Source organism: Mycobacterium sp. D16R24, assembly GCF_002013385.1.
In the GTDB taxonomy this organism is placed as follows: domain Bacteria; phylum Actinomycetota; class Actinomycetes; order Mycobacteriales; family Mycobacteriaceae; genus Mycobacterium.
In genome coordinates, this window is record NZ_MAEV01000019.1 from 1 (window position 1) to 115,343 (window position 115,343).

A 115,343-nucleotide genomic window follows, 5' to 3' on the forward strand; every position below is an offset into this window, starting at 1 on the left:
TGTTCCAGAACATCTATGTGCCCGTCGCACCCGATGCAGGACGGCTCCTCTACAGCCTGGTCCGTGCCACCAAGCCCAAGACCATCGTCGAGTACGGCCTGTCGTACGGGATCTCGACCCTGCATTCGGCCGCCGCCGTTCGCGACAACGGCTTTGGCCGGATCATCACCACGGAAATGAACACCGCGAAGATCGCCGCCTCACGCGCGACCTTCACCGAGGCCGGGGTGTCCGACCTCATCACCATCCTGGAGGGTGATGCCCGCGAGACGCTGAAGACAATCCACGGACCGATCGAGTTTCTGCTGCTCGACGGCTGGCCCGACCTCGACTTGCCCATTCTCAAGATCCTCGAGGACAAGCTGGCGCCGGGCGCGCTCGTCATCGCCGACAACGTCGGATTCGAAAGCAGCAAGCCATATCTGGAGTACATCCGTACCCCAGAGAACGGCTACGTAAGCGTGGCGTCACCCATCGGGGAATGCATGGAGCTCAGCTGCCGTTGTGCGTAACGGTGCAATCTCACAGAAACGTTGGCGGCGGTCGTCTCGCCAAATTCTCCCGCCGCCAACGCCTTCAGAACCACTCCAGGAAGGTGTGGCATGTCCAAATCTACCCTCGGCCTGACGGCCGCGGCGTGCACTTCGCTCGCATTGCTGTACGCGCCGCCCGCATCTGCGGGACCCAAATCCCCTCAGACACCCAGCGAACTCGGCGCACAACTCCAATCACAGGGCTATAAAGTTCAGTACGAGCGAATCGGCAACTGCCCCTTGGACGCCGGATCGGTTGTCGGCACGCGGATCGGCCCGGCAGTGTGGGCGGATACCACCACGCAGTCCAAGGCAGGTGGCGGCGTCGGCGACGGCGCCGGTACCCGCGGAGGGGTTACGTGGAGCCATGACGTGGACCACCAGATCGCCTACATCACGGTGGCATGCAAACGCGCGGCAAAGTAGAGCGACCGCCGCGTCGCCAGTGCTGCTAACGGAGGAAGACTGTGTCAGTCAATACGTAGGCCGCTACGGCAAACACGAAGTATGCGAACCAGCGCTGAAGTCGACCGGTATCCAGCTTGGTGCCGACGTGGCCCGCGATAAGCGAGCCAAGGATCGCGGTGCCGACGAATGCCGTGGTGATCGACCAATCGATGCTGGCACCGCCCAGATGGACGACGACACCGGCGGCAGAGTTGGCGACGATGATCAGCAGCGAAGTACCGACGGCGATCGGCATCTCGACTCCGAGTAACAGCACCAACGCCGGGATGATTAGAAAGCCGCCGCCGACACCAAACAGCCCTGTCAACAGACCTACAAGTAACCCTGCCGAGATAGATCGCGGTGCACAGCGGCGCCAGTTGATGCCGGAGTCACCGACCGTGCAGGCGGTGCCGGTACTCCCATTGTCCTGGAGCATCCGAATTCCGGCCACGACCATCACCAATGCGAAGCCGATGAGGAGGATCGGTTGCGGCAGGTGCTTGCCGATGGCCGCGCCGAGGAAGGTGGCGGGTATACCAGCCGCGGCGAAGATCCCGGCCAGTGGCCACTGCACCTGGTTTGTGCGTACCTTCGGAAGCGCACCGACCGCCGAGCCGATACCGACTACGATTAGGGATATCGGAATCGCCTGTTCGATACCGAGCCCCAACACGTAGACCAACGCTGGCACTGCCAGAATTGACCCGCCGCCGCCGAGCAAGCCCAGCAGCACGCCGATGACGGCACCGAGTGCGAGGGCAATTCCGATGCTCACTTTGGTTCGATTCTCGCCCGCAAATCGCGGGACTTCGATTAGTTCGCCAGTGGGGTGTGAGATAACGCGGCGATTGCCGCCCTGAGCTTGATGGCGGCTGCGTCGGCGACCTCGCGCAAGCCTGGCCGATCAGCCACCTGAACCATGATCTGAGGGTCCATCGCCTCCACGATCACGACCCCGTCGTCGCTGGGGTCTGATCGCACTACCACGTTGCATGGCAACAACAACCCGATCTGTCGGTCCACGTTGATCGCGCGGTGCGCCAGTACCGGGTTGCACGCCCCGAGGATTAGATAGTTCTCCATGTCTTCGCCCAACTTCGCCTTCAGCGTAGCCTTAACGTCAGTCTCGGTAAGGACTCCGAAACCCTCCCCAGACAGCGCCTTTCGGGTCATTTCCACAGCCTCCTCAAAAGAGGCGCTTAGCGTGGCCGACAAAGCCAGTGCCATGTCCAACTCCCTTCACAGTCCCGCGGGTCGATCCTCCTCACGATGGAGTTCCTATGTCCTAGTTGGCCCCACGTATAGCGGACTCGACCTCTTGCGCCGAGATAGTTTTTGTGCAGAAGAACCAGTCCTCACACTCGATACCGTCGACGTGGCCGTCCATCCGCTCATTGGCGATGCCGCACGAGCCCGCAGGCGGGACGATGACAGGATCGCCCGGGCGCCAGTCCGCTGGCGTCGCTACTGAGAAGTGGTCGGCTGTCTGCAGGGCTTGGATGACGCGCAGCAGCTCGTCGAAGTTGCGGCCGAGACTAAGGGGGTAGTAGATGATCGCGCGAATCGTGCCTTCGGGATCTACGACGAACACCGCCCGGACAGCCTTTGTCGAATCCTCGCCCGGCATGATCATCCCGTACTTGCGGGCGATCTCCATCGAGACGTCTTCGATCAGCGGGAACGAAACCTCGACGTCCTTCATGCCGCGGTAGGTGATCTTCTCCTTGATGGTTCGTAGCCATGCGATGTGGCTGTAGAGCCCATCGACCGATAGCCCGACCAGCTCCGTGTGGTAGGCAGCGAACTGATCCCGCATACTCGCGAACGTGATGAACTCACTGGTACACACTGGGGTGAAGTCGGCGGGGTGGGAGAAGAAGATGACCCATTTTCCCGCATAGTCGGCTGGGAAGTTGATCCGGCCCTGGGTCGTTTGTGCAGTGAATTTCGGTGCCGGGTCACCGATTCGCGGCATGTTGGTCGCGGCGGCGGCGATTTCGGTAGTAGTCATGCGGGTTCCTCTTGTTGATGTTTGTTCATCTCGACCAGACTTCATCTCGCCGCCTCAGGAGTCAGGGGCAGCGCAAAGGCTTGCTGCTATGCGGAATCCCTTCCGCAGGTACGTCTTTGCGGCGGGGTATCGAGCGCATCACGTCATCGACGTGATGGCCGCACCCAACCCCAACCGACTTCGCCAAACGGCGACATTCCTCGGGATAGCACATTGTTGCGTCCTCAACGGATCGGGGCGAGCTGATTTATCTAGATGGAGCATCTTTGGCGACGACCTTGTCGCGGACCTCTGCCATATCGAGGGCCTTGATCCTGGCGATGAGGTCTTCCAGGGCAGCCGCCGGCATAGCACCGGGCCGACGGTAGACAAGGACGCCGTCTCGAAACGCCATGATCGTCGGGATCGCCTGGATTTCCACAGCAGCCGCTATATCGGGCTGGGCTTCGGTGTCCACTTTGGCGTGCACGACGTCGGGGTGTCGCTGCGACGAGCGATCGAAGACCGGAGCGAACGCGCGGCACGGCCCGCACCACGAGGCCCAGAAATCGATGATCACGATGGGGCTGGCGATAACTGTCGCCTCGAAATCGGCGGCGGTCAGATTTTTAATTGCCATTGAGAGTCCTTTCTTATGTAGCAATCGAACTACTAGACCAATCCCTTGAACATCACGTTCGGTCAGGCGTTCTGCGCGGCTTCCTCCCAGGCGCCGAAACCGCCCAGGATGTCGCTCACATCGACGAAACCGTTCTGCCGCAACAGGCTTGCCGCAACCGACGACCGATAACCACCTGCGCAATAGACGACCGTCGGCTTGGTAGCGTCAAGCTCCACTAGCCGAGTCGGCAGTTGGCCTACGGGGATCGAAATCGCATTCGGGATGGATCCGGCCTCCACCTCCCCCTGGTTACGAACGTCGATAATCTGCAGGTCTGCGATTCGCGAGGCGCGCTCGTCAAATGACTTGGCCGTCAACCTCGATGCCATCTGGACGTCGCCGCGGTGAGCGAACATCACCTGGTAGGGCTCTGCCACGTAGCCGATCACCCGGTCAAACCCAATGCGGGCCAAACGATTCTTCCCTTCGAGCTCCTGACCGGGCTCGGTGAACAGAACAATATCCACATCAGATGGCACCACGGAGCCCGCGAACTCGGCGTAGCGCCCTTCCAGTCCGATGTTGATCGCGTGGCGCAAATGACCCTGAGCGAACTCCTCGGGGGTGCGGCCGTCCACCAGGACAGCACCGCCCTCGATCGCCGCACGGACCTGGTCATAGGACATCGCCGTGGGCATCTTGCCCTCGTCTAACAGCCCGCGGTTCTTACGGTTGAGGATCGCGTCGTAGACGAAGTAGCCTGGCGCGGGAGGTTGCCCCTCGGTGACAAGGTTCATAAAGGTCGCTTTGTCAGGTGCCCGCAGCGCGTAGTTCGTCGCCTTCTGGTCCCCCATCGTCGACCACAGGTCCGTGGAAAGGTTCTTGCCGCACGCCGAGCCCGCGCCATGGGCGGGGTACACCCGGGTCTCATCAGGCAACGTCATCAGCTTGTCATGCAGCGAGTCGTAGAGCTTGTCGGCGAGCTCGTCGCGGGTGAAGCCAATAGACGCCAGCAGGTCGGGTCGACCCACGTCTCCTATGAATAGGGTGTCCCCAGTCATCACCCCGCAAGGCACGGTGTCGCCTGCGTGCTCGTAGAGGACCACGCTCATCGACTCCGGGGTATGCCCGGGTGTGTGGCGGAACTCCAGCGTAACGTCGCCGAGCGAATACTGTTCGCCATCGGCGACACCCATCGACTCAAACTCGGTCTCGGCGACCGAGGAATAGACGATCTTGGCACCGGCCGCCTTCGCAAGCTCGAGGTGGCCGGACAAGAAGTCCGCGTGAAAGTGAGTCTCGATGACTAGTTCAATGGTCAAACCGTGCTTTTTTGCGTCTGCGACATACTCGGCCACGTCACGCTGCGGGTCGATAACGACTGCGCGGCCGGTGGTTTCGTCACCAACCAGGTACGAAGCGTGGGAGAGGCAGGCTAGATAGTACTGCTTCAGGATCATCGCGGCCTTCTTTCTCTCGATACCGGAGCGCGCACCCTTACCTATACCCGTATGGGTATATGAACCGCCGCGGGGGCATTCTTATTTCCTCCTCGGCAATACCGGTGGTACTCCCGTTCTTTCAACCGAAACATACCCCCGCCGGTATTCTCGATCTCAGAGGCTTTCGTCACCGCCAGCCCCTGCCGAAAGGAACCTAAGCACCAGGCAGCGTCTCACCGGCTCTAGGCCGTTCTCGTAACGACGGCCATTCCCAAACACGAAGACCCCCCGAAATTCGGGGGGTCTTCACTTGTGGAGCTGCCGGGAATTGAACCCGGGTCCAACGGCCGTTCATTAAGGCTTCTCCGTGCGCAGTTCGCTATGCCTCTACTTGGATCTCTCGGTCCCGCGAACAAGCCGAGATGACGATCCCAGCCGCTGTTTGATGTCCCGGTGGCTTCCGCGGCCGAAACCACCGGTTGATCCCGCTAGCTGATGCCAGGGTCCGGGCCGCGGGAGGTCCCGGTCTGACAGACACGCAGTCGCTTAGGCAGCGAGTGCGTAGTCGCGCTGATGAGAATCGGCGCTTAATTGGTTGCAATGACGCTTACGGTGGTCTCTTGCCTGCACCGGCACGCTTCCCTTAAGTCGAGACTCGCTGTCGAAACCTTTCAGCCCCGTCATCCCGCCGACCCTCGGTGGGACACTCCATCCTACCGCCGCAGATCTACGAAGCCACCGAATTACCCGGCCATGCCACGGTAACGTGCGGGAAATCGCCGAATCTTGGGGAGTTACCACCATGCGCATGCTGCTGAGTACCTACGCCGCCGCTATGGCCAGCGCGACCGTATTCGCTGCTCAGGCGTCTGCGGATCCGTCGGTACCCAACCTTGACGGCTACGCACCGGTCGAGCCCACCGCCTATGAGACGTACTCCGCATACGCCACGACGGGTGTGCAGTTCCTCACCCCGGACGGCCTGCGCTGCCGCATCACCTCGAACTCCCGGGCCACCGGTCTCGAGGGCACGTGCTGGGGCAAGCTCCCCGGCGTCCCGGGCGACGAGAACATCGCCGCGGTGTCGCTCAATACCCCGGCCGGCAGCCTGACCCACATGCCCGACCTAGGCCAGCAGGAGATTGTCGCGCGGCCCGACGCCTCACCGGCAGGCCCGGCGCCCATCGACCCCAGCGCCTATCGCCCGCTGACCGCCGGCCAGAAGATCACCTACAGCCTCAAGTCCACCAACAAGATGATCACGTGCGGCGTGAGCGATCAGCGCGAGACGATCTGCATACTGCCCACCAACTTCACCGGCGACAGTCCGCACGGATTCGTGCTATCCCCAATCGGCAGCCGCGCCTTCTAGCGATCGCCGAGACCGAGGTTGTGGCGAAAAGATGCGAGACGAATCCGCCACAACCTCGGTCTCGGCGCGAAGGGCTCGGCGCCCATGGCTCTACTTCGTCTCGAGCCTCTTCACGAGTTTCGCGTGGGTCTTCTACCTGATCACCGTCGAACGCCAGCGCAGGCACCAACCGGCCACCGTCCTCGAATCCGTGTGAGCTACATGCCTTTTGCGCGACGCCCCAGTTCACGGGTGATCTCGCGGGTGGCGTCCCGCTTGGCCAGGTCCTGACGCTTGTCGTGCGACTGTTTACCGCGCGCCAAGGCCAATTCCACCTTGACCTTGCCGTCCAGGAAGTACAGCGACAACGGCACCAGCGTGAGGTTGCCATCGCGAATCTTGCCGACCAGCTGATCAATCTGCGCTCTGTGCAGCAACAGCTTCCGGTTCCGCAGCGGCGCATGGTTGGTCCAGGTGCCGTGGTCGTACTGCGGGATATGTAACGCGCGCAACCAGACCTCGCCGTCGTCGACGGTGGCGAACGCATCCACCAGGGAGGCCTTGCCCTCACGCAGGCTCTTGACCTCGGTGCCCACCAGCTGCACCCCGGCCTCGTACACATCGAGAATCGAATAGTTGTGCCGCGCCTTGCGATTGGACGCGATGATCTGGCGCCCGTCGGTTGGTTTTTTACTCATCGCCAGGACCTATCTACGCACATACAGACGCAAAGTCACATATGCGGTCACCCCGGCCAGCAGAATGCCTAGCGCGGCCATCTGAATCGACGCGAGGAACACATCCCCGTAGGTGATCGGGGCAATCAGGTTGGCCTGAATGAACTGTTCCAGCGCCCCGTTGAGGATGGTCACCCGCGCCACGATCAGACCGATCACCGCCAGCAATACACCGGCAAGGGCAGCGATCACCGCCTCCAACAGGAACGGCAATTGTGTGTACCAACGAGTGGCCCCCACCAACCGCATGATGCCCACTTCGGTGCGCCGCGTATATGCGGCGACCTGAACCATGTTGGCGATCAACAGAACCGCACCGACGGCCTGCACCAGCGCGATCATGAACGCCGCATCACGCAGGCTGTTCAGGACCGCGAACAAGCGATCGATCAGATCCTTCTGATTGAGCACGCCCTTCACACCGGGCTTGCCGACGAAAGACTCATCGAAATCCGCGTGCGTCTCCGGGTTCTTGAGCTTGACAATGAAGGAGGCGGGGAACGCGTCCTTACTCACGTCCTTCATCAAGTCCCGGAATTGTGGCAGCCGCTTCTCGGCGTCCGCGTACGCGTCCTCACGGTTCACGAAACGCACCGACTTGATGTCGGAACGCTTCTCGATCTCGTCGCGCAGGCTTTTGCAGATATCGCTACTGCAGTTGGTGTCGCTGGCCGACAGGTCCTCGGTGAGAAAGATCTGCGTCTCCACACGGTCCAAGTAGATGGCCTTCGAGTTCTTGGCAAGCGATATCACCAGCAGACCACCACCGAACAACCCGATCGCGATGGCGGTCGTGATGATCATCGCCACCGTCATCGTCACGTTGCGGCGCAGGCCGGTGAGGACCTCGTTGAACAGGAATCCAAAACGCATGTTCTATTCCACTTACCTATCTACCCCGTAGACACCGCGCTGCTCGTCGCGGATCAGCTTGCCCAGTTCCAACTCGATCACGCGCTGGCGCATCGAGTCGACGATGTGATGGTCGTGGGTCGCCATCAGCACGGTAGTACCGGTGCGGTTGATCCGCTCCAGCAGCGCCATGATGTCCTCGCTGGTCTCCGGGTCCAGGTTCCCGGTCGGCTCGTCGGCCAGCAGCACCAGCGGACGGTTGACGAACGCGCGCGCGATGCCGACGCGCTGCTGCTCGCCACCGGACAGCTCCGAGGGCAACCGGCTGGCCTTGCCGGTCAGGTTCACCATCTCCAGCACCTCGGGAACGATGCGGTTGATGATGTCCGTCTGCTTGCCAATCACCTCTAACGCGAAGGCCACGTTCTCGTACACCGTCTTCTGCTGGAGTAGCCGGAAGTCCTGGAACACACAGCCAATCGTCTGCCGAAGGTGCGGGATCTCGCGGCCGCGCAGCTTGTTCACATGGAACTTGGAAACCTGGATTTCGCCCTTGGTGGGCAGCTCCTCGCCCAGCAGCAGCCGCATGAATGTCGACTTACCCGAACCCGAAGGACCGATGAGGAACACAAACTCACCCTTGTCGATCTCGAGGCTCACGTTGTCCAACGCGGGCCGAGCCGACGATTTGTAGAGCTTGGTTACCTTGTCGAGGCTGATCACGGCACGCCAGTCTAGTCGGGAAACCCGTGACGACCGTGAGGGCGCACTACGGCGCGGGGGTCGCGGGCGCCGGAGGAGGCGCACCCGGCAGTGGCGGAAGCTGCGGCGGGACCACCCAGGGAGGCAACCATCCGGGCGGCTGAGGCGGGGTCGTCGTCGGGGGTGTCGGCGGTGTTCCGCTGGGCGTCAACGTCGGGAATGTCGTGACGATGGTGTTCGTCGGCTCCGTCGTCGTGGTCGTGGTGGGCGGCGTCGTGGTGACCGGACGCCTGGTGGTGCTCGGCACGGGCCGCGGCGCGGTCGTGGTGACGCTGGGCGCGGGCACCCAGGTGTATCCGGGAGGCGGCTGTGGCGGCGCGGGCTCCGGCTTGTTGATTTCGTAGAGCCAGCTTGCCGCGACGAACGCGAGAATCAGCACAGCCGTCGAGGTTCGGAACCTAGCCTTTGCTCTGATCTTGGTTCCCCAGGACAGGAGCTTCTCCCACAACGGTTCCTGGCGGGGTTCGCTCATGTGAGATCCTCGTCCTTCACGATCGGTTGCGGCTTGGTGTCAACACCCTCGCCGCGAGCCTCCTCGCGTCTGACGTCCCGTTTGAGCTCTCCGGAGCTCGACGACGACATGGTGCGCACCACCGGGCGACTGTCCCCCACCAGCGCCACGCCCGCCTTGGCCAGCGCCGCGATCACCTTGGCGCGTAGCCGCCGACCCACCTCGAACTGCTTACCGGGCAGCGACCGCGCCACCATGCGCACGTTGACCCGGTCCACCTCGATGCTCTCCACACCCATCAGCGACGGGGCATCGAGCAGCAGCTGAGACAGATCGCGATCCACCAGAGCCTGCTGGCAGACGTCGTACAACACATCATTGACCCGGGCCAGGTCCACGCTCGTCGGCACGGGGATATCGACGACCGCGCGCGCCCAATCCTTGGAAAGGTTGACCGCCTTGACGATCAACCCGTTCGGAATGGTGATGACCTCGCCCTCACTCGAACGCAACTTGGTAACCCGCAGGGTGACCTCCTCGACAGTCCCCCGGGACTCGGTGGTCTGCCCCTGCACGTACAGCTCCACCAGATCGCCGAAGCCGTACTGCTTTTCGGTGATGAGAAAGAATCCGCTCAGCAGGTCCTGGACGACGCGCTGGGCGCCGAAACCGAGCGCACCACCCAGCACGGCGGCCGGACCCGCGAGCCCGCCTATCGAAATGCCCAGTACCCCAACGACGTGCACGGTGGTGACGACAACGACCAGCACCACGACGATCCAGGAGACGACGGAGGCGAGCGCCTGCCGGTGCTTACTGGCTTCGGAGCGCACCAATGCGTCGCTCTGCGTGAACGAGCGGTCCAGCCGGCGGGTGATCTTGTGCGCGCCCCAGTTGATGAAGCGGACAAGGATCATCGCGCCCAAGACGGCGATGACGATCTGCAGGCCACTGTCGAGTAACCAGCGACCAACCTCGCTGGACCACAGGGTGTTCCAGCGCTCTTCGAGACGAAGCCCCGCCGCGTTGAACTCGGCGGCGCTAGTCATCTCGCCTATTGCGCCACCGAATGCCCGCCTCGAGGAATCCGTCGATGTCGCCGTCGAGCACCGCCGCTGGGTTGCCTACCTCGTACTCGGTACGCAGGTCTTTCACCATCTGGTAGGGCTGCAGGACATAGGAGCGCATCTGAGTGCCCCATGAGCTGCCGCCATCGCCCTTGAGCGCATCCATCTCGGCGCGCTCCTCGAGCCGCTTACGCTCCAGCAGCCTGGCCTGGAGCACGCGCATCGCCGCGACCTTGTTCTGCAGCTGCGACTTCTCGTTCTGGCAGGTGACGACGATCCCCGTCGGAATGTGCGTGAGCCGCACCGCCGAGTCGGTGGTGTTCACCGACTGGCCACCCGGTCCGCTCGATCGGTAAACGTCAACGCGCAGATCGCCTTCGGGGATGTCGATGTGATCAGTCGTCTCCACCACCGGGAGCACCTCGACATCGGCGAACGAGGTCTGGCGCCGACTCTGGTTGTCGAACGGGCTGATGCGCACCAGCCGGTGTGTGCCCTGCTCCACCGACAGCGTGCCGTAGGCGAAGGGAGCGTGCACGGCGAACGTCGCGCTCTTGATACCCGCCTCCTCCGCATAGGAGGTGTCGAACACCTCGACCGGATACTTGTGCGCCTCGGCCCAGCGGATGTACATGCGCATGAGCATCTCGGCCCAGTCCGCGGCGTCCACACCGCCGGCGCCGGATCGAATGGTGACCACGGCCTCGCGCTCGTCGTATTCACCCGACAGCAGCGTCCGGACCTCCATGGCTTCGATGTCCTCGCGCAGCTTGGCGCGGTCGGCATCGGCCTCCGCCACCACCGAGGCGTCTTCACCTTCCTCAGCGAGCTCGTAAAGCACCGGCAGATCATCGAGCCGCTGCCGGAGTGCTTCGACGCGCCGCAGCTCACCCTGCGCGTGCGAGAGCTGGCTCGTCACCTGCTGGGCACGCGCCTGGTCATCCCACAGGTTCGGGTCGGCGGCGGCTTCTTCGAGCGTCTTGATCCGGGCGCGCAGGCCGTCGACGTCGAGCACCCGCTCCACCGTGGTGAGAGTCGTGTCGAGGTCAGCGATGTCGGCTTGGCAGTCCAGATCCACAACAGTTCAGGCTACCGGGCTGCCGGAGCACAACATTCCGACCCGATAGATCACCCCTACCCGCGCGTCGCCGCGCGGATGTGATCGGCGGAATGACCCAGACGAATCGCGGCCTCCAATACCGCCGCGCGGTCCATCAATTCCGGTGGCCCCAGCGCGCCGAGAACCGCTACCACCTCGCCGTCATCGCCGAAGACGGGAACACCCAAGAACCCGATCCGGCACGGCTCGGCCAAGTCGGCTGGTTCGCTCATCATGTCCACCATGAGATCAAGAGTTCGCTGGTCAGCTTGGCGGCGCCCTCCCGCCAGCGCACTGGCGAGTGAGTAGTACTGATCCACATACATGCTCTGGCGCGCGACATAGAACCCGTCTGCACGCACCCGCGCCAACATGGCCGAGACGCGCACCCATCGCGAATCAGACACCCTCGCTCCGGCGTTTTCCAGCCATCGCCGAACCAGGGAATCCTCAGCCCATGCCATGAAGATGATCCCCGCCGGGGCCGCCAAACGGACACGGCTACCGACGGGATAGCCGACCCCCGTCGAGGAACGTCCCGACGACGAGATGACCGCCACATCGTCGCCGATGACCATCGCCATCGTGGCCAGCGCGGCAAAGTGGTCTGCAAGCTCTGCGACCTCGCGGTCCGCCGCCGCGGCGATGGCGAAGCGCGCACGCGCCGCATGACCGCCGATAAGTAGCGCCGGACCTATCGAGTACGTCTTATGCCGGGGATGGCGCTCCAGAAAGCCCGCGTCCGTCAGCGCCTGAAGTATCGCGAGAGTGGATGCCGCATTGACACCCACCGCTTCGGCGATCTCGGTCATCGATCTGGGTTGGGTGGGTCGTGCCGCCAAGTGATCCAAGATCTGCGTGGCCCGCACAACAGCGGGTGCGGGCTTCGTCATTCGCGTCCCAATCTGGTAGCAGAGTGCTACGATTTGCTATCGGATTTGATATATCAAATCCGATAAAGACATACAATAATCAACTACTAGCTACCCGGTGGATTGATCCATGCATTCCTTTGGAAAACAGCTAGCCGCACTACCAAGATCACGGTACGGCCCGTGGGCCGTTATTGCGGCCGGAGAGACAGAAACAGCGACCGCATTCGCGCGCCATATCGCGGCGAACGGCATCAACATCGTCCTGGCAGCGCATGGCGGCAGGGCCGACGCGTACACGCTGGCAGTGACCGCCGGGGTCAGCGTGCGCACCACTTCGCCCGACGTCTTCACCGGGGAGCTCGCCGGTGCCACCGACGACATCGACGTGGGCCTGTTGGTGTGCGTCACCGACGAGGACACCGGCAGCAGCCGTTTCGGCGAATCCGACCTGAATCGAATGCGGACGCTCTACCTGTGCCATCGATTCGGACACAGAATCGCCGACCGCGGTCAAGGCGGCGTCATCATGGTGAGATCGTTGGCAACGCGAGGGATGGCGCACCACACTCAGCCTCGCGGAGCCGATTCAACGTTCACGACGGGCATCCGCGACGACCTGCACAGGCAAGGCGTCGAGGTGGCCCTGTTCGACGATTACGTGCCGCACCGGCCCGCGATGGACGCCGACGACCTCGCACTGATGGCCCTGGCCCGGCTCGGACGGCGACGGCACCGTCAGTGTCTTCACGAACTTGATCAGCCGGATTGCCGCAGCGTCCGCGGCGTCAACTGACGATCCGACAGTTGTGCACCGAGCGTTCAGTTTCCCGTCCCTCCCTATCCAAACTGACGCACTGGTAAGTTCCTGACCGTGAGTCAGGAACTTAGAACTGCGCCCAAGACCGAACTGCTTCACCCCACCCAGGACGACTTCGCCGAATTCGACGGCGAGACACGTCGGCTCCTGAAGGCAACCGTCGATTGGTTCGAAGAACGCGGGAAAACCCGCCTACTCAAGGACTATGTCGACAAGGTCTTCTACCAGGACTTCCTGGACTTCGCGGCGCGCGAGAAACTGTTCGCCACCTTCCTCACCCCGGCCGCCGACGGCGCCGGGAACGCCGACAAGCGCTGGGACACCGCCCGCGTGGCCAAGCTCTCCGAGATCCTCGGCTTCTACGGCCTCAACTACTGGTACCCGTGGCAGGTGACAGTGCTCGGGCTCGGACCGGTGTGGCAGAGCACCAACACCGACCCCCGCAAGCGTGCCGCCGACCTGCTTGACGGCGGTGCCGTGGCGGCCTTCGGCCTGTCCGAGCAGGCCCACGGCGCCGACATCTACTCCACCGACCTAGTACTCACCCCCGTCGAAGGCGGGGGATACAAGGCCTCCGGTCGCAAGTACTACATCGGCAACGGCAACTGCGCCCGCATCGTCTCGGTGTTCGGCCGCGTTCAGGGCCGCGACGGCCTGGACCAATACGTCTTCTTCCTCGCCGACAGCGAGCACCCCAACTACACGGTGATCAAGAATGTCGTGCCGTCCCAGATGTATGTCGCCGAGTTCGAGCTCAACGACTACCCGGTGAGCGAAGACGACATCCTGCATGTCGGCGCGGACGCCTTCAGCGCGGCACTCAACACCGTCAACATCGGCAAGTTCAACCTATGCTTCGGCGGCATCGGCCTCTCGACACACGCTCTGTACGAGTCCGTCACCCACGCGCACAACCGCATTCTGTACGGCAACCCGGTCACCAAGTTCGACCATGTGCGCCGCGAGTTCGTGGATGCCTATGCCCGGTTGATGGGCATGAAGCTGTTCAGCGAGCGTGCCGTGGACTACTTCCGTACCGCCAGCCCCGAGGACCGGCGCTACCTGCTGTTCAACCCGGTCACCAAGATGAAGGCCACCACCGAGGCCGAGAAGGTACTGGCGTTACTGGGGGATGTCATGTCGGCCAAGGCATTCGAGGCCGAGACCTACACCACCGCGGCACGTATCGACGTGGCGGGGCTGCCCAAGCTTGAGGGCACGGTGGCCGTCAACCTGGCACTGATCCTCAAGTTCATGCCCGCCTACCTGCACCATTCGCAGGACCTCCCGGTCCCCGGAGTGCAGCTGGAAGCGCGCGACGACGAGTTCCTCTTCAACCAGGGTCCAGCCAGCGGTCTGGGCAAGGTCCAGTTCCACGATTGGCGCAAGCCGTTCGCGGAGAACGCAGGCATTCCCAATGTCGCGGCCTTCACCGAGCGCGCCGAGGCACTGGCCACCCTGGTGGCCGCGGAGAAGGACGCCATCAAGACCGCCGGACTGGATCTGCAGTTGAGCATCGGCGAGCTGTTCACCCTCGTGGTCTACGGCGGTCTGATCCTCGAGCAGGCCAAGCTGCGGGGTGCCGACGAGCAGCTCATCGACCAGATCTTCGAGATCCTCAACCGGGACTTCTCGCAGTACGCGGTCGATCTGATCGGCAAGCGCGAGGCCACCGCGACGCAACGGCAGTGGGCCAAGGACGTTATTTCAGAACCGGTATTCAATTCCGAACGCTTCGATGCGATTTGGAATCGAGTCGAGGCGCTGTCCGGCGTGTACGAAATGCGGGCCTAGTCCGCAGGTCTACCCGCGCACCCTCGGAACCGTCGCTAGCATCGGTGGGGTAACCCGTCCGCACAGGACCGCGGCCAGCCCCCTGTCGGCCAGCCCATAGCCGACGACAGCCGCTGCCCCCTGTCGGGCAGATAAGGACGTACGAGGGTGCGCGCCGTTCATGTCGCCATCGTCGGTGCGGGGCCCTCGGGCTTCTTTGCCGCCGGATCGCTGCTCAAACACTCTGATTTCGACGTGCATGTCGACATGCTCGAAATGCTCCCGACCCCTTGGGGTTTGGTTCGGTCCGGGGTGGCTCCGGACCACCCCAAGATCAAGTCGGTCAGTGCGGTGTTCGAGAAGACGGCGACGCATCCGCGTTTCCGATTCTTCGGCAACATCGAAGTGGGAGTGCAGATCACCGCCGAGGAGTTGGCGTCGCGCTACGACGCGGTGATCTACGCGGTCGGAGCCCAGTCCGACAAGCCCCTGGGCATCCCGGGCGACCAACTGCCGGGCTGCATCGCCGCCGTCGACGTGGTGGGTTGGTACAACGCCAATCCCACGCATCAGAAGGTGTCGGTTGACCTCTCGGGCAAGCGCGCCGTGGTCGTCGGGAACGGCAACGTGGCACTGGACGTCGCACGCATCCTGGGCATGGATCCGGAGTCGCTGCACACCACCGACATCGCCGACCGCGCGCTGGACTCCTTGGACCACAACGCGATCCGTGAGGTTGTGATCATCGGACGACGCGGACCACTGCAGGCCACCTTCACCCCGCTGGAGCTGCGCGAGATGGGTGAACTGCCGGGCGTCGACGTCGTGGTGGATCCCGAAGACCTGGCTGGCATCACCGATGAACAATTGGCGGCCGCACCCAAGCCCACCCGCACCAACATCGGCACCCTGCGCAAGTTCTCGGAGCGACCGCACACCGAGGGCCATCGCCGGGTGGTGTTCCGGTTCCGCACCTCCCCCATCGAGCTACATGGCGACGGCGAGGTGGAATCAATCACGCTGGGCCGCAACGAACTCGTTGACGAAGACGGATACATCGTCGCCCGTGACACAGGTGAACGCGAGACGCTGCCCACCCACCTGGTGGTACGCGCCATTGGTTATCGCGGAGTTCAGGTGCCCGGGCTGCCCTTCGATTCCCGGCGCGGTGTCATCCTCAACAACGCAGGACGCATCGAGGGCCGCGACAACGAGTACGTGGTCGGCTGGATCAAACGCGGTCCGGTCGGCGTCATCGGAACCAACAAGAGCGACTCACAGGAGACGGTAGACACCTTGCTCGCCGACGTGGCCACCGCCGACTTGGGAGCCGCGCCCGATACCGCCGCCCTGGAAGAATGGCTGTTGGGCCACGAACCGCACATCGTGTCTCAGTCCGATTGGCTGACCATTGATTCGCAGGAGCGTGCCACCGGTGAACCGCAGGGCCGCCCCCGCGTGAAACTGGAGACGGTGCCCGATCTGCTGGCCGCAACCGGACGACACGGCGAACCGTGACAGTCCACATCGTGGTGTCGCAGGTAATACCCGCCAGCTGCGAGCGCACATTCGACCTGATCCACGATTACGGCCGACGGCTGGAATGGGACACCCTGCTACGCCGCGCTTCCGTGGAGGGCGGCAAGGCTGACGTCGGCAAGGTCGCTGTCTGCACCGCACGCTGGATCCTGGGCGGATACTCGTTTCGCACCCGATACGTCACGTTCAAACCTCCGCATCTGGCCGCGATCAAGCTCGAATCCAGACCGCCCTTCTTCACGAAGTGGGCGGCGTCGCTGCGCCATGAATCCATCGACAGCGACGACACCGACCTCGCGGCCGATCACCGCGAGGAGATGTCTCTGGCGACCTACACCATGACCTTCGCCTGCCGGCCGGCGTTCATCGAGCCCATCGCGGAGCGCATGTTCAAGCGCGAGACCGAGAATCGCCTCGTCGCATTGGCGAACTTTCTGCAGGCGACGTAGCTACAGCGGCGGGGGCTCATAGTACCGCGGCGGCGGCTCGTGTTTTTTGGCCGGATCCTCGGTTGATGACGGCCCCCCAATAGGTCCGGGAGGTGGCGGCGGCGTTGATGGCGGGGGCGGTGGCGGCACCGGATCGATGTTTTCGATCGATGGTGGCCCACTCGGATACTGCTGCGGCGTTGGCCCAACCGACGGAGCCAGCAGCACATCCCAACGTTCGGGATTCTTCGGCGAATACAACACCGGAATCAGATCGCCAATGCGCGGCCAGTTGTTGACGTCACGGACAATCTGCCGGTAGGTGATGTATTCGGCGACCGTCGGACCATTGATGGCACCGGTGATGGTGACCAGCTGCCCGCCCGTCACCCCCTCAGGACGGGGGCTGACCCCGGTCACCAACAGGGTTCCTTCCGCCGCGTTCATACCGGGTTGAGCCTGCCGACCGCGTCGCATCTGCATGATGACGAAAACGAGCGATCCGCCGATCAGCAGTAGCACCAGGAATTCCCACACACGTCCATGGTAGGACTGCAGGCATGACGCCCACCGTGTCCTTGCGCGAAGACCGTCGGCTGGCACTCGAATTGGCCGACGCCGCCGATGAAATCACCACGTCGCGGTTCGGCGCGCTCGATCTTCGGGTGGACACCAAACCCGACCTGACCCCGGTGACCGACGCGGACACCGGGGTGGAATCCGTCCTGCGCTCGCTGCTGCATCGATCGCGCCCGGCGGATTCGGTACTCGGCGAGGAGTACGGCGGCGAGGCCGTATTCACGGGTAGGCAATGGGTGGTCGATCCCATCGACGGCACCAAGAACTTTGCGCGCGGGGTCCCCATCTGGGCCACGCTCATCGCGTTACTTGAGGACGGCGTACCCGTCGTCGGTGTGATCAGCGCTCCGGCACTGTCCCGCCGGTGGTGGGCGGCCGCCGGGCTCGGCGCCCACAGCCGTGTCGGGTCGGGTGACGATCGACCGATCCACGTCTCCGGAGTCGACCAACTGGCGTCGGCAAGCCTGTCGTTCTCCAGCCTGTCGGGGTGGGCGGATCGCGGGAAACGCGATCGATTCCTCGACCTGACCGACGAGGTGTGGCGGGTCCGGGGATACGGCGACTTCTTCTCATATTGCCTGGTGGCCGAGGGAGCGGTCGATATCGCTGCCGAGCCCGAGGTCTCGTTGTGGGACCTGGCCCCGCTGGATATCTTGGTCCGCGAGGCTGGCGGCCGGTTCACGAGCCTGGCCGGCGAGCCCGGTCCGCATGGCGGCAGTGCGGTAGCGACCAACGGGTTGCTGCATGACGAGGTGCTGCGCGCCCTCGCCTAAGACCCCTGCTCGTGCACCGAAACACGATGCGATCTGGGCCTCGTTTTGTGCGGATCTTACCGCTAAGTAAGATACGGTTCTTACTTCGGAGTAAGGTACCGATCAGATACTCCGGCAGAACCCCACTTTGACCCCAGAAACGGCTGGTGACATGACCAACACGTTGACCCCGCGCGACGAGAAAAAGGCCGCCAAGAGCAAGAGCCTGGCGAAGCACGAGACAGGCGTAGGCCTCCAGAAGCACAAGCGCGGCGCGATCGACATCCTGATCGCGGTGCTGACCCCGATCGCGGGTTCGGAACTGCTGGACAAGTACAACCTGCGCGGAGCCTTCAACAAGGGCATCTTCGAGACCACGAAGGGCTTGTTCACCACCCTTGGCGTTGCCAACCGCACCTTCAAGAAGGTGACCGGCAGCAAGGGCGCGCCCAAGCGCCTCGACAAGGCGAACGCCGACTTCTTCGACCTCAACCCCGAGGACGAGCAGAAGATGATCGCCGACACGGTGAAGGAATTCGCCGTCGAGGTCATCCGCCCCGCCGCCTACGAATCGGACAAGAACAAGGCGTACCCCGCCGACCTGCTGAGCAAGGTCGCCGAGCTGGGTGTCACCGCCATCAACATCCCCGAGGACTTCGACGGCATCGCCTCGCAGCGCTCGACAGTCACCAACTCCCTTGTCGCCGAGGCCCTTTCGTACGGTGACCTTGGTTTGGCGCTGCCGATTCTGGCACCCTCGGGTGTCGCTTCCGCACTGACCAACTGGGGTAGCGCCGATCAGCAGGCCACCTACCTCAAGGAGTTCGCGGGCGAGAGCGTGCCGCAGGCCTCGGTTGTCATCGCCGAGCCGCACGCGCTGTTCGATCCCTTCAGCCTCAAGACCACGGCCACCCGCACCCCTAGCGGTTTCCGGCTCAACGGCGTCAAGTCGCTGGTGCCCGCCGCCGCCCAGGCCGAGCTGTTCATCGTGGCCGCCAACTACAACGGCCGCCCGTCACTGTTCATCGTCGAGTCCGGCACCGAGGGCATCACCGTCGAGGAAGACCCGAGCATGGGTATCCGCGGCGCGGCACTGGGTCGGCTGAACCTGAACAACGTCGCGGTTCCCGCCTCCGGGTTGCTCGGTGAGGACGGAGCCGGCGAGTCCGATTACTCCGAGGCCGTCGCACTGGCTCGCCTTGGTTGGGCATCGCTCGCGGTCGGCACCGGCCAGGCCGTACTCGACTACGTGATCCCCTACGTCAAGCAGCGCGAGGCATTCGGCGAGCCCATCGCCCGCCGCCAGGCCGTTGCCTTCATGTGCGCCAACATCGCCATCGAGCTCGACGGCCTGCGGCTGGTCACGCTGCGTGGCGCCTCCCGCGCCGAGCAGGGCCTGCCGTTCATCCGCGAGGCCGCTCTGGCCCGCAAGCTGGCCACCGACAAGGGCATGCAAATCGGCCTCGACGGCGTGCAGCTGCTCGGCGGCCACGGCTTCACCAAGGAGCACCCGGTGGAGCGCTGGTACCGCAACCTGCGAGCCATCGGTGTCGCCGAAGGCGTCGTAGTCCTCTAAGCCCAGAACCTCTACTAAACGAAAGTCTTTCCATGGCAATCAATTTGGAACTCCCCAAGAAGTTGCAGGCGGTTCAGGAGAAGGGGCACCAGGGCGCTGCCGAGCTGGTACGGCCGATCTCCCGCAAGTACGACCTGGCCGAGCACACCTACCCCGTCGAGCTGGACACCCTGGAGACGCTGTTCGCCGGCGTCACCGCTGCGGGCACGTTCGCCTTCGCCGGGGCCGAGGCCTTCCGCGCCGAGGAGAACACCGAGAAGCAGAACGTCAACGGCGCCAACATGTCCGCGCTGCTGAACGCCCTCGAAATGAGCTGGGGCGACTGCGGTCTGCTGCTGACCATCCCCTTCCAGGGGCTGGGCAACGCCGCGGTGTCGAGCGTGACGACCAAGGAAGACGCCGACAAGTTCGGCAAGGTGTGGGCCGCCATGGCCATCACCGAACCGGGCTTCGGGTCGGACTCGGCGGCGGTCACCACCACCGCCAAGCTCGACGGTGACGAGTACGTCATCAACGGCGAGAAGATCTTCGTCACCGCCGGTTCGCGCGCCACCCACATCGTGGTGTGGGCGACCCTGGACAAGACCAAGGGCCGCCCCGCCATCAAGTCCTTCCTGGTGCCACGTGAGCACCCCGGCGTCACCATCGAGCGTCTCGAAGAGAAGCTCGGCATCAAGGCCTCCGACACCGCGGTCATCCGCTTCGACAACGCGCGGATCCCGAAGGACTACATCCTGTCCGACCCGGAGATCAACACCGAAAAGGGTTTCGGCGGTGTGATGAGCACCTTCGACAACACCCGCCCGATCGTGGCGGCGATGGCCGTGGGTGTCTCGCGGGCCTCACTCGAGGAACTGCGCAAGATCCTCGAGGACGCCGGTATCGACATCTCCTACGACAAGCCGGCACACGCTCAGCACGCGGCCGCCGCCGAGTTCATCCGGATGGAGGCCGACTGGGAGGCGTCGTACCTGCTGACGCTGCGCAGCGCCTGGCAGGCTGACAACAACATCCCCAACTCGATGGAAGCCTCCATGGCCAAGGCCAAGGCCGGCCGCGTCGGCAGCGACATCACCCTCAAGGCCGTCGAAATGGCCGGCACCACCGGCTATTCCGAGCGCACCCTGTTGGAGAAGTGGGGCCGCGACTCGAAGATCCTGGACATCTTCGAGGGCACTCAGCAGATCCAGCAACTGGTGGTCGCCCGCCGTCTGCTGGGGCTGAGCTCCGCAGAGCTCAAGTGACGCACTGATCAAGATCAATTGCGGCCCTTCCGGGACTTATCCCGGAGGGGCCGCACCATTTCGACGAGGCCGCTGAGCGAAGACTGGCAAAGACAGCTAAGCTCCCGTTTCTATCGACGCGACACATCATCTTGTGGAGGACATATGTGGGTTCGGTCAGGTCTGCTCGCCGCGGTGAGCTGCGCACTCATTCCGTTCGGCGCCGGTGTTCCGGTTGCTAGCGCGGAGGAGTCGACCTGCGCTGCAATCGACCAGATGTCGAAGGCAGTCGACGACCCGGCCAACAACGGTCCGATCGTCACCGAAGCCCTGATGTACATCCGCGGCGACAATCCCGCCTACTCCGGACTGGACCGTCAGGTCGAGGCCATCGGGCAGGCCCGCGACATGTGGGGGCGGGCCAACGATGGCGTGCGGGCCAATCTGGACGGTGTCACCGAGCCCGGCGCACGCCAGCAGCTGACGGCCTACGCCGACGGCCTGAGCGGTGCCTACGACCTCGCGGGGGCCTGGCTGGCCGCCACCCCGGAGGTGCGCTCCTCCCCCGAGATCATCGATCGCGGGGCCGCGGTCGGCGGCCTACTGTTCGACGGCGTCAACAACTTCCACGTGCTGGCCAACATCTGCAACGGTGGCCGTCACTAGGCGTGCGACTCAACCTGGCCGACGCACGCCACCGCTTCCAGACGGCGGCGGTGGCAAGGCTGGCAACGGTCAACAAATCCGGTGTGCCGCATGTGGTTCCGGTGACCTTCGCCATGGCTGACGACACCATCTGCTGGGCGATTGATCACAAGCCGAAGTCACGCAACGATTTACAGCGATTGCGCAACATCGCAACGAACCCTGCGGTCAGCTTCCTGGCAGATCACTATGACGAGGATTGGTCGGCGCTGTGGTGGGCACGCGCCGATGGCATCGCGCGGACGCTCGATACGCCCGATTCCTCCTGGATCGACTTGCTGGCCAACAAATATCGGCAGTACCGAGAGACGCCCCCGACCGGCCCCATGGTGCTGACCGATGTATCCCGGTGGAGCGGATGGGCCGCCTCCCCCGTTTCGGTCTGATTACTCCGGCCTGATCCCGTCACGTTCGCAGTCCGCGAGCAGTAGTCGCTTGATGACCTTGCCGGTCGAGGTACGCGGCAGTGCCGTGACGAAGTACACGTCACGGGGGACATGGAACTTGCTGAGCCGGTTCTTGATGAAGGCGCGCACCATGTCGCCGTCAAGGCCGGCGTCCTTGTGCAGCACGACGAATGCCGACAGCCGCTGGCCGAAGCTGTCATCGGACGTCCCGACGACGGCCACATCGGCAACCTGTGGCAGGAAGGCCAACGCGTCCTCCACCGGCCTGGGGAACACGTTTTCACCGCCGGAGATGATCATCTCGTCATCGCGACCGTCAATGTACAGACGGCCATCGGCGTCCAGGTGGCCCAGATCGCCGGTGTCCAGCAGACCGTTGACCGACGCCGGTGACGGGTCGGCCACGTACCCGTCGAACAACATCTCATTGCCGACGAAGATCCGGCCCGTCACACCGCGCGGCACCGGACGCCGGTCGGCGTCGAGAATCGCGACGGTGGTGCCCAGCGGCGGCCGGCCTACCGTGGTGGGGGCGATCGCAAGATCCTCGGGGTCGGCGATGGTGGCCCAGGACACCTCTGTGGATCCGTAAAAGTTGTAGAGCACTTCACCGAATGCCTCGGTAAATCGTTGTACCAGTGAGGCATTCAGCGGTGACCCGCTGCAGGCGACCAGCCGCAGGCTCGATGTGTCGTACTTCTGGCGCACCTTGGCGGGCAGATCGACAATGCGCTGCAGCATGATCGGGACGGCGATCAGCGTGGTCACCTTGCGGGTCGCGATGGCGCGCAGGCACTCCTCCGGATCAAACTTCTCCTGCAGGATCACCGACGCCCTCAATGGTGTGCTGATCTGCAGACAACCCAGCCCCCAGGCATGGAAGACGGGGGCCGAGATGAGCATGGTCTCGTTCATCTTCATCGGCATCCGCGACAGCATCGCGGCGATGACGGCGAACCCGCGCGGGGTGGGCCGCAACGCTCCCTTGGGCGTTCCCGAGGTTCCGGAGGTTTGCACCACCTGGTGGCCAGGCCGGGTAGGGGGCAACACCCCCGGCTTGTCGGCTACCACGAAATCATCCAGCCCGCGGCGCCCGTTGATGGCGCTGCGGCGGCCGGTGCTAATGATCTCGACCTCCCAGGGCACATACCTGACGAGTTCGTCCAGATCATCGTCGACGAACACCTTGGTCAGATTGTTACGTGCCACAGCAATCTGGATCTGAGTTGCTGCCAACGCGTTGTTGAGCAACATGACATCCACCCCGAGCATGCCGAAGGCAATGAGGCACTCCACCATGGCAATGTTGTTGCGGGCCAGCAGGCCAATCTTGGAGGTTTCGTTGATGCCATCGCGCATCAGACCGGTGGCCATTGCCTCGGCGCGCCAATCAAGTTGCTCAAAGGTCAGCTGCCCGGCGTCGTCGGCAATTGCGAGCTGCTTGGGGGCGCGCGCCGCGGCGGCCGCGTATCCGCCCTGGAGGGTGAATCCCCACCGCGCCAGTGAACCCAATTGACGAAGGCCGCGATCGGGGCGCGGGATACGCACCACACCCACCCCGATCATCAGCCGGGCGATGCTAACTTGAATATTTCCGTTTTCACCCATGTTGGACACGTTGGAAGTTGACGCGCCGGACAAATAGTCATCAATTCTGTCCAGCCCGGCCATCAACCATTGGTTGACGGCCACGCTTGGCTTCTTGATACCGGCGGGCAGGACCGAAGCCGCCCGCAACACCGTGATGCGAACCCGGGTCTGCGCGGACCGCTCCTCGAACAACCGCACGGAGATCAGCCCGTCGTTGTCGACCCCCTCGATCGCGAGGCTCTCCTTGGTGTTGCTGAGAATCAGGCGCACACGAGCCTTGGTCTTGGCGGACAGCACCAGGTATTCGGGGTCAGGTCCCGTCTCGGTGCTCTCGATCAAGGTCTCGCAGGAACCGACCCCGGTAAAGAACATGGGGTACATGTCGGGTGAGCTGATCAGCTCCCACACCAGCCCACGTGGGTGCTTGAGCAACTTGTCGCAACTAATTACATCAGCGACCATAATGGTGGCCCTACCTGGGGTTTTCGGTCATGCACCGCGCGAGCGTACCCGATGACGCGCATCACTGCCCAGGAACTGTTGTGGTTCATATCACTGATGTGACCAGATTGCCGAGCACCGGCCCGGGCGAACCACGGGCAACCTCGACGGGACATGCCTGACCGGCAAATCCACCGCCGCCTGACGGTGGGACAACACCGTGGGGTTCACTCCCCGATCGGGCGCCGAGCCACTGGCTACCGCGAGAGGGGGCCGCGCCTAGATGTGCGGGGCCTCGCGGATCTTGCTGCCGTCGTTCCCGAGCGTCTTGCAGTACATCGTGACCGAGGTACGGGTCGCGGAGATTTCCAGGTTCGACGCGTCACGCCCACGTTGGTCCTTGAGCATCTTGCTCACCGCATCGTTCTGCTTCTGTTCCTCGGCGGCGATGAAGTTCTTGCACGTTGTGTCGCCACCCTGATTGATGACACCCGAGCACCCCGTCATGAGGGCGACTGCCACGAAACCGGTTCCAGCCAACACCTTCACAGCGGTCATCCGGTGACAGTAACTCATCACCGACCCAGCTCGGGCAGGATGTACGTTGAGCCGGAGATAGGGAGGGTCATGTTCCATCTGTTCACCGAGCGCTCACGGCAGGTCATCGTGATCGCACAAGAGGAAGCACGCGAACGGCAGCACAACTACCTCGGAGCAGAACACCTCCTGCTGGGTCTGGTCGGTGAAGGAACCGGGCTGGGGGCTCGGCTACTCGCGACGGCCGGAGTTCGCTTTGAGAACGCGACTCGGGTGATTCAGCTGATCGTCCCATTGGGCCAGGAGCCACCCACGGAGAAGATGCCGTTCACCCCGGGAGCCCAGCGGACCCTCGAGCTGGCAATGACCGCGTCGACAAGCAGGCGGCAGACGGAGATCTGCACCGGACACCTGCTGTTGGGCCTCGTCGACGCCGCAGATCCCATCATCATCCAGATATGGGAGAAACTCAGCGTGGATGTTCTCGACCTCTGGGATAACGTCCGGGCGCACCTGGACGAGAACCTCGGCGATTAGGCGTGCACGGGCTGTGACTGCGCGGCGATGCCCTGCTCACCCGCGCGCGCGGTCCGCCGCAGAGCCCCGTACTCGCCGATGTATCCGGCCACACCGCCTATCGCGGGCAGCATTCCGAGATAACGGAAGATCGGTTTGGGTTGCGGCCGCTTCTCCAGCTCGCCGGCAATGGCGCGCAGGATGCCCGCAAGGTGCCACAGGGTGCGGGCCAGGGCAAACGGCGACCAGCTTCGGGGCGTCTCCGGTTCCTGATCATCAGCGCCGACCAGCGCCTCGTCGCCGAGGGTGCGATCGCACAGCACCTTCGCAAGCAGCCGGACCTGCTCCTGGTGATCATCGATCCCGAACTCACGGGCAATGGCGACCAGCACGATGGCCTGGTTGGAGAATCCGAGGAGGTCCTGCACGGGTAGCCGAGCCGCGAGTGCGCCGAAAATCCCTGGGAAGGCAACGAATACAGTGTTGACGGCGCCGACGCGCTGCACCCACCAGTGCGCCTTCCCGCGGGTGTCTAGCTGCTCCCATGCCTTCGTGCCGGGGGTGGTCGCAGTGTTCAAAGCACAGGCCAGCGCATCCAGCGCCTTGTCGACGACTCCCTCGCCGTCGCCCAGCTCATAGGTGCGCTCCTTGAGACCGAACGGATCGGACTGCGCCAGGACGGTGAGCACGGGGTTGATCACCCGGACCGCGCGGCTCAATGCGTCGGCGATATCGGCATCGGTGAGCACGGCATTAGGTAGCGCAATGAGACCCATACACCCATCATCTCGCGCCAGACACCGACGCGCGCGGCCGGGACCAACTCCCCCGAATTCAGATCGTCAATTCGCCACGGCGTAAACATGTTCGGGCGTAATGTGCCCTCAGCACGACAAGATCACAACAAGATAAGGATGGGCAATGAAGCTCATGGCCCCGATCCCTCAGAATCGCGAGGGATGACTCGTGGCACTCGCAGCAACTCTGATCACTGCCTGCACCACCGCGGTCGGCGCGACAGCATTCGGCGCCTCGCTCGCCATCACCCCGCAGCCGCCGGACACCATCCTCTACGTCATCAGTTCAGATCGCCCGATATCGGCGATCACGTGGAGAGACAGCCTTGGGCATATGCGCGAACAGCCCGTCGATGGCACTCAGCACACCTGGTCCTGGACCTTCACCAGCGATATCAGCGATCCGCCGTACTTCGTCAGCGCCCAATCCGCCGGCGCGCCCGTCACCTGCCGTTTGATCGTCAACGGCAAGGTCAAGGTCGAGGACACTGCCGCGGGACAGGATTCAACCGCTATCTGCCACGGATAACCCAGGCGCGGTAGTGGCGTGGCTCAGCGGTGCTTCGCGGCGGTGAGCCAGATCCGGTTGCGTTGACCCGCCGCCCATGGCTACTTGGTCATGGTGGCGAGGTTATGCCACAAGTGACGCAGGCTGTCGGTGCCGCCAAACAGGGTGGTGAAGTGCGTCGAGTCGATGAGCACGATGTCGCCGGAGCGCTTACCGGCTGGAGGCATCCAGATGACCGCATTGAACTCGGTGTTCCCTGCCGCGGTGAAGGGATGCGGACGGTTCGGGTCGACCTGCTGGCGCCCGAGCACACGCACGTCGTTGCCCTCCTGTGCGGTGAGTTGGTAGTGCGGCAGGTGCGGGTGAAAGTTGAGCGTGGTGACGTTGTCCAACAGTCCGGCGCCGTCGAGGTCACGAAAACCGTTGAGCGGTGCGATCTGCGTGGTGCCCTCGACGACCGCAGGTCGAAGGCCCCAGGTGTTGTGTACCGGCACGTTGAGCGCCCTCATCAGCGACCGGGTGTATTGGCTGAAGCGCTGTTGACGGGGAACCAAACGGTCACCGTGGTGCTCGTACTCGACCTGACGTTGCGCGTAGTCCTCAGTGAATCCGACATCGTGATGCGGAGCGAGCAGCAGACAGGTTCCTTCGCGCTGGAGCCACTCGATGATGGCGGCGATCTCTTCGGGTGCCGCTTCCTGCTGAGACAGCAGATGGTCGAGGCCGAACACCATGAGCGTGTCGGTGTCGTCGAGTATCCGCTCGTCGATGGGGAGCCTGTAGCCCGCTTGGTCGATACGTTGGAACACCGCCACCGGGTGCCCGGTGGCGGCTTCGGCCACTGACTGGAAATCCAGTGTGGAGCGGTGGAAGAGCTCCAGGGTTCCCGCGATTCCCTGGAGGAAGTTCGCCTCGGCGTACTCTGGAGTCTCGTAGGCCGGCCAGGCGACATTGCGCACTTCGGTGATCGTGGAGAACCGGTTCTCCATCGATGCTGGATCACGTTGCGATTCCCAGGGATAACTCCACGTCCAGTAGATGCTGACGCGCCGCCCGCCGGTGTGCGCGCGGGCAACGTGGCTCTGGTTGTAGGTCCGCGCCTTCGGCAGTGCGTTCATGACGGGTCCTTCATTCGCCGAGCATGCAGAGGTAGCGGATCGCCCGTAGTCCGGGCAAAAAGAAGTACGCACCACCGGTGACGGTTGTGAAGGCCGGAAGTCCTTTGTGTACCTTGCGGATCGGACGCCTGGGTACCGTGAAGTCCATCGTTCCGTCCTGGGTACCGCAAATCGGGTCGTGCTCGTTGCCGAGTTCGTGGAACGTCTCGTCGTTAATCCACACGTTCTGGGCAAACTCGAACTGGCGGACTAGGTCTGCACAGATGATGAACGCGGCAATCCCGCGGTCGGCGCCGTCATCGGGGGCGTCGACGGGCAGGGCGGCACCATAGGTCGCCCCTCGCCGAATCATCCGACGCCGGTTCATGTAGTGCCCGGTGTCTCGCGGGTTGAGTCGACGCGCATGGGCACCCAACGGACACGCATAGCCGAGAGGATCCATCTCCTTGTAGTTGAAGTCGTTGTTGCGCATCGGATCTGCACCCAGTTCGGGATCGTCTTCGGTGGGTGCCAGCACCAACGGGGCACCACTGCGCCATCGACCCATGAATTTCGCGGCGAGCAGCTCCGCATCGGCGGGGGTGTCCGCCTGCTCTCTCAGGTAGTCGCGGAACACTGCGACGTGTTCTTCGAGCCGTCGGTAGGCCATGTAGCTTCCATTGCGCGATAACAACTCGGGCTGAGGAAGATCGGCCACCGGGCCGTTCTCGTCGGGGTAGCCGAGGATGAATTCGCCCGGTTCCAGCGCTGGGCCCGAACCGGGGGGCGGCTCCTCCCCCGAGCCCTTGATTACCGGTTGCGACAATCGGTCTCGGAAGCCGAAGTGGTCGTGGGCGTAGTTGAACGGCGGCGTCGCATTGAGGTCGAGAAACGACAGGCTGCGGACGCCATCCGTTCTCGCCAGAAGGGCGTCGTGCTCTCGCAGCGAGCGGACGCACTGCTCATCGGTGCGGGAGAACAAGATCGCAATCGCATGCAGATCATCGCCTGCCAATCCACCGACCCAGTGCTGTGGTGCGTTGGCGCCGACGTCCCCCAGGATGCTCGCCCGTGCGGGCATGCCCTCGCGAAACTCGTCGGGGAATGTCGCCAACGATAGTTTGGGCACGCCGAGCGCGCGTAGCCCATTCCAGGTGAACGCCACGGTGATCCAGCGGTCGGACTGATCCGTGGTGGCGCTCACATCGGCGGCCGATTGCACCAGGTCAGCCAGCTCCGACAGCCACACCCGGCCACCCTCGGCGGTGTCAAACGTCAGAAACTCATAACGCCCGGTGATCGCCGGAGTCCGGGTCAGCAGGATGTGCTGAATATCGTCGAGCTCAAGCATCTGCTTACGCTTCGAGGCTGTTCACTGCATCTGGTCGAGCATGTTCGAGAAGGCCGCCTTCAACCGCAGAGCCTTCTTGATCTCGTCAGCTGTCACGTACGGATACTCGCCGTACTCCAGGAAGCTCGGCACCTGGTGATCGCGGACGAACGTGATGAAGGCCTCCGGATTCTCCTTCCAATCCTCGGGAAACCCCTCAAGGTTCGTAAAGACGGTGGTGATGCCCGTCGCGCTGAAGAGCTGCACCGCGTCTTCGGTGTACTTGTCGAAGTCGGTGTCGAAGATTCCTTGATACTGGAAGTGCAGGCCGGAGCCCACATCGAAGAGCACCCAGCGGAGGTAGTGCAATCGCAGCGGCGCCAACGCCTCTGGGCTTGCTGCGATGGTCTCCTCGATGGTCTTGCCGTACGCACGGACCGCGTCCTCGCGACCTTCCTTCACCTTCGCGATGATGGAAAAGCCATGGCAGGCCGGCGTCCTGGGGTACACGGGGCCATATCGCCCACGCTCGAGCTCGAAGTAGCCCTCCTTCGGGATGGCCACCGCCGCGGGGTTGCTCCAGTCGCGCTCGTGCGTAGCCATGTCATGACCTCCTCGAAGGACGCGATCAGCGGACAGTAGCACCGTTAGTCCAACAATCACCGGGCATTTGGCATCGATAATCTGAACGTGAACTTCGGCGCCCAATAGCTCATGACGTTAGAAGAGCGGAGAATCACGCCCCCCAGCTCAGCGGTGCTTCGCGACGGTGAGGAGTACCGCCGAATCCGCCAGCGCCTGTAACGAGTGCCGGGCATCGGGGATCTCGATCAGATCTCCGGCACGGCCGTCCCAATATTCGTCGCCGACCACCAGCCGAACTGAACCCTGAATGACGTAGATCGTGGCCTCGCCCGGATTCTCATGCTCGCCCAGGGCGGAACCCTCGCGCAGTGCGATGACGGTTTGACGCAACACACGCTCATGGCCACCGACGACGGTGTCCGCGGCATTGTGGCCGTCGGCGGCGCGCTCGAACAGCTGCCGTATCAATGCGTCGATCGAGTGCTTCTGCATACCTGCCATTCCATTCCTCGGCGACGGGCCCGTCAACCCTCCCTCAACCCTTCTTCAGCTCCTCGGCGAACATCACGAGGATGTCGCTGGGACCGCGAAGGTACGTGAGCTTATAAATGTCCTCGTAGGTCGCGACACCGCGAAGCGGATGGCAGCCGTGCCTGGCGGCTATTTCGATGGTCTCGTCGATGTCGTCGACCGAGAACGCGACGCGGTGCATGCCAATCTCGTTGGGACGAGTGGGTTTCGACTCGATTGCTTCGGGATGGATGTACTCGAAGAGCTCGATGCGACCATGACCGTCTGGCGTCTGAAGCATCGCGATGTTCGCGTGGTTGCCGTCCAGACCGACGGCGGTGTCGGTCCACTCACCACTGACGGTGGCGCGACCGACGACTGTGAGACCGAGGTCGGTGAAAAACGCGATAGCGGCTTCGAGATCACGAACGGCAATGCCCACGTTTTCGAGCTTGATGGCCATCGCAGGGATGCTACCGAGCCCGGCAGCGAGAGTTGTCGAACATCTCAGGGCAAGAAAAAACCCCAGGCCAGAGGAAATTAATCCTCTGGCCTGGGGACCTAGTAGCGGGGACAGGATTTGAACCTGCGACCTCTGGGTTATGAGCCCAGCGAGCTACCGAGCTGCTCCACCCCGCGGTGGTGAACACAAGGTTACCGGGCGCAGTGCGTGGCGCCAAATCGTTAACCTGGCCTGCACGTTCTCGGCACCGAGAAGTGGTTTCGTCCCTGCCACTTGCGCTTTCACGCGGTGGCAGGGACGACCCGTTTCTACTTGGCCTGTGTGAACTTGGTCATCGCGTCGTCGAGGCTCTTGAGGGCCTGTCCGTACCGTGCGAAGTCCCCACTCTTCTGGGCGTCCTTCACCTCTCCGATGGCCTTCTGAACCTCCTGCAGCGCGGCAGCCTTCGCAGAGGACAGATCCGAGGACCCTGCGGGCGGCGGCGCCACCGGAGGAACGATCGGAACACTCTGACCGATCGGCGGCGGCGCGTTGACGCTTCCCGGTTCGGCCGCAGGAGCCGTGGCCGTCGCACCGGCCCCCGGCCCGAACACCATGTCGAGCGCGTCCCTGACCGTGGTCGCATAGCCGACCTTGCCGTTGTAGAACATGCCCACACGGATCAGACGCGGATACGACGACTGATCACCCTGACCCGGCGAAGCATACAGCGGTTCGACGAACAACAGTCCCCCGTTGGCCACCGGCAGCGTGAGCAGGTTGCCCCATTTGAGGATGTTCTGGTTCTTGATGATGCCGACGTGTGAGGACACCAGGTTGTCGGTGGTGATGGCGTTGTTCACCAGCTTGGGGCCCTGCACAGTTCCGGGAACCGTCAAAACGGTTATCTTCCCGTAGGTTTCAGGATCGGAACTGGCACTGACATAGGCCGCCAGGAAATCCCGCTGGAAGCGGTTCAGCGCGCTCGTCAATTGGAACGACGCCGAATTGTCATTCTTGTTAATATCTTTCGCCACAATGTAATACGGCGGCTGCGACCCGGTAGGTGCGTTCGGATCATCGGGCACCTGCCAGAAATCACTGGTCGAGAAGAACGTCACCGGGTCATTGACGTGGTAGCGCGCCAACAGGGTCCGCTGCACCTTGAACAGATCCTCCGGGTAGCGCAGATGCCGCGCGAGATCCGAGGAGATGTCGCTCTTCGGCTTCACGGTTCCCGGGAAGACCTTCATCCATGCCTTAAGCACGGGATCCTTCTCGTCCTGCTGGTACAGGGTCACCGTGCCGTCGTAGGCATCCACCGTCGCCTTCACCGAGTTCCGGATGTAGGAAACCTGCTGGTTGGGCAGGGCTCCCCCGGTCCTGCCGACCTGGCTGTCGAAGGTGGCCTCCGACAACGACGTCTGCTGCGAGTACGGGTAGTTATCCAGTGTGGTGTAGCCGTCCACGACCCAGACCATGCGCTTGTCGACGATCGCGGGGTAGGTACCACTGTCGACGGTCAACCACGGCGCCACCGCTTCCACGCGGCGGCTCGGATCGCGATTGAACAGGATCTTGCTGTTGTCTCCAATCACATTGGAGAACAGGAAGTTCCGCTCGGCATACTTCAGACCGAACACCGTCCGCGCCAGCGCACCGCCGACGGGAACGCCGCCGGTGCCGGTGTAGGTGCTGTTCTTGGTGCCGGCATTGTTCTCGTAGTCGTACTCGCGGTCGTTGCCGTTCTTCCCGACGATCGCGTAGTCGTTGGTATCGCTGGCGATGATCGGGCCGTAATACACGCGCGGCTGAGCCAGCGGCGCCGGGCCGTCGGACAGAACCTTGCCGCCGTCGTCGACGGCATTCACCAGGAACTCCGGGTACCCACCGTTCTCGTCCGGCTTGTCTGCCACTCCGCGCACGGTGTTGGCCGGTGCCGCGATAAACCCGTTGCCGTGCGTGTACACGGTGTGCCGGTTGATCCAGTCGCGCTGGTTATCACGAAGTTTGGCCGGATCGAGCTCGCGGGCGGCGACCACATAGTCGCGCAGCGAGCCGCTCTTGTCCTGGTATCGATCGATGGACAACGAATCAGGGAAGGCATAGAAGTTCTTGCCCTGCTGCAATTGAGTGAAGGCCGGGCTCACGATGTTCGGGTCCAACACGCGAATGTTGGCCATCGTCGCGCGATCGGCGGCAACCTGCTTAGCCAGCGTTTCGCTCCCCGTGGGCGCCGATGCCGTACCGCTGTAGTCGCGGTACGTCACGACGTCATCTGTCAGGCCATAGGCATCGCGTGTCGCCTTGATGCTGCGCGCGATGTACTCGCTTTCCTTCTGCGCCGCATTGGGTTTAACGCTGAATTGCTCGACGATGAGCGGCCACCCGGCACCGACCACCAACGAGGACAGCAGCAGCAGCGCCAACCCGATCGCGGGGATCCGTAGATCCTTGAGCACCAGGGCAGAAAACACCGCGACCGCGCAGATCACCGCGATGGCCAACAGGATCAGCTTGGCCGGCAGCACCGCATTGATATCGGTGTAACCGGCACCGGTGAACGGCTTGCCGGCGCGCGTGTGTGAGAGCAGCTCGTACCGATCGAGCCAGTACGCGGCGACCTTGAGCAGCACCAGAACTCCGGCGAGAGTCACCAACTGGATACGGGCCGGACGTGACAGCGTGCCGGCACGACCGGACAGCCGAATGCCGCCAAAAATGTAGTGCACCAAGGCGTTGACGACCAGCGCGACGAACACGGCAATGAACAGGTAGGTCAGCACGAATCGGTAGAACGGCAGCTCAAAGGCGAAGAAGCCGAGATCCAAACCGAACTGCGGATCCTTGATGCCGAAGTCCGCGCCCTCCAGGAACAGCTGCACGGGCATCCAATAGCTTTGAGCCACAATGCCTGCCAGCACCCCGATGAGCACGGGAACACCGATGACGAAGAGCCGCACTCGCGACAAGATCAGAGCCCGGTACTGCGCCAGCGCATCGCCGGGGCCCTTCGTGGGCACGAATACGGGCCGCGCCCGATACGCCAGCCCGATGCCCGCGAAAACCACGGCACCGACGACGGTTCCGACAATCAGGAACAAGGTGAGCCGGGTCAGTAGCACCGTGGTGAACACACCGCGGAATCCGAGTTCACCGAACCACAGCCAGTTGATGTAGGTGTCGACCAGGCGTGGGCCGATCAACAACAACACCACGATCACCAACGCAGCGGCGACCAGTCGCCGGCTCCGTCGGGTCAGTCGTGGCAGAGCCCCATTTGGCCGCATACCCACGTCGCTACGCTCCTCGTCGAGTGTTCAAGCACGGCTCAGTTTTCGCGCTTCGATTCTCAGCCCCACTGTAGCCGCAGAACAGCGGGCGTCGTCCTGCATCGATAGTGGTGAGGTTGGCTAACAACTCGGCGGCTGATCACCGCGATTGAGGGCATTGAGTCCATCAACCGCCTCGGTCAATGTGCCGACCTTGACCAGGGTCAGCCCCTGCCCGCCGTCCGTCTTCGCCTCGGCGCAGTTGGCCGCAGGCACCAAGAACACCGTCGCTCCAGCGTCTTTGGCAGCCTGCATCTTGTGCGTGATCCCACCGATGGGCCCCACCTTGCCCTCGGCATCGATGGTTCCTGTTCCCGCGACAAACTTTCCGCCGTCGAGCTCATCGGGGGTCAGCTTGTCGATCACCGCGAGGCTGAACATCAACCCGGCCGACGGCCCGCCGATGTTGGCCAGATTGAAATCAATGGTGAACGGCGCCCACGGGGCCTGCACCACGCCGACCCCCAGGAACCCGTAGTCGCGATCCGCGTTCTTGCCAAGGGTGATCTTCACCGTGCCACTGGGGGCATTCTTGCGCTTGTAATCGAGCGTCACCTCGTCACCCGGCTTGGTCGCCTTGAGCAGTCCGGTGAATTCCTCGAGCGTCGCGGCCGGGCGCCCATTCACGGCGGTGATCGCGTCGTTCTCCTGCAGCTTGCCCTTGGACGGACCGTCCTCGCTGATGGTCAGAACGGTCACGGCCGTCGGGTATTTGAGATACCCGAGCGCCGCGAACTCGGCGCTCTCCTCGGACTTCTTGAACTCGAGATCGTTCTCCTTGTCCACCTGGTCCTTGGACCGATTGGGCGGGTACACCGCATCTCGCGGGACCAACTGCTCACGACCACTTGCCCACAACCGCAGCGCATCTGCCAGCGTCAGACCGTCACGCTGGGAAACGGTCGTCATGTTGAGGTGACCGGAGACCGGATCGACCTCGGTGCCCTTGATGTCGACAACCTCCTTGCCCTCGACCTGGCCAAGGGTGTTGAAGGTCGGGCCCGGACCCAGAGATACGAATGGCACGGTGATCACCGACATCAACAACGCGAAGGCGATGATCGGGATCAGCGCGACCAGCAGCGTCGCTACGCGGCGATTCATGCCTGCACCCTATGACAAGGCCTGATCAGACCCCCGCCGGTAGTCTCGTGGTGGAGGTTCGATGAGCGAGCATGCCCCCGTCCTGCTGTACGACGGCGTCTGCGCACTGTGCAACGGTGCGGTGAAGAAGATCCTGCGCGACGACAAGGTCGGAACGATGCGGTTCGCCGCGCTCGACAGCGAGTACGGCGAACAGGTGCTCGCGCGCCACCCCGAACTCGTCGGCGTCGATTCCTTCGTGATCGTCGACAACCCCGGCGAGCCCATCGAACGAATCCACATCCGGTCCGACGGAGTGCTCCGCATCATGGACTATCTGGGCAATACCCGGCGGGCCGCCGTCATCGCGCGGCTCGTCCCACGCCCGATCCGCGACGCGCTGTACCGGCTGGTGGCACGCACCCGGTACCGGGTCTTCGGCCAGTACGACACCTGCCCGGTACCGCCGCCCGAGGTTCGTGCACGCTTCCTGGCCTGATCAGGCGCCACAAGCAGCGCGTTCCGCCAATTACGCCGTCAGCGTGATCCGGCCACCCCTACCAGCGGTACCGTGGAGATATGGCCGACCTTCCCTTTGGATTCGCTGCTGGCGACGACCCCGACCGTGAGCGGGGCGACGACGCGCGACCGGGGTCCGGCTCGGGATCGCCGGGTGCAGACCCGTTCGGCTTCGGATCTGGTGGATTCAATCCCGCCGATCTCGGCCAGATCTTCACCCAGCTGGGCCAGATGTTCAGCGGCGCTGCAGCCGGCGCGGCCAGCGGTCAGCCCGCGGGCCCGGTCAACTACGACATCGCCCGGCAACTGGCATCGAGCTCAATCGGTTTCGTGGCCCCCATCACCGAGAGCACCACATCGGCCATCACCGATGCGGTGCACCTTGCCGACACCTGGCTCGACGGAGCCACCGCCTTGCCCGCCGGCGCCACCCGAACCGCGGCCTGGACCGCGACGGACTGGGTGGACCACACCCTGGAAAACTGGAAGCGGCTCGTCGATCCTGTCGCCGAACAGATTTCGGGTATGTGGGCGGCGAACCTGCCGGAAGAGGCCCAGGGCATGGCCGGTCCACTGCTGGGCATGATGACCCAAATGGGCGGCATGGCCTTCGGATCACAGCTCGGCCAGGCCCTCGGACAGCTGTCCCGAGAGGTGTTGACCTCCACGGATATCGGATTGCCGTTGGGCCCCAAAGGCACCGCGGCTCTCCTTCCGGCTGCCATCGAAGCGTTTTCGGAGGGCCTCGAGCAGTCCAAGAGTGAAATCATGACCTTCCTGGCCGCTCGGGAAGCCGCGCATCACCGCTTGTTCAGTGGCGTCGGCTGGCTGACCATCCGGCTGATGGACACCGTCGAGCAATACGCCAAGGGCATCTCGATCGACATGAACGCCATCGAGGAGGCCGCACGCGGCTTCAACCCCGCCTCGCTGGGCGATCCGTCCGATATGGAACAGATTCTGTCCCAAGGCATTTTCGAGCCGAAGACCACACCGCAGCAGGAGCAGGCCCTGGAACGCCTGGAAACCCTGCTCGCTCTCGTCGAGGGCTGGGTACAAACCGTGGTGACCGACGCGCTCGGCGAACGCATCCCGGCGACCGCGGCCCTCAGCGAGACATTGCGACGCCGGCGCGCGACGGGCGGCCCGGCCGAGCAGACCTTCAGCACCCTGGTGGGCCTGGAGCTGCGGCCACGCAAGCTGCGCGAGGCGGCAGAGCTGTGGCGCAGACTCACCGATGCCGTCGGCACGGACAAGCGCGACGCGATCTGGGCACACCCCGATCTGATCCCCGATGCCAGCGACCTGGACAACCCGGCCGCATTCATCGATCGCATCATCGGCGGCGACACCGACGCCGCTGATGACCCGATCGCACAGATCGAGAAGCTCGATCCGGGCAACCCCGAAAACCGAGAAGACTGAGAAATCTCACGCATACCCGTTCGGCGCTGGTCAGCGACTGAATCGGGCTGTGGATAAACGGGTTTCGCCCGCCTGCCGCGCATGCTGGATATGCCACAGTGGGCCATGTCCAGCGAGCCGACATTCACCCTCGACCCGGCGCGTCCAGTCCTGCCACGGCCGGACAACGGGGTCCAGATCGGTTGGATGCCGCGTCACGCCGTGATCGTGCGCCCCTCGGCGGCCGCGCCAGCCGTCGCAGTACGGCAGCTGCTGAACTCCCTGACCGACGAACTCACCTGGGGTCAGATTCTCAACCTTCAGTGCGTCAAGGACTTTCACGATGCAGAGGACGTTCGCTCACTGCTGGACGAGTTGGTCGACGCCGGCGCCGTCATCCGCCGAACCCGATCCATTGCGGCCGCATCACCGGTGATCCGGCTCGTCGGCCGCGGTCCGCTTTCCGACGCCCTCACCGAAGCACTTCAGCATACATCGGCACGCATCCAGCGCTCAACCCAATCGGCGCACGAAAAGTCTTGGCAACATGTCGATTTAGCGGTGCTCGCCGATGATCTGATCGCCGATACCCGGTTACTGCGGATACTTGCCGACGCCGAGGTGCCACACCTGTCCGTCCGAGCGCGCGATGGCACCGGACTCATCGGGCCCATGGTTCTGCCCGGCATCACCAGCTGTCTGGAATGCGCCGACCGGCATCGGCGTGACCGTGATGAACAGTGGCCCGCGGTCGCCGCCCAACTCACCGGAGCCGTTGGCGTCGCCGCGCCGGCCACGATCTTGGGCACCGTGGCGGTGGCGCTGGCGCAGATCGATCGGGTGCTCTCGGCCATCCGCGGGCAGACACCGGGACCGCTGATAACGCTCAACGCGACACTCGAACTCGACCTGTCCACGCACGCGCTGACCGCCCGACACTGGACCGCGCACCCGCTGTGCCGGTGCGGCGCCTACTTCACCGGAAATTGACGAAGACCCACTTTTTGTTAACTTCATCACGAGCGGGCATGATGTGCGCATGGCAGAAATTCGTCGTGGCCGCGCCGCACGCGCCGCAAAACTCGCATCGCTTCCGGCCGGGATCGCGGGCCGCGCCGCACTCGGTGTGGGTAAACGGATCGCCGGGAAATCCAAAGACGAAGTGAACGCCGAACTCGTCGAGAAGGCCGCCGAACAGCTATTCCAGGTGCTCGGCGAACTCAAGGGCGCGGCCATGAAGATCGGCCAGATGCTCTCGGTGATGGAAGCCGCAATTCCCCCCGAGTTCGGGGAGCCCTACCGGGAAGCACTGACCAAGCTGCAGAGCGATGCCCCGCCGCTGCCCGCCGACAAGGTCCACCGCGTCCTCGATGCGCAGCTGGGCACGAAGTGGCGCGAACGCTTCCAGTCCTTCGACGACACACCCGTCGCCTCCGCCAGCATCGGCCAGGTGCACAAGGCCATCTGGAAGGACGGCCGCGCCGTCGCGGTCAAGGTGCAGTACCCGGGCGCCGACGAAGCCGTCCGCTCAGACCTCAAGACCATTCAGCGGCTCTCGTCATTGTTCAAACAGGTGGCCCCCGGCGCCGATATCAAGGCCATCGTCGACGAACTCATCGAGCGCACCGAAGAAGAACTCGACTACCGCATCGAGGCCACCAACCAGCGCACCTTCGCCAAAGCCTTCAAGGACGACCCCGAGTTCCACGTGCCATCGGTCGTGGCCTCCTCCCCCAAGGTGATCATCACCGAGTGGATGCAGGGCCGGAAACTCTCGGAGATCATCGCCAAGGGCACCGAGGAAGAGCGCAGCAATTGCGCGCATTTCCTCCTCGAGTTCAGCATCAGCTCGCCGTACCGGTGCGGACTGCTGCACGCCGACACCCACCCCGGAAACTTCATGCTGTTGGAGGACGGCCGGTTCGGCGTCATGGACTTCGGCGCCTGCGCCGCCCACGAGGGTGGCCTCCCGGCCGGTTTCGGACCGATCCTGCGTCTGGCCCGTGACGAGAAGTGGGAAGAGCTGACCGAGGTGCTGCGTTCGGAGGGCTTCATCCCACCGAGTGCGACGTCCGTCTCTCATGAGGAGGTCAACTCTTACCTTGAGCCCTACATCGAGCCGCTCAACCACGAAACCTTCCACTTCAGCCGCAAATGGCTGCAACGGCTCACCGCCAAGGCCACCGATTTCCGCAGCGAGGAGTTCCTCGAGTCGTTCAAGACCAGCCGACAGATGAACCTGCCGCCCAACTACCTGATGTTCTTCCGGGTCCTGGGCGGCCTCATCGGCATCGCGGCACAGCTCGACGCCCCGGTGGATTACGCGGCCATCATCGACAAGTGGGTGCCGGGTTTCCACGAGGACAGCAAGGCGCCGGCCGCCACGTAGGCGTAAAAAGAAATCCTGCGTTGTCAGACTCGCTTCGCCCTCCGGCATGATGTAACGCATGGCTGAGATCCGTCGTGGCCGCGCCGCGCGCGCCGCAAAACTCGCATCCCTGCCGGCCGGCATTGCCGGTCGCGCCGCCCTGGGCGTCGGGAAACGTCTGACCGGCAAGTCCAAGGACGAGGTCAACGCCGAGATGATGGAGAAGGCCGCCGAGCAGCTGTTCCAGGTGCTGGGCGAACTCAAGGGCGCCGCGATGAAACTCGGACAGGCCCTATCGGTGTTCGAGGCCGCGATTCCGCCCGCCTTCGCCGAGCCCTTTCGCGACGCCTTGACGAAGCTGCAGAGCGATGCCCCGCCGCTGCCCGCCGACAAGGTCCATCGCGTCCTCGATGCGCAGCTGGGCACGAAGTGGCGTGAACGCTTCCAGTCCTTCGACGACACACCCGTCGCCTCCGCCAGCATCGGCCAGGTGCACAAGGCCATCTGGAGCGATGGACGCGTCGTGGCGGTCAAGGTCCAGTACCCGGGCGCCGATGATGCCGTCCGCTCCGATCTCAAGACCATGCAGCGGCTGGCATCGTTGTTCAAACAGATCGTGCCTGGAGCGGACGTCAAAAGCATCATCGACGAGCTGATCGAACGCACCGAGGAAGAGCTCGACTACCGCATCGAGGCCACCAACCAACGGGCCTTCGCCAAGGCCTTCAAGGACGACCCCGAGTTCTACGTGTCACCGGTGGTTGCCTCTGCCCCCAAGGTCGTCATCAGCGAGTGGATGCAAGGCCGCAAGCTCGCCGAAATCATCAGCAGCGGAACAGAAGACGAGCGCAACGCATGTGGACGCCTGCTCCTGAAATTCACCGTCAGCTCCCCCTACCGGTGCGGACTGCTGCACGCCGACACTCACCCCGGAAACTTCATGCTGCTGCCGGATGGGCGCCTCGGCGTCATGGACTTCGGTGCCGTTGCCACCCATGAGGGCGGGTTCCCTCCCAACCTGGGGCCCATCTGGCGGCTGGAGCGGGACGGGATCTGGGATGAGCTCATTCCCCTCATGCGCGAGGAAGGATTCATCCCGCCGCGTACCGATGTGTCACCGGAGGAGATCGACGAGTACCTCAAGCCGTTCATCGATCCGCTGAAGTCCGACGAATTCCACTTCACCCGGAAATGGATGCAGCGAGTGGCCGCCAAATCCAGCGACGTGCGCGGCGCCCAGTTCCAGACCGGCCGGCATCTGGACATGCCGCCCGTCTATCTGATGATGTTCCGGGTGCTCGGCAGCCTGTCCGGCATTCTGGCCCAGCTCGACGCGACGGTCCCGTACGCGCGAATCATTGGCGACTGGGTTCCCGGTTTTCGTGAGGACGAGCCCGTCACCGCCAGCTAGCATCCGTGAAGACGTGAGGGCAACGACGCCACACTGAACGATATGAGGTGACATGGCAGATATTCGCCGCGGCGGACTCAGCCGAATGACCAAACTGGCAAGCCTGCCCGCAGGCATGGCCGGGCGCGCCGTCCTCGGGGTTGGCAAACGGTTGACCGGAACCTCCGCAGACGACGTCAACGCCGAACTCCTGGAGAAGGCGGCCGACGAGCTGTTCAACGTGCTCGGGGAGCTCAAGGGCGGCGCCATGAAAGTGGGCCAGGCCCTGTCGGTGATGGAGGCGGCGATACCGCCGCAGTTCGCCGATCCGTTCCGCGAAGCCCTGGTCAAACTGCAGAGCGAGGCCCCGCCACTGCCCGCGGCAAAGGTGCATCGCGTGCTCGACGCGCAGCTCGGCACCAAATGGCGCGAACGCTTCCAGTCCTTCGACGACACACCCGTCGCCTCCGCGAGCATCGGCCAGGTGCACAAGGGGATCTGGAAGGACGGCCGCGAGGTGGCCGTCAAGATCCAGTACCCCGGTGCCGACGATGCGCTGCGCGCGGATCTCAAGCTGATCCAGCGGATGACGCCGCTGGCCAAACAGATTGCGCCCAAAGCAGATATCGACAGGCTGGTGGCCGAGATCAGCGACCGCATCGAGGCCGAACTGGACTACCGCCAGGAGGCGTCGAACCAGCGCGCGTTCGCCAAGGCCTTCGCCGATGATCCGAAGTTCTTCGTACCCGCAGTGGTCGCCAGCGCGCCCAAGGTGATCATCGCCGAGTGGATGGAGGGGCGGCGACTCTCGAAGATCATCTCGGAGGGCACCCGTGAGGAGCGGGACTCCGCCGGCGCCCTGATGCTCGAATTCACCGTGAAGTCACCGGAAAAGGTGGGCCTGGTGCACGCCGACCCGCATCCTGGCAACTTCATGCTGCTGCCCGACGGACGTTTCGGCATCATCGATTTCGGCGCGGTCTCCGAGCACCCCGGCGGTATTCCGCCGGAGTTCGGTGAGGTGTTGTGCTGGGCCCGAGATGAGCAGTGGGAAGAGGTGATCCGGCTTATCAAGCAGCTCGGATTCATGCCGCCGGAGGTCCAGCTGTCCGGGGTCCAGGTGATGGATTACATCAGGCCGCTATGGCCTTATGTCGATCCGCTGCGCTCGGGCGAATTCCATTTCACCCGTGAGTGGTTCCAGCAGGCCGCGGTGGCGTCCACCGATCTTCTGGACGAGGGCTTCACCGAACGATTCAAGCTGGCGCGTCAAATGACGGTGCCGCCGGGCTACGTCATGCTGCTGCGCACGCTCGGCGGAATGATCGGGGTGCTCGTGCAACTCGGTACGCATGTGAACTACGCGGCGATCGCCGAAGAATGGATGCCAGGGTTTTTCGAACCACACGCGAAGTCGTCCGGATAACAACGCTCCCCACCGCCACATGGCGATGGGGAGCATTGGTTGTCTGGCCCGACGACATTCGCGACATCCCGGGTCATGCCGCGGCGGGATCTGCTGCCGGCAGCGGGTTCTTGCGCGGGCGACCACGCGGACGCTTACGCGCCACGACGGCACCCTGCTCCAGGATCTCGCCACCCCACACACCCCAGGGCTCTGCGCGGTCCAGCGCAGCGGCCAGGCACTGCGACTGGATCGGGCAGTCCGCGCATAGCGTCTTGGCCCGCTCCAGGTCAGCGGGGCTCTCCGCGAACCACAGGTCCGCATCCGCTGCGTGGCACGGCAGGACACGCCTTCGGGCCTCCGTTTCGACGGTCATCATGTGTCCGTTCACCTGCTTCCTCTTCGGTTCCTTGTAAAACTGCTGGTCTCGTATCGGTGTCTTATCGATCGAGATCCGGAACCACGTTTGAGGTTGAGGCTCAAACAAAAGTGGCCACGGATCCCGGTGTGTCGGGTCCGTGGCCTGGGAGGCGGTTCTTAGGGCTACCTAGATGTATCCCCTATTCACGGACGCGACATTCGTAGCTGCGGCGACGACGGCGCGGTGCTTAATGCCGACGGCCGACATGCTCTGGGCCGCCGGCTTGGCAGCGGCGACATGCGTCAGGAGCGACGGCGGAGCGATCGGCAATACGACAAACGCACCATGGGCATCACGCCACAAGGTGTCGCCGTAATTGGTGGGTGTATTCATCGCTCCTCCTTCCGTCTACTCACACGTGAACAGGTCTGATTTGGAATTCTCACGAATTCCTGACGCCCAGAGTAAAAGGTCATCTATCGGTTGACAAGTTATTTTTGACCTGCGGCGATACTTCAAGACCAGTTTTGTCGAACTGGCATCTTTCCCCGGGATCGCCTTCTAAACAGACGCGAGTAGTCGCGAACGGAAGAGATCCAATACCTGATCGAGGGCCGCACGCGTCGGCTGACCGGGCTCGTCGATGAGATGTTCCGTGACCACCGAATGTGCCGGCATCGGCGAATTGGGGTTGGCGACGTCGCCGGGCAACTCGATGGCAATGAACCCATCCCCCAGTTCCTCCCTGAGGAACTGGAACCGCTCGGCAGGCACCAACTTGTCGGTGGTGAAGCGCATGCCGAGCACCTTGAGCCCGTCGTGCTCGCAGCGGTGCTTGACCTTCTGCAGGTCTGCCGGAGAGATATCGATGTTGTGCCGCGCCTTCTTGCTGAGCCCGAAGGGCAGCGACGGCTGAGACAACACGGGTGCAAGCAGCCGGTCGTCGGCGGCCATCGCCAGCGCATATCCCCCGGTGAAACACATTCCGATGGCACCCACACCGGGACCGCCATTGCGCTCGTGCTCGTTCTGGGCGAGCGCGCGCAGCCACGCCACCACGGGCGAGCTCTTTCCCGTCGCCAGCACCGTGAACTCGCGGCTCACACAGCCGCGGAACATCGAGGTCGCCATGTAGGTGGCAGTGCGCAACCAACCCTCTTCCCGGGGGTCCGTGTTCTGCCCCGGATTCCCGAATAGGTGCGGCATGACCGCGGTACACCCGATATCGGCGACCTTGCGCGCGAAGTTGGCGACCTTGGGCGTTATCCCCGGCATCTCGGCGATGACGATCACCGCCGGTCCGCTGCCCTTTCTCAACACGATCTTGGTCTCACCCTCGTGAGTGAAGGTGCCTGCTTCGAAATCGCGGAGGTCATCGTCGGCCATGGGGCGAGCCTAGGACGAGATCGCGCTCCGCGCTAGACACGTGTTGAACAAGGGATTACGAAGTTCTGGCGCGCACCAAACGCAGCACGTCGGGGCCATACTGCTCCAGCTTGCGCGCACCGATCCCGGGAATGGCCACGAGCGCGGCGTCGTCACCGGGAAGCAGTTCGGCGATGGCGATCAAAGTGTTATCGGTGAAGACGACGAACGCCGGCACCTTCATCTCCTTGGCCGTCTTGAGCCGCCAATCCTTCAGTGCAACAAGGAGTTCCTCGTCAATATCGGACGGGCAGCTCTCGCAGCGCCGCAGCAGCACTGCCGCCGGAGTGTTGAGCGCGGCATTGCAGATTCGGCAGCGTGCGCCACTACCCCGGCGCCGTGGCGCCATCGTGGCGGAAACTTGCGCGGTGGGAGCGACCCCATTAAGGAACCGAGAGTGTTTACGCGTCTTGCGGCCGCCCGCGGCCCGCGCGAGCGCCCAGCTCAGGTTCAGATGCACACGCGCGCGGGTGATTCCGACGTAGAGCAGGCGCCGCTCCTCCTCAACCGGTTCAATATCCCCGGCACGTGACAAGGCATGCGAAATGGGTAGCGTGCCGTCGGCCAGCCCCACCAGGAACACCGCATCCCATTCGAGCCCTTTCGCCGCATGCAGCGAGGCCAGGGTCACACCCTGCACCGTCGGTGGGTGGCGCGCCTCGGCCCGTACCCGGAGCTCGCGAACCAGACCCGGCAGATCCAGCTCCGGCAGGCGGGCGCATTCCTCCTCGGCGAGCTCGACCAGGGCCCGCAGCGATTCCCATCGCTCGCGGGCCTGGGTGCCGTGTGGCTCCTCGGCGGACAATCCCAGCGGTTCGAGAATATCCCGAACTTGTTGCGGCACAGGGATGCCCGCACTTTCACGGTCGACAGCACGTTGCAGGGCCACCAGCGCCTGACGCACCTCTTGCCGGGTGAAGAACCCCTCGCCACCGCGAACCTGAAACGGTACGCCCGCCTCGGTAAGCGCCTCCTCGTACACCTCCGATTGCGCATTGATCCGGTACAGCACCGCGATCTCCGATGCCGGAGTTCCGGATTCGATCAGTGCAACAATGGATTTCGCGACTGACTTGGCCTCCGCCGCCTCGTCGTCATGCTCGGAGAACCTGGGAGCTGGGCCCTCCGGCCGTTGACCGATAAGTTGCAGCTTGCTGCCCGCCACCCTTCCTTGCGCGGCCGCGATCACCCGGTTGGCGAGCGAGACCACCTGTGGGGTCGAGCGATAGTCACGTTCCAGCCGAACCACAGCCGCCTCGGGGAACCGGCGGGAGAAGCCGAGCAGATACTGCGGGGTGGCCCCGGTGAAGGAATAGATGGTCTGGTTGGCGTCGCCGACAACGGTCAGGTCGTCGCGGGGACCGAGCCATGCATCGAGTACCCGCTGCTGCAGCGGCGTGACGTCCTGGTATTCGTCGACCACGAAACAGCGGTAACGGTCCCGGAATTCCTCGGCCACGGACGCCGAGTTCTCGATAGCGGCTGCGGTGTGCAGCAGCAGATCATCGAAATCGAGCAGGGTGGCCCCGTCTGGCCGGGCCTTGAGTTTCTCGTAACCCGCGTAGACCTTGGCGACCTGTTCGGGCGGGACCGGCGTATCTCGCGTGAATTTCGCGGCGGCGGCCGGATAGGCCTCGGGGCTGATCAAAGAGGCCTTGGCCCATTCGATTTCACCGGCGAGGTCGCGCACGGTATCGGTGCTGGTGCTCAGCTTGGCGCGGTTCGCGGCCTGAGCGACGATGGTGAACTTGCTGTCGATCAGCTCCCAACGTGTATCCCCGACCAGCTGCGGCCAGAAATACCGCAGCTGCCGCAAGCCCGCGGCGTGGAACGTGACGGCCTGCGCGGATCCGACACCGAGATCACGCAGCCGTCCACGCATCTCGCCCGCCGCTCGCTGGGTGAAGGTGACCGCGAGGATCTGGCCGGGAGCGACATGACCGGATTCGACCAGGTGCGCGATGCGGTGGGTGATGGTGCGTGTCTTGCCGGTCCCCGCCCCGGCGAGCACGCAGACAGGGCCTCGCGGCGCGGTGACAGCAGCGCGCTGCTCGTCGTCGAGACCATCGAGGAGAGAACGCGCCACCTGGCCATCTTCGCAGCAACCGCCGACAACACCGGCCGCTGGCCCCGTTCTCGGCATTGAGACACCTCACATGCCCCCCAACGGAACACCCCAGAGGGGTATGACGTTGAATGCCGATGTGACTACAGCGAGCGACTCCAGTCTCATCATGTACAGCACCACCTGGTGCGGCTATTGCCGTCGACTCGAGACGCAGCTCAAGGGCGCGGGTATCGAGTACACCAAGGTGGACATCGAACAGGACCCGGCCGCGGCCGACTACGTCGCGAACGTCAACGGCGGGAACCAGACCGTGCCGACCGTGAAGTTCCCGGACGGCAGCGCGCTGACCAATCCCTCGCTGGCACAGGTCAAGGCCAAGCTCGGCTGGGGGAACCTCCCACTTGTGGGGGACTAGTCCTTGGCGTAGGCCCAGGACTCCACGATCTCCCGGGCGATGGAAATCGACCCGGGCAGCATCAGCCGGGAGTCGGACGCTGTGGTCCAATCGCCCAGTTCGAGTGCGGCACGTACCTCATCGCGCGTGAACCAGTCGGCCTCGGCGATTTCACCGTCGTTGAAGGAGAAGGGCTGCGACGGGTCGCCTACGGCGTGGAACCCCAACATGATCGATCGCGGGAACGGCCACGGCTGGCTGCCTAGGTACTGCACATCGGTGACGGTGAGGCCCACTTCCTCGGCGATCTCTCGGGCGACGCACGCCTCCAGAGATTCTCCCGCCTCGACGAATCCGGCCAGCAGCGAGAACATCCGCTCGGGCCAGAACTTCTGACGGCCGAGCACCGCACGATCAGCACCGTCGTGCACCAGGCAGATGACGGCCGGATCGGTACGCGGAAATTCTTCTTGCCCGGTGGTCGAGTTCACCCGAACCCAACCGCCTTTGGCGGGGGTGGTGGGTGATCCGTCGACGGGGCTGTAGCCGGCGCTGTCATGCCAGGCAAGCATCGCCATTGCCGTGGCCAACAGAGCCGCACTGATGTCATCGAACAACTCGCCGGAGCGACGCAGGTCCAGTAGCGGTGCGCTGTCATCATCCAGTTCGGCGCGCACGGCCCACACATGGCGACCACCCGGGATACGTCCCAGGAACACGGCATGCTCTGGCGGCCCGTCGCCGACACGTGCCGCGTCTTCGAGAACCACCCGCCCGTCGACAATGTTCACGCGGCCACGGACATCCAGCGTGATCAGCCCCGCCTCGGCCCAACCCTTGGCCAATTCCTCAGGATTGGAACGCAATTCGTCGGCACGATCCAGCCCAACGCGCGAGAGCAAGGGGACGTTGCGAAGGCGGAAGGTCATATCAGGCTCCGGCGTTGCGGACGTACAACAGGCGATCGGATGCCTCGATGGAATCGACCTCGGGTGCATCCACCCGGTGCAGAGTGCCATCGCGCACCACACCAAGGACGATGTCCGAGAGATGACGCGGTGAACCACCGACCTCGCTACGCTCCACCTCGCGTTCGGCGATCGCGAACCCCGCCTCGGGGGTCAACAGATCCTCGATCATCTCGACGACACGCGGCGTCGAGGTGGCGATGCCCAGCAGCCGTCCCGCCGTTTCCGAGGACACCACCACCGAGTCGGCGCCCGACTGGCGCAGCAGGTGGACGTTCTCTGCCTCGCGGATCGCGGCGACGATCTTGGCGTTGGGGGCCAGCTCACGTGCCGTCAGCGTGACCAGCACCGAGGTGTCATCCCGGTTGGCAGCCACGATGATCGACTTCGCGTGTTGCACACCCGCGAGCCGCAGCACGTCCGATTTGGTGGCGCTGCCGCGCACGGTCACCAGGTCAGAGGCGGCAGCGGCATCCAGGGCCATCTGGTCTTCGTCGACGACCACGATCTCGGCCGGGGCGGCGCCATCCGAGAGCATCGCCTGAACGGCGGTCTTCCCCTTGGTGCCGTATCCGACGACAACAGTGTGGTTGCGCACGCGGGCCCTCCATCGCTGGATCTTCAGTGCTTGACGCGAACGTTCGGTGAGCGCTTCCACCGTGGTACCGACCAGAACGATCAGGAACAGCAGCCGCAGCGGTGTGATCACCAGGATGTTCACCAGCCGCGCGCCCTCGGTGTACGGGGTGATATCCCCGTAGCCGGTAGTGGAGAGCGAAACGGTGGCGTAGTAGAAGCAATCCAAGAAGCTGAGCGGATCGCTCTCCTCTGGGGTGGATGCGACGTCGCGGTAACCGCTGCGATCCGCGTACACCACCAGTACGGCAGCGAAGAGCGTGCCTACCGCGATGAGGATGCGTTTTCCGATGGCTCGCCACGGGCTGGCCGCATTTTCGGGGATACGCAGAACACCGACGAGAGCGTGATCTGGCTGTGCGGTCAGCGCCTGGTCAATGCCACGAAACCGCTGGCGAAACTTACCGGCCATATGCCGATCGCGTCCGAGTCAGCGGTTGCACGGGTGTCAATCTACTCACATGGCGCCCGTGATTCGCGTTGGCTAGTGAGTTGGCGCCGAAGTTTGGCCGAATCTCAATCCCCAGTCAGCCCCGCGAACTCGCTTGCCTGTGGCAGCTCGGGTAGTTCGGCGGGGGCTACCGTGCGCCCCGAGCGCACATAGTGGAACACCGCGCTCACCCGTGCGGGATCGATGCCCTGTAACGCCGCCCATGCGTGCCGGTACGCGGCCAGCTGCAGGGCGGCGGCTTCCATCTCAACACCCGAAGGCTCGTGACCAGTCTTCCAGTCCACGACGATCCAGGTGCCGTCGCGAGATCCGAACACCGCGTCGATCCGGCCCCGGACAATGGTCCCGGCGACGGAAATCTCGAACGGCACCTCGATCTCGGCGGGGGTTCTGTCCGCCCACTGCGAGGCAAGGAACGCCGATTGCAGCGCTGCCAGATCCTCGGCGTCCTCGAACTCCCCGTATCCGTCACCAGGAAGATCGTCGAAATCGATGAGGCGTACCGACCCGTAGTGACGTTGCACCCAGGAGTGGAATGCGGTGCCACGGCGCGCTTCAAGATCTGGACGTGTCGGGCGCGGGCGCATCAGCCGGCGTGCCAGCGCCTGCGGGTCCTGGCGCAGCTCGACGAGGCTCGTCACCGACAGATGTTGAGGCAGAGTAATTTCCGGACGGCGATTGGCTTGCTCTCGCTCACGCAGCAGCGCGTCGACATCGGCGGCCCATCCATCGTGATCCTCGTCTTCGTCCTGGACCAGCGGTGCTGTGCCGGCGCGCGCTTCCCGGACCAGCTGCGCTCCCGCTTCGATCTCGCCGCGCCGGCCCGCGAGTGGGTCTGCGGGCCATTGCGTTTCGACGGTCTGGTCGAGCATCGGATTGCGCTCCCCCGCCACGGGCGCGGGGGCCCACTCCTCGACGGTTCCACATGGAATGCCTTCGGCGGCCGCGTTTTCGATGACATCACGCAACTCGACCAGAAAATCGGACGGTCCCTTGGGCTTGAGTCCGGTCTGGCCCCAATGATGTCCCGAGACAAAGAGCTGCTCGGCTGATCGGGTCACTGCCACATACAGCAGTCGGCGCTCCTCGTCGATCCGCCGGGTGGACAGGCTGTCCTTGTGCCGTGCGATGGCATCGGAGAGCTGTTTACGGTTCGTAATGCCCTCGGTGTCCAGCTGAGGGACGCCGAAACGATCCCCCAAGGTGGCGCGATCCCCGCGCACCAACGGCGGCAGCTCGGTGGCGCTCGTCAGCCAGGTCGGCGCGGCCACACCCGACGGGAACACTCCGGCACTCAGATGCGGGACAGCGACCACATCCCATTCCAGCCCCTTGGCCGAATGCACAGTCAGAATCTGTACCCGTCCCGGGCTGGTCGCGACTTCCACCGGCGTGAAACCCTTTTCGACCTCCCACGCCGCGTCTAGATACTGCAGAAACGCGGCGATCACCCCAACCGGGTCGCTCTGGTCGGCGGCCTCCGCGAAACCGGCGGCGACATCGGTGAACGCGCGCAGCTGCTCCAGACCGCCTGTACGGCGACCGGCGAAGAGCTCGACATCGAGCGCCAACACGCGCTGCACCTCGGAGATCAGGTCGGTGAGCGGCATCCCAAGCCGAGCGCGCAACGCGGATAGTTCGCGGCGCAGCGCTGTCAGGCGATTCCAGCCCTCCGGCGAATACTGCTCGGGCGCACCGGGATCGCTGACGGCATCGGCCAGACACGGAATATCCGCGTGCTCCCCCACCACGTCGGTGCCGACCCGACCGAATCCTGTCGCTCGTCGCCACAGCACCGCCAGGTCGTGGGCTCCAAGGCGCCATCTCGGACCGGTCAACACACGCAAGGCGGCCGGACCTGCGGTCGGGTCCGCGACGAGACGCAGCATCGCCACCGTATCGGCGACCTCCGGGAGCCCGAGCAGACCCGTCAATCCGACCACTTCGACCGGAACACCTTGCGCGGCAAGGACCTCAGCCATGGGGGCGGCATCGCTATTACGCCTTACCAGCACCGCCGATGACGGCGGACGGTTCCCGTCACGACGTGCGTCCTCGTACACCGAGGCCAGTTTCTTTGCGACCCATTCTCGTTCGGCGACGATATCGCCGAACAGCGCGCAGGCGATGTTGCCGGAGGTAGCGTCCGGCCGGGGACGTAGCGGCCGGACCGCCACCGAACGCCGCCGTGCTTCCTCGGACACGGCATTGGCCAGATGCAGAGCCTCGGGTGGGTTACGCCAGCTGGTGCGCAGTTCCCTTGTCGGCGCCGGTGATCCGTCCGCCAGCGGGAAATCGGTGGTGAAACGGGGCAAATTCGTCGCCGACGCGCCGCGCCAGCCGTAGATGGACTGGATCGGATCACCCACAGCGGTCAACGCCAGCGAGGGGTCGACGCCCCGACCGAACAACGACGACAGCAAGATGCGTTGGGCATGCCCCGTGTCCTGGTACTCGTCGAGCAACACCACGCGGTACCGATCCCGCTGAGTTTGTCCGACGACGGCGTGGTCGGCGGCCAGACGAGCCGACAGCGACATTTGCGCTCCAAAATCGAGAACACCGCGAGCACGCATCTGCGTCATCAGCTGTTCCACGATCGCGACGAGCTGCGCTCGCTCACACTGCGTCTCGACCAGACGCAACAACCACGCACTCGGCCGGCCCTCCCGCTGATAGGGACCCGGCGGCAGGGTATGAATCAGCTGTTCCAGCTCGTCATGTGAGGACAGCAGATCGCTGGTATCCACCAGATGCTCAGACAGCTGACCCGCGAGTGCGAGCACCTGGGCGGTGACCGCCCCGGGCGTCTTCTCGGTATCCAGATCCCCATCGAAATCGCAGACCAATCGGAACGCCAGCTGCCACAACTGCGTTTCGGTCAGCAGGCGCGCATTCGGCTCCATGGGCAGCAGCAATCCGTGCTCGCGCAGCAAGGTACCGGCATAGGCGTGGTACGTGGCGATCACCGGATCGGCTTCATCGGCCGTGACGGGCGCCATGATGCCGCTTCCCGCCAGCCGAGCGAGCCGCGACCTGACCCGGCGCAACAATTGGCCCGCGGCCTTGCGGGTAAACGTCAACCCAAGCACCTGGCCGGGGGTGGCGTATCCGTTGGCCACCAGCCACACCACCCGGGCGGCCATCGTCTCCGTCTTGCCCGCACCGGCACCCGCGATCACCACCATCGGACCGGGTGGAGCCCCGATCACGGCGGCTTGCTCATCGGTGGGCTCGAAAAGCCCAAGTGCCCTGGATAGTTCGGATGGGGAGTATGCGCTCATGACTGGCACACCGCCTGCCCATCAGCCTGTGCGGGGCAGCATGCCCGCAGCGGGCAGTGTCCGCACCCGTCGTTGACCCGCGCAATGAACATCGGGCCCTGCGTATTGGCCGCGGCGGTGTGAATGGTTTCGCGCCAAGTCTCCTGAGCGGCGGGGGTCAATGAATCCTGGTAACGCTGAGTGGCACCGTCATCGAGATTCGGTTTCGCGACATACACCAGACGGCCACCGCCCGGCTCACCCGCGGGCTGGCCGACGATGAGCCCTTCGGCAGCGGCGACCTGATATGTGGCCAGCTGAGCGTGTTGTTGCGCATCGTCTTTGGTGGCGGGACTCTTCCCGGTCTTGATATCGATGACGACGGCGCGCCCCTCGGCATCCCGTTCCAGCCGGTCAATGCGGCCGACCAGCCGCACCTGCGGATGGCCCGCATGCGTGAGCATTCCGTCGACGCCAATCTCTCGGCCTACTTCAGTAAGCTCACCGCGCGTCGCCACGCGCCACGTGGTGAACGCCTCCAGCAGTTCATGCTGCCTCTGAAGTTCGTTACGCGCATACCACCGTGACTCAAATGGCAGTGATTCCCAAGCCTTGTCGAGTTCCCGGCGCATCGTTTCGGCATCTGCGGAGTGCTCGCCCACAAGCGCATGCACCAATGTTCCGAGCGCCCGGCGCGGGTCCGTGAGGTCGGTGCCGCCGTGCCGTTCCAACAGCCAGCGCAGCGGGCAAGCCATGAGCGTCTCGACGTTCGACGGCGACAAGCGCACCGGACCATCCTCGGCATGCCACAGCGGGTCCTCACTACTGATGTCGGCAAGCCCGTACCAGGATTCGGGATCCGCACCGGGGACACCGGCGTCGGCGAGCCGGGCAAGTTGTCGGGCGGCGGCGGCGCGCCGGCGGCCCTCACTCACCGTGCAGGCGGACGCGGTGACGACGGCGCGCAGCTCGCCGACGAGGTTCGCAACGGTCAATGCCCGAGACTCCGGTGTTCCCGGACGGCGGTCCGGCATCACCCATTCCGGATGCGCCCCCATGAGTTCGGCCAGGAAGCGCGAAGCCATCGCGGGACCGCCACCTATATCGGCGTTTTCGTTGTCGACGGCGGTAACGAGAACGCGGCGCGCGGCCCTGCCCACGGCGAGTAGCAGCAGCCGGCGTTCCTCGGCCAGCGCCACCGCCGACCCGTCGACATGCGCGACATGGTCGATGCCTGCCAGCACATCCATCAGTTCCTGGGTGCGCAGCACCCCGCCCCGCACGGCCGTGTTGGGCCATAGCCCCTCCTGCACACCGGGGATCGCCACGACGTCCCACTGGCGGCCTACGGCAGCGTGTGCGCTGACGATGGAGACAGCATCAGGCTCACCAGTCGAGCGCTGACCGGCGAGCGCCAGCGACCGGATGTGGTCGATCAATCCCATCACGCCGATACCCGGAGTGCGCGCCACATGTTCGGATGCCAGGTCGAACAGTGCGGACACCGCGTCGAGGTCCCGATCCGCTTGAGCGCCCAGCGGACCTCCGCGTTGAGACAACCCGTCCCAACGTCGCTGCAGACCCGACCGGGTCCACGCGGCCCACAGCACGTCGAGAACACTGGCCCCGGAAGCGACGGACTCGCGTGCCGAGGCAATCACTGCCCGCACGCGCCGCAGCGGCGCAGCCTGGATGTCGGTGAGCGCGGCGAGCTGCGTGTCATCGGCATCGACAAGAACCGCACGCAACAGCTCAGCACTGTTTCCGCCCGTGCCCCGCGCTTCCTCGGCGCGCAGCAACTGGCGTCGTAACCGCCGGAGCGCCACCGGATCCACCCGCCCGATCGGGCCCGTCACCAGTGTCACCGCATCCTCGTCGTTCAGTCTGCCTTGTGCGGCGCAGACCGCCAGCAGTAGCGCGTGCACGGCGGGAACGGCGGCAACAGGACCGTCATACGACTCCGCATGTACGGGCACACCCGCCGACTGCAGCGCGCGCCGAAGAGCCGCACCACTGCGGGGTACCGACCTGACGATGACCGCCATCTGAGACCACGGCACACCGTCGGTCAGGTGAGACCGCCGCAGCAGGTCGACAACCAGTGACGCCTCTGCGGTTTCGGTGGGCACGGCGGCAAGACGTACGGCGGCCAACGAGTTCTCTGGCCCCGCGATCGTGCGCGCAGGCGAGCTTCCGGGTAACCGCCCCGCGACCGCGTTCGCAAGTTCGGCGACCGGCGCGGCGCACCGGTACGAACTGTCGAGCGCGATCGTCGTGTCCCCGCCGTCAGTACCGGTCTGCAACAGCTGGGCGTCGGCACCACGGAACCCGAACACGGTTTGGTTGGGATCACCCGTGAACACCGACAACGAGGCACCCCCCGCGAGCAGCCGCACCATGAGCGCCGCCTGCGGATCAAGGTGCTGGGAATCGTCGACGAGCAGAAGGCCGATGCGGGCACGTTCCGCGGCAAGAATTGCCGGCTCGACAGCGAAGGTCTCCAGCGCCGATCCGACCAGCTCGGCGGCGCCGAGTGCCGGCACCGTGGCCTGCGGAGCGGCCATGCCCACCGCCGACCGCAGCAGCATGACCTCCTCGTACTGCCGGGCGAGGTCGGCGACCGCGACCCATTCCGGTCGATTGTGCCGTCGCCCGATCGCGCGAAGCTCCTTGGCGTCCACACCGCGCTCGGTGCAACGCGCCATGAGATCTCGAACATCGGTCGCGAAACCGGCCGTCGTCAACGCGGGCCGCAGCGAAGCGGGCCAGGAGCCACTGTTGTCCTCAGCATTGCCGCACAACAACTCCCGCACAATGCTGTCCTGCTCGGCAGCAGTGATCAAGCGCGGCGGCGGATTGCCCTGGCGAGCCGCGTGGGCGGCGAGCACGGCGAAGGCATAGGAGTGCACGGTACGAACCATGGGTTCACGGATGGCGATGGACCCGTTGCGCTCGAACACCGCGGCCGAGATCCGGCTACGCAGTTCGACGCTCGCCCGGGCGGAACCGGTGAGCACGAGAACGGATTCCGGACTCGCGCCTGCGGCAATTCGTGCGGCCACAATGTCGACCAGCAGGCTCGTCTTCCCGGTACCGCTACCGCCGACCACCACGAACCGGCCCTGCCGGTCCGGGGCCAGCAGATCTGCCGCGGCGCCGTCCCAGGATCGGGTCGAAGCGGTCGGCGTCGGCATATGCAGATCACAGCACGAGGGTCCGACAAGCTGATCTGACCTGGGTATCCGTTCGCGGACAATGCCGGGGATCGTGGCAGGATTCCACGGGTGACACCGACGCTGAACACCCACCGGTACGGCCCCGATGAACCCGCGCGTCTCGTGGCGTTGCACGGACTCACCGGACACGGCAAGCGCTGGGCTCCGCTTTTCGATGCGCACCTCCCCGATGTGTCCACCCTGGCACCGGATCTGCTGGGTCACGGACACTCCCCCGCACCCGCGCCGTGGTCGCTGGAAGCCCACGCCGATGCGGTCGCCGCCGTCCTCGACGAGACCCAGACCGGTCCCATCGTGGTGGTGGCGCACTCGTTTGGCGGCGCCACCGCATTGCACCTGGCCGCGCGCAGACCCGATCTGGTGAGGTCGCTGGTGCTCTTGGATCCCGCGATCGGCCTCGACGGTGACTGGATGCGCCAGATCGCCGAACAGATGGTGGCCTACCCGGATTACACCGACCGCGCCGAAGCAAAATCGGACAAGGTCGCAGGAGCTTGGTCGGACGTACCGGATCACGTCATCGAAGCAGAACTCGATGAGCACCTGATCCAGCTGCCGAACGGCCGGTGGGGCTGGCGCATGAACCTGCCTGCCGTGGTCACCGCATGGAGTGAACTGGCCCGCGATATCACCCTACCCGCCAACATCATTCGCGTTACCTTGCTGCGGGCCACGCGGACCGCGCCACCCTACGTAACCACCGGGCTACTGGACGGACTCGCGGCCAGACTTGGCGATCGGTTCGAACTGGTGGACGTCGATTGCGATCACATGGTGTCCCAATCGCGGCCCGCCGAGACCGCGGCCGCGATACGGTCACACCTGGCGTAATCATGGCGACAGTTACCGAGGAACAAGTCGAGCTGGTGCGCTCGCTGATCGCGTCCATACCCGCCGGACGAGTGGCCACGTATGGCGATATCGCCGACGCGGCAGGCCTTTCCAGCGCACGGATCGTGGGGTGGATTATGCGCACCGACTCCGCCGATCTGCCCTGGCATCGCGTGATCGGGGCCAGCGGTCGCCCCGCACCTCACATCCGGACTCGCCAGCTCGAATTACTCAGGGCCGAGGGCGTACTCGCGGTGGACGGACGAATCGCGTTACGCGACGTCCGCCACGGCTTCTAGGGCACCCGGCACCGTCGTGGCCGAAGCGAACCGTCGCACCAACAGATCTACAATATCGGGATGCACGCCCAACGGCTGCGCGACGCCGTCGGCGCCGCACTCGGCAAGGCGCTCCTGAAAAAGCCCCTGTGCCAAGAGGTATGACGCGATGAAGACGCGTTGGCCATTCGCACGCGCCGCCGCGACCATATCGGGCACCCGCGGTTCACCTGTCGCGACATAGCCGACGGTGACCGGTCCTGTGTGACGCTCCAACATGCTCGCCGCCGTGTGAACCTCATGGCGCGCACGGGGGTCGGAGGATCCTGCTGCGGCGAGCACCACCGCGTCGCCACGACGCCACCCGGCCTCACGCAGCCGCTCGGTCATGACCCTGGCCAACACGGGATCGGGACCCAACGCTTGAGTGACGGCCACATTCGGATGTCCACTCAGCTCGACATGCTGTGGAATATCGTGGTGCACATGGTATCCCGATGCCAGAAACGCAGGAAGTAGAACCGCTGGGCCTTCGATCGTCGACAGCACCTCTGACGGGGTCGGACCCAGCACGTCGACGAACGCGGTGCGCACCGATCCGATACGCAGCGACACCGCCTCGGCGAGCGCCGCGATGTTCTCCACTCCCGCGGCCGAACGCGTTCCATGTGCGACTAGGACGAGTTCGACCTCGGATGAGCCGCGTGCGCGAAGACCGTCATCCACGGCATTCCCCAATCATGGTCGGATCGATCGCCAGCCGGTAACCCCGTTTGACCACTGTCTGAATCACTTTCGGTGCACCAAGGGCCGACCGCAGACGCGTCATAGCCGTCTCGACAGCGTGGGTGTCGTCGCCACCGCCGGGCAGCACGGATAACAAGTCCTCGCGCGATACCACCTGACCGGGTCGCACCATCAGCCGCTTCATCAGCGCCATTCCCGCCGGGGAGATCTGCCGCGTCTCACCATCGACCGCTATCCCACAGCTGCGCACACTCACGATGTGCCCGCCTGCCTGGAAACGTGGTGCCCGCCTGGTCAGCTCGTCGGCCATATGCCGGGCCAACGCGCCCAGCCGCGCACGTTCGGGCTGGGTCGTCGATACCCCCAGCACTTCCAGCGGCGCAGCGGTCACCGGTCCAACGCACAGCGGCGCCACTCTTCCTCGCAGCGCGATCAGCAGCTCGTCCAATCGGCCGGTTGCCTTGGCACGACCAAGCATTGAGGCCACCGCGGGCGCGCTGGTGAAACTTATCCCGTCCAGCTCGGCATTGATCGCCATGGAGATCATGCGATCCATCGGCCGTTGGTCCTCCGGCGGCTCCCAGCGGTACACCGGCACCCGGATAACCTGTGCGCCAGCGATGGTCAATGCCTCGCAGAGATCGGCGATGGGTTCCCATTCAGTGGCGGCACCATGAAGTTGCACGGCGATGCGCCGACCCTCGACACCCTCTTCGAGTAGACGATCCAGCACCTCGGCCGACGACTCCGATGCGGGCGACCACTCTTCACGCAGCCCCGCCTGACGAATCGCCCCGGTAGCCTTGGGTCCGCGGGCGACCAGGCGCCCGGACTCCAACGCCGACTTAAGACTTTCGGCCACACCCCATTCATCAGCGGCCTCGATCCAGCCGCGGAACCCGATGCCGGTGGTGGCCACCGTGACATCCGGGGGGTTGGCGATGACAAGTTCGGTGGCGTGCTGCAGCTCGGCATCATCGGCCAACGGGATGATCCTGATCGCGGCGGCGTGCACGACGGCGGCCCCACGGCGCTCCAAGAGCGCGATGAACTCCTCCGCGCGACGCGCAGCCGTGACACCGATGGTGAACCCGTCGAGCCGACGATCCTGCTCGTTAGGCGGCAACCGGGTCCCGGTGTCGGCTCCTGAGCATTCCGATTTCGACATTTCCATTGTTCACCCGCACCTCGAAGACTGGCAACCGGCGCGACGCATCATCGAGGCAACGCCCGTCAATAAGCGAGAAGACCTGCTTGAGCAGCGGCGATGCCACCGTGGGCTCGCCGCCACGGTCACCGGTCAAACCGCGTGACATGACCGCAGCCTGGCCGTACGGATCGATGTTACCGACCGCGTAAAGCTCCCCATCGGGCAGCAGAAACAGCGCGGCCTGCACGTCGTCCGGAAGGAGTACCGCCACGCCCCGGCCTGGGGTGAGCGAATCCACCGCACAGACCGTCGACCACACGTACTGGTACCGCCTCAAACGGGGGCGAGCGTCCAGAATTGTCATCTCCGGCCTTTCTTCTCGTTGTGTTCTGTCATGTCTACCTGGGTTGTGTTACCCGGGTATTACCGTGGCCGACGCGCTACGTTGCGGACTCGGCGGCCGACCTGAATCCCGGTGTCCCCAATAGCACCGGCACCTTGCGAGGACCGCTGTCGTCGAACGCGATGGTCGAGTCGAGTTCATCGGGCGCATTCACAAACGACACAAACCGGCGCAGTTTGTCCTCATCAGCCAGCACGGCCGCCCATTCGTCGGCATAACCCTCCACATGACGGGCCATCGCCGCCTCCAGCTCGTCAGCAATACCGAGGGAGTCTTCGCACACCACTGCCCGGATGTGATCCAAGCCGCCCTCGATCGCATCCTGCCAGGGGGCGGTGCGCTGAAGCCGGTCCGCGGTGCGGATGTAGAACATCAGATACCGGTCGATGTACTTAATCAGCGTCTCTGAGTCCAGATCGCCGGCAAGCAGTTTGGCGTGCGCGGGGGTAGCGCCGCCGTTGCCACCGACATACAGGTTCCAGCCATTCTCGGTGGCGATGACACCGACGTCCTTGCCCCGAGCCTCTGCACATTCACGCGCGCACCCGGATACCCCCATCTTGAGCTTGTGCGGGGAACGCAGCCCGCGGTAACGCAATTCGAGCTCGACGGCCATAGCCACCGAATCCTGAACCCCATACCGGCACCACGTCGAACCCACACAGCTCTTCACGGTGCGCAACGACTTGCCGTAAGCCTGACCGGATTCCATGCCGGCATCGATGAGCCGTTTCCAGATCAGCGGGAGCTGCTCGACGCGAGCACCGAACAGATCGATGCGCTGACCACCGGTGATCTTGGTGTACAGCCCGAATTCCTGGGCCACTTGGCCAATCACGATGAGCTTTTCCGGAGTCACCTCGCCGCCCGGCAGCCGCGGCACCACCGAATAGGTGCCGTTCTTCTGCATGTTGGCCAGGAAGTGGTCGTTGGTGTCCTGCAGCGCGGCCTGCTCCCCTTCCAGGATGTGGTCGCTGGACGTCGAGGCCAGGATGGACGCCACGGTGGGCTTGCAGATATCGCAGCCGGTTCCGGTGCCGTGCTTGGCGATCAGCTCGGAGAAGGTCCGGATGCCGGTCACCTGCACCACCTGGAACAGCTCGGCGCGCGATTGGGTGAAATGCTCGCACAACGCCTTGGACTGCTCGACGCCCTGCGCGGCCAGGATCTGCTTGAGCATGGGAATGCAGCTACCGCAGGATGTTCCGGCGCACGTAGCCGCCTTGAGGGCGGGCACGTCGGTGGCTCCCTCGCAGATGGCCCCACAGATGGCACCCTTGGTGACCGCGTTGCACGAGCAGATCTGCGCGTCATCGGGCAGCGCGCCCACCCCGATCTCCGCGCCGGCGGGGGTGATCAGCGAGGCAGGATCCGCTGGCAGCTCCCGGCCGAGCATGGGCCGCAGGGTGCCGTATGTGCTGGCATCGCCGACGAGGATGCCGCCCAATAGAGTTCGTGCGTCATCGGAGACCACGAGTTTGGCGTAGGTGCCCTTGGTGGCGTCGTTGAAGACGACCTCCAGCGCACCCTCTGCGGTGGCGTGGGCGTCACCGAAGCTGGCGACATCCACCCCGAGCAGCTTGAGCTTGGTGGAAAGATCCGCTCCCGGAAATTCGGAGACCCCGCCGAGGAGCCGGTCTGCGACGATTTCGGCCGTGGTGTACCCCGGCGCGACCAGCCCGTAGCAGCGGCCCTCGATAGCGGCTACCTCGCCTATCGCATAGATGTGCAGATCGCTTGTCTGGCAGCCGGTGTCGGTGAAGATACCGCCACGTTCGGCCAATTCCAGGCCGCAGTCCCGAGCCAGCTCGTCGCGCGGCCGGATGCCCGCGGAGAAGACCAGTACCGAGGCATCGATCGAGGATCCGTCGGACAGCTGCACCGAGAGTGTCCCGTCCGCTGCCGTCTCGATGGACTTCGTGGAGACGCTGGTGTGCACTGTCAACCCGAGCTCGGTCACCAGCCTGGTCAGCAGGGCGCCACCACCCTCGTCGACCTGCAGGTGCATGAGACGGGGGTTGAGCTCCACCACATGCGGGGCCAAACCCATGAGACGCAACGCATTCGCGGCTTCGAGCCCGAGCAGTCCGCCGCCGATGACGACACCCGCGGAGCCCGGCGACTTGTCGGCAGCGGCCTTGATGGCGTCCAGATCGTCCATGGTGCGGTAGACGAAGCAGCCGTCGGCATCGCCACCCGGCACTGGCGGCACGAACGGATAAGACCCGGTGGCCATGACGAGCGCGTCATAGTCCAGCACGGCGCCTGCCTCGGTGGTGACCGTCTGACCGGCCCGGTCAATGCCGACCACCCGATCCCCAAGATGCAGGGTCACCATGGGATCGTCGGCGTAGTCATTTCCTGTCAGCGCCAGCGTGTCCCGGTCCCAGCTGTCGATATACGAGGACAAGGCCACGCGGTCGTAGGCGGCGTCGGCCTCCTCGCCGAGGACGGTGATCTGCCACTGGTCGGTAGCGTCGCGCTCGCGAAGCACCTGGACAAATCGGTGGCCGACCATCCCGTGGCCGATGACGATGACGTTCTTATTCATGAGTTTCACACCGTCACTTCGTCTTTGGACCTAGACATCACAGGAACCGGGACCCCAACCGGGCGCCGCACGTAGGCGTACCAGGTGACCACGGCGCAGACGACGTAGAAGGCGAGGAACACCCAGAACGCCATGGTGGCGGACTTGGCCGCACTGAGGTACGAGGCACGGAGCACCAGGTTGATGGCGACGCCGCCGAGCGCGCCGATGGCACCGGCCACACCGATCAATGCACCCGACATGGTTCGCGACCAGGTTTCGTCGAGCCCGGCGCTATGCGCCTTGGCGGCGAAGATCGACGGAATCATCTTGTATACCGAGCCATTGCCGATTCCGGAGACAACGAACAGGACGATGAATCCGGTGACGTAGGAGGCCATGATGGCACCGGAGGGTGCGCCGGCCGTGCGGTCGTCGATGGTTCCCGCGGCCACCAGGATGCCCGCGCCGAAGATCATCGCGATAAAGGCGTACAGCGAGATCTTGCCGCCGCCCGTGCGGTCCGACAGCCAGCCGCCGAACGGTCGGGCGAGCGAGCCGAGCAGCGGCCCGATGAACGCGATCTGGGCGGCATGCAGCGATGCCTGCGCCGCGGCCTGCGCTGGGGTCAGGCCGCTGTGCGCGAGCCCGGCAAGGAAGTTCAGCTGCAGTACCTGGCCGAACGCGAAACTGAACCCGATGAAGGAACCGAAGGTGCCGATGTACAGGAAGGCGATGATCCACGAATCGCGGTACTTCATCACGTTGATGAGTGAGCGGCCGTCGGTCTTCTGGTTCGCCAGGTTGTCCATGAACAGCGCCGCGCCCACGGCGGCGAAGGCGATCAGCACGAGGTAGATACCCGCTACCCAGTGCGGTGAGCGGTTCCCCGCGGTGGCGATGACCAGCAGGCCAAGCACCTGGATCACCGGGACTCCGATGTTTCCGCCTCCGGCGTTGAGGCCCAGTGCCCAGCCTTTGAATCGTTGCGGGTAAAAGGCATTGATGTTGGTCATCGAGGAGGCGAAGTTTCCGCCACCGAAGCCCGCGACCGCCGCCACGATCATGAAGGTGGTGTACGAGGTCTCCGGATGCGCCATGAAGTACAACGTGAGGGCGGTCGGCACCGCCAGCACCAAGGCACTGAATATGGTCCAGTTACGCCCCCCGAACCAGGCGGTGGCGAAGGTGTAGGGCAACCGCAGCACCGCACCGACCAGGGTCGGCATGGCCACCAGGAAGAACTTCCCGGCGGCGTCGATGTGATACACGTTCTGCGGCATGAAGAGAACCATCACCGACCAGATGGACCACACCGAGAAACCGACGTGTTCCGCAACCACCGACCAGATCAGGTTGCGCCGTGCGACTTTCGCAGCACCGTTGTCCCAGGCGACGACGTCCTCGGGATCCCAGTTCTCAATCCAGCGTCCGCGCCGTGCAATTGGGGCTGTTGCCGTGTTGTTCGCCATGAGAGCACGGTAGAAAAATCTTGTTGCGGCGGCGCTGCTGGCGATGACCGAGCCATCACATCTCGCTCACACGAGTCTGTCATGTGACGGTGAGATGGCTTTCGGCCTACGTCACATCAAGGCACAAAGGTGACGCGTGTTACAGCGTGAGCCGCACCAGAGCCGCACTGCGTGCCAGCCCCGGAAAGGACTGCGCCGACGACCGGGGATGCAACGCATGCACGGCCAGTCGGAAGATCAAGGCCCGCAACAGCATCTGCGGCCACTCCGGCAAGGTCGCCCAGCGTTCGATGAGACCGTCGTCCGCGTCACCCCACGACAACGCATCCACCACCGCGACGCCGGCCGCCCATGAGGCCGGGCGCCAGTACGGAGTGATGTCGGTGATGCCGGGCGCGGCCGCGCCCGCGAAAAGCACAGTGCCGTACAGGTCGCCATGTACCAGCTGCGGTGGGCTCTTGGTGGGCCGGCGCAGGCTCGCCAACTGGTTGATCAGGTCGATGGATCGCTGGCCGTCCGGCGAGCCGGGCGATACCCGTGCCGCGGAGGGCCAGGACTGCAGCGGCCGATCTTCCCAGGCCGCGCGGTCGGCCGCAATGAACACGTCGACATCGGCCCATGGCGCTACAGGGGGCTGGGTAAGAAACCGGGGACGTTCCAGCTTGGAGGTGGCCTCATGGAGGCGCACCGACAGCGACACCACCTCGTCGTGCCGCGGCTCGGGCGCACCGGCTACGAATGTGTCCGCGCGCCAACCCGATACGACATACCGTCCGTCCGTGGACCGAACTGGCCGGGCCAGGCGCACACCGTCGATGAACAGTGTGTCGCGCACCTTGGCGGACCACGCAGCACGCGCATGGTCTGCTACCAGCGACAACACCACTTCACCGCAGCGCCAGCCACCCTCCCATGTCGGGCCGAGCTGGACTGGCTTGACGCCGCTGAGCCCGTAAGTCGCGAGCACGTGCTCGGGCGGGCGGTCCACAGTCACGCGGGATACGTTACCGCCTGCAATAAACTGGATTGTGTTCGCTCGGAGTTCGTGTCGGCGGTCACAGATGGGGCGTCCCGCAATATGGAGCTGTTGCTGGTTCCCACCGATCAGTACATGACCATGTCGGGGTCAACCTGCTTGGCCCAGGCGGCGATGCCTCCCTGGAGGTGCACCGCGTCGGAGAAACCAGCCTTCTTCACGGCCACAAGCGCCTCTGCCGACCGAATCCCCGTCTTGCAGTACAGCACCGCCTGGCGGTCCTGTGGCAGCTTGGCGAGGCCATCTCCGGACTCCAGGGTCGACTTGGGTACCAGCTCGGCACCGTCGATGTGGACGATGTCCCATTCGACGGGTTCGCGCACGTCGATCAGCGCCACCTTCTTGTCGGATTCAAGCAATTCGCGCAGCTCACGCGGGGTAATGGTGGAATCGGCGACCGCAGCGGAGGCCTCATCGCTGATCACACCGCAGAACGCGTCGTAGTCGATGAGTTCGGTGATCTTCGGCGTGGCCGGATCCTTGCGGATCTTGATGGTGCGGTACGTCATGTCCAGCGCGTCATAGACCATGAGCCGGCCCATCAGCGTGTCACCGATTCCAGTGATCAGCTTGATGGCCTCGGTACCCATCACCGAGGCGATGGAGGCGCACAGGATGCCCAATACGCCACCCTCCGCGCAGGACGGCACCATGCCTGGGGGCGGCGGCTCGGGGTACAGATCGCGGTAATTCAGGCCGAGACCGTCGGGCGCGTCTTCCCAGAAGACCGACACCTGGCCCTCGAAGCGGTAAATGGAACCCCATACGTACGGCTTGTGTGCGAGCACAGCGGCGTCGTTGACCAGGTAGCGCGTCGCGAAGTTGTCGGTGCCGTCCAGGATCAGGTCGTACTGTTTGAACAGGTTGACCGCGTTGTCCGGGTCCAAACGCAGCTGATGCAGCCGCACCTCGACCAGCGGGTTGATCTCCAGCACCGAGTCACGCGCGCTCTGCGCTTTGGACCTGCCGATATCGGACTGGCCATGAATGATCTGGCGCTGCAGATTGGACTCGTCGACCACGTCGAACTCGACGATGCCGATGGTGCCGACACCTGCGGCAGCCAAGTACAACAGTGTCGGAGATCCGAGACCGCCGGCGCCGATGACCAGCACCTTGGCGTTCTTGAGACGTTTCTGTCCGTCCACACCCAGGTCGGGGATGATCAGATGGCGGCTGTACCGGGCGACTTCCTCGCGGGTAAGACCTGCGGCGGGGCTTACCAACGGCGGCAATGTGGGCACCGTGACTCCTGTGACTCGGGTTCCTCAGGGCTGTCTGAGAGCCCTACAGCTGCATCAACAGTATCGGGATGCCAACCCTTCCCGAGCCCGGGACCGCCGCTAGGGAATCGGATACGGCCAGGGATTGGTGCGGCAGGTCTTGCCGTCGGGCTTGATCGAATCAGCGTCGAACTTCGCCGCATCGTTGTTGTTGGTGCTGAATGTCTGCTGCATCATCACCGGAGCCAGCTGTTGGTCCTGCTCACACGGTTCGTGTACCCGGTAACCGATGGCATGTCCGACTTCGTGGTTGATGACGTACTGGCGGTACGACGTGATGTCACCCTGGAACGGGACGGCGCCGCGCACCCACCGTGCTTCATTGATGAACACGCGCCGGTCGCCGTTCTCGCCGTAACGCGGGTTATAGCAAGAGGCTTCGAGCTGAATCTCATAACCACAGCCCTCGCGCACCGTGGCCGGCGAGGTCAGCGAGATCCGGAAATCAGGTGTGCCGGAGTCAATCCGGACAAATCCGAACTGAGGATTGTGCGTCCAGCTCTTCTGACTGGCCAGCGTCTCGGTCACCATGCGTGCGAAGAGATCGTCACCGCCAAAACCCATGGTGTCGATGCCGTCCTCAACCTCGATGGTGTACGCGAACACCTTCGCGGCACCCGTCCCGATCTGGGGGGTCGTGCCCGGTACGACGTGCCAGGACTTGGCGCCCGCCTCGGTGAACGGCTCCCCCTCGGGCAGCACACCGGTGGGCAAAGTCGCGTCGAATTGGGTGAGACCCTTGGGCGGGGCACCGATGATCGCGTCACCCAGCGCGCCAATAGACGGAGGATCGGCGACGGGCTCATTGGGGCCGGTACCCGCGTGCGCGGGTTCACGCTGCGTCACGGTCTGGTACCCGACGAAGACGGTCAACGCGACCAGCAGCGGAATGGCATACGCACGCCATCCGTAGGTGGAGATGAAACGGCCGAGCCAGGTCTGCTTGCGCCAGCGGTCGCGATCACGCCGATCGGATCGGATGCGTCCGCTTCCTTCGGCGAGCGGATCGCGCTGGGCGCGCAGCGGCTCGTAGCGTTCGGAGGACTCCTGCACGGGGAGCCGACTCATGGTTTCTGGCATGGACCTACGATTATGCGCCCATTGGTGCCGGTCGTAGGTCACCGGGCAAGGATGGCATAGCGACAGGCCATCCCGCCTCGGGCACGCCGCCAGATGCCAGGAGTACTGTCTGTATTTCGGGTTCAAGCGGATTGATTAGCCGCCTGAGTGAGATGGCGTAGGCGACTATTAAGTCGTGTGCGCGCAGAGGATAAGGACATGCGTGATCTTGCGAATCTGGCCGGGCGTCGAGGCAGGGTGAACTCGGCGGTGGCAACGCAGGATTCGACTCAGGGAAATACACGTCGTGGCGGACGACTGCCTCGCGATGAGCGTCGCGGCCAGCTGGTCGGTTCTGCCAGTGAGATATTCGTCGATCGCGGCTACCATGCCGCGGGCATGGACGAAATCGCCGAACGTGCAGGCGTAAGCAAACCCGTTCTCTACCAACACTTTCCGAGCAAGCTGGAGCTGTACCTCGAGGTACTGCACAAGCATGCCGACAACCTGGTATCCAGCGTGCGGCAGGCGTTGCGCACCACCACCGACAACCGGCAGCGGCTACGCGCGGCGGTCATGGCGTTCTTCGATTTCGTCGAGCATGACAGCCAGGGCTACCGGTTGATCTTCGAAAACGATTTGGTGGGCGTCCCGCAGGTCTCCGAACGTGTCGAGGGCGCCATCAGCGCCTGCACCGATGCGGTATTCGACCTGGTCAGCCACGATTCCGGACTGGACCCTCACCACGCGCGCATGGTGGCCGTCGGCCTGGTCGGAATCAGCCAGGTCAGCGCGCGCTACTGGCTGGACAATGAGAAGCCCATCTCCAAGGACGACGCGGTCAACGCCACCGTCGGATTCGCCTGGGGCGGGCTCTCACACGTTCCGCTTCAGCCGCTCGACTAGCCGCTGAAGCCCACCCGGCGCGTATCGGCAACACCGATCTCCACGTAGGCGATTCGGGCCGCGGCGATCAGGTACTTGCGCCCCTTCTGGTCGGTGAGGTTGAGCACATCCGACTCCTGGGATAGTGCCGCGGACACGATCTTTTCGACGTCAGCCGGGGTCTGATCGCTAGAAATGACCAGCTCGCGCGGGCTATCTGTGACACCGATCTTGATCTCCACGAAGGCACCTTCCAGGTCATTAAGCGTGTACTGCAGAGGTTAGCCGACGCCGGTACTGCCGACACACCTCGCATGATCGTGCCAGTCCGTTAGTCACAGCAGTAACATCAGTATCAGGTTTCACATTTGATATGGGGCTGAGAGGAAGCGCTGATCATGGTCGGCTATCGCGGAGATTCTCGGTCCTCCAGCGGCTACGAGCCCTACGACGACCCGTATGAATCCGAGACGACCCCGCAGTACAGCGGGTACTCAGGTCTCGACGAGGACTTCGAGTACAGGCCGCCGGGTTCGAACGAGAACTGGAAATGGGTCGCGTCCATTGCCGGGGCGGTGCTCGCGATTGCCGTCATCGCGACGGCGGTCGTGCTCAGCGGTGGCGATGACAAGCCGCCGGCCTCTGCCATCACCACACCCGTGCCCTCACTGACGCCGGTGACCACCACTCCCCCTGCGCCGTCACCATCGGCGACCTCGGCGCAACCGTCGACGACAACCGTGACAACCACCCCGCCGCAGGAGACGCCGAGCACGGCGCCGTCCACGGAGGCACCCGCACCCGAGCCGCCGCCCTCCAACCCGATGCTCCCACCGGAAGGCCAGCGGCCGATCACACCCGCGGCGTTCGCGTACTACGTCACCGGTAACCAGACACCGGGCGACCTGTTGACCATCACCTATACCGACGGCAACGGCGCGACGCGGACCGTGCTCGGCGCCTCGCTGCCCTGGACGATGATCGTGACACCGAGCCCCGGAATCGTCGGCGGATCAATCACTGCGACGAGCTTCGCGAGTCAGATCAACTGCTCGATCACCAACAGCCAGAACCAGATGCTGGCAGTGCAGAGCAATAACAGCATCATCGCCCGCTGCACCAAGTAGAGCTCGAGCAGCCGGGCTAACCGCCCAGCCCCAGAACCGCCATCCGCTCGGCATGCGCCCCCTGCAGCCGCTCGAAGAACTCGTTCAGGTTCCCCAGACCGGCACCGCCGGACATCACCAGCTCGGCGAGCTCGTCGTGCCCGGCAAGCACATGCTGCGCCTGCGTGACGGCTTCACCGAGCAGCCGTCGACCCCACAAGGTGAGCCGGTTGCGCTGCTGCGGGTTGTCCTTGACGGCCTCACGCACCTGGGCGATGACGAACTCTGAGTGTCCGGTGGTCCCCAGCACCGACTTGAGAACCGCCGCCGATTCACCCGGCAGCGAGGCGACCACCTCGCCATAAAAATCGGCCGCCAGCGAGTCGCCGATGTACGCCTTCACCATGGCCTCCAACCACGTACGCGGCAGGGTAAGCGAGTGGTAATTCTCTAGCGTCTTGACGTACGGCTCCATGGCCGTCAGGACGTCAACTCCGTTAGCCTCCATCGCATCTCGCAGCACCTCGTAGTGGCGCATCTGCGAGGCCGCCATGCTGGCGATAGCGATCTTGCTGGCCAGGTCGGGCGCCATCTTGGACTCGTCGGTCAACCGGTAGAACGCCGCGATCTCGCCGTACGCGATCACCGCGAACAGCTGATTGACACCGGGAGGATCGAGGTCCGCAGTCATGTCTGGAACTCTAGTCGGGCACCCGCAGGAGAACACCGAACCGCGGGGCAAACCACGGCGAATCGGAAAATCGCAGCTCACCCGCTATCATGAGTGCGGGACGAACGCCCTGACTGTGAAGTACCCAGAGAGTTCTCCCACAGGAAATGTGCGTGCACGTGCTGCCCTCGCCGCTAGACGCGAGCCCGGCCCCGTCGAAATCCGACCTACCGATCGTGCGCGCTGAGCGAAAACACGAAAGGTACGTACACCACCCATGAGTCATATCGAACACACTTTTGCCCAGCTCGGCGTCCGCGACGAGATTGTCCGGGCCCTCAGCGAAGCCGGAATCGAGCATCCGTTCGCCATCCAGGAACTCACCCTTCCGCTCGCCCTCGCTGGCTCTGACCTCATCGGCCAGGCCCGCACCGGTATGGGCAAGACCTACGCATTCGGTGTCCCGCTGCTGCACCGCATCGCCACCGGAGTCGAAGATCGACCGCTCAACGGCACGCCCCGCGCGCTGGTCGTGGTCCCGACCCGCGAGCTGTGCATCCAGGTTTACGAAGACCTCACCAGGGCGTCGAAGTACCTGGCGGCCGGTGACCGCGACTTCAGCGTTGTCTCCATCTATGGCGGACGTCCGTACGAGGCACAGATCGAGGCGCTCCGCGCCGGTGCCGACGTCGTAGTCGGGACGCCGGGTCGACTCCTGGACCTCGCGCAGCAGGGTCACCTGCAGCTGGGCGGACTAGCCATGCTGGTGCTCGACGAGGCCGACGAGATGCTGGACCTGGGCTTCCTGCCCGACATCGAGCGCATTCTGGCGCTGGCACCGTCCGCTGAATCGGGACGGCAGTCGATGCTGTTCTCGGCGACGATGCCCGATGCGATCATCACCCTGGCTCGCACCTTCATGAATCGCCCGACCCACATCCGGGCCGAAGCTCCTCATTCTTCGTCGGTGCACGACTCGACCGAGCAGTTCGTCTACCGGGCGCATGCGCTGGACAAGATCGAGCTGGTCAGCCGCATCCTGCAGGCCGAGGGCCGCGGGGCCACCATGATTTTCACCCGCACCAAGCGGACCGCACAGAAGGTGTCCGACGAGCTGGCCGAGCGCGGTTTCATCGTGGGCGCCGTGCACGGCGACCTCGGTCAGATCGCTCGCGAAAAGGCATTGTCCGCCTTCCGTTCCGGTGAGATCACCGTGCTGGTCGCAACCGACGTGGCTGCCCGCGGTATCGACATCGACGATGTCACCCACGTCATCAATTACCAGTGCCCCGAGGACGACAAGACGTACGTGCACCGCATCGGACGCACCGGCCGTGCCGGACGCACCGGTATCGCTGTCACCCTGGTGGACTGGGACGATGTCGCGCGCTGGCAGCTGATCGACAAGGCGCTCGGCCTCGGCGTGCCCGATCCTGATGAAACCTATTCCACCTCACCGCATTTGTTCACCGAGCTGAACATCCCCGCCGACGTCACCGGGTCGACCGGCCCCAAGTTCACCGGCGGACCCAAGCGCCGCGAGCCGCGAGCCGAGCGCACTGAAAGCGACAAGCCCAAGCGCACCCGCACCCGTCGGCGTACTCGTGCAGGCGAGGCCGCCGACGATTCTGTCGTCGACGCACCTGCGGCGGTGGCCACCGCGGAAGGTGACCAGCCCGCCCCCGCGCGTCGTCGTCGGCGCCGTCGTCGTCCGGCCGCGACCACCGCCACGGCGTGATCGCACCGGAGCGGCGCACCCGGGCCGACATCATTGCTGCGGCGGTGATCGCCGTCGTGGTCGCCGTGACCGGTGCCACGATCTGGTGGACCAGCGATGCCCGCGCCACCGTCAGCCATCCCGCCGCCGGGGACATCAAACGCCCGATGAGTGCCACCCGGGTTCCTGACTCGGTGCGCGAGCTGTGGTCCACCGCAAGTGGAGCCACAAAGGGGCCGGTCATCGCGAGCGGTGCGGTTGTCAGCGCCGATGGGCACGACGTGGTGGGCCATGACCCGGTAACCGGCGCACAGCTGTGGTCCTACGCGCGCCGCAATCTCAATCTGTGCGGCGTCATCGGCTTCATTGATGACGCGGTGGCGGTCTACCGAGATGCACGCGGATGCGGCCAGGTCACCATGATCGACGGACAGACCGGCCGTCGGGGTCCGTTGCGCAGTAGTGCAAATGATCCGAAGGTGTCGCTGTCGACCGACGGCACCTACGTGCTGGCACTTGGCAGCACCCGGCTCGAGCTGTGGCGTTCGGACATGGTGCGCACCCTGGAGTACGGACGAGTCGTCGCTCCGCTGAATCCCAACAGCCAGCCCCGCGTGGACTGCACGCTGAAATCGGGTGCCGTCGGGTCCAGCGTGCTCGCGGTGCTGGAGACCTGCCCTCAGGACTCCACCTTGCGACTGACGCTGCAAAAGCCGACACCGAAGGACAACGACAAACCCGAGGAGCTCTACTCCGCGGCGCTACCGGGGGTTGAACGCGGCTCTGCCGCCAAGGTGCTCGCTGTCGCGGATACCCGGTCGGCCGTATACCTGCCCGGCACCCACAACGAGCTGGTGGTGTTCGACGACCATGGCATGCGGGTCGGTGCGACGGCCCTGCCGGGTGAGGTGGTCCAGTCCAACACGGCCGCGCAAGCCGGCGACGTTGTCACCTGGTGGACGGGCAATCAGGTGCTGGTGCTGGGCGGCTTCGATCTCGCCTACCGATTCGTGCTGCCCACCACCAAGAAACCCTTGGGGCCGGGCACGGCCATGGCCGGCGAGCTGCTGATCCCGGTCGAAGGTGGGATCGATGTGTTCAACATGACCACCGGAGAATTCCGGAAATCCATTGCGGTGCAACGTGACCCAGCCGACGAGAAGATCCCCGTCATCAGTGCTGTCGTCGGCAACACATTGGTGGAACAGCGCGGGTCACGAGTCTTCGCGCTGGGGTGAATCTCACAGGGGGAGCCCCGGATCACGACGTTTTTAAGCCGGAAACTCGTGAAATGCGGACTCGACGGGAAAACAGAAATCAGTCCACGGGCGGCGCGAAGGTCGGCATGGCCTTGCCGCTCTTCCAGTGCTTCACCAGACTCTGCGCCAGCTCTTGGTAGGCCAGCGCGCCCTTGTTCTTACGGCCGGACAGCACTGACGCGCCCGAGGCGCTGGCCTCGGCGAACCGCACAGTCCTCGGAATAGGCGGGGCAAGCACCGGCAGCTCGTAACGGTCGGCCACATCCAGCAGCACATCGCGGCTGTGCGTGGTCCGCGAGTCGTACAGCGTGGGCAGTGCACCAAGCAGTGTCAGCCCCGGGTTGGTGATCTGCTGAACATCGGTCACCGTCCGCAAGAACTGGCCGACACCCCGGTGCGCCAGCGTCTCGCATTGCAGCGGCACCATCACCGAGTCGGCGGCCGTCAGGCCGTTCAGAGTCAACACGCCCAGCGACGGCGGGCAGTCGATGATCACGACGTCGAACTCGTCCCCCAGTGATTCGAGCGCCCGCTTCAGCGCGTACTCACGGCCGGCCCGCATCAGCAGCATCGCCTCGGCACCGGCCAGGTCGATGTTCGCGGGCAGCAGCGTCAGATCCTCAGCGGTGGTGACCAGCGCTTCCTTGATATCTGCCTGCCCCAGCAGGACCTCGTGCACCGAGACCCCAAGTCGGTCCGGGTCCTGCCCCAGCGAGAACGTCAGGCAGCCCTGAGGGTCAAGGTCAACCAGCAGAACCTTCTTCCCCGTCTGGGCCAGCGCCGCGCCGAGGGACGCGACCGTCGTGGTTTTGGCCACCCCGCCCTTTTGATTGGCTACCGCCAGCACCCGAGTCACGCCCACATACTGGCATGCCGAACGCGATCACGACGGAAGTCGGTACGGCACAATCAAGTGCGTGTCTGCCCCCCAAAACCGAATGTTGTTGCTACGCCACGGCGAAACCGAATGGTCAAAGATCGGCAGGCATACCGGTCGCACCGACCTGGATCTCACGGAAATCGGTCGCGCCCAGGCCGTCGCCGCACGTGAGGTGCTGGACGATCTCGATCTCAATGATCCGGTGGTTCTGAGTAGTCCGCGCCGACGCGCGATCCAGACCGCAGAGCTGGCCGGTCTGACCATCACCGCCACCGACGAGGAACTCTCCGAGTGGGACTACGGCGACTACGAGGGCCTGACCACGCCCCAGATCCGCGAGAACGACCCGGGTTGGTTGGTGTGGACGCACGGCTGCCCCGGCGGCGAATCGGTGGCTCAGGTACAGGCCCGGGCCGATCGGGTGATCGCCAAGATCGCCGCTGACCTCACCCAACGCGATGTGCTGCTGATAGGTCACGGCCATTTCTCGCGTGCACTGATGACTCGGTGGATCGACCTGCCGCTGGAAGAGGGCACTCGTCTCGGTATGGCTACGGCCTCGATCGCTGTGGGTGGGCATGAGCACGGCCAGCGTCAGGTGGCCGCACTTGGGCTGACCGGGTATCGGCACCCGGTACCGTCAAGCTGACATGATGGCCACCGACTCCCCCGCGCACCCACATTTCGTGATGTCGCGGGCCGCCGAGGCGCTGTATGCGTACGGCCGTGAGACCGCATACGACGACATCGCGACCGCTGCGGAGGCCCTGCGCACCGGGCGGCACCACATGCTGGTCGGTGCACTGCCTTTTGACACCTCCAAGCCCGCAGCTCTCACAGTTCCGGTGACGGTTGAGCGCAGGCCACCACAAGAGTTCTACGGCACCATGCCGAATATCCTTGTAACGCAACAAATACCGGAGCCCTCCGAGCATCTGCGGCGTGTCTCGGAGGCCGTCGAGGTGCTTCGCGACACCGCCGGCGGACTGTCCAAGGTCGTCCTTGCGCGCGTGCTGGAAATGCAGGCCGACGCGCCGGTGGATGCATTGGTGCTCACGCATCGGCTGATCCGAAACGACCCCGACGCCAACAGTTTTTGCGTGGACCTCTCCCCTGCCGGCGACCGATTCCGCGGCCACACCCTGGTGGGTTGCAGTCCGGAGCTGTTGGTGGAGCGCCGCGGGGACATGGTGATCTGTCACCCGTTCGCCGGTTCCGCCCCTCGGTCCAGCGATCCATCTCTGGATCGGCGCACGGGTGAAGACCTCGCGGGCTCGCACAAAAACCGCCATGAACACTCCGTGGTGATCGATCAGCTGCGTGAGGATCTCGCGTCGCTGTGCGTCGATGTCCAGGTTCCACCGGAGCCGACGCTGAGTTGTACCGCCGCGCTCTGGCATCTCAGCACCTCCATCAGCGCGCGGCTGCGTCAAAGTTCAACTACCGCGCTTGATTTGGCTGTAGCACTGCATCCCACCCCGGCCGTGTGCGGCACCCCCACCGAGGCAGCCGCCAACCTGATCGCACGCATCGAGGGTGATCGCGGGTTCTATGCAGGCGCGGTCGGCTGGTGTGACAGCAGCGGGGACGGTCGCTGGGCCGTCTCGATCCGCTGCGCCGAACTGTCGGCTGACGGCACCGCGATCCGTGCGTATGCCGGCGGCGGACTCGTCGCCGAATCAGATCCCCAGGACGAACTATCCGAGACAACGGTCAAATTCCGGACTGTGTTGGCAGGGTTAGGAGCCGAGAGTGAGTAACACCCAGATTCGCCGCGCCACCGAGGCCGACGTCCCGGCCATCGTCGGCCTGATCGAGGATCTCGCGGAGTACGAGAAGGCGCGCGATGAGTGCCATATCAGCCAGGAACAGCTCCACAAGGCGCTATTCAGTTCGGCCCCCGCCCTTTTCGCCCACGTCGCGGCGGCAGACGGCGTGGTCTGTGGCACCGCCGTATGGTTCCTGAACTTCTCCACCTGGACCGGTCAACACGGCATCTACCTTGAAGACCTGTACGTCAAGCCGGAGCAGCGCGGCTCTGGCCTCGGGAAGGCACTGTTGTCGGCACTGGCCGCAGAATGCGTGACCAACGGCTATACCCGACTGGATTGGGCTGTGCTGGACTGGAATACACCGTCCATCAAGTTCTACGACTCGCTGGGCGCCAATCCGCAATCGGATTGGATCACCTACCGGCTGCAAGGCCCGGCATTGGCGGAGCTGGCCTCAAACCGCTGACGCTAGTCGGACTCGTCAGCGCCGCGGCGTCATCGCCGGTGGCCCACATCTGCGCGGTGGGGCTGAACAGCAGCACCAGCGCGACCACGGCGACGATCGCGATAGGTACGCCCAGCGCGGGCTGGTGCGACCCCACGGCCGCGTACCACGCGACAGGCAGGAGCAGGAGCTGCATCATCACCGCGATCCCTCTGCCCCAACGTTTCCCTGTGACGAGCGCAAGGCCCGCGGCAAGTACCGCGGTGCCGAATGTCGCGAACCAGGCGGCGGTGCCGTACCCGTTCACCAGATGCTGGTCGGCACCGCTGGCCGCGCGCACCACCAGAACTATCGCGATCACCAATCCGATGGCGCCTTCGCCGGCAACGATCATCCCGGCGCGGCGAACGGTGTTCGGAACGGCTGTGGTCACCCGACAAGCCTATGTGGACCCATCACAACTGTGATGAGCAGCTTGCGCGTTGAACATCCGGCTAGGCTCATGCCCCGTGCGTGCGGTCCTCATCGTGAATCCCAATGCCACCTCGACAACAGCGGCCGGGCGTGACTTGCTGGCGCACGCACTCGAAAGCCGCGTGCACCTAGAGGTTCTGCACACCGACCACCGCGGACACGCCAGTGAGCTGGCCCGCCGCGCGGCCGACGACGGGGCGGCGGTCATCGTCGTACACGGCGGCGACGGCACGGTCAGCGAGGTGGTGAACGGGCTACTCGGTCAGCCGGGGCACCCGGCGCCGGGTCCGTTGCCCGCCATCGCGGTGGTTCCGGGCGGTTCGGCCAATGTGTTCGCCCGGACGCTGGGTATATCGGCCGACCCTGTTCAGGCCACCAATCAGGTCGTCGATCTGCTGGACGTACATCGTCGTGACCAGCGACGATGGCGCCGCATCGGTCTTGGGCACTGCGGCGAGCGCTGGTTCATCTTCAACGCGGGCATGGGCCTGGATGGCGAGGTGGTTGCCGCGATGGAGGCTCACCGCAACAAGGGCAAGCAGGTCACGGCGGGGCGTTATGTCACCCGTGCCGTGCTGAGTTTCTTCCGCGCCGCCCGCCGCCAGCCGACCCTGACCGTCGAGCTGCCCGGCCGCGAGCCGCAGGCGGGTATCCATTTCGCGTTTATCAGCAATTCCAATCCGTGGACGTACGCCAACGAACGCGCCATCTGGACAAATCCCGGTACCGGTTTCGAGAGCGGCTTGGGCGTGTTCGCGTCGAAGAGCATGAACGTGACGGCGAATCTTCGTCTGGTCCGCCACATGGTGGGTGCACCGCGCCCGGATCGTCCCGCGGCCAATCACCTGCTGCGTGAAGACGACATTCCGTGGGTGCGGATACGCGCGTCAGCGCCGATCGCCACGCAGGTCGACGGTGATTTCCTCGGGATGCGCAGTGACCTGACCTTCACCGCTGAACCCGACGTTCTCGACGTGGTCGCGCCGGCAAAACCCTCGAACGCATCTTTCTGAGCCTCACCCAACGCGCAATAGTGTTGAGCGACAGCCCGTTCCAGACACAGCCGATTCACAGGTGCAACGCGGTGCACGTCACAGCCGGGCCGTATGGGGTGTACTACTTCACGTAGTCGAGCCTCAACGGCTCGTGACGTTACTCACCAGTAGCACCAGTTCACCTGGGAAAATGGGGGAATCTCGCCAGATTCAAGGCGCAGACCGGTTTAGTGTAGTACAAACGAATGTGGAGTCCGCAGACACCACCCCCGAGTGAGATTGACCACGTGTTAACTCACGCTATTGACTTCTGCTGAGCTTGTGAAACGATCGGAAGCAACAGTGCAGAAACATTTGGTACGCACGCGTTAACAGCCGAAAAACATTGATCTCGTGCGCTTGTCGCGCGCGCGATGAAAAAGGAGTGCACAACTATGGATTGGCGCCATAAGGCGGTCTGTCGCGACGAGGATCCCGAACTGTTCTTCCCCGTAGGGAACAGCGGACCGGCCCTTGCCCAGATCGCTGACGCAAAGCTCGTCTGTAACCGCTGTCCGGTGACGACCGAGTGCCTTACCTGGGCGCTGGAGTCGGGCCAGGACGCAGGTGTGTGGGGTGGCCTCAGCGAGGATGAGCGCCGCGCCCTCAAGCGTCGCAACGCTCGCGCTCGCGCCCGCAGCGCCGTCTAACGCCGCAGCAATCAGAACCCGGCACAATTTGGTGCCGGGTTCTTTGCTGCTCTGGGCTGGATCGCGTGCCGCGCAGGGACTTTCAGGCCATCAAGCGAGCACGCCGGCCCAACGGCACCCGAAGCACCGCGTTTGTTCCGCCCTCCGGGTCGCTGCGCATATCCAGTGAGCCGTCAATCTCCGCCGAGACCAGCGTCCTGACGATCTGCAAACCCAGCCGATCCGATGTCTCCACGCTGAATCCGTCGGGCAGTCCCCGCCCGTCGTCATGCACGACGACATCGAGCCAGCGCGCCGACCGCTCAGCCCTGATGATCACCTGCCCCTGAGCTCCCTCCTCGAACGCGTGCTCAATGGCGTTCTGGACCAGCTCGGTGATCACCATGATCAACGGTGTCGCGCGGTCGGAGTCAAGCACTCCAAGCGCGCCCTCGCGGGAGACACGCACCTTGGTGTCGACGGTCGCCACATCGGTCATGATCGGCATGATCCGGTCGATCACCTCATCGAGGTTGACCTCCTCGTCCACCGACATGGACAACGCATCGTGGACCAACGCGATCGACGACACCCGTCGGACCGATTCGAAAAGCGCTTCGCGGGCTTCCTCGTTCTGGGTGCGCCGGGCCTGCAGCCTCAGCAGCGCGGCCACGGTCTGCAAGTTGTTCTTCACCCGGTGGTGGATCTCGCGGATGGTCGCGTCCTTGGACAGCAGCGCCCGATCGCGGCGCTTGACCTCCGTCACGTCACGGGTCAGCAGCAGCGCCCCCACCGACGCGCCGCGCACGATGAGCGGCAGTGTGCGGATGAGCACCGCGGCACCGCGTGCATCGACCTCCATACGCATACTCGGGCCGCCGGCCAGCACGTCGCGGATGTGCGCTGCCAGCTCCTGGCCCTCGAACGGATCCGAGATCAGCGGCTTGGTGACCTCCATGAGGTCATGCCCTTGCAGATCACTGGCCAAACCCATGCGGTGGTACGCCGATAACGCGTTGGGGCTGGCGTATCGGACCTCACCGGAGACATCGAGTCTGATGAACCCGTCGCCCACCCGGGGGCTGGAGCGCGACATCGCCTGATCGGCCACGTTCGGGAACGTTCCCTCGGTGAGCATCAGCAGCAGATCGCCCGCACACTCCAGATACGCGCGTTCCAGCACGCCCTTCTTGAGCCGGGAGGCCAACGCGGTCTGGTGGGTCAACACCGCCACCGTCCGGTCCCCACAGCGCACCGGAACCGCCTCCACGTTGAGCTCGGAGGCGTGCTCGGTCAGGTCCGAGTCACTTTCACGTTCGATGGAACCCGAGGTGAATGCTGCTTCCACCAAGGGCACGTCTGAAGTCTTGGCGACGGTGCCCACGGCATCGCTGTCAATGATGGTCGGCGCGGTGTTGGGTCGGCACTGAGCGACGCAGACAAAAGCGTCGTCGTCGCGGTGCACCCACATCAGGTAATCGGCGAAGGAGAGGTCTGCCAGCAGCTGCCATTCAGCGACCACGGCGTGCAGGTGATCAACCGCTTCACCTGGCAGCATGGTGTGCTCGGCAAGCAGGTCACCGAGAGTGGACATCTGGTGGCGATCTAGTCGTCGATGACGGCGATCAAGTCGCCGGCCTGGATCACGTCGCCCACCGAAACACTGACGTCACCGATCGTTCCCGCCACCTCGGCGAGCACCGGGATCTCCATCTTCATGGATTCCAGCAGGACAATGGTGTCGCCTTCAGCGATCGCGTCACCCTTCTTGACGAGTACTTCCAGCACGCTGGCCACGATCTCGGCGTGTACTTCCTCGGCCACCTGCGCGCCACCTCGCTCTCGTCAACATCCGGCTACTGGTCCTCAGTATCGAACCACACGTACGGGATCCACGCGTTCAACCACCCTCACCGGCATGAGAGACTGGGTACACACACCGGCGCGCATTATGCGCTGCTGGCCTGTCAGCCGGGCTCACACCCGGAACCCATTTGATCGGTAAGGAGATTCCCATGGCCAAGCGTGGTCGCAAGAAGCGCAGCCGTAAGCACAACGCCGCCAACCACGGCAAGCGTCCCAACAGCTAGCGCTAGGAGTTCTCAGCCCGCTGCTCGATGACAGTGGTCTGAGTGATCTTCAACTTAAGACGCTCACGTAGCCCGTCAGGTGCCTTTTCTCCACCGCACTTGCGGGCTACGAGTGTTTTGATCTGCTCTTCAATGCCGTAATGCTGCAGGCAACCCGGGCATTCTTCGAGATGATGCCGCAGCCGCGCGCTGCTTTCCGCGCTGCATTCACCGTCGAGGAGGGTCCACACCTCCGCGATCACCTCGGCGCAACCGGATACCTCGCAGTTGCCACCCTTGTCGACACTGTTCTTCAGTTCACCGTCGGTCATGCCCGACCCTCCGCCAACTCATTGTTGCGCAGGAAGCCACGCTCCTTGGCCACTTCGGCCAGCAATTCGCGCAGCTGGCGACGGCCGCGGTGCAACCGCGACATGACTGTGCCGATCGGGGTATCCATGATCTCGGCGATCTCCTTGTAGGGGAAGCCTTCGACGTCCGCGTAGTACACGGCCATCCGGAATTCTTCCGGCAGCTTATTCAACGCTTCTTTGATTTCGTCGTCAGGCAGCACGTCGAGCGCTTCGATCTCCGCCGACCGCAGCCCCGTCGAGGTGTGCTCGGCATTCGCGGCCAGCTGCCAGTCGGTGATCTCCTCGGTCGGATACTCCGCGGGCTGACGCTGCTTCTTGCGATAGATATTGATGTAGGTATTGGTGAGAATCCGGTACAGCCAGGCCTTGAGGTTGGTGCCCTCTTTGAAGGTCCCGAACCCGCCGTACGCCTTGACCATCGTCTCCTGCACCAGGTCCTCCGCGTCCGCGGGATTTCTGGTCATCCGCAGCGCAGCACCATAGAGCTGATCCAGCAGCGGTAACGCGTCACGCTCGAAGCGTGCGGCCCGCTCAGCCTCCGTCTCGACGTGAATCGCCTGATTAGAGGGATCTGCGGTGTCTGTCACGGCGGTCCTTTCGGTAGCGACACCGACCATACGGATCGGCACCGACATCGGACGTTCGAGGCACGCCATTGTCACCTGCAATACCCCTTCCGTGTTGAGGACCATAGTCCGCTCGATGCGGACACACTGCTCAACACCGACTCATGCCGGGGTATTTCCCAAAGTATCTCGACTGTCAACTCAAAATTCACTGGACTCGGGGCGCTACTGTCCAGATCGTGGGTTCCAAGGCCGTCAAAGCTGCCACTCCGGCCGTCGCTGCATTGATCGCTGCCGGGGTCGACTATCAACTGTTGCCGTATGAACACCGTCCCGGAGAGCACGCGTTCGGCGATGAGGCGGTGCGCGCGCTGACGGGCTCCGGATTGGTTCCCGGGCAGATCTTCAAGACACTGCTGATCGCGCTGGACCGCGGAGCGGATCTGGCGGTCGCGGTCATCCCGGTACCCGCGACCCTCTCACTCAAGGCCGCGGCGGCGGCTCTCGGTCGCGGGAAGGCCACCATGGCCGATCCGGCGGCGGCCGAGCGCAGTTCCGGCTACGTGGTCGGGGGGATCTCTCCGCTCGGACAACGAAAACCGTTGCCCACCGTGATCGATTCGTCGGCCCTGACGTGGGATCGCATCCTGTGCAGCGCAGGAAAACGCGGGTTGCAGATGGCACTGGCACCCAGCGACCTGGTCCGGCTCACCAACGCTGTCACGGCGTCCGTCACAGCAGGGTGATCTGCTCCCCCACGGCCTGGGCTCCGTCATCCGGTGCGAGCAGCTCCGGACCGTTGTTCGCGACGCTGTTCACCAGCGATGAGACCTGCCGCGTTTCGACGCCGACCACCTGGCCCGCCGGCTGCAACAGCCGCTGATCCAGATCCTGGTCCGGGTCCAGCCACCGGTCCTACGATTCGGCACCGAGCATCAACGGCATCCGGTCGTGAATCTCCAGCAGCGGGCCAACGGCATCGGTAGTGACGATCGTGCAGCTCAGCAGGGGTGCCGCATCCTGCCGTTGTAAGCCGGTGGGCTTCCACACCGACCACAAACCCGCCGCGAACAATCGCTTGCCGTCGCCTGCATTCATATAAAAGGCCGTCTTGGCGCCTTCCTGCTTACGCCACTCGTACCAGCCGTCCATCGGAACCAGACACCGCTTGGACTGTGCCGCGGCACGGAAGGTTGCGGCCGTGGTGAGACTTTCCGCGCGGGCATTGATCAGCGGCGCGCCCTTGGCCTGCGGTCGGCCGTCCTCGCGCGCCATGGCCCACGTCGGCACCAAACCCCAGCGCATGGTGCGGACACGACGGGTGGGAACGTCGCCTGGTTCACGATGTCGTGCCACCACCGTGAGCACCGGGTCAGTCGGCGCAACGTTGTAGTTCGGGATGACGGGAAGTTGCTGCGGTCTGGTCTGCTGACTCACTGTGCCTATCTCGTCCACCGCGTCGATCTCAACCGCGAGCAGCGCCGGGTCGATCGTCACCGCGTACCGTCCGCACATATCGCCATCGTGCCACCCGGTGGAAGGACCCGGTACAGCCACCGCATCCGTCCGTCCGGGACAATAGGGCGGTGACAAGCGGACTCTGGCAGGCACCAACGATCGACAGTTCCGTCAACGCGACCATCACCATGCCCGGCTCGAAATCCCAGACCAATCGGGCGTTCGTCCTCGCCGCGCTGGCCGCACGTGAAGGCGGCACCTCAACGGTGTCCGGCGCATTGCGCAGCCGTGATACCGATCTCATGATCGGAGCGTTACGCGCGCTGGGGTGCGACATCGCGGGTAACGGCACCGACCTGACGATCTCCCCCGGATCCGGCGACGGTGACACCTCGACGATCGACTGCGGGCTTGCCGGAACGGTCCTTCGGTTCCTGCCACCGGTGGCCGCACTTCGCCACGCCCCCACCATCTTCGACGGTGACGACCAGGCGCGTGCCCGGCCTATCGCTCCCCTGTTAGACGCACTGCGTGCGATCGGGGTCGGCATCGACGGGCAGCACCTGCCGTTCACGGTGGCCGGTACCGGGCAGGTGCGCGGCGGCGAGGTCGGCGTCGACGCCTCGGGATCGTCCCAATTCGTTTCCGGCCTTCTCCTTTCCGGCGCCGCATTTACCGAGGGTCTGACGGCGGTGAACACCGCGGACGTGCTGCCCTCGGGGCCGCATGTGGTCATGACGGTCACGATGTTGCGTGAGGCAGGCATCGCGGTGGACGATTCCATCCCCGGCCGCTGGCATATCGATCCGCAACCAATTTCCGCGCACCACTGGGCGATCGAGCCAGACTTGTCGAACGCGCTCGCTTTCATTGCGCCGGCGCTGGCCACCGGCGGGACCGTGCGCATCCTCGGCTGGCCACGAAAATCCACTCAGCCCGCACGCCAGATCGAGGACGTGGTGCGCCGGTTCGCGCACAACGTCTCGCTGACGGATTCGCATCTGGAGGTCACCGGCCAGACCGGTTATGGCGGTGTCGATCTGAACCTTGGAGAGGTCGGTGAGCTGACCCCAACGGTGGCAGCACTGGCCGCGCTGGCCGAGCCCGGGAGCGTCTCCACACTGCGCGGGATCGCCCATCTCCGAGGGCACGAAACCGATCGGCTCAAGGCGCTCGCCCACGAAATCAACACCCTCGGTGGGCAGTGCGAGGAGACTGAGGACGGGCTGCGAATAGTCGCCACCAGCCTGCACGGCGGGGCCTGGGGCTCGTACGCGGATCACCGGATGGCCACGGCCGGAGCCCTTGTCGGCCTGAAGGTGCCGGGAGTGTCCGTCGACGACATCGCCACCACTAGTAAGACACTGCCCGACTTCCCCGGAATGTGGGCCGACATGCTCGCCCAATCCGAAGCTCTTCGCGCAAGCGGCTCATCGGGACCGGGTGGTCGCACCTCTTGAGTCCGCGCGAGTACGACGAGTCCGACGCCCGCATCAGGCCGGGCCGACGCTCGCGGCCTCGCACCAAGAATCGTCCCGAGCATGCCGATGCGGTGCCCGCGATGGTCATCACAGTGGACCGCGGCCGCTGGGGCTGTGTGTTGCAGGATGGTTCAGCACCGGACCCCAGCCGTCAAGTCACCGCGATGCGGGCACGAGAACTTGGCCGTACCCCGATTGTGGTAGGCGACACCGTGAGTCTGGTTGGCGATCTGTCCGGGCGCCCCGACGCACTGGCCCGCATCGTGCGGCTGGAGGATCGGCGAACAGTGTTGCGCCGCACCGCCGATGACACCGACCCCTTCGAGCGGATCTTTGTGGCCAACGCTGACCAGTTGCTGATCGTGGTGGCGGTCGCCGATCCCCCACCACGCACCGGCCTGGTGGAGCGCACGCTCATCGCCGCCTATGCGGGAGGCCTCACCCCAATCCTGGCACTCACCAAAACCGATCTCGCAGATCCTGATGCGTTCGCCGCGCAGTTCGCCGATCTCGACCTGCAGGTCATCAAGGCGGGGCGCGATGCGCCGCTAGAACCCATCATGGACACACTGTCCGGCCGTCTCACCGCGCTGCTCGGCCACTCCGGGGTGGGCAAGTCCACCTTGGTGAACCGCCTTGTCCCCGAGGCTCACCGGGCAACAGGTGAGGTGACCGGAGTCGGCAAGGGGCGCCACACCTCGACCCAATCGATAGCGCTCCCGCTACACCCGTCGGGCTGGGTCATCGACACCCCGGGCATCAGGTCATTCGGCCTGGCTCACATCAAGCCCGCCGACGTACTGGCGGCGTTCAGCGACCTGTCCGAGGCCATCGAGGACTGTCCGCGCGGCTGCCAGCACCTTGGCCCACCCGCGGATCCCGAGTGCGCCCTTGACGAGCTCACCGGAGCGTCCGCCAAACGGGTGATGGCCGTGCGCCAACTGCTTTCCGTGTTAACAACGGCCTAACTCTTGGTTGCGAAGGCCTTCTCGGATCGCGCGAACAGCACACGCCGATTAGCGTTTCCCTCAGTGGCTGCGAAGGAAACAGCCAATGAGGGTCAGGGGTTAACAGATGACGAGCTACGTCCGTAGAATCGCCAACGTGACAGCCATTTTCGCCTGTGGCGTTGCCGCCTGGGCCACCATGTGGCTCTCCGTGTCCGGCCTGGGATAGTTCCCAGCCGCTACCAAACCTAAAAAAGCCCCCGGCGCTCAGCGCGTCGGGGGCTTTTAGGCTTTCTCGTCAGACCTTGGCGCTGCGACGCGACCTTCTGCGTTCGCGTACCGCGGCGAATGCCGACTTCAGCCCGCGCCGCTCGCGCGGCTCGAGCTCGTCGAACATCTTCACGCTGCGCGTTTCCGGCGCATTGTCGGCGGTGTACTTCAGGTACTTGTCCGGCAGCGACAGCTTGGCAATGGTCCGCCATGTCTTCGCGTACTGCACCAGGAACGGGCCGGAGGTGTACGGCAGGTCGTACTTGTCGCACAGCTCGCGCACCCGCACCGACACCGCGGCCAACCGGTTACTCGGCAGATCCGGGAACAGGTGATGCTCAATCTGATGGCACAGGTTGCCGCTCATGAAGGCCATCGCGGGGCCGGCGTCAAAGTTGGCGCTTCCCAACATCTGTCGCAGATACCACTGACCCTGCGTCTCGTTCGCCAGATCTTGCTTGGTGAACTTCTCGGCACCATCCGGGAAATGTCCGCAGAAGATGACGGCGTTAGACCAGATGTTCCGGATCACGTTGGCCAGCGCGTTGGCTGTAGCGGTCTTACGGAAACTGCCCGACGGTGAGAGGGCGCTGGCTGCGGGGTACAGAACATAATCCTTGGCCACCTGCTTGCCTATCTTGGCCAGCACCTCTTCACGTTTGGCCGCGAACTCTTCCTTGTCGGCGCGCCCCTGCGCCACCTTGCCCAGCTCCAAATGCTGTGCCCCAACTCCCCATTCGAAGAGCAGCATCAGCAACGTGTTGTACGCAAGGTTGCCCAGGTTGAACGGCGACCACTTCTTGTCGCGGGTGATGCGCAGCAGGCCGTAGCCCACATCGTCATCCATGCCAAGCACATTGGTGTACTTGTGGTGGATGTAGTTGTGGGTCTGCTTCCAGTGCGAGGACGGGTCCACCATGTCCCACTCCCAGCTGGAGGAATGGATTTCGGGATCGTTCATCCAGTCCCACTGGCCGTGCATGACGTTGTGACCGATCTCCATGTTCTCGACGATCTTGGCCACGCCGAGCGTCACTGCTCCCGCCCACCAGGCGGACCGCTTCTTGCTCGCCGCCAGCAGCACGCGCCCGCTCAGTTCCAGGGCCCGCTGCGCGGCGATGGTGCGACGGATATAGCGGCGGTCGGCAGCTCCGAGCGATTCCTCGACATCCCGACGGATCGCGTCCAGCTCGTGTCCGAGTGCCTCAACATCAGCCTCGGTGAGGTGCGCGAATTCCTGGATATCCGAAATCGCCATCGGTGAGCTCCCTTCGCCGGTTCGTGCCTACGATAGCGTAACCTACGGCACCGTAGGTTACTAGGCCGTTAACCTCAAACGTCGAGTACGCAATCCCCTGACGCTGCGGAAACACAGGTTTGAATCCGCGATCCCGGCTCATGCTCGGCGCCATTTCGCAGGTCTCGTGCGTGTCCTTCCAGCAGCGGCACTACACAGGTCTGGCAGATCCCCATCCGGCACCCGAAGGGCATCTGCACGCCGGCTTCCTCCCCCGCGTCCATCAGCGAGGTCGCAGCATCGGCCGCGCGCTGCTTACCGCTACGCGCGAAGGTGACCAGACCGCCCTGCCCGTGTGGCGCGGCCCGTGACACCGCGAATCTCTCCAAATGGAGCAGCTCGACAACATCCGCATCGGCCCACACCCGCTGCGCATCGTCGAGCATGCCCTCCGGGCCACATGCCCACGTCTGGCGTTGCGCCCAGTCGGGTACCTCGGAGGCCAGCGATGAGAGATCCAAACGCCCCTGAGTCTTCGTCGTCCGCAGCCGGTACCGGTAGGACGGGTGCGCATCGGAGAGCGCCGCGAGCTCCCCGGCGAACATCACGTCGCTCTCGGTCGGCGCCGAGTGCAGGTGCACCACATCGGGCAGCGGCAGGTCCGCCGCGGCCGAACGCCGCACCAACGTGCGCAACATCGACATCACCGGGGTGATGCCACTGCCCGCGGTCAAGAACAAGATCGCGGGTGGCGCGGGGTCGTCCAGCACAAAATTGCCCTGAGGGGCCGCCAGCCGGACGATCGTCCCCGGCTCCAGGCCGTTGACCAGGTGCGTGGAGAGGAAGCCCTCGGGCATCGCCTTGACGGTGATGGTGATGGTGCGTCCCGAACCACCGGCGTGCACCGGCGCCGATGTCAGCGAGTACGACCGCCAGCGCCAACGGCCGTCGATGAGTACGCCGATGCCGACGTACTGGCCGGGGTGATAGTCGAAGTGGAAGCCCCAGCCCGGCTTGATCTCCAGGGTCGCGGAGTCACTTGTTTCCTTGTGCACGTTCACCACGCGGCCCCGCAACTCGCGGGCAGACCACAGCGGGTTGGCCAGGCTCAGATAGTCATCCGGCAGCAGTGGCGTGGTAATGCGAGAAGCCAAGCCACGCAAGACGTTTACCGCAGCATGGCGTGACTTGGGCCCACCCGGGGCCGATGCGTCGAGCCAGGAAGCCAGTTTCACAGCCGATGACCTTCCATTGACGAAGGAGATGCCCAGCGAGGCGTAACCTACGCTACCGTAGGTTACCGGTCGGGAACAGGCCAATCGGCCAGGTCATGCGGCTTACAACAGGTCGAGCAGGAACGGCAGTTCTTGGGTGGCGTACCAAGCCAGATCATGGTCTTGTGCATCCCCAACGACCAGCTCGGCATCCTCGTCGCCCAGGTCCGCGGCGTCGATCACCTCGGCCGCACGCACCACGTCCGATTCGGCCTGCGCCAGATCGACGTGCGCGGCCACCACCGCGGATATCGGCACAGCGGCCGCTAACCGCACCACCGCATCATCCAGATCCGGACGCAGCTTGGCATCGTCGGCGGTCGCGACCAGCACCGCCCGTCGGGCCGGCAACTGGTCATCGCCGTCGTGGTTGGCCAGCAGCCGCAGCGAGGCCAGCGCCGCCTCACGCATGGCCACCTCGGACAGCTCATCCTCGTCGCCTGCGGAATAGGCCTCGCGCAGCGCCGGGGTCACCGCGAAAGCGGTGCCGTTCACCGGCCACAACTCGCCGTCGGCCACCAATTCGCGCAGCATCGCGAGCGTCACCGGGATGTAGACCTGCATGGGCATTACTGCGCCGCCTCCAACAACTCGTCGAGCGCCTCGGTGATCAGCACCGGAAGCATGTCTGCATCCGGCATCGCATCACGATCAGCGTTGATTCCGTAATACACGACGCCGTTGTAGGAAGTCAGCCCAATAGACAGCACCTGATTACGCAGCAGCGGAGGCACCGGGTAGATCTCTGCCAAGCGCACCGCCGATATACATCGGGGCCTGCGGCCCAGGCACATTCGTAACCAGCAGATTGAACAGCCGGTTCGGCAGTGTGGTCGCGACGCGGGCCGCCAACGCGTGCAAGGTCGGCGGGACAAATCCGGAGAGCGCGGCCATGTTCGGCACGTCCACCAAACTGAATGCCGCTGAATGCGATTCGGTGGCATGCGCGATCTGCGACAACCGCACCACGGTGTTGCCCTCACCCACCGGAAGGTCGACGAGAAACGGCGATACCTCGGTGGTGGCGGCGCCCTCGGCGAGAACATCCAGGTCACCGTCCCGGTACACCGACATCGGCACCATCGCCCGAATCATCGAGGTAGTGGTGACCGGCTCTCCCCTGCTCATCAGCCAATTGCGCAGCGCCCCAGCGATTACCGCCAACACCACATCATTGACATCGCAATCGTATTTGGCACGCACCCGCCGATAATCGGCCAGCTTGGTGGTCACCACGCTGAATCGCCTACTGCGCGAAACGCGTTGGTTGAGTGGCCCGCGTGGGGCGGCACCACGGGCCGCGGTTCGCACCACCTTGGCCATGCGCTCACCCAACTCGCCGATCTCGCCCGTCAGCGACGCGGCATCGGCAACCGCGCTGCGCACCGCCTCCAGGCGGGCACCGGGGCGCGCCAACCACTCCGAGACCGCACCGGCGACCAGCTCACTAGAGCTCGGTTCGTGCTCCGGAACCCAGATATCCTCGCCGAAGTCCGGGGTGCGGGCTGTCCGGTCGAACAGAACCTGTCCGAGTTCGAGCGCGGATTGGCCGTCCACCAGAGCCTGATGCGTCTTGGTGTAGATGGCCAGCCGGTTCTTGGACAACCCCTCAACCAGGTACATCTCCCACAGCGGCCGCGACCGATCCAGCGGGCGAGATGTCAAGCGTGCCACCAGATCTTGCAGTTGCCCGTCACTACCCGGGGACGGCAACGCCGAGCGCCGAATATGGTAGGTGATATCGAAATCGACATCGTCCAGCCAGACCGGCCGGGCCAGTCCGAACCCGATCTCCTTGACCCGCTGCCGATAGCGTGGAACCTGCGGGAGCCGGCTCTCCACCAACGCGAGAAGCTCCTCGTACGTGAAGCCACCGCGAGGCTTGCGGATGATCGCCAACGAGCCGACGTGCATCGGGGTTGAGCTGTCCTCGCTGGAGAAGAACGATGCGTCAAGCGCGGACAACCTGCTGACCACGATCCGCGCCGCCTTCCCCTAAGAATCTCGCCACTTGTACCCAGCGGCGCCGCTGTCCCGAACGTCCCGCCAACCGTACCCTGGCGCCCTCGACACCGGCTGTGCGATCATGATCGGCAACGTTCTGCGCCTCTCCCGCAGAGCGAATGAGGGGGCTCATTCACTGGAGGGGAAATGTCTCATCGCTATGTCACCCGGGTGGCCGATTACGAACCTGCGCCGGTGCTGGCCAGCCTGCCGCAGGCCTGTCAGTCACCACGTCCGGCGAGGTTGCGCCAATCGCGGACTCGGCCAGCGGGCATTGAGCGCCAGGCACATCTGCGCGAACAATCTCCGCCGCCTGAGGCGGTTGCGTTCGCGGATGCCGCAATGCGCCGGGTCCTGGAAGTCATGGATCGGCGCCGGCCGATAGTCCAGCTGCGCCCGCTGCTGGCCGACGGGCCCCTGAGCGCGGTCATGGCACGTTCCTCGCGCACCCCGACCACCGCCGCGGCCCGGCTTTACAAGATCCGGGTGCGCCGCTGCGCGGACGACACCGCCGAGATCTTCGGAACGTTCGAGCGCGGTGGACGCATCCGGGCATTCGCCGGACGCATCCAATCCGTACGGGGTAACTGGCTCGTGGCCGCGTTGCAGCTCGGCTGACGCCGACCGCGGCTAGCGCTTGCGGCGCGACCGCGGCGGCTTGGAGGTGCGGCCCGCGTTGCGCGCCGCTTCCCGACGCTCACGCCGCGTGCCACTGCCCGGGGCCGAGTCACCGCCACCGGCCTCATGCCGGGATTGCGCTGAACCGTCTTCCGCCGGCCCCGAGTACGTGAGCTCGGGCGCGGACTCCTCGAGCCCCTTCGCGCGCAACTCACCCTGCGCGGCCTGCGCTGCGGCGGAAGCGAACTCGGCTAACCCTTCGGGCGCCGCCTGCGGGGCAACCGTTCCGGCTGCGTCTTCCGCGGGCGACGTTACCTCGACGTTGATGTTGAACAGGAAGCCGACCGACTCTTCCTTGAGGCCGTCAAGCATGGCGGTGAACATGTCGTAGCCCTCGCGCTGGTACTCGACCAGCGGATCGCGCTGCGCCATCGCCCGTAGGCCGATGCCCTCCTTGAGGTAGTCCATCTCGTAGAGGTGCTCGCGCCACTTACGATCGATCACGCTGAGCAGGATGTTGCGTTCCAGCTGGCGCATCGAGCCCTCGCCGGCCAACCCGTCGATCTCGGCTTCCCTTGCCTTGTAAGCCTTCTTGGCGTCGTCGAGCAGGGCCAACTTGAGGTCGGCGGGGCTCAGCTCGTCGGCCTCACCGTAGGTGTCGGATGCGATGAGTTCCTCGGGCTTCAGGCTCACCGGGTACAGCGTCTTGAGCGCGGTCCACAACGCTTCGAAGTCCCAGTCCTCGTGATAGCCGTCGGCAGTGGCACCGTCGACGTAGGCGGCGATGGTGTCGGTGATCATCTCTTCAATCTGCGGCTGCAGATCCTCGCCGTCGAGGATGCGGCGGCGTTCGGCGTAGATGACCTTGCGCTGCTGGTTCATCACCTCGTCGTACTTGAGGACGTTCTTGCGGACCTCGAAGTTCTGCTGCTCTACCTGGGTCTGTGCGCTCTTGATGGCGCTGGTCACCATCTTGGCCTCGATCGGCACGTCGTCGGGGACGTTCATGCGCGTCAGAATCGTTTCCAGCGCAGCGCCATTGAAGCGTCGCATCAACTCGTCGCCCAACGACAGGTAGAAGCGAGACTCGCCCGGGTCGCCCTGACGTCCGGAACGACCGCGCAGCTGGTTGTCGATACGACGCGACTCGTGCCGTTCGGTGCCCAGCACGTACAGGCCACCGGCCTCCTGGACCTCCTTGGCCTCGGTCTCAGCGGCATCCTTGAACTTCTGCAGCGTCGCGTCCCAGGCGTCTTGGTACTCGTCCGGGGTCTCCACCGGGTCCAGGCCCTGTTCGCGAAGGTGCGTGTCCGCCAAGAAGTCCGGGTTACCGCCCAGCACGATGTCGGTACCGCGGCCGGCCATGTTGGTGGCCACCGTGATGGCCCCCCGGCGCCCGGCCTCGGCGATGATGCGGGCTTCCTGCTCGTGATACTTGGCGTTAAGCACATTGTGCGGAATGCGGCGCTTAGTGAACTGCCGTGAAAGGTATTCGGAGCGCTCCACACTCGTGGTACCGATCAGGACGGGCTGGCCCGCCTCGTACCGCTCCACCACATCGTCGACGACCGCGATGTACTTGGCTTCCTCGGTCTTGTAGATGAGGTCGGATTGGTCCTTGCGAACCATCGGTCGGTTGGTGGGGATCGACACGACACCGAGCTTGTAGATCTCGTGCAGCTCGGCTGCCTCGGTCTGGGCGGTACCGGTCATACCGGCGAGCTTGTCGTAGAGACGGAAGTAGTTCTGCAGGGTGATGGTGGCCAGCGTTTGGTTCTCGGCCTTGATCTCCACACGCTCCTTGGCCTCGATGGCCTGGTGCATGCCCTCGTTGTAGCGCCGGCCCAGCAGCACACGACCGGTGAACTCGTCGACGATCAGCACCTCGCCGTCGCGGACGATGTAGTCCTTGTCGCGGTTGAACAGTTCCTTGGCCTTGATGGCGTTGTTGAGGTAGCTCACCAGCGGCGAGTTGGCCGCCTCGTACAGGTTGTCGATACCCAGTTGGTCCTCGACGAACTCGACCCCGACCTCGTGGATACCGATGGTGCGCTTGCGGATGTCCACCTCGTAATGGGTGTCCTTCTCCATCAGCGGGACAATCCGCGCAAACTCCGGGTACCAGTTCGATGCGCCGTCGGCCGGGCCGGAGATGATGAGCGGGGTACGGGCCTCGTCGATGAGGATCGAGTCGACCTCGTCGACGATGGCGTAGGCGTGTCCGCGCTGCACCAACTCGTCGAGCGAGTGGGTCATGTTGTCGCGCAGGTAGTCGAAGCCGAACTCGTTGTTGGTGCCGTAGGTGATGTCGGCGTTGTAGGCCGCGCGCCGCTCCTGCGGGTTCATCTGCGACAAGATCACGTCGACATCCAGGCCCAGGAAGCGGTGCACGCGGCCCATCCACTCCGAGTCACGTTTGGCCAGGTAGTCGTTGACCGTGACGACGTGTGTACCCTTCCCGGCCAGTGCGTTCAGGTATGCCGGCAGCACACAGGTAAGGGTCTTGCCCTCACCGGTCTTCATCTCGGCGACATTCCCGGCGTGCAGCGCGGCACCACCCATCACCTGTACATCGAAGTGGCGCTGGCTCAGCACCCGCCAGGAGGCCTCGCGCGCGACGGCGAAGGCCTCGGGCATCAGGTCATCGAGGGTCTGGCCCTTCTCCAGGCGCGCCTTGAAGTCGCCGGTCTTGGCCCGTAGCTCGGCATCGGAAAGCTTCTCGACGTCATCGGACAGGGTGTTGACGTAATCGGCCACGCCCTTGAGACGCTTGACCATGCGACCTTCACCAAGGCGCAGCAACTTCGACAGCACGTCAATATCCCCTGTACTCGTTAGGACTTGTCAGACTTCAGCGAGTCCCATCGTAGGCGTCGTCCGCATCAGCCTCCCCGAGCAGTCACTCTTGGACGGCCGTCGCGCCATCCGCGAGCACCGCCAGGCGCCGCTCGCGGGCTATGAGGAACAACGGGAACGCGACGCTGATGGCGACGAGGAAGCAGAGCGCGATGTACGCCCAGATGTGCTTGATACCCAACCGTCGGGCCTCGACAACCATGAGCACAAGGGCCGCGACCGTGAGCAGCATCAGGTCGTTGGTCAGAGAGCCTGCGACGTGATTTGCATACGCGCTGGTCACGACATCGACTAGTTTCCCGCCGGACGAGATATACGCGATGTTGTGCCACCAGGTGGCACCCACGGCGATCAGCGCTATCGCGCCGTACAAAAAACAGAGGTTTCGGCGAGCGGTAGTCACCGACGAAGTATGCGATGTGAACGAGCCCCCGATATGAGAAATCCCCGCACCGGTCGCGGACCAGGTGCGGGGATTCTCTGCGCGGGGTAACCGCGCGCCCTACTCCCCGAGGCGTATCAGGCCGTAGTCATACGCGTGCCTGCGATACACCACAGACGGGCGACCCGAGGACTCGTCATGGAAAAGGAAGAAGTCGTGGCCGACCAATTCCATCTCATACAGCGCGTCATCGACCGTCATCGGTTTGGCCGGGTGATCTTTGGTCCGCACGATGTGGCCCGGACCCTGGCCGTCATCGACCTCGGCCCCGTTGTGAGTGTGCGCGCCATTCACCGCGGCAGGTGGCGTGAAGGCATCGGCGGGGAGAACCTTGGTGGCCTCGGCGAGCGATACCGGCGTCTTGTCTCCGTAGTGAACCTTGCGGCGGTCACGACCTCGTCGCAACCTGCTCTCCAGCTTGGCGGCGGCGGCTTCCAGCGCGCTGTGGAACGTGTCGGCACATGCCTCGCCCCGGACAACCGGTCCCCGGCCCCGCGCGGTGATCTCCACGCGCTGACAGCTCTTTTTCTGGCGACGGTTGCGTTCGTGTTCGAGTTCTACATCAAAGAGGTAAAGGGTCTTGTCGTAACGTTCCAAACGGGAAAGTTTGTCGTTCACAAAGATTCGAAAGTGATCGGGGATTTCTACGTTTCGGCCCTTGACCACGATATCGGCTTGGGCTGTCCGCTCCCCGTCCTCGAGTGCAACGGATGCCTTTGATGTGCTTGACAACTCATACCTCCGGTACTGAGAGTGCGCTTGCGCTCAACCCATCCGCTAGGGACTAAAGATGTTGACGAAGCGCATGTTTGATGTTTGAAGTACGCCGGAGTCGCCTGAAACTCTGAGACGGCAGCCCGCCGGCGCTGGGGTTGGTAACCACCTCCTCCGCCGAATGGGACGCAGGCGTTTCGTGTTGGTGAGCGGTTCGACCCACCAAACGCGGAACGTTCATAGCTTGTTGGCCCCGACGGTAGTCCGTGTTCACTCGCCTTGCCACCGATTCGTGAGAGTCGTTTCGAGATCGTCATACGATCTTTAGGAGTACGTCAGCGTGAGCACGGCAGCGACCCGAAATCCTGCGGATTTCAACACTCTGACCGATTCGGCAACGGTGGCTCCGGTGGTTACGACATCGTCGACCAGCACCAATTCGGTGGCCGGCCGCGGGGCCCGGCGCAGCGTGACACGTCCGGCGACGTTGTGCTGCCGGGCCGAAATGGACAGTCCGACCGAATCTCGCGCACCGATCTTCATGCGCAGCAGCGACGCAACGTGCACGCCCGGAATCCGGGTGGCGACCGTCGCTACGGCGGTCACCGGGTCTCCACCGCGTCCACGCGCCGCGATCCACCGCGTGGGCGCCGGAACCAATGTCACCGGCTGCTCAACGAGGTGCCAGCGCAGCAGCTCACCCACTCCCCGGGCCAGCGCCGCCCCCAGCGGAACGGCGAGGTCGCGGCGGCCGCGGTCCTTCATCGTCACAATCGCCTGTCGCCGGGGGCCCGCATAGCGCCCGAGGGAGAGGACGGGCACACCCGGATCGACGCGCGTCGTCACCACCACGGGCTCGGCGGCGAACGCGCACGCGCAGGCTTCACACCAGCGGGTGGACGGCGCCCCGCAACCGCCGCAGGCCAGCGGCAGCATCAGATCGAGCATGCGATGACTGTGCGCGCAGGGTCCGACATATCCCTTCACGCAATTTCCGCGTTCCGCATGCGCGCCGTGGTGGTATCAATTCCCCATGTCGACTGACCCCGCCGATGACGAGAGCATCCCGTCGCGGGCCTTGGGATTAATGACGGGACCGCTGGCACTTCTCCTCATCGGTTTCAGTTTCTTGCCGTGGTGGGGCATCTCCGCGGACATCGGCACATCGGAGCCGGTCACCGTCACCGGCATCGGCCGGATAACCGGCGACCCCTCATTTGCGTCACTGTCAGGCAAGGCCGGACAACCAGGGGTCGCCACCGCCATCGCAGGCATTTTTGTCCTGGCCATCGCGGCCATGTGGAGTCGCGGCCGTTTCGGTTGCGTGCGTTCACGTCTGGTCGCGTGTGCACTAGCCACCTCCGCTGCAGCACTGGCCGGTCTCGTGCCGGTGTGGCGGGCGTACGTCGCGGAAAACGTTCTCGACGCCATCGGTCTCGGGTCGCTGCTCAAGCTCCGGACCCATTACGGCGACGTTCTCTTCACGGCATACGGCGCCGTCGGCACCGGCGTCACCGCATTGGTGATCGCGATCCTCACCGCGCTAAGCGCGGTACGTGCGCACGCGGCGTGGCGGGTGCCCATCGCGATTGTCGTCGGGCTCGCCGTCGGCATAGGAATTGCATTCGCCATCCATGCGGGCATGCCGCTGCGCCCGAGCTAATAACTGCGAGGCAGTGCCGCGACCAGCCTCTCGATCTGACTGCGATCCAGCACCGCGATCGTGCCGTCGGGCAGCCCGAGAATCCGGTCGGTGGCAACACCATAGAGCCGCTGACGCTGGACCGCGGCATCGATCGCGTCGGCGCGCGCGCGCGCGTCGGGCGCGGCGATGATCCGGTGCATGGTGGCACCCATGTTGGCCGCAAAGCCCTGGATCATGTCACCGACGCCCTCCGGATCGAATGTCTCGAACACTCCCTCGGCAACCCCGCGCGTGATCACCTCGGTGAGCACCGGCCGAAACTTGTCCTCCCAGATCGCCGAGATCCTGCGCAGCAGCGACTGATTCTCCGGCCGCAACATCGACATCATCGCCGCGATGCTCTCCGGTGCACCGAGAGCCATCTTGACCTCGTAGCTGGCGCGCAGGCCCGCGTTCAGCCGCTCCAACGCACCCACCCCCGGCTCGGCGAAGACCGGGCTCAACTCCGCGAAGGCCTGATGCACGCTGCGCTCCGACAGCGCGGCCACCAGGGCCTCCTTTGAGGAAAAGTAATGATAAAAGGCACCTTTCGAAATCCCGGAGGTGGCGATGAGATCGTTGAGACTCACCGTGTCGTAGCCACGCTCCAGAAACAGGGCCATCGCCAGATCGAGCAATTCGGTCCGGCGCACCTCCGGATGTTTCACCACACGCGGCACGGGTCAGGGCTTCCTGATCCAGCCCACGTATGTCAGATACACGCCGATGACCGCCAGGATCGCAAAGAAGACACGGACCGCACCGACCGCGGGCACCGACACCTCAACGCCACTTTGCATCAGCTGAGGAAATGCCAACAGCACAAATCCCCGCAGTGCCAGAAACCAGCCGAACAGCGAGATGAGCACCGGCGCGAGTCCCCTCCAGAACTGGTGGAAGGCGATGATCATCAGCCCACAGAAGAGCAGCAGCGCGCCGAAGAGCCACGCCCACATGGGGTCCTTGAAGAAGCTGTCACTGAGGAAGCCGGGCCCGCCCACGCGAATCGCGATGACGGTGGTGACGGTGGCGACGAATGGACCGATCACCCGCGCAAATGCGCGCGTGCGCTGGGCCGGAACCTCCGTAGTGGGCGCGGTTGTCATGACGCGAACTCCTTTCGAACGGCGAAAATAGACCACTGGTCGGTATGTTAGACCACTGGTCGGTATACACGCACGGCGTGCCGCAGAACACCGCTGCCGCCGACTCGATCTGACTAGGCTCGGATTCATGGAGACCCGGACAGCACCCGCCGATGCCGACATCCTCACCTCAAACCTGCGCGTTGCACTCGACGGCCGTTTCGGTCCGATACGCGACGCCGCCCGCGAATACCTGAACCGTGCCGACCTGCTACCCGACCCGTCGCTGACGCTCGAGGAGGCGCGCGCACGATCGCTGCAGATCATGCGCGAGCTGGTGCCCCATGGCTTGCCGCAGGCGGGATTCCGCAAGGAACACGGCGGCACCGGCGATGTCGGGGCAGCGATTGTCGGCATCGAGATGCTCGGCTACGCGGACCTGTCGCTCATGGTCAAGGCCGGTGTGCAGTGGGGACTTTTCGGCGGCGCGATCGAAAACCTGGGCACCGCAACCCATCACGAGCAGTACGTGGTCCCGCTGATCAACCTCGATGTGCTCGGCTGTTTCGCCATGACCGAGACCGGCCATGGCTCCAACGTTCAGGCCTTGCAGACCATCGCGACCTATGACAGCCAGACCGGCGACTTCGTCATCAACTCCGAGGGCTCACTGGCGCGCAAGGACTACATCGGCGGCGCCGCCGAGCATGCCACCGTGGCAGCGGTTTTCGCGCAGCTCGTCACCGGCGGGCCCGGCGAGGAGGCCACCGGTCGCGGAGTGCATTGTTTTGTAGTACCGATCAGGAGCGCGGACGGCAACGACCTGCCCGGCGTCACTACCAGCGACTGCGGATACAAGGGCGGTCTCGCCGGGGTCGACAACGGGCGCATCGTGTTCGACAACCTGCGGGTGCCACGCGCCAACTTGCTCAACAAATATGCGGACGTCGCCGCCGATGGCTCGTACAGCTCGCCCATCGAGAACGAGAACAAGCGGTTCTTCACCATGCTGGGCACACTCATCCGCGGACGGGTGAGCGTCGCCGCCACCTCGGGTGCGGCGGCACGCAAGGCGCTGACCATCGCGTCGCGATATGCCCTGGTACGTAAGCAGTTCGACACTCCGGACAGCGACGACGAAGTGATCATCGCCGATTACCTCGTGCATCAACGCAAGCTTCTGCCCTTGATCGCACGGTCGTACGCGCTCGCGTTCGCACAGAACGAACTCACCGAAGAGCTGCATGAAGTACAGACCGCAGATGAGGTGGACGGCGACCGACAGCGTCAGCTGGAAAGCACCGCAGCGGGTTTGAAGGCCACGACCAGCTGGCATGCCCAGAACACCATCACCGTATGCCGGGAAGCGTGCGGCGGCGCCGGGTACCTCGATGCCAACCAGCTCACCATTCTGCGGCGCGACATCGATGTATTCACCACCTTCGAGGGCGATAACACCGTGCTCACCCAGCTGGTGGCCAAGGAACTCCTGTCGTCCTACGGCGAGGACGTGCGTGGCCTCAACGCCGTGGGCTGGACGCGGTTTATCGCCGGCATGGCCCGCGACGTAATCCTGGAACGCTCCGCGGCACGACAGGTCATTCAGACCATCCTGGACTCCTCCGACGAGAACGTTGAGGAATCCGAGCTGAGCAACCGCGGCACCCAGCTACGCCTGCTGCGCAACCGCGAGGATCATCTGCTGCGCACCGCGGCCACCCGGATGCAACGCGCCCAATCCGACGACGAGGATCCGTTCGAGGTCTTCAACTCCGCGCAAGACCACATCCTCAAGGTCGGCTCCGCTCACACCGAGCGGGTGGTGCTGGAGGCGTTCATCGAGGCAATCGACAGCTGCGACAGCAAGTCAGCACAAGAGCTGCTGGAAAAGCTGTGCGATCTGTTTGTCTACAGTGCGCTCGAAACCGACCTGTCCTGGTTCCTGATGCACCGGCATGTTTCGACCGAACGGGCGAAGGCCATCAGACGCGGTGTCAACCAGCTGTGCGAGGAGCTGCGTCCGCATCTGCGCACTCTGGTCGACGCTTTCGGAATTCCTGAAGCGCTGCTCGCCACGGAGATGATCGCCGAAAACTAGCCCGTCAGCACGGGTATCGCCTGCGGTGTCATCAGTGGACGCACCTCGATCCACCGCTCCTCCGGCGTGCCCAGTCCCGTCAGCTGCAGCACGCCACGCGCATCGGCGATGTAGATGATGGCCGGCGAGGCGACAATCGTCGATACCGGAGTCAGCAGATTGCGGTCGTCCAGATCGGAGTTCACTCCGTCGAGATTCACGTTGGCCACCAGGTGCGACCCATCGTTACGCGCCACCACGATGTCGTCACCGGTACGCCAGGCCAGCGATACCGCGGAGTTTCCGAGGCCGAAACCGAGACGGCGCGGGTGCACCAGTGCGTAATCGCCGCTATCGGTCTGTACAACCGTCGCCATGATCACCTGGCCGTCGATGATCATGGCGGCACGCGTACCATCGCGTGACAACGCCAGCTCGGTGATCTGTCCCTTGTAGTTCTGCGCCACCGCCGATGATTCGACAGGCAACACCGCCACCATGGCCGTGGTGGCTTCCTGGATGACCCTGACCACCCGGCCACCATCGATGACCACCCATACCGCGTCGTCAAGGGCCCAGGTCGGGCGGGTCAACGTCTTACCGCCGACAGCCTCGCTACCGTTCGCACCGTTGGCGCCCACCCACATCGACATCAGCGGATCTTCTCCGGCCTGCACCCGGATCACCGACGCCACCTGACGCCCACTGCGCGATAGTGCTGCCGAAACTTGGCTTCCCACTTGGCCAAACGATCCGCGCACCGGCACTGCCGTGTCACGGTCGACCGTCACCAGCGATCCATTCAGCAGTCCGTAGAGACCCACTCCCGCGCCCTCGGAAGCACCGGGGTCGGTCGACGCGACATTCTGCGTGCTCCAGCCCTGCGCCAATTGCTCATCCAACGGAGCACCATTGACCTGCAGGACGTACGGCCCGGCGATACCGGCGCGCGACAGTGTCCAAATCACCTGCGCGGCAAGGAACTGCCTGGTCCGCTGATCGGGTGTCAGATCGCCTTCCAGATCGACGCGCACGCCGCCGTAGCCACGCCCCACGTCCACCCTGCTGCCATCGGCGCGTGTCACGGGTCCACGCAACCGCAGGCCGTTCAGGTGATTACGCACCGCCCCGGCCAGTTCCGGGCGCGGACCGGATAAGAGTTTGTAGACGAGCTCGGTGGCCAGCGAATCGGGGTCGTTCACCGCCACATAGCGCGGATCGGGCACCACGGTGCGACCGGCGGGATCCGCGAAGTACACGGTGTATCGCCGATAGGTGGCCTGGAACTGCGCCCAGTCCAGGAAGACTCCATTGGGGAGCGTGTCGATTCGCCACTCGCCGTTGACCTTCACCAAGGTGAATTGGGGATCTTGGGTATCCCCCTGAGCGGTCTCGAACACCCCGATATCGGACAAGGTGCCCAATTTGTTGGCGCGCACGTTGATCGTCCACCGGTCGACGCCGCGTTGGTCGGCGAATATCGGTGACTCGATGAGCACCGCGTCGCCCGCGTCATCCCATGTCCGCGAGCCGGATTCGGTGAGGAACTGCCGGGCGGCCCGGTGCCTGTTCAACGGTTCGGCGGTGGCCTTCAAGAACTCGCGCAATACCGTCTCGGGTTCCATTCCCGGCGTGGGCGCCGGGACCCCCGGCGGCAGCGGCCGCTGCACCGTTCCGATGGCCTGCGGAGAAGAGGAGGACGGCACCCCGGCACAGCCGGTGATCCCGAGTGCCACCGCGGTCAGGATCGCGGCCACCGTGCGCCGCATCAGGACGACTCTCGCACATGTTCGGTCTTGGCCCCCGAGGTCCGCATCGGCGTGGTCTCCTGCTCCCCCGGTTGGGTTCCCCGCTCCGCCGGTTGTACTCCCCGCAAAACCGGCCGGCGCACACCAGCACTCGGACGGCTGACGGGGTTCAGCGGAAGGGGGCTCGTAGTCACTTTATGCCCGCGGACCAAGGGCACCGTCAGTCGGAACAACGCCCCGTTACCCGGTTCGCCCCACGCCTCCAGCCGTCCCTGATGCAACCGGGCGTCCTCGACGCTGATCGCCAGCCCCAGTCCGGTGCCGCCGGAATGACGCTTGCGCGACGGGTCGGCACGCCAGAACCTGTTGAACACCAGTTTTTCCTCACCGGGACGCAGGCCGACCCCGCGATCTCGCACGGTGACGGCAACACTGTCGACATCGGCGGCCATTCGGATGGTGACGGGCTTGTGCTCGCTGTGGTCGATCGCGTTGGCGACCAAGTTGCGCAGAATCCGTTCCACGCGACGAGGATCCACCTCGGCGATGATCTCGCTGTCGGGCATGTCCAGCTCTACCACCGTGTCCAGCTCGTCGGCGAGGTGCTTGACCGAGGCCACCACCGTCTTGACGGTGTCGCGCAGATCCACCTGCTCCACGGCAAGCTCGGCCACACCGGCATCGTGCCGCGAAATTTCCAGGAGATCGGCCAGCAGCGTTTCAAACCGGTCCAGCTCATTAGTCATCAGCTCGGCGGAACGTTGCAGCGCCGGGTCGAGCTCCTCACGGTTGTCGTAAATGAGATCGGCCGCCATCCGCACCGTGGTCAGTGGGGTACGCAGTTCATGGCTGACGTCGGAGGTGAAGCGGCGCTGCAGATTTCCGAACTCTTCCAGCTGGGTGATCTCGCGCGAGAGGCTTTCCGCCATATCGTTGAACGACACCGCGAGCCGCGCCATATCGTCGACACCGCGCACCGGCATGCGTTCGGACAGATGTCCTTCGGCGAACCGCTCGGCAATGCGGGAGGCCGACCGCACCGGCAGCACCACCTGACGTGCGACCAGCAGTGCGGCGGCGGCCAGGAGCACCAGCAGCACCACACCGCCGGTGACGATGGTTCCGCGCACCAGCGAAATGGTGCTTTCCTCGCTCGACAGCGGGAAGACCAGGTACAGCTCGAGCGCGGTTACCTTGGACGTCGTCGGCGAACCGATGACAAGGGCCTTCCCCGAGAAGTTCTCGGTGTGCACGGTCGAGTACTGATAACTGACCTGGCCGGCCTTCACGAATTCGCGCAGCGGGCCCGGGATCTGGGTGGCCGGCCCCGACGATGTCGCCTCGCGGGGCCCGTCACCGGGAACCAGGAGGACCGCGTCGAACGCCCCGGCGCCCCCGCCCTCGGAACCCTTGCTGCCGTTCAACAATTGGTTACGCGCCAGCTCCAGGCTGCTTTGTAGTGAACGGGTTTCCTCGCCGCCGACGTCATCGCTGACGATGACCCGCGCACGTTCCATCTCCTCCGTCGCGACCCGAATCTTCGATTCCAGGATGCGATCGGTCACCTGGCTCGTGAGCACAAATCCCAGGATCAGGATGACCAGGGAGGACAGCGCCAAATTGGACACCACCACCCGCACCTGCAGGGAACGGCGCCAGGTGAACCCGACCGCTCGACTCAGCGCCTTCAGTCCGCGTATCAGTGGTGCCGATCGCCGCTGAATGCGCCGCTTCGAGCTGAAGATCACGGGGGTCCGGCCTTATATCCCACTCCTCGAACGGTCAACACCACGGTCGGATTCTCCGGGTCCTTCTCGACCTTCGCCCGCAGCCGCTGCACGTGGACGTTCACCAGCCGGGTATCGGCCGGGTGACGGTAACCCCACACCTGTTCGAGCAGCACATCACGAGTAAACACCTGGCGCGGTTTACGTGCCAGCGCCACCAGAAGGTCGAACTCCAGCGGGGTCAGGGAGATCTGCTCGCCCTCGCGGGTGACCTTATGCGCGGGCACATCGATCTCGATACCCGCGATGTTCAGCAGTTCGGCCGGCTCATCGTCGTTACGCCGCAACCGGGCACGGATGCGGGCGACGAGCTCCTTGGGCTTGAACGGCTTCATGATGTAGTCGTCGGCACCGGACTCCAGGCCGAGCACCACGTCAACGGTGTCGGTCTTGGCGGTGAGCATGACAATCGGAACACCGGAATCGGAACGCAGCACCCGGCATACGTCAATGCCATTCATCCCGGGCAGCATGAGGTCCAACAGAACCAGATCAGGGCGCAGCTCGCGAACGGCGGTGAGCGCCTGGGTACCGTCGCTCACCACAGCCGTCTCGAAGCCCTCCCCGCGCAACACGATGGTGAGCATCTCTGCCAATGACGCGTCATCGTCGACAACAAGGATCCTTTGCCTCATAGATCCCATCGTGTCACTAGATCGTGACAAAACCGGGGTACCAAGGGGGCGAGTTGCGAACTAGTCTCCGGTGAGCTGCGCGCGAACCTTGAACTTCTGAATCTTGCCGGTGGCGGTTCTGGGTAAAGCGTCGACGAACTCGACACGCTTGGGGCACTTGTACCCGGCCAGATGCTCCCGGCAGTGCGCGACGAGATCCGGTCCCGTTGGCGGATCAGCCCCTGGGGCCGCCTCAGCGATCACCACCACCGCCGTGACGAGCTCGCCCCACTTCTCGTCGGGCACGCCAACGACCGCGGCCTCCCGAACCCCCGGATGAGATATCAGCGCGTCTTCCACTTCGATGGACGACACGTTCTCGCCACCAGTGATGATGATGTCCTTCTTGCGGTCCGAGATGCTGAGGTAACCCTCGGACATCGATCCGCGGTCACCGGTGTGAAACCAATTGCCTGCCAACGCCTCCGTGGTGGCCTCCGGCTGGTCCCAGTAACCGTCGAGATTCGTATTCGACTGCGTGAGCACCTCGCCGTCCTCGGCGATCGATACCCGGACACCGATCGCCGGAGCGCCCGCGCGGCCCAGCATGCGCGCCTGCTGATGGTCGTCGAGGTCTGCCCATTCTGACCGAAACCGATTCATCGTGATGAGCGGCGCGGTTTCGGTAAGCCCATAAATCTGGATGAACTCCCAGCCGAGCTCGGCACGCACCCGGGCGATCGTGCGCGTCGGAGGCGGCGCTCCCGCGACGATGATCCGGACCCGCTCTCGGCCCGGAATAGGTCCTTGCCAACGCGCGGCGGCATCCAGAACGGAATCGACGACCGTTGGGGCCGCACACATCACGGTGACACCGTGATCCTGCACGCGTCGCAGGATCTCGTCTCCGTCGATCTTGCGCAGCACGATGTGCCGGCCACCCATTCCGGTCGCCGCGTACGGCCAACCCCAGCCGTTGCAGTGGAACATCGGCAATGTGTGCAGCAGTACATCGTCGTCGCGCAGGGTCGCGTGCAACCCGAAGACAACGGCATTGAGCCAGATGTTGCGATGGGTCAGCTGCACACCCTTGGGCCTACTCGTGGTTCCTGACGTGTAATTCAGTGTGGCGGTGGATGATTCAACGCACGACCACGGGCAGGGGCTAGCCGGGTTCGGCGACTCCTCCTCGCCGGTTTTACCGAATATCGCGGCGTCGTCCTCACCCAGCACGAAGTTGTGAGGGGCGCGCACGGTATCCAGCAGGCCGCGCACCTCCGGATCCACAATCAGCACCGAGGCGCGCGAATGCTCGATGATGTACTCGATCTCGGCGGGCGCCAAGCGAAAGTTGATGGGCACCAGGATCCGTCCCCACCCGGACACCCCGAAGAACGAGGTGAGCAGTCGCGCGCTGTTCTGAGAGACGATCGCCACGCGCTCCCCGGGTCCGACGCCGAGATCGTCGAGCGACGCGGCTTGCCCACGTGCCCGCTCGGCGAGCTGCCGGTAGCTCAACGCCCCCCAGGAGGACGCCGGTTGCGCCGGCTCGTCGACTACCCCGACACGGTCGGGATAGACCAACTCGGCACGGTCCAGGAAATCTCGCACACTCAGGTCGAAGAACACGCACCAATCCTGCCGTCCCGCTCCCCATGTGGCGTGGATATCCACGAAGCGCGGGGACATCTTGCCGGTCACTGGTGGACGGGTGTTTAATGAGGGCGCTTGTTCAGCAGTGGTTCATGTGCGCTTTGCGCCAGCGCCTAGGAGGTGACGCGACTATGTCCGATAGTCAACCTCCGAGTATCCACGGCGCCTTCTAACGCAGACCCGGGTTGCGCTCGAAGGCGCTCTTGTTGCACCACATATGTGTGTGCACCTCGAAGCCACTGCGAGAGAACAGGACCCTTCATGAGTCATTGGGATGTCATCATCCGCGTAGCCCTGGGATTTAGCCTGGGTTGTGTCATCGGGATCGAACGGCAGTGGCGCGCCAAGAATGCCGGCCTGCGCACCAACGCGCTGGTGTGCCTGGGCGCGACACTCTTCGTCATCATGGGCGGCTACAGCTTCCATGGCCCCGGTGCTGACCCGACTCGCGTTGCAGCACAGATCGTTTCAGGCATCGGCTTCCTCGGCGCCGGAGTGATCATGAAACAGGGCGCCACCATCACCGGGCTGAACACCGCCGCCACGATGTGGGCCACCGCCGCCGTGGGCGCGCTGGCAGGCGGCGGCATGTACGACGTCGCGATTGTCGGCACCGTCGCCATCGTGCTGGCCAACGTCCTGTTGCGGCCACTCGGACATCTGCTGGATCGCCAACCCGCCATCGGCCGCGAGTCCGCACCCGCGGCGTACCTCTTCGAGGTCACCACCACCGATGAAACCGAGGCCCATATCCGGGCGCTCACCGTACAGGCCGTCAGCAGGCCTGAATTCGCGCTGCAATCGGTGCGGTCCTATGACGTCGAAGACGGCAAGCATGTGCGCGTCGTGGCGAAGCTGAGCGCAGAAGAACGCAACGACTCGCTGCTGGAGTCCGCGGTAAGCCGCCTGTCCATGGAGCCCGCGGTCTCATCGGTGCGCTGGCATATCGACCGCGAGGAAGAGGCCGAAGCCAGTGAGTGGTAGGCACATCCGTCGAGCGTGAAGCCACGGCGGCATTTCGGCCGAATACCCGCCGTATCTTCACACTCGGCGCAGGAGCTTTTCCGCAAGCGCATCCGGATCGCCACCGTCGGTGACGACCCACGGGCCGCCCCAATTGCGCTGCGCCAGATCGGCATATGCCGCGGACACCCGCGACTGCAAATCCGCGTCACGCTCATAGGTGTCGCGAGTGCGGTCGCTTTCCTGCTGCTCGCGCTGCCGCGCCCGCTGCTGGGCAAGCTCCGGGGAAACGTTCAGGAACACTTGCCAATCGGGATGCGGCAGACCGAATCGCCCGTATTCGAGCTCATACACCCAGCGGGTCATCTCGCCGTCGCCGTCCTGATGCAGCCGCGCCGCGCCGTACGCGGCGTTGGAGGCCACCCAGCGATCCAGGATCACCAGGTCGTTGGTGCGCGACAGCCCCGCGAGCTCGTCACGGGCATCACGCCGGTCCAGCGCGAACAACAGTCCCATCGCGTACGCGGAGGACACCACATCACCGTGCCCACCTTTGAGCGACTCGGCGGCGAGGTCGGCGTGCACCGAGCGCCCATAGCGCGGAAAGTCCAGCGTCGCAACGGATAATCCCTGGGCATTCGAGCGCGCTATCAGCTTCTCGGTAAGCGTGCGCTTGCCCGCGCCGTCGACACCCTCGATCGCAATCAGCTGGCCCACGGCTGGTCAGCCTACGCAAAGGCCCCCGGCACCGGAGTGCCGAGGGCCTTGTACGAGTTTCTCGACAATCAGTAACGGTAGTGCTCCGGCTTGTACGGGCCTTCCACATCCACACCGATGTACTCGGCCTGATCCTTGGTGAGCTTGGTCAGCGTGCCGCCGAGAGCCTCGACGTGGATGCGCGCCACCTTCTCGTCCAGGTGCTTGGCCAGTCGGTAGACCTCGTTGTCGTACTCGTCGTTCTTGGTCCACAGCTCGATCTGCGCGATCACCTGGTTGGAGAAGCTGTTGCTCATCACGAAGGACGGGTGGCCCGTGGCGTTACCCAGGTTGAGCAGACGGCCCTCGGACAGCACGATGATCGACTTGCCCGAGTCTCCGAAGGTCCACAGGTCCACCTGCGGCTTGATGTTGAGCCGGGTGGCGCCCGACTTTTCGAGGGCGGCCATATCGATCTCGTTGTCGAAGTGACCGATATTGCCCAGGATGGCCTGGTCCTTCATCGCCTTCATGTGGTCCAGCAGGATGATGTCGTAGTTACCGGTCGCGGTCACCACGATGTCAGCATTGCCGATGGCCTCCTCGACGGTCACGACGTCGAACCCGTCCATGAGCGCCTGCAGCGCGTTGATCGGATCGATCTCGGTGACCTGCACGCGCGCGCCCTGACCCGCGAGAGACTCGGCACAGCCCTTGCCGACGTCGCCATAGCCGCAGATGAGGACCTTCTTGCCGCCGATGAGCACGTCGGTGCCACGGTTGATGCCGTCGACCAGCGAGTGCCGAGTGCCGTACTTGTTGTCGAACTTGCTCTTGGTCACCGAGTCGTTGACGTTGATGGCCGGGAACGCCAGCTCGCCGGCAGCGGCGAACTGGTACAGGCGCAGCACGCCGGTGGTGGTCTCCTCGGTGACGCCCTGGACCGATGCGGCGACCTTGGTCCACTTGTCCTTGTCGGTCTCGAACCGCTCACGCAGCAGGTTCAGGAAGACCTTGTACTCGGCCGAGTCGTTCTCGTCCGCGGGCGGCACGACGCCGGCCTGCTCGAACTGCGCACCGCGCAGCACCAGCATGGTGGCGTCACCGCCATCGTCGAGGATCATGTTGGCCGGCTCGCCGGGCCAGGTGAGCATCTGCTCGGCGGCCCACCAGTACTCCTCCAGCGTCTCGCCCTTCCAGGCGAAGACCGGGGTGCCCTGGGGCTCCTCCGGGGTGCCATGCGGCCCGACGACGATGGCCGCCGCCGCGTGGTCCTGGGTGGAGAAGATGTTGCAGGACGCCCACCGCACCTCAGCACCGAGCGCGACAAGCGTCTCGATGAGCACCGCGGTCTGGATGGTCATGTGCAGCGAGCCGGAGATGCGAGCGCCCTTGAGCGGCAGCACTTCCGCGTACTCCCGACGCAGCGCCATGAGGCCGGGCATCTCGTGCTCGGCGAGACGAATCTCCTTACGGCCGAACTCGGCCTCGGAAAGATCGGCCACCTTGTAATCAATGCCGTTGCGTACGTCGGCCACCAGCTCGGTCATCGCCACCTCAATCGCGTCTCATGAATGTTTCTTGCATGTCAATTCAACTGACACGCATGGGTCCGTCACCAGGTTAGCGCGTGTGAGCGATAGATAGTTAGATCAGGTAGCGAGATTTATGGACGTGCAGGTCACTGGGCGCCCCTCCCGCTTGCAGGGACCTTATCGGCGAGTGCATTGGTCTCGACGAACGGAGACAACAGGCGCGCCATATCGAGCGCCACATCATGATCGGATTCCGGCGGCATCGACACGTAACTAATCGCCAGCCGCACAATCGACCTCGCGAGGATCGCGGCGTCCTCCGCGCTGGCTGACACCCAGCTGTTCGCGAACGACTCGGTGAGCCGAGCCGACGCCGGGAGCACAATCACGGCGCTGTCCACCGTCACGAGACGCATGAGCTCAGGCTTGGCGTCACCCGTGAGCAACGCGATGACCATGGGATCTGCGGCGCTCTCGGCGAAGAAGGCGGCAAATCCCTGATGTAGCGCGCCATGGATATCGCCCACATTGGCATATATCGCGCTGTTGACGGAGTCGGCCAGGCGCAGCGCCAATCGCAGGGCGTATCCCTGGGCCAGCCCCTGCCGGGAGCCGAACTCGTTGTACAGCGTCTGCCGGCTGACTCCCGCCCGACGGGCCACCGCGGACATCGTCACCGCCGACCAGTCCTGGTGCCGCAGCAGATCCCCGAGCGCATCGAGAACCGATTCGCGAAGCAGCGCCCGCGCGGCCTCGGCATACGGCACTCGTGGCGTCACACCGGGGAGCCTGACAGGGGCGCTCGCTGTCGTCAATGCGCCCCTCGCAGGCAACACATCCGTCATGGCCGCGCGATCTCCACCATCACGAAGTCGGCCTTCGCGGCGCCACAGTCCGGGCAACTCCAGTCCTCGGGAATGTCGTCCCAGCGCGTACCCGCCTCAATTCCGTCCTCCGGCCAACCCACGGCCTCGTCGTACTGGAATCCGCACTGCATGCATTCGTACAACTTGTAGTCGTTCTCGCTCATGAGTCCGCTCCTGATTTTGAGGATTCAAAAACTTCGAAATCCACTTTCTCGCGCACTCCGCAGTCGGGGCAGCACCAGTTGTCGGGAACCCCCGACCACGCCGTCCCGGCCGGGAACCCCTCGCGAGGGGCCCCCGTGCTCTCGTCGTACACGTACTGACATACGGGGCAACGGTACTGGGACATGTCTAGGCCGCCTCTTCCGTCACGCCGTACTTGGCCAGAATCTTCGCGCGCTTGCTCGGCTGGACGTTCACCTTGGTGATATCCCCGTTGTAGTGGTCCAGCACCCGCTGATCCATGATCTTGCGCCACAGCGGCGGGAAGTACGCCAGCGTCAGCATCGTCGCGTATCCGCTGGGCAGGTTCGGAGCGCCGTCCATGCTGCGCAGGGTCTGATAGCGCCGCGTGGGGTTGGCGTGGTGATCGCTGTGCCGCTGCAGGTGGTACAGGAAGATGTTGGTCACCAGGTGATCCGAGTTCCAGCTGTGCTTGGGGGTGCAACGCTCGTACCGTCCGCCGGCGACCTTCTGCCGCATCAGCCCGTAGTGCTCCAGGTAGTTCACCGTCTCGAGGAAGGTGAATCCATAGATCGCCTGAATGATCAGGTACGGGATGACCGCGGTACCGAAGATGGCAATCGTGACCCCGAACAACAGCACTGTCATCAGCCAGGCATTCACCACATCGTTGCTCGGGTGCAGCACAAAGCGATTCAGCCGCTTCATGCGCGTGGCCTCAAGGTTCCAGGAGGACTTCAGGCTCCCCCAGACGCTGCGCGGCCAGAAGCCCCAGAACGTCTCGCCGAATCGCGAGCTGGCCGGGTCCTCGGGTGTCGCGACGCGCACGTGGTGTCCACGGTTGTGCTCGATGTAAAAGTGGCCGTAGAACGTCTGCGCCAGGGTGATCTTCGAGAGCCAGCGCTCCAGTTCGTCCTTCTTGTGTCCCATTTCGTGGGCGGTGTTGATACCGACTCCGCCGAGAACACCGATCGATAGCGCGACGCCCAGCTTGGAGATCCAGCTGATGCCGTTATCGAACCCGATCCAACTCAGGTCGGTGGCGGTGAAGTAATAGGCCCCCAGGAAGAAGCTCGCGTACTGGAACGGGATGAAGATGTAGGTGCAGTACCGGTAGTACTTGTCGTTCTCCAGCGCCTCCATCACCTCGTCGGGCGCGTTCTCGCCGTCGGCGCCAAAGCGCAGATCCAGCAGCGGCAGGATCACGTACACGAGCAGTGGGCCGATCCAGAAGAAGAATGGTGAGAACTGCTGCCATCCGAGCTGGTTCATCGCATAGACAAGAGCCGTCGCGATGAAGATCGCAGTGGGCGGGATCATGCCGTACAGCCACATATGGCGCTTGCGGTCGCGCCACGCGGCGGGCAGGTCGTGGGCTGCATCAAGGTTTGACGTCATCGTCACTTCTCCTCGGTTCAAATCTTCGTGAGGTGCGTCACCGAACAGATTTTACGATAGGGCATGATTCGTCGCTTGTCTAGACAAATGAGTATGTTTTGTAAAGTGCCTGGTGGCGCGCGTCACCCAGAAGGGACCCAAGCAAGTTGAAGCGAGTTACTGCTCGACAGCCACACGGAGCCCGAGCATCGAGTGCCGGCGACTGTAGGCGAAGTAGACGACAACGCCGATGGCCATCCAGGCCAACGCGAACATCCAGGTGCGTACGGCAAGGTTGAGCATCAACCACCCGCACGCCAGGATCGCGACGACGGGGAGCCACGGCACACCCGGAGTGCGGAAGCTACGGGGCAGATCGGGACGGGATCGCCGCAGCACGATGACGCCGGCCGACACCAGCACAAAGGCGAACAGCGTGCCGACGTTGACGATCTCCTCCAGACCCTCGATCGGGGTGAGGGACGCCGCTATCGCGACAAGGAAGCCCACGATCAGGGTGATACGTATCGGCGTACCGTGCGATCCGGTCCGCGCGAGCTCACGCGGCAGCAGTCCGTCGCGGCACATCGCGAAGATGACCCGGATCTGTCCGAGCATCAGCACCATGACCACCGTGGTCAACCCGGCCAGCGCGCCGATCGCGATGACCTTGGCCGCCCAGTCGACACCGTTGAGGTGGAATGCCGTGGACAGGTTCGGATGCGAATCAGCCGCCCGCAGATCGCTGTACTTGACCATCCCGGAGAGCACGACCGTGACCGCGACGTACAGGACAGTGACGATGACGAGCGAGGCGATGATCCCGCGCGGCACATCCTTCTGCGGGTTCCGTGTTTCCTCCGCTGTGGTGGCGACGACATCGAAGCCGATGAACGCGAAGAACACGATCGACGCGCCCGCCAGCACCCCGAACCAGCCGTACTGGCTTCCGGAACCACCGGCGATGAACGAGAACAGGGACTGATCCAGTCCGGTCCTGCTAGAACTCCCCGCCTCCGCCGGCGGGACGAACGGTGTGTAATTGGACGCCTTGATGAAGAAGGCACCGACGATGATCACCAGCAGCACCACCAGAACCTTGACGGTGGTGATGACGAGGGATACCCGTGAGGACAGCTTGGTGCCGACGGCGAGCAGCACCGTCAACACCGAAACAATGAGAAATGCCCCCCAGTCGACCTTGAGCGCTCCGAGATGCACTGCGCCACTGGAGAACCCAAACACCGTACTCAGATAGCTCGACCAGCCTTTGGCGACGGTGGCCGCGCCCACCGAAAACTCGAGAATGAGGTCCCAGCCGAGGATCCAGGCGGCGAACTCACCGAACGTCGCATAGGAGAACGTATAGGCGCTGCCGGCAACCGGAATGGTCGATGCGAACTCGGCGTAGCACATGGCGGCCAGACCGCACCCGATCGCGGCCATGATGAAGGAGAGTGAGATAGCCGGACCGGTGACATTGGCCGCAGTCGATGCGGTGACGGTGAAGATACCGGCTCCGATGACCACCGAGACTCCGAAAACGGTGAGGTCCCACCACGTTAGGTCCCTACGGAGCTTTGTTTCCGGCTCGTCCGTGTCCGCGATCGACTGTTCGACAGACTTCGTTCGCCACAATCCACTACCTGGCATTACGGCAGTCTCGCACAAGCCCCATGCTCACGACGGTTGATCACACCGGCTAACTAAGAATTGACGGCCGAACGATCCAGATCAGGCTCGAGGTAGATCACCTGCGCGATCGGTACCGCCTCGCGCACCCGCCGTTCGGCAGCGTCAATCGTGGCCGCGACCAGCGGCAGATCCGCGTTAGGTGCGATCGCGATCTTGGCCGCAACCAGAAGCTCCTCCGGGCCCAGATACTGCGTACGGCAATGAATTACCCGCTCCACGTGATCGGTTCCGGTCAGCGCGTCCAGGATCGCCTGCTCCTGCGCCGCGGTCGCACCCTCGCCGATCAGAAGGCTCTTCATCTCGACCATCAGGACAATCGCGATGATGCCCAGCAGCACACCGATCGCCATGGTGCCGATCCCGTCCCACACCGGGTCGCCGGTCAAGATCGTCATGCCAACGCCAAACAGCGCAAAAGCCAGCCCCAGTAGGGCGCCGGTGTCTTCGAGCAGCACGACGGGAAGCTCGGGGTTACGTGAGTTACGGATGAACTGCCACCAGCTGGCCTTGCCCTTCAGCGGTTTGGACTCCACGAACGCAGTGCGGAAGCTGTAGCCCTCCAGTCCTATCGCCAACACCAGGATCACGACCGCGACGATGGGCGACTGAAGATGCTCAGGTGCATGGATCTTGTGGTAGCCCTCGTACAGGGCGAAGACCGAACCGAGCGTGAACAGCACCAGCGCGACCACAAACGAGTAGAAGAATCGGCTGCGCCCATATCCGAACGGGTGCAGACGATCTGCTTCCTTACTCGCCGCGCGCTGCCCGTAGAGCAACAGACCCTGGTTGGAGGTGTCCGCCACCGAATGCACGGACTCGGCAAGCATCGACGAACTCCCGGTGATCAGGAAGCCGACGAACTTGGCCGCCGCAATCCCGGCATTGGCTGCCAGCGCCGCGATGATCGCCTTCTTACTACCGCCTGCCGACATCGACTCTCCTTCTGTTCCCTTCGCGCCTTGCCCTGTGAATCGCTATGCGTCCACGTCGACTGTTGCCATGAACACTCGCGCATCGGACTGCCCGACCAGCGTGACGCTTCCACCGTCAGCCGGCACCCATACCGACTGGCCCGCATGCACCGCGAGGTCCGGCCCCGAACCGTCCAACCGCACGCTGCCCTGAGTGCACAGCAGTATCCGTGGCCCTTTGATCCCTACCGGTATGCGCTCGCCATCCACCAAATCGAAACGCGACAGCGCGAATTCCTTGGCGGGCGTGAGATACCGGGTCTGGGCGCCGTCGGTCACCGTCTCGACGTGCAGGTGTTTCTCGGCGGCGGGTGAAAAATCCAGCACCCGAAGCAATTCGGGTACGTCGACGTGCTTGGGGGTAAGCCCGCCCCGCAGCACGTTATCGGAGTTGGCCATGATCTCGACCGCCAGGCCGCGCAGGTACGCGTGCAGGTTTCCGGCAGGCAGGTAGATCCCCTCCCCCGGTTCCAGGGTGAGCCGGTTCAACAACAGCGAGGCGAGCACTCCCGCATCGGCGGGATACCGCTCACCCAACTCTAAGAGGGTGCGCGCCTCGCCGACGAAACGCTCATGCCCGGAGGACAAGTAGCGCACCGCGCCGTCGAGCACCGCCGGCACCAGCACATCCAGGCTCGGCTGCGGCAGGGTTATCCAGGTGGTGAACAGGGCCCGCAGCCCGTCCGCATCAGATTGACCGGCGAGCAGATTCACATACGGTGTCAGCGCATCGACATCCAAAGCGCGAAAGAGTTCGACGGTATCGCCGGGATCGCGGAAGCCGGCCAGCGCCTCGAAACGGTCCAGCGCCACAACCAGTTCCGGCTTGTGATTGCGATCGCGATAATTGCGCACCGGAGAGTTGAGCGGCATCCCCACGGCCTCTTCGCGGGCGTACCCGTCGGCCGCCTGCTGCGCACTGGGGTGAGCCTGCAAGGACAGCGGCTCGTCGGCCGCCAGCACCTTGAGCAGGAACGGCAGCTGATCACCGAACTCCGCCACCGACGCCGGCCCCAACTGACCTGCCGGATCCGCCGCCACCACATCAAGCAATGACTGTGCGCCACTGCCGGTTTCCAGGTAGGCGGGATCGGCCGGGTGCGCACCCAACCACAGCTCGGCTTCCGGATGCGGAGTAGGCGTGGGGCGCCCGGTGAACTCGGCGATCGCCGTCCGCGAACCCCAGGCGTACGTCCGGATCGCCCCCCTGAGCAGCTTCACAGCCCGGATCTCCCCCCGCCAAGCCGGGCGTACACCGAGGCCATTTCGAGCCTCGTCGCGAGCATCATCAACTGCGCGAGCTCCGACGGCCGCGCCCCCACGTCGCCCAGGTCGGTGGTGCTCACCAGCTCGGTCTCCTCGATACCGTCGATCCTCGAGGCGACCGATTGGAAGTCACTATCGGTCGCCAGGGCAAGGATCCGCGGTCTACCACCACTGCGAGGACCATCGATGAACTCATCATGAAACAGCGAGCTCTCACCAGAGCTCCTACCCGACAACGTGTCCCGCATCGCGGCCAACGCCTGCGGGAGACCGCACGCGGTCGCGGTGCGCTGCGTCAGCCTCAGCAGCGTCGCCGCCGCGTGTTGAGCGAGCGCCACGGTGACCGACCGATCTCCGCAGAACACCACCGGACCACCGGTCAAGCGCGTGGCAATCACCTTGGCGGCGTTGGTGAAGACCTCCCGACCCACAGTGTTCCGGGATACCTCACCATCCACCTCGTCGGCGATGGTCATGACGTCAGGCGCGATGGCCTTATCGAGCGCTCCTAGCACGGCCGCGCCGACGGCGAGATTGTGGGCAAGGCTGAAAGTGTCCGGGACCCGCAAACGGGGTGCCAGCGAAATCGCCCGCCCCGCACCGGAATATGCCAAAGGGCCCTCATCGGGGGCGGCGATGACTACCCGGGCGCCGCGGCGCGTGCCCACCGACACCGCAGCGCTGAGGGCCGGGTCACCGGCATCGTCGCCGGCGACGACCACGACATCGAGCGGGCCCACCCATGCCGGGGCCCGAGTGGCAGTCACGAACGGAAGGCTCACCGTGTCCGACAGCGCCCCAGCCAGAACCGCTCCGGCCGTGGCGGCGGCGCCGCGACCCGCGACCCAGACAACCGCGCGCGACCGGTCTTCGGATTGAAGGGGCTCCAGGGCGCCCTCGGCAATGGCCGTGCCGACCGCACGCACCTGAGAGCCGGCCATCGACGCGGCTTGTAGCGAGCCATCGCGATCCGCCGCCAACAGCGCTTCGGCGTCGTCCAGATCGATGGTGACGTTCATCAGGTCGCGGCCTCGGTGCGGTCAACCAACTCGGTGACGCGTGCGACCACGGCCGCCACATCTTCATCGGTGCGCGCCTCCACATTGAGACGCAGCAATGGCTCGGTATTCGAGGTGCGCAGGTTGAACCACGTCCCGGTGCCGATGTCGACAGTGACCCCATCGAGGTGGTCGATCGAAACTATTTGTGTGCCAAATGACTTCAGTACCTCATCAATACATGCCTTGGCATTGGAAACGCGGAAGTTGATCTCGCCGGAGGACGCGTACCGCTCGTAATCAGACATGAGATCCGACAGCGGCCGGTCCTGCTCACCCAGAGCCGCCAGCACGTGCAGCGCCGCCAGCATGCCGGAATCGGCTCCCCAGAAGTCGCGGAAGTAGTAGTGCGCGGAGTGCTCACCGCCGAAGATTGCCCCCGTCTCGGCCATCAACGCCTTGATAAACGAGTGACCCACCCGGGACCGCACTGGCGTTCCCCCGTGCTCGACGACGAGCTCGGGGACGGCACGCGAGGTGATCAGGTTGTGGATGACGGTGCCACCGATTTCCCGCTCCAGCTCTCGGCGCGCCACTAAAGCAGTTACCGCAGAGGGAGATACGGCCCGCCCACGCTCATCGACCACAAAGCACCGATCCGCGTCGCCATCGAAGGCCAGCCCGATGTCGGCTCCTTCGGAAAGGACGAAGGCCTGTAGATCACGCAGGTTCTCGGGATCGAGCGGATTGGCTTCGTGGTTGGGAAAATTACCGTCCAACTCGAAGTACAACGGCGCGAGCGCGATCGACGCAATCGGACCCAACACCGCCGGGGTCGTGTGCCCGGCCATCCCGTTTCCCGCATCCACTGCCACCCGAAGCGGGCGCACTCCGCTCAACTGAACCAGTGACCGCAGGAAATCGCCGTACTCGGCGAGGACATCGCGCTCGGAGACGCTGCCCGCTGGACCATCATGCACCGGCACGCCGTTGATCAGCTCAGCACTAATGATGGACAGGCCGGTGTCCTTGCCCACGGGCTTGGCACCCGCGCGGCACAGCTTGATTCCGTTGTAAGCGGCCGGATTGTGACTGGCGGTGAACATGGCCCCCGGGCAGTCCAACAACCCCGAAGCGAAATACAGCTGGTCGGTGGATGCCAGACCGATCAGCACGACGTCGACACCCTGTGCGGTAGCACCCTCGGTGAATGCCTGCGCCAGACCGGGCGACGAGTCCCGCATGTCGCGACCCACCACGATCCGCAGCGGTGTACCAACGTCCACCCGCTCGGCCTTGACCAGCCGCGCGAACGAGGAACCCACGTCGAAGACAAAGGACTCGTCGAGCTGCTCGCCCAGGAGGCCACGAACGTCGTACGCCTTGATGACTGCGTGGACAGCGTCGGCGGACCGGGCCATGACGAGAGTGCTCCTATTGATCTATCGAGAGAGGGGGACGTTAGGTGTCGCTGGCCAGCCTAGTG

111 protein-coding genes, 1 tRNA gene, 1 other RNA gene and 3 pseudogenes are annotated in these 115,343 nt (G+C 64.3%); 41 read left to right on the plus strand and 75 right to left on the minus strand.

Annotated elements, in window-relative coordinates:
* Positions 1–512: class I SAM-dependent methyltransferase (locus B4383_RS16915; protein WP_078292171.1), on the plus strand; the 512-nt coding region annotated here is incomplete at its 5' end.
* Between the two features lie 90 nt (positions 513–602).
* On the plus strand, positions 603–959 hold the full coding sequence (locus B4383_RS16920; RefSeq protein ID WP_078292174.1) for a hypothetical protein: 357 nt from the start codon (positions 603–605) through the stop codon (positions 957–959).
* 25 nt (positions 960–984) lie between these two features.
* Here B4383_RS16920 and B4383_RS16925 read toward each other — a convergent pair whose 3' ends face one another.
* The 6 genes from B4383_RS16925 to ssrA all read right to left on the minus strand — a co-directional run bounded on the left by B4383_RS16925 (position 985) and on the right by ssrA (position 5,716).
* Positions 985–1,758, minus strand: a complete 774-nt coding sequence (locus B4383_RS16925; protein ID WP_078292176.1) for a sulfite exporter TauE/SafE family protein — start codon at positions 1,756–1,758, stop codon at positions 985–987.
* 38 nt (positions 1,759–1,796) lie between these two features.
* Positions 1,797–2,210, minus strand: a complete 414-nt coding sequence (locus tag B4383_RS16930; RefSeq protein ID WP_078292178.1) for a DUF302 domain-containing protein — start codon at positions 2,208–2,210, stop codon at positions 1,797–1,799.
* Between the two features lie 58 nt (positions 2,211–2,268).
* Entirely contained in the window at positions 2,269–2,994 is a 726-nt protein-coding gene (locus B4383_RS16935; RefSeq protein WP_286144081.1) for a peroxiredoxin, read from the minus strand.
* 247 nt (positions 2,995–3,241) lie between these two features.
* On the minus strand, positions 3,242–3,613 hold the full coding sequence (gene trxA, locus B4383_RS16940; RefSeq protein WP_078292180.1) for a thioredoxin: 372 nt from the start codon (positions 3,611–3,613) through the stop codon (positions 3,242–3,244).
* A 62-nt stretch (positions 3,614–3,675) separates the two neighbouring features.
* A complete protein-coding gene (locus B4383_RS16945; protein WP_078292182.1) occupies positions 3,676–5,055 on the minus strand; it encodes an MBL fold metallo-hydrolase in 1,380 nt (459 codons plus the stop codon).
* 292 nt (positions 5,056–5,347) lie between these two features.
* Positions 5,348–5,716, minus strand: a transfer-messenger RNA (tmRNA) gene (ssrA, locus tag B4383_RS16950).
* A gap of 123 nt (positions 5,717–5,839) precedes the next feature.
* On the opposite strand from ssrA, the gene B4383_RS16955 reads away from it, so the two are divergent.
* Together B4383_RS16955 and B4383_RS26710 are read left to right on the plus strand one after the other, a co-directional pair.
* Positions 5,840–6,409: a hypothetical protein gene (locus B4383_RS16955; protein ID WP_078292185.1), complete on the plus strand. Its 570-nt coding sequence runs from the start codon at positions 5,840–5,842 to the stop codon at positions 6,407–6,409.
* A 76-nt stretch (positions 6,410–6,485) separates the two neighbouring features.
* Positions 6,486–6,605: pseudogene (locus tag B4383_RS26710) on the plus strand (hypothetical protein); the annotation flags it as partial.
* Between the two features lies 1 nt (position 6,606).
* Here B4383_RS26710 and smpB read toward each other — a convergent pair.
* Genes smpB through B4383_RS16990 form a run of 7 tightly spaced genes read right to left on the minus strand, consistent with a single transcriptional unit; the run spans position 6,607 to position 12,249 of the window.
* On the minus strand, positions 6,607–7,086 hold the full coding sequence (gene smpB, locus B4383_RS16960) for an SsrA-binding protein SmpB (RefSeq protein ID WP_078292187.1): 480 nt from the start codon (positions 7,084–7,086) through the stop codon (positions 6,607–6,609).
* Positions 7,087–7,095: 9 nt separating this feature from the next.
* Entirely contained in the window at positions 7,096–7,998 is a 903-nt protein-coding gene (gene ftsX, locus B4383_RS16965; RefSeq protein ID WP_078292190.1) for a permease-like cell division protein FtsX, read from the minus strand.
* A gap of 12 nt (positions 7,999–8,010) precedes the next feature.
* The gene (gene ftsE / locus B4383_RS16970) at positions 8,011–8,700 is read right to left on the minus strand and encodes a cell division ATP-binding protein FtsE (RefSeq protein WP_046254400.1); all 690 of its coding nucleotides are present in this window, start codon (positions 8,698–8,700) and stop codon (positions 8,011–8,013) included.
* 46 nt (positions 8,701–8,746) lie between these two features.
* On the minus strand, positions 8,747–9,211 hold the full coding sequence (locus B4383_RS27185) for a hypothetical protein (RefSeq protein ID WP_139360835.1): 465 nt from the start codon (positions 9,209–9,211) through the stop codon (positions 8,747–8,749).
* Complete coding sequence (locus B4383_RS16980) at positions 9,208–10,239, minus strand: mechanosensitive ion channel family protein (RefSeq protein WP_078292194.1); 1,032 nt, start codon at positions 10,237–10,239, stop codon at positions 9,208–9,210. Before B4383_RS16980 ends, B4383_RS27185 begins: the two co-directional genes overlap by 4 nt.
* Entirely contained in the window at positions 10,232–11,335 is a 1,104-nt protein-coding gene (prfB, locus tag B4383_RS16985; RefSeq protein ID WP_078292195.1) for a peptide chain release factor 2, read from the minus strand. The genes B4383_RS16980 and prfB overlap by 8 nt, the downstream gene beginning before the upstream one ends.
* Before the next feature lie 56 nt (positions 11,336–11,391).
* Positions 11,392–12,249 (minus strand): helix-turn-helix domain-containing protein, encoded by an 858-nt coding sequence (locus tag B4383_RS16990; RefSeq protein ID WP_078292197.1) that lies wholly within the window; start codon positions 12,247–12,249, stop codon positions 11,392–11,394.
* Between the two features lie 109 nt (positions 12,250–12,358).
* Here B4383_RS16990 and B4383_RS16995 point away from each other — a divergent pair, with 109 nt between their 5' ends.
* The 4 genes from B4383_RS16995 (at position 12,359) to B4383_RS17010 (ending at position 16,809) form a co-directional block, all read left to right on the plus strand.
* A complete protein-coding gene (locus B4383_RS16995; RefSeq protein ID WP_078292198.1) occupies positions 12,359–13,024 on the plus strand; it encodes a hypothetical protein in 666 nt (221 codons plus the stop codon).
* A 78-nt stretch (positions 13,025–13,102) separates the two neighbouring features.
* On the plus strand, positions 13,103–14,842 hold the full coding sequence (locus tag B4383_RS17000; protein WP_078292199.1) for an acyl-CoA dehydrogenase: 1,740 nt from the start codon (positions 13,103–13,105) through the stop codon (positions 14,840–14,842).
* Between the two features lie 147 nt (positions 14,843–14,989).
* Positions 14,990–16,339, plus strand: coding sequence for an FAD-dependent oxidoreductase (locus tag B4383_RS17005; protein WP_078292200.1), 1,350 nt, complete (start codon positions 14,990–14,992; stop codon positions 16,337–16,339).
* Between the two features lie 11 nt (positions 16,340–16,350).
* Complete coding sequence (locus tag B4383_RS17010; protein ID WP_176126567.1) at positions 16,351–16,809, plus strand: SRPBCC family protein; 459 nt, start codon at positions 16,351–16,353, stop codon at positions 16,807–16,809.
* Here the strand turns inward: B4383_RS17010 and B4383_RS17015 are convergent, their stop codons facing one another.
* On the minus strand, positions 16,810–17,325 hold the full coding sequence (locus tag B4383_RS17015) for a DUF3592 domain-containing protein (protein ID WP_139360836.1): 516 nt from the start codon (positions 17,323–17,325) through the stop codon (positions 16,810–16,812).
* A 23-nt stretch (positions 17,326–17,348) separates the two neighbouring features.
* Here B4383_RS17015 and hisN point away from each other — a divergent pair, with 23 nt between their 5' ends.
* The 5 genes from hisN (at position 17,349) to B4383_RS17040 (ending at position 22,009) form a co-directional block, all read left to right on the plus strand.
* A complete protein-coding gene (gene hisN / locus B4383_RS17020) occupies positions 17,349–18,140 on the plus strand; it encodes a histidinol-phosphatase (protein WP_078292204.1) in 792 nt (263 codons plus the stop codon).
* 151 nt (positions 18,141–18,291) lie between these two features.
* Positions 18,292–19,695, plus strand: a complete 1,404-nt coding sequence (locus B4383_RS17025; protein WP_078292205.1) for an acyl-CoA dehydrogenase family protein — start codon at positions 18,292–18,294, stop codon at positions 19,693–19,695.
* 32 nt (positions 19,696–19,727) lie between these two features.
* The gene (locus B4383_RS17030; RefSeq protein WP_078292206.1) at positions 19,728–20,939 is read left to right on the plus strand and encodes an acyl-CoA dehydrogenase family protein; all 1,212 of its coding nucleotides are present in this window, start codon (positions 19,728–19,730) and stop codon (positions 20,937–20,939) included.
* Positions 20,940–21,083: 144 nt separating this feature from the next.
* Positions 21,084–21,584, plus strand: a complete 501-nt coding sequence (locus B4383_RS17035) for a hypothetical protein (RefSeq protein ID WP_078292208.1) — start codon at positions 21,084–21,086, stop codon at positions 21,582–21,584.
* A gap of 2 nt (positions 21,585–21,586) precedes the next feature.
* Positions 21,587–22,009, plus strand: coding sequence for a TIGR03668 family PPOX class F420-dependent oxidoreductase (locus tag B4383_RS17040; RefSeq protein ID WP_078292209.1), 423 nt, complete (start codon positions 21,587–21,589; stop codon positions 22,007–22,009).
* Here B4383_RS17040 and B4383_RS17045 read toward each other — a convergent pair whose 3' ends face one another.
* Together B4383_RS17045 and B4383_RS17050 are read right to left on the minus strand one after the other, a co-directional pair.
* Entirely contained in the window at positions 22,010–24,082 is a 2,073-nt protein-coding gene (locus tag B4383_RS17045) for an acyl-CoA synthetase (RefSeq protein WP_078292211.1), read from the minus strand.
* Positions 24,083–24,340: 258 nt separating this feature from the next.
* Positions 24,341–24,637 (minus strand): hypothetical protein, encoded by a 297-nt coding sequence (locus B4383_RS17050; protein ID WP_078292212.1) that lies wholly within the window; start codon positions 24,635–24,637, stop codon positions 24,341–24,343.
* Between the two features lie 21 nt (positions 24,638–24,658).
* Here B4383_RS17050 and B4383_RS17055 point away from each other — a divergent pair, with 21 nt between their 5' ends.
* Positions 24,659–25,135, plus strand: a complete 477-nt coding sequence (locus B4383_RS17055; RefSeq protein ID WP_078292213.1) for a Clp protease N-terminal domain-containing protein — start codon at positions 24,659–24,661, stop codon at positions 25,133–25,135.
* On the opposite strand, the gene B4383_RS17060 is transcribed toward B4383_RS17055, so the two are convergent.
* Positions 25,132–25,890 (minus strand): hypothetical protein, encoded by a 759-nt coding sequence (locus B4383_RS17060; protein WP_139360839.1) that lies wholly within the window; start codon positions 25,888–25,890, stop codon positions 25,132–25,134. The genes B4383_RS17055 and B4383_RS17060 overlap by 4 nt on opposite strands.
* Before the next feature lie 190 nt (positions 25,891–26,080).
* Between B4383_RS17060 and B4383_RS17065 the strand changes: the two genes are divergently transcribed.
* Positions 26,081–26,440 carry an MmpS family transport accessory protein gene (locus tag B4383_RS17065; protein ID WP_078292217.1) on the plus strand — a complete coding sequence of 120 codons (360 nt, stop codon included), beginning with the start codon at positions 26,081–26,083 and terminating at the stop codon, positions 26,438–26,440.
* Between the two features lie 80 nt (positions 26,441–26,520).
* Here the strand turns inward: B4383_RS17065 and B4383_RS17070 are convergent, their stop codons facing one another.
* The 8 genes from B4383_RS17070 to B4383_RS17105 all read right to left on the minus strand — a co-directional run bounded on the left by B4383_RS17070 (position 26,521) and on the right by B4383_RS17105 (position 34,819).
* A complete protein-coding gene (locus B4383_RS17070; protein ID WP_078292219.1) occupies positions 26,521–27,537 on the minus strand; it encodes a hypothetical protein in 1,017 nt (338 codons plus the stop codon).
* A gap of 10 nt (positions 27,538–27,547) precedes the next feature.
* Positions 27,548–28,867, minus strand: coding sequence for a peroxidase (locus B4383_RS17075; protein ID WP_078292221.1), 1,320 nt, complete (start codon positions 28,865–28,867; stop codon positions 27,548–27,550).
* 21 nt (positions 28,868–28,888) lie between these two features.
* Positions 28,889–29,449: a hypothetical protein gene (locus tag B4383_RS17080; RefSeq protein WP_078292224.1), complete on the minus strand. Its 561-nt coding sequence runs from the start codon at positions 29,447–29,449 to the stop codon at positions 28,889–28,891.
* Between the two features lie 147 nt (positions 29,450–29,596).
* Positions 29,597–29,923 carry a cupin domain-containing protein gene (locus B4383_RS17085; protein WP_078292226.1) on the minus strand — a complete coding sequence of 109 codons (327 nt, stop codon included), beginning with the start codon at positions 29,921–29,923 and terminating at the stop codon, positions 29,597–29,599.
* 43 nt (positions 29,924–29,966) lie between these two features.
* The gene (locus B4383_RS17090) at positions 29,967–30,404 is read right to left on the minus strand and encodes a VOC family protein (protein WP_078292228.1); all 438 of its coding nucleotides are present in this window, start codon (positions 30,402–30,404) and stop codon (positions 29,967–29,969) included.
* Between the two features lie 102 nt (positions 30,405–30,506).
* Positions 30,507–30,580, minus strand: a tRNA-Met gene (locus tag B4383_RS17095).
* Between the two features lie 132 nt (positions 30,581–30,712).
* Complete coding sequence (locus B4383_RS17100; protein ID WP_078292230.1) at positions 30,713–33,679, minus strand: UPF0182 family protein; 2,967 nt, start codon at positions 33,677–33,679, stop codon at positions 30,713–30,715.
* Between the two features lie 117 nt (positions 33,680–33,796).
* Complete coding sequence (locus B4383_RS17105) at positions 33,797–34,819, minus strand: PDZ domain-containing protein (protein ID WP_078292232.1); 1,023 nt, start codon at positions 34,817–34,819, stop codon at positions 33,797–33,799.
* A gap of 61 nt (positions 34,820–34,880) precedes the next feature.
* On the opposite strand from B4383_RS17105, the gene B4383_RS17110 reads away from it, so the two are divergent.
* The 6 genes from B4383_RS17110 (at position 34,881) to B4383_RS17135 (ending at position 41,905) form a co-directional block, all read left to right on the plus strand.
* Entirely contained in the window at positions 34,881–35,297 is a 417-nt protein-coding gene (locus tag B4383_RS17110) for a DCC1-like thiol-disulfide oxidoreductase family protein (protein ID WP_078292234.1), read from the plus strand.
* An 80-nt stretch (positions 35,298–35,377) separates the two neighbouring features.
* On the plus strand, positions 35,378–36,742 hold the full coding sequence (locus B4383_RS17115) for a zinc-dependent metalloprotease (protein WP_078292236.1): 1,365 nt from the start codon (positions 35,378–35,380) through the stop codon (positions 36,740–36,742).
* Positions 36,743–36,832: 90 nt separating this feature from the next.
* Entirely contained in the window at positions 36,833–37,711 is an 879-nt protein-coding gene (locus B4383_RS17120) for a hypothetical protein (protein WP_078292376.1), read from the plus strand.
* 49 nt (positions 37,712–37,760) lie between these two features.
* Positions 37,761–39,110 (plus strand): AarF/UbiB family protein, encoded by a 1,350-nt coding sequence (locus B4383_RS17125; RefSeq protein WP_078292238.1) that lies wholly within the window; start codon positions 37,761–37,763, stop codon positions 39,108–39,110.
* Positions 39,111–39,168: 58 nt separating this feature from the next.
* The gene (locus B4383_RS17130; protein ID WP_078292240.1) at positions 39,169–40,500 is read left to right on the plus strand and encodes an AarF/UbiB family protein; all 1,332 of its coding nucleotides are present in this window, start codon (positions 39,169–39,171) and stop codon (positions 40,498–40,500) included.
* 52 nt (positions 40,501–40,552) lie between these two features.
* Positions 40,553–41,905, plus strand: a complete 1,353-nt coding sequence (locus B4383_RS17135) for an AarF/UbiB family protein (protein WP_078292243.1) — start codon at positions 40,553–40,555, stop codon at positions 41,903–41,905.
* 73 nt (positions 41,906–41,978) lie between these two features.
* Here B4383_RS17135 and B4383_RS17140 read toward each other — a convergent pair whose 3' ends face one another.
* The 4 genes from B4383_RS17140 to B4383_RS17155 all read right to left on the minus strand — a co-directional run bounded on the left by B4383_RS17140 (position 41,979) and on the right by B4383_RS17155 (position 45,756).
* A complete protein-coding gene (locus B4383_RS17140) occupies positions 41,979–42,263 on the minus strand; it encodes a WhiB family transcriptional regulator (RefSeq protein WP_078292245.1) in 285 nt (94 codons plus the stop codon).
* 168 nt (positions 42,264–42,431) lie between these two features.
* On the minus strand, positions 42,432–42,638 hold the full coding sequence (locus B4383_RS17145; RefSeq protein WP_078292248.1) for a hypothetical protein: 207 nt from the start codon (positions 42,636–42,638) through the stop codon (positions 42,432–42,434).
* A gap of 168 nt (positions 42,639–42,806) precedes the next feature.
* Positions 42,807–43,631, minus strand: coding sequence for a dienelactone hydrolase family protein (locus B4383_RS17150; protein ID WP_078292250.1), 825 nt, complete (start codon positions 43,629–43,631; stop codon positions 42,807–42,809).
* Between the two features lie 55 nt (positions 43,632–43,686).
* Positions 43,687–45,756 (minus strand): ATP-dependent DNA helicase UvrD2, encoded by a 2,070-nt coding sequence (locus tag B4383_RS17155; RefSeq protein ID WP_078292253.1) that lies wholly within the window; start codon positions 45,754–45,756, stop codon positions 43,687–43,689.
* A 100-nt stretch (positions 45,757–45,856) separates the two neighbouring features.
* On the opposite strand from B4383_RS17155, the gene B4383_RS17160 reads away from it, so the two are divergent.
* A complete protein-coding gene (locus B4383_RS17160) occupies positions 45,857–46,153 on the plus strand; it encodes a mycoredoxin (protein ID WP_078292256.1) in 297 nt (98 codons plus the stop codon).
* On the opposite strand, the gene nudC is transcribed toward B4383_RS17160, so the two are convergent.
* The 4 genes from nudC to B4383_RS17180 all read right to left on the minus strand — a co-directional run bounded on the left by nudC (position 46,150) and on the right by B4383_RS17180 (position 54,644).
* Entirely contained in the window at positions 46,150–47,061 is a 912-nt protein-coding gene (gene nudC, locus B4383_RS17165) for an NAD(+) diphosphatase (protein WP_078292258.1), read from the minus strand. The two genes, B4383_RS17160 and nudC, sit on opposite strands and share 4 nt — an antisense overlap.
* A 1-nt stretch (position 47,062) precedes the next feature.
* Positions 47,063–48,148 (minus strand): potassium channel protein, encoded by a 1,086-nt coding sequence (locus B4383_RS17170; protein WP_078292261.1) that lies wholly within the window; start codon positions 48,146–48,148, stop codon positions 47,063–47,065.
* Positions 48,149–48,252: 104 nt separating this feature from the next.
* Positions 48,253–51,471: an ATP-dependent DNA helicase gene (locus tag B4383_RS17175; RefSeq protein ID WP_078292263.1), complete on the minus strand. Its 3,219-nt coding sequence runs from the start codon at positions 51,469–51,471 to the stop codon at positions 48,253–48,255.
* Positions 51,468–54,644: an ATP-dependent DNA helicase gene (locus tag B4383_RS17180; RefSeq protein WP_078292265.1), complete on the minus strand. Its 3,177-nt coding sequence runs from the start codon at positions 54,642–54,644 to the stop codon at positions 51,468–51,470. Before B4383_RS17180 ends, B4383_RS17175 begins: the two co-directional genes overlap by 4 nt.
* Positions 54,645–54,734: 90 nt before the next feature.
* On the opposite strand from B4383_RS17180, the gene B4383_RS17185 reads away from it, so the two are divergent.
* Positions 54,735–55,517 (plus strand): alpha/beta hydrolase, encoded by a 783-nt coding sequence (locus B4383_RS17185; RefSeq protein ID WP_078292267.1) that lies wholly within the window; start codon positions 54,735–54,737, stop codon positions 55,515–55,517.
* Between the two features lie 2 nt (positions 55,518–55,519).
* Positions 55,520–55,816, plus strand: a complete 297-nt coding sequence (locus tag B4383_RS17190; protein WP_078292269.1) for an MGMT family protein — start codon at positions 55,520–55,522, stop codon at positions 55,814–55,816.
* Here the strand turns inward: B4383_RS17190 and B4383_RS17195 are convergent.
* From B4383_RS17195 to B4383_RS17230, 8 genes are all read right to left on the minus strand, one after another.
* On the minus strand, positions 55,790–56,521 hold the full coding sequence (locus B4383_RS17195; protein ID WP_078292271.1) for a sirohydrochlorin chelatase: 732 nt from the start codon (positions 56,519–56,521) through the stop codon (positions 55,790–55,792). The two genes, B4383_RS17190 and B4383_RS17195, sit on opposite strands and share 27 nt — an antisense overlap.
* Positions 56,514–57,668, minus strand: coding sequence for a uroporphyrinogen-III synthase (locus B4383_RS17200; RefSeq protein WP_078292273.1), 1,155 nt, complete (start codon positions 57,666–57,668; stop codon positions 56,514–56,516). The genes B4383_RS17195 and B4383_RS17200 overlap by 8 nt, the downstream gene beginning before the upstream one ends.
* A complete protein-coding gene (gene nirD / locus B4383_RS17205) occupies positions 57,658–58,011 on the minus strand; it encodes a nitrite reductase small subunit NirD (protein ID WP_078292275.1) in 354 nt (117 codons plus the stop codon). The genes B4383_RS17200 and nirD overlap by 11 nt, the downstream gene beginning before the upstream one ends.
* Positions 58,012–58,132: 121 nt before the next feature.
* Positions 58,133–60,646, minus strand: a complete 2,514-nt coding sequence (gene nirB, locus B4383_RS17210) for a nitrite reductase large subunit NirB (protein ID WP_078292377.1) — start codon at positions 60,644–60,646, stop codon at positions 58,133–58,135.
* Between the two features lie 5 nt (positions 60,647–60,651).
* On the minus strand, positions 60,652–62,097 hold the full coding sequence (locus tag B4383_RS17215; protein WP_078292278.1) for a nitrate/nitrite transporter: 1,446 nt from the start codon (positions 62,095–62,097) through the stop codon (positions 60,652–60,654).
* A gap of 139 nt (positions 62,098–62,236) precedes the next feature.
* Entirely contained in the window at positions 62,237–63,091 is an 855-nt protein-coding gene (locus B4383_RS17220) for a TIGR02569 family protein (protein ID WP_078292280.1), read from the minus strand.
* Between the two features lie 110 nt (positions 63,092–63,201).
* Positions 63,202–64,377 carry an adenylyltransferase/sulfurtransferase MoeZ gene (gene moeZ / locus B4383_RS17225; RefSeq protein ID WP_078292282.1) on the minus strand — a complete coding sequence of 392 codons (1,176 nt, stop codon included), beginning with the start codon at positions 64,375–64,377 and terminating at the stop codon, positions 63,202–63,204.
* A 99-nt stretch (positions 64,378–64,476) separates the two neighbouring features.
* Positions 64,477–65,496: a DUF3152 domain-containing protein gene (locus tag B4383_RS17230; protein WP_078292284.1), complete on the minus strand. Its 1,020-nt coding sequence runs from the start codon at positions 65,494–65,496 to the stop codon at positions 64,477–64,479.
* Between the two features lie 198 nt (positions 65,497–65,694).
* Between B4383_RS17230 and B4383_RS17235 the strand changes: the two genes are divergently transcribed.
* Positions 65,695–66,381, plus strand: a complete 687-nt coding sequence (locus B4383_RS17235; RefSeq protein WP_078292378.1) for a TetR/AcrR family transcriptional regulator — start codon at positions 65,695–65,697, stop codon at positions 66,379–66,381.
* On the opposite strand, the gene B4383_RS17240 is transcribed toward B4383_RS17235, so the two are convergent.
* Positions 66,378–66,602 (minus strand): DUF3107 domain-containing protein, encoded by a 225-nt coding sequence (locus B4383_RS17240; RefSeq protein ID WP_078292286.1) that lies wholly within the window; start codon positions 66,600–66,602, stop codon positions 66,378–66,380. The genes B4383_RS17235 and B4383_RS17240 overlap by 4 nt on opposite strands.
* Before the next feature lie 156 nt (positions 66,603–66,758).
* On the opposite strand from B4383_RS17240, the gene B4383_RS17245 reads away from it, so the two are divergent.
* Positions 66,759–67,487: an MmpS family transport accessory protein gene (locus B4383_RS17245; protein ID WP_078292288.1), complete on the plus strand. Its 729-nt coding sequence runs from the start codon at positions 66,759–66,761 to the stop codon at positions 67,485–67,487.
* Positions 67,488–67,503: 16 nt separating this feature from the next.
* Here B4383_RS17245 and B4383_RS17250 read toward each other — a convergent pair whose 3' ends face one another.
* Complete coding sequence (locus B4383_RS17250) at positions 67,504–68,157, minus strand: ferritin-like fold-containing protein (protein WP_078292290.1); 654 nt, start codon at positions 68,155–68,157, stop codon at positions 67,504–67,506.
* A 256-nt stretch (positions 68,158–68,413) separates the two neighbouring features.
* On the opposite strand from B4383_RS17250, the gene B4383_RS17255 reads away from it, so the two are divergent.
* Positions 68,414–69,874: a DEAD/DEAH box helicase gene (locus B4383_RS17255; protein WP_078292292.1), complete on the plus strand. Its 1,461-nt coding sequence runs from the start codon at positions 68,414–68,416 to the stop codon at positions 69,872–69,874.
* Entirely contained in the window at positions 69,871–71,091 is a 1,221-nt protein-coding gene (locus tag B4383_RS17260; RefSeq protein WP_078292294.1) for a hypothetical protein, read from the plus strand. The genes B4383_RS17255 and B4383_RS17260 overlap by 4 nt, the downstream gene beginning before the upstream one ends.
* A gap of 79 nt (positions 71,092–71,170) precedes the next feature.
* Here the strand turns inward: B4383_RS17260 and B4383_RS17265 are convergent, their stop codons facing one another.
* Positions 71,171–71,974 carry an AAA family ATPase gene (locus B4383_RS17265; RefSeq protein WP_176126569.1) on the minus strand — a complete coding sequence of 268 codons (804 nt, stop codon included), beginning with the start codon at positions 71,972–71,974 and terminating at the stop codon, positions 71,171–71,173.
* A gap of 55 nt (positions 71,975–72,029) precedes the next feature.
* On the opposite strand from B4383_RS17265, the gene B4383_RS17270 reads away from it, so the two are divergent.
* From B4383_RS17270 to B4383_RS17280, 3 genes are read left to right on the plus strand one after another with little or no spacing between them, the layout of a single operon-like run.
* Entirely contained in the window at positions 72,030–72,641 is a 612-nt protein-coding gene (locus B4383_RS17270) for an acid phosphatase (protein ID WP_078292379.1), read from the plus strand.
* 1 nt (position 72,642) lies between these two features.
* Positions 72,643–73,752, plus strand: a complete 1,110-nt coding sequence (locus B4383_RS17275) for an isochorismate synthase (RefSeq protein WP_078292299.1) — start codon at positions 72,643–72,645, stop codon at positions 73,750–73,752.
* A complete protein-coding gene (locus B4383_RS17280) occupies positions 73,745–74,230 on the plus strand; it encodes a GNAT family N-acetyltransferase (RefSeq protein ID WP_078292301.1) in 486 nt (161 codons plus the stop codon). Before B4383_RS17275 ends, B4383_RS17280 begins: the two co-directional genes overlap by 8 nt.
* Here B4383_RS17280 and B4383_RS17285 read toward each other — a convergent pair.
* Positions 74,178–74,642, minus strand: coding sequence for a hypothetical protein (locus B4383_RS17285; protein WP_286150653.1), 465 nt, complete (start codon positions 74,640–74,642; stop codon positions 74,178–74,180). The genes B4383_RS17280 and B4383_RS17285 overlap by 53 nt on opposite strands.
* Positions 74,643–74,718: 76 nt before the next feature.
* Here B4383_RS17285 and B4383_RS17290 point away from each other — a divergent pair, with 76 nt between their 5' ends.
* Together B4383_RS17290 and B4383_RS17295 are read left to right on the plus strand one after the other, a co-directional pair.
* The gene (locus B4383_RS17290; protein WP_078292303.1) at positions 74,719–75,696 is read left to right on the plus strand and encodes a diacylglycerol kinase family protein; all 978 of its coding nucleotides are present in this window, start codon (positions 74,719–74,721) and stop codon (positions 75,694–75,696) included.
* Positions 75,697–76,112: 416 nt separating this feature from the next.
* Positions 76,113–76,367 (plus strand): WhiB family transcriptional regulator, encoded by a 255-nt coding sequence (locus B4383_RS17295; RefSeq protein ID WP_005056343.1) that lies wholly within the window; start codon positions 76,113–76,115, stop codon positions 76,365–76,367.
* Positions 76,368–76,449: 82 nt separating this feature from the next.
* Here B4383_RS17295 and B4383_RS17300 read toward each other — a convergent pair whose 3' ends face one another.
* Positions 76,450–77,940, minus strand: coding sequence for a sensor histidine kinase (locus B4383_RS17300; RefSeq protein WP_078292305.1), 1,491 nt, complete (start codon positions 77,938–77,940; stop codon positions 76,450–76,452).
* A gap of 11 nt (positions 77,941–77,951) precedes the next feature.
* Positions 77,952–78,170 carry a biotin/lipoyl-binding carrier protein gene (locus B4383_RS17305; protein WP_005056341.1) on the minus strand — a complete coding sequence of 73 codons (219 nt, stop codon included), beginning with the start codon at positions 78,168–78,170 and terminating at the stop codon, positions 77,952–77,954.
* On the opposite strand from B4383_RS17305, the gene B4383_RS27445 reads away from it, so the two are divergent.
* Positions 78,153–78,344, plus strand: a complete 192-nt coding sequence (locus B4383_RS27445; protein WP_078292307.1) for a hypothetical protein — start codon at positions 78,153–78,155, stop codon at positions 78,342–78,344. The genes B4383_RS17305 and B4383_RS27445 overlap by 18 nt on opposite strands.
* Before the next feature lie 94 nt (positions 78,345–78,438).
* Here the strand turns inward: B4383_RS27445 and rsrA are convergent, their stop codons facing one another.
* Both rsrA and B4383_RS17320 read right to left on the minus strand, forming a co-directional pair.
* Positions 78,439–78,747, minus strand: coding sequence for a mycothiol system anti-sigma-R factor (gene rsrA, locus B4383_RS17315; protein WP_078292310.1), 309 nt, complete (start codon positions 78,745–78,747; stop codon positions 78,439–78,441).
* Positions 78,744–79,445 (minus strand): sigma-70 family RNA polymerase sigma factor, encoded by a 702-nt coding sequence (locus tag B4383_RS17320; RefSeq protein ID WP_078292380.1) that lies wholly within the window; start codon positions 79,443–79,445, stop codon positions 78,744–78,746. The genes rsrA and B4383_RS17320 overlap by 4 nt, the downstream gene beginning before the upstream one ends.
* A 149-nt stretch (positions 79,446–79,594) precedes the next feature.
* Between B4383_RS17320 and B4383_RS17325 the strand changes: the two genes are divergently transcribed.
* Positions 79,595–80,101, plus strand: a complete 507-nt coding sequence (locus B4383_RS17325) for an aminoacyl-tRNA deacylase (RefSeq protein ID WP_078292312.1) — start codon at positions 79,595–79,597, stop codon at positions 80,099–80,101.
* On the opposite strand, the pseudogene B4383_RS17330 reads toward B4383_RS17325, so the two are convergent.
* Positions 80,088–80,870 (minus strand): annotated as a pseudogene (locus B4383_RS17330) (SOS response-associated peptidase). The gene B4383_RS17325 and the pseudogene B4383_RS17330 overlap by 14 nt on opposite strands.
* 71 nt (positions 80,871–80,941) lie before the next feature.
* Between B4383_RS17330 and aroA the strand changes: the two are divergent.
* Together aroA and rsgA are read left to right on the plus strand one after the other, a co-directional pair.
* Positions 80,942–82,273, plus strand: a complete 1,332-nt coding sequence (gene aroA / locus B4383_RS17335; RefSeq protein ID WP_078292314.1) for a 3-phosphoshikimate 1-carboxyvinyltransferase — start codon at positions 80,942–80,944, stop codon at positions 82,271–82,273.
* Positions 82,270–83,262: a ribosome small subunit-dependent GTPase A gene (gene rsgA, locus B4383_RS17340; protein ID WP_078292316.1), complete on the plus strand. Its 993-nt coding sequence runs from the start codon at positions 82,270–82,272 to the stop codon at positions 83,260–83,262. The genes aroA and rsgA overlap by 4 nt, the downstream gene beginning before the upstream one ends.
* A gap of 277 nt (positions 83,263–83,539) precedes the next feature.
* Here the strand turns inward: rsgA and B4383_RS17345 are convergent, their stop codons facing one another.
* The 4 genes and pseudogenes from B4383_RS17345 to B4383_RS17360 all read right to left on the minus strand — a co-directional run bounded on the left by B4383_RS17345 (position 83,540) and on the right by B4383_RS17360 (position 87,999).
* On the minus strand, positions 83,540–84,769 hold the full coding sequence (locus tag B4383_RS17345; protein ID WP_078292318.1) for a fatty acid desaturase: 1,230 nt from the start codon (positions 84,767–84,769) through the stop codon (positions 83,540–83,542).
* A gap of 74 nt (positions 84,770–84,843) precedes the next feature.
* A complete protein-coding gene (locus B4383_RS17350) occupies positions 84,844–85,977 on the minus strand; it encodes a ferredoxin reductase (RefSeq protein WP_353615630.1) in 1,134 nt (377 codons plus the stop codon).
* 108 nt (positions 85,978–86,085) lie between these two features.
* Positions 86,086–86,586, minus strand: coding sequence for a hypothetical protein (locus B4383_RS17355; protein ID WP_078292381.1), 501 nt, complete (start codon positions 86,584–86,586; stop codon positions 86,086–86,088).
* Positions 86,587–86,591: 5 nt separating this feature from the next.
* Positions 86,592–87,999, minus strand: a pseudogene (locus tag B4383_RS17360) (wax ester/triacylglycerol synthase family O-acyltransferase).
* Between the two features lie 174 nt (positions 88,000–88,173).
* Here B4383_RS17360 and B4383_RS17365 point away from each other — a divergent pair.
* Positions 88,174–88,644, plus strand: coding sequence for an Rv3235 family protein (locus B4383_RS17365; RefSeq protein ID WP_078292322.1), 471 nt, complete (start codon positions 88,174–88,176; stop codon positions 88,642–88,644).
* 12 nt (positions 88,645–88,656) lie between these two features.
* On the opposite strand, the gene secA is transcribed toward B4383_RS17365, so the two are convergent.
* The 4 genes from secA to B4383_RS17385 all read right to left on the minus strand — a co-directional run bounded on the left by secA (position 88,657) and on the right by B4383_RS17385 (position 93,604).
* The gene (secA, locus tag B4383_RS17370; protein ID WP_078292323.1) at positions 88,657–91,458 is read right to left on the minus strand and encodes a preprotein translocase subunit SecA; all 2,802 of its coding nucleotides are present in this window, start codon (positions 91,456–91,458) and stop codon (positions 88,657–88,659) included.
* Positions 91,459–91,543: 85 nt separating this feature from the next.
* Entirely contained in the window at positions 91,544–91,903 is a 360-nt protein-coding gene (locus B4383_RS17375; protein WP_078292324.1) for a DUF2834 domain-containing protein, read from the minus strand.
* Between the two features lie 99 nt (positions 91,904–92,002).
* Positions 92,003–92,674: a ribosome-associated translation inhibitor RaiA gene (gene raiA / locus B4383_RS17380; protein ID WP_078292325.1), complete on the minus strand. Its 672-nt coding sequence runs from the start codon at positions 92,672–92,674 to the stop codon at positions 92,003–92,005.
* 306 nt (positions 92,675–92,980) lie between these two features.
* The gene (locus B4383_RS17385) at positions 92,981–93,604 is read right to left on the minus strand and encodes a ComF family protein (protein WP_078292327.1); all 624 of its coding nucleotides are present in this window, start codon (positions 93,602–93,604) and stop codon (positions 92,981–92,983) included.
* 85 nt (positions 93,605–93,689) lie between these two features.
* On the opposite strand from B4383_RS17385, the gene B4383_RS17390 reads away from it, so the two are divergent.
* A complete protein-coding gene (locus B4383_RS17390) occupies positions 93,690–94,319 on the plus strand; it encodes a hypothetical protein (RefSeq protein WP_139360841.1) in 630 nt (209 codons plus the stop codon).
* Here the strand turns inward: B4383_RS17390 and B4383_RS17395 are convergent.
* Together B4383_RS17395 and B4383_RS17400 are read right to left on the minus strand one after the other, a co-directional pair.
* Positions 94,316–95,020, minus strand: a complete 705-nt coding sequence (locus tag B4383_RS17395) for a TetR/AcrR family transcriptional regulator (RefSeq protein ID WP_078292331.1) — start codon at positions 95,018–95,020, stop codon at positions 94,316–94,318. The two genes, B4383_RS17390 and B4383_RS17395, sit on opposite strands and share 4 nt — an antisense overlap.
* A gap of 3 nt (positions 95,021–95,023) precedes the next feature.
* The gene (locus tag B4383_RS17400; protein WP_078292333.1) at positions 95,024–95,446 is read right to left on the minus strand and encodes a hypothetical protein; all 423 of its coding nucleotides are present in this window, start codon (positions 95,444–95,446) and stop codon (positions 95,024–95,026) included.
* 127 nt (positions 95,447–95,573) lie between these two features.
* On the opposite strand from B4383_RS17400, the gene B4383_RS17405 reads away from it, so the two are divergent.
* Positions 95,574–97,523 carry an acyl-CoA dehydrogenase gene (locus B4383_RS17405; RefSeq protein WP_078292334.1) on the plus strand — a complete coding sequence of 650 codons (1,950 nt, stop codon included), beginning with the start codon at positions 95,574–95,576 and terminating at the stop codon, positions 97,521–97,523.
* Here the strand turns inward: B4383_RS17405 and lpqB are convergent.
* Genes lpqB through B4383_RS17425 form a run of 4 tightly spaced genes read right to left on the minus strand, consistent with a single transcriptional unit; the run spans position 97,520 to position 103,280 of the window.
* Positions 97,520–99,271, minus strand: coding sequence for an MtrAB system accessory lipoprotein LpqB (gene lpqB / locus B4383_RS17410; protein WP_078292336.1), 1,752 nt, complete (start codon positions 99,269–99,271; stop codon positions 97,520–97,522). The two genes, B4383_RS17405 and lpqB, sit on opposite strands and share 4 nt — an antisense overlap.
* Positions 99,271–100,998, minus strand: a complete 1,728-nt coding sequence (gene mtrB / locus B4383_RS17415) for an MtrAB system histidine kinase MtrB (RefSeq protein ID WP_078292338.1) — start codon at positions 100,996–100,998, stop codon at positions 99,271–99,273. Before mtrB ends, lpqB begins: the two co-directional genes overlap by 1 nt.
* A complete protein-coding gene (mtrA, locus tag B4383_RS17420; protein WP_070909563.1) occupies positions 100,995–101,681 on the minus strand; it encodes a two-component system response regulator MtrA in 687 nt (228 codons plus the stop codon). The genes mtrB and mtrA overlap by 4 nt, the downstream gene beginning before the upstream one ends.
* Before the next feature lie 51 nt (positions 101,682–101,732).
* Positions 101,733–103,280 (minus strand): AMP-binding protein, encoded by a 1,548-nt coding sequence (locus B4383_RS17425; protein WP_078292382.1) that lies wholly within the window; start codon positions 103,278–103,280, stop codon positions 101,733–101,735.
* A 285-nt stretch (positions 103,281–103,565) separates the two neighbouring features.
* Between B4383_RS17425 and B4383_RS17430 the strand changes: the two genes are divergently transcribed.
* A complete protein-coding gene (locus tag B4383_RS17430; RefSeq protein WP_078292340.1) occupies positions 103,566–104,288 on the plus strand; it encodes an MgtC/SapB family protein in 723 nt (240 codons plus the stop codon).
* A 57-nt stretch (positions 104,289–104,345) separates the two neighbouring features.
* Here B4383_RS17430 and B4383_RS17435 read toward each other — a convergent pair whose 3' ends face one another.
* The 11 genes from B4383_RS17435 to B4383_RS17485 all read right to left on the minus strand — a co-directional run bounded on the left by B4383_RS17435 (position 104,346) and on the right by B4383_RS17485 (position 115,278).
* Positions 104,346–104,984 (minus strand): dTMP kinase, encoded by a 639-nt coding sequence (locus tag B4383_RS17435; protein ID WP_078292343.1) that lies wholly within the window; start codon positions 104,982–104,984, stop codon positions 104,346–104,348.
* Between the two features lie 68 nt (positions 104,985–105,052).
* Entirely contained in the window at positions 105,053–106,513 is a 1,461-nt protein-coding gene (ahcY, locus tag B4383_RS17440; protein WP_078292383.1) for an adenosylhomocysteinase, read from the minus strand.
* Between the two features lie 131 nt (positions 106,514–106,644).
* Positions 106,645–107,265, minus strand: a complete 621-nt coding sequence (locus tag B4383_RS17445) for a TetR family transcriptional regulator (RefSeq protein WP_078292384.1) — start codon at positions 107,263–107,265, stop codon at positions 106,645–106,647.
* Between the two features lie 74 nt (positions 107,266–107,339).
* Complete coding sequence (locus B4383_RS17450; RefSeq protein ID WP_078292346.1) at positions 107,340–107,528, minus strand: rubredoxin; 189 nt, start codon at positions 107,526–107,528, stop codon at positions 107,340–107,342.
* Entirely contained in the window at positions 107,525–107,713 is a 189-nt protein-coding gene (locus tag B4383_RS17455) for a rubredoxin (RefSeq protein WP_078292348.1), read from the minus strand. Before B4383_RS17455 ends, B4383_RS17450 begins: the two co-directional genes overlap by 4 nt.
* Before the next feature lie 2 nt (positions 107,714–107,715).
* Complete coding sequence (locus B4383_RS17460; RefSeq protein ID WP_078292351.1) at positions 107,716–108,945, minus strand: alkane 1-monooxygenase; 1,230 nt, start codon at positions 108,943–108,945, stop codon at positions 107,716–107,718.
* Positions 108,946–109,101: 156 nt separating this feature from the next.
* The gene (locus tag B4383_RS17465) at positions 109,102–110,577 is read right to left on the minus strand and encodes an amino acid permease (protein WP_078292352.1); all 1,476 of its coding nucleotides are present in this window, start codon (positions 110,575–110,577) and stop codon (positions 109,102–109,104) included.
* Between the two features lie 53 nt (positions 110,578–110,630).
* Entirely contained in the window at positions 110,631–111,554 is a 924-nt protein-coding gene (locus tag B4383_RS17470; protein ID WP_078292353.1) for a cation diffusion facilitator family transporter, read from the minus strand.
* Positions 111,555–111,596: 42 nt separating this feature from the next.
* A complete protein-coding gene (manA, locus tag B4383_RS17475) occupies positions 111,597–112,814 on the minus strand; it encodes a mannose-6-phosphate isomerase, class I (RefSeq protein ID WP_078292354.1) in 1,218 nt (405 codons plus the stop codon).
* The gene (locus B4383_RS17480) at positions 112,811–113,878 is read right to left on the minus strand and encodes a TobH protein (RefSeq protein ID WP_078292355.1); all 1,068 of its coding nucleotides are present in this window, start codon (positions 113,876–113,878) and stop codon (positions 112,811–112,813) included. Before B4383_RS17480 ends, manA begins: the two co-directional genes overlap by 4 nt.
* A complete protein-coding gene (locus B4383_RS17485; RefSeq protein WP_078292356.1) occupies positions 113,878–115,278 on the minus strand; it encodes a phosphomannomutase/phosphoglucomutase in 1,401 nt (466 codons plus the stop codon). The genes B4383_RS17480 and B4383_RS17485 overlap by 1 nt, the downstream gene beginning before the upstream one ends.
* Between the last annotated feature and the right edge of the window lie 65 nt (positions 115,279–115,343).

Bases quoted from the DNA above. Each gene is read 5' to 3' on its own strand.
- B4383_RS17405 (WP_078292334.1), top strand. From the start codon at position 95,574: ATGGAGACCCGGACAGCACCCGCCGATGCCGACATCCTCACCTCAAAC.
- B4383_RS17275 (WP_078292299.1), top strand. From the start codon at position 72,643: ATGATGGCCACCGACTCCCCCGCGCACCCACATTTCGTGATGTCGCGG.
- hisN (WP_078292204.1), top strand. From the start codon at position 17,349: ATGACGCCCACCGTGTCCTTGCGCGAAGACCGTCGGCTGGCACTCGAA.
- mtrA (WP_070909563.1), bottom strand. From the start codon at position 101,681: ATGGGATCTATGAGGCAAAGGATCCTTGTTGTCGACGATGACGCGTCA.
- B4383_RS17385 (WP_078292327.1), bottom strand. From the start codon at position 93,604: ATGCTCGATCTGATGCTGCCGCTGGCCTGCGGCGGTTGCGGGGCGCCG.
- B4383_RS17355 (WP_078292381.1), bottom strand. From the start codon at position 86,586: ATGCAGGTCTACATCCCGGTGACGCTCGCGATGCTGCGCGAATTGGTG.
- B4383_RS17460 (WP_078292351.1), bottom strand. From the start codon at position 108,945: ATGACGTCAAACCTTGATGCAGCCCACGACCTGCCCGCCGCGTGGCGC.
- B4383_RS17345 (WP_078292318.1), bottom strand. From the start codon at position 84,769: ATGGCGATTTCGGATATCCAGGAATTCGCGCACCTCACCGAGGCTGAT.
- B4383_RS17320 (WP_078292380.1), bottom strand. From the start codon at position 79,445: ATGGCGTGCCTCGAACGTCCGATGTCGGTGCCGATCCGTATGGTCGGT.
- B4383_RS17160 (WP_078292256.1), top strand. From the start codon at position 45,857: ATGACGTTGAATGCCGATGTGACTACAGCGAGCGACTCCAGTCTCATC.
- B4383_RS17150 (WP_078292250.1), bottom strand. From the start codon at position 43,631: ATGGCCGACGATGACCTCCGCGATTTCGAAGCAGGCACCTTCACTCAC.
- rsrA (WP_078292310.1), bottom strand. From the start codon at position 78,747: ATGACCGACGGTGAACTGAAGAACAGTGTCGACAAGGGTGGCAACTGC.
- B4383_RS17190 (WP_078292269.1), top strand. From the start codon at position 55,520: ATGGCGACAGTTACCGAGGAACAAGTCGAGCTGGTGCGCTCGCTGATC.
- B4383_RS17145 (WP_078292248.1), bottom strand. From the start codon at position 42,638: ATGAATACACCCACCAATTACGGCGACACCTTGTGGCGTGATGCCCAT.
- B4383_RS17255 (WP_078292292.1), top strand. From the start codon at position 68,414: ATGAGTCATATCGAACACACTTTTGCCCAGCTCGGCGTCCGCGACGAG.
- B4383_RS17025 (WP_078292205.1), top strand. From the start codon at position 18,292: ATGACCAACACGTTGACCCCGCGCGACGAGAAAAAGGCCGCCAAGAGC.
- B4383_RS17035 (WP_078292208.1), top strand. From the start codon at position 21,084: ATGTGGGTTCGGTCAGGTCTGCTCGCCGCGGTGAGCTGCGCACTCATT.
- B4383_RS17480 (WP_078292355.1), bottom strand. From the start codon at position 113,878: ATGAACGTCACCATCGATCTGGACGACGCCGAAGCGCTGTTGGCGGCG.
- B4383_RS17230 (WP_078292284.1), bottom strand. From the start codon at position 65,496: ATGCCAGAAACCATGAGTCGGCTCCCCGTGCAGGAGTCCTCCGAACGC.
- lpqB (WP_078292336.1), bottom strand. From the start codon at position 99,271: ATGCGGCGCACGGTGGCCGCGATCCTGACCGCGGTGGCACTCGGGATC.
- B4383_RS17450 (WP_078292346.1), bottom strand. From the start codon at position 107,528: ATGAGCGAGAACGACTACAAGTTGTACGAATGCATGCAGTGCGGATTC.
- B4383_RS17140 (WP_078292245.1), bottom strand. From the start codon at position 42,263: ATGATGACCGTCGAAACGGAGGCCCGAAGGCGTGTCCTGCCGTGCCAC.
- B4383_RS17135 (WP_078292243.1), top strand. From the start codon at position 40,553: ATGGCAGATATTCGCCGCGGCGGACTCAGCCGAATGACCAAACTGGCA.
- B4383_RS17215 (WP_078292278.1), bottom strand. From the start codon at position 62,097: ATGGCGAACAACACGGCAACAGCCCCAATTGCACGGCGCGGACGCTGG.
- B4383_RS17115 (WP_078292236.1), top strand. From the start codon at position 35,378: ATGGCCGACCTTCCCTTTGGATTCGCTGCTGGCGACGACCCCGACCGT.
- B4383_RS17170 (WP_078292261.1), bottom strand. From the start codon at position 48,148: ATGGCCGGTAAGTTTCGCCAGCGGTTTCGTGGCATTGACCAGGCGCTG.
- B4383_RS16945 (WP_078292182.1), bottom strand. From the start codon at position 5,055: ATGATCCTGAAGCAGTACTATCTAGCCTGCCTCTCCCACGCTTCGTAC.
- B4383_RS16930 (WP_078292178.1), bottom strand. From the start codon at position 2,210: ATGGCACTGGCTTTGTCGGCCACGCTAAGCGCCTCTTTTGAGGAGGCT.
- B4383_RS17045 (WP_078292211.1), bottom strand. From the start codon at position 24,082: ATGGTCGCTGATGTAATTAGTTGCGACAAGTTGCTCAAGCACCCACGT.
- ahcY (WP_078292383.1), bottom strand. From the start codon at position 106,513: ATGACCGAGCTGGTGGCCGACGTACGCAACGGCATTGATTACAAGGTG.
- B4383_RS16935 (WP_286144081.1), bottom strand. From the start codon at position 2,994: ATGACTACTACCGAAATCGCCGCCGCCGCGACCAACATGCCGCGAATC.
- B4383_RS17485 (WP_078292356.1), bottom strand. From the start codon at position 115,278: ATGGCCCGGTCCGCCGACGCTGTCCACGCAGTCATCAAGGCGTACGAC.
- B4383_RS17235 (WP_078292378.1), top strand. From the start codon at position 65,695: ATGCGTGATCTTGCGAATCTGGCCGGGCGTCGAGGCAGGGTGAACTCG.
- B4383_RS17400 (WP_078292333.1), bottom strand. From the start codon at position 95,446: ATGACAACCGCGCCCACTACGGAGGTTCCGGCCCAGCGCACGCGCGCA.
- B4383_RS17245 (WP_078292288.1), top strand. From the start codon at position 66,759: ATGGTCGGCTATCGCGGAGATTCTCGGTCCTCCAGCGGCTACGAGCCC.
- B4383_RS17055 (WP_078292213.1), top strand. From the start codon at position 24,659: ATGTACGTTGAGCCGGAGATAGGGAGGGTCATGTTCCATCTGTTCACC.
- smpB (WP_078292187.1), bottom strand. From the start codon at position 7,086: ATGAGTAAAAAACCAACCGACGGGCGCCAGATCATCGCGTCCAATCGC.
- B4383_RS17075 (WP_078292221.1), bottom strand. From the start codon at position 28,867: ATGCTTGAGCTCGACGATATTCAGCACATCCTGCTGACCCGGACTCCG.
- B4383_RS17390 (WP_139360841.1), top strand. From the start codon at position 93,690: ATGTCGACTGACCCCGCCGATGACGAGAGCATCCCGTCGCGGGCCTTG.
- B4383_RS17085 (WP_078292226.1), bottom strand. From the start codon at position 29,923: ATGCAGAAGCACTCGATCGACGCATTGATACGGCAGCTGTTCGAGCGC.
- B4383_RS17295 (WP_005056343.1), top strand. From the start codon at position 76,113: ATGGATTGGCGCCATAAGGCGGTCTGTCGCGACGAGGATCCCGAACTG.
- B4383_RS17455 (WP_078292348.1), bottom strand. From the start codon at position 107,713: ATGTCCCAGTACCGTTGCCCCGTATGTCAGTACGTGTACGACGAGAGC.
- B4383_RS16995 (WP_078292198.1), top strand. From the start codon at position 12,359: ATGCATTCCTTTGGAAAACAGCTAGCCGCACTACCAAGATCACGGTAC.
- B4383_RS27185 (WP_139360835.1), bottom strand. From the start codon at position 9,211: ATGAGCGAACCCCGCCAGGAACCGTTGTGGGAGAAGCTCCTGTCCTGG.
- ftsX (WP_078292190.1), bottom strand. From the start codon at position 7,998: ATGCGTTTTGGATTCCTGTTCAACGAGGTCCTCACCGGCCTGCGCCGC.
- B4383_RS16920 (WP_078292174.1), top strand. From the start codon at position 603: ATGTCCAAATCTACCCTCGGCCTGACGGCCGCGGCGTGCACTTCGCTC.
- B4383_RS17180 (WP_078292265.1), bottom strand. From the start codon at position 54,644: ATGCCGACGCCGACCGCTTCGACCCGATCCTGGGACGGCGCCGCGGCA.
- B4383_RS17250 (WP_078292290.1), bottom strand. From the start codon at position 68,157: ATGACTGCGGACCTCGATCCTCCCGGTGTCAATCAGCTGTTCGCGGTG.
- B4383_RS17090 (WP_078292228.1), bottom strand. From the start codon at position 30,404: ATGGCCATCAAGCTCGAAAACGTGGGCATTGCCGTTCGTGATCTCGAA.
- B4383_RS17080 (WP_078292224.1), bottom strand. From the start codon at position 29,449: ATGGCTACGCACGAGCGCGACTGGAGCAACCCCGCGGCGGTGGCCATC.
- B4383_RS17175 (WP_078292263.1), bottom strand. From the start codon at position 51,471: ATGAGCGCATACTCCCCATCCGAACTATCCAGGGCACTTGGGCTTTTC.
- B4383_RS17470 (WP_078292353.1), bottom strand. From the start codon at position 111,554: ATGTCGGCAGGCGGTAGTAAGAAGGCGATCATCGCGGCGCTGGCAGCC.
- B4383_RS16990 (WP_078292197.1), bottom strand. From the start codon at position 12,249: ATGACGAAGCCCGCACCCGCTGTTGTGCGGGCCACGCAGATCTTGGAT.
- nirB (WP_078292377.1), bottom strand. From the start codon at position 60,646: ATGAATAAGAACGTCATCGTCATCGGCCACGGGATGGTCGGCCACCGA.
- B4383_RS17130 (WP_078292240.1), top strand. From the start codon at position 39,169: ATGGCTGAGATCCGTCGTGGCCGCGCCGCGCGCGCCGCAAAACTCGCA.
- B4383_RS17105 (WP_078292232.1), bottom strand. From the start codon at position 34,819: ATGAATCGCCGCGTAGCGACGCTGCTGGTCGCGCTGATCCCGATCATC.
- B4383_RS17125 (WP_078292238.1), top strand. From the start codon at position 37,761: ATGGCAGAAATTCGTCGTGGCCGCGCCGCACGCGCCGCAAAACTCGCA.
- B4383_RS17365 (WP_078292322.1), top strand. From the start codon at position 88,174: ATGTCTCATCGCTATGTCACCCGGGTGGCCGATTACGAACCTGCGCCG.
- B4383_RS17070 (WP_078292219.1), bottom strand. From the start codon at position 27,537: ATGAACGCACTGCCGAAGGCGCGGACCTACAACCAGAGCCACGTTGCC.
- B4383_RS17050 (WP_078292212.1), bottom strand. From the start codon at position 24,637: ATGAGTTACTGTCACCGGATGACCGCTGTGAAGGTGTTGGCTGGAACC.
- nudC (WP_078292258.1), bottom strand. From the start codon at position 47,061: ATGACCTTCCGCCTTCGCAACGTCCCCTTGCTCTCGCGCGTTGGGCTG.
- B4383_RS16955 (WP_078292185.1), top strand. From the start codon at position 5,840: ATGCGCATGCTGCTGAGTACCTACGCCGCCGCTATGGCCAGCGCGACC.
- B4383_RS17430 (WP_078292340.1), top strand. From the start codon at position 103,566: ATGAGTCATTGGGATGTCATCATCCGCGTAGCCCTGGGATTTAGCCTG.
- B4383_RS16980 (WP_078292194.1), bottom strand. From the start codon at position 10,239: ATGACTAGCGCCGCCGAGTTCAACGCGGCGGGGCTTCGTCTCGAAGAG.
- B4383_RS17110 (WP_078292234.1), top strand. From the start codon at position 34,881: ATGAGCGAGCATGCCCCCGTCCTGCTGTACGACGGCGTCTGCGCACTG.
- B4383_RS17030 (WP_078292206.1), top strand. From the start codon at position 19,728: ATGGCAATCAATTTGGAACTCCCCAAGAAGTTGCAGGCGGTTCAGGAG.
- B4383_RS17465 (WP_078292352.1), bottom strand. From the start codon at position 110,577: ATGCCAGGTAGTGGATTGTGGCGAACGAAGTCTGTCGAACAGTCGATC.
- B4383_RS17120 (WP_078292376.1), top strand. From the start codon at position 36,833: ATGCCACAGTGGGCCATGTCCAGCGAGCCGACATTCACCCTCGACCCG.
- trxA (WP_078292180.1), bottom strand. From the start codon at position 3,613: ATGGCAATTAAAAATCTGACCGCCGCCGATTTCGAGGCGACAGTTATC.
- B4383_RS17060 (WP_139360839.1), bottom strand. From the start codon at position 25,890: ATGGGTCTCATTGCGCTACCTAATGCCGTGCTCACCGATGCCGATATC.
- B4383_RS17300 (WP_078292305.1), bottom strand. From the start codon at position 77,940: ATGTCCACTCTCGGTGACCTGCTTGCCGAGCACACCATGCTGCCAGGT.